The organism is Geodermatophilus sp. URMC 65 (assembly GCF_053502545.1).
The window spans coordinates 2,379,999-2,493,667 of the sequence record NZ_CP199954.1; the positions used below are offsets into that span (position 1 = coordinate 2,379,999).

108 protein-coding genes, 3 rRNA genes and 1 pseudogene (2 of these 112 cut by a window edge) are annotated in these 113,669 nt (G+C 73.5%); 58 read left to right on the forward strand and 54 right to left on the reverse strand.

The genetic code is table 11. The features are described 5' to 3' along the window. The 3 genes from ACWIX7_RS11565 to ACWIX7_RS11575 form a co-directional block, all read left to right on the forward strand. Window positions 1-116, forward strand: partial view of an ABC transporter ATP-binding protein gene (locus ACWIX7_RS11565; RefSeq protein ID WP_448621678.1) — the final stretch only. It extends 847 nt beyond the left edge of the window; only the last 116 of its 963 coding nucleotides appear in the window; its start codon lies off the left edge, out of view; it ends in the stop codon at window positions 114-116. A gap of 31 nt (window positions 117-147) precedes the next feature. Next, window positions 148-981 (forward strand): ABC transporter permease, encoded by an 834-nt coding sequence (locus ACWIX7_RS11570; RefSeq protein ID WP_448621679.1) that lies wholly within the window; start codon window positions 148-150, stop codon window positions 979-981. A gap of 76 nt (window positions 982-1,057) precedes the next feature. Further along, window positions 1,058-1,504, forward strand: coding sequence for a DUF1905 domain-containing protein (locus ACWIX7_RS11575; protein WP_448621680.1), 447 nt, complete (start codon window positions 1,058-1,060; stop codon window positions 1,502-1,504). Window positions 1,505-1,607: 103 nt separating this feature from the next. Here the strand turns inward: ACWIX7_RS11575 and ACWIX7_RS11580 are convergent, their stop codons facing one another. Both ACWIX7_RS11580 and ACWIX7_RS11585 read right to left on the reverse strand, forming a co-directional pair. Continuing rightward, window positions 1,608-2,525: a haloalkane dehalogenase gene (locus ACWIX7_RS11580; RefSeq protein WP_448621681.1), complete on the reverse strand. Its 918-nt coding sequence runs from the start codon at window positions 2,523-2,525 to the stop codon at window positions 1,608-1,610. Window positions 2,526-2,536: 11 nt separating this feature from the next. Next, entirely contained in the window at window positions 2,537-3,151 is a 615-nt protein-coding gene (locus ACWIX7_RS11585; protein ID WP_448621682.1) for a DinB family protein, read from the reverse strand. Window positions 3,152-3,241: 90 nt separating this feature from the next. Here ACWIX7_RS11585 and ACWIX7_RS11590 point away from each other — a divergent pair, with 90 nt between their 5' ends. After that, a complete protein-coding gene (locus ACWIX7_RS11590; RefSeq protein WP_448621683.1) occupies window positions 3,242-3,997 on the forward strand; it encodes a MerR family transcriptional regulator in 756 nt (251 codons plus the stop codon). Window positions 3,998-4,142: 145 nt separating this feature from the next. On the opposite strand, the gene ACWIX7_RS11595 is transcribed toward ACWIX7_RS11590, so the two are convergent. Together ACWIX7_RS11595 and ACWIX7_RS11600 are read right to left on the reverse strand one after the other, a co-directional pair. Then, entirely contained in the window at window positions 4,143-5,447 is a 1,305-nt protein-coding gene (locus ACWIX7_RS11595; protein ID WP_448621684.1) for a (Fe-S)-binding protein, read from the reverse strand. Beyond that, window positions 5,444-6,826, reverse strand: a complete 1,383-nt coding sequence (locus ACWIX7_RS11600) for an FAD-binding oxidoreductase (RefSeq protein ID WP_448621685.1) — start codon at window positions 6,824-6,826, stop codon at window positions 5,444-5,446. The genes ACWIX7_RS11595 and ACWIX7_RS11600 overlap by 4 nt, the downstream gene beginning before the upstream one ends. 206 nt (window positions 6,827-7,032) lie before the next feature. Here ACWIX7_RS11600 and ACWIX7_RS11605 point away from each other — a divergent pair, with 206 nt between their 5' ends. Further along, a complete protein-coding gene (locus tag ACWIX7_RS11605; protein ID WP_448621686.1) occupies window positions 7,033-8,739 on the forward strand; it encodes an FAD-binding oxidoreductase in 1,707 nt (568 codons plus the stop codon). A 161-nt stretch (window positions 8,740-8,900) separates the two neighbouring features. Here the strand turns inward: ACWIX7_RS11605 and ACWIX7_RS11610 are convergent, their stop codons facing one another. Continuing rightward, the gene (locus ACWIX7_RS11610; RefSeq protein WP_448621687.1) at window positions 8,901-9,506 is read right to left on the reverse strand and encodes a hypothetical protein; all 606 of its coding nucleotides are present in this window, start codon (window positions 9,504-9,506) and stop codon (window positions 8,901-8,903) included. Between the two features lie 5 nt (window positions 9,507-9,511). Further along, a complete protein-coding gene (locus ACWIX7_RS11615) occupies window positions 9,512-10,279 on the reverse strand; it encodes an SDR family oxidoreductase (protein ID WP_448621688.1) in 768 nt (255 codons plus the stop codon). A gap of 93 nt (window positions 10,280-10,372) precedes the next feature. Between ACWIX7_RS11615 and ACWIX7_RS11620 the strand changes: the two genes are divergently transcribed. The 3 genes from ACWIX7_RS11620 (at window position 10,373) to ACWIX7_RS11630 (ending at window position 12,608) form a co-directional block, all read left to right on the forward strand. Then, entirely contained in the window at window positions 10,373-11,596 is a 1,224-nt protein-coding gene (locus tag ACWIX7_RS11620) for an arginine deiminase (RefSeq protein ID WP_448621689.1), read from the forward strand. Window positions 11,597-11,673: 77 nt separating this feature from the next. Continuing rightward, window positions 11,674-12,000 (forward strand): DMT family transporter, encoded by a 327-nt coding sequence (locus tag ACWIX7_RS11625; protein ID WP_448621690.1) that lies wholly within the window; start codon window positions 11,674-11,676, stop codon window positions 11,998-12,000. 2 nt (window positions 12,001-12,002) lie between these two features. Beyond that, window positions 12,003-12,608 (forward strand): TetR/AcrR family transcriptional regulator, encoded by a 606-nt coding sequence (locus ACWIX7_RS11630; protein WP_448621691.1) that lies wholly within the window; start codon window positions 12,003-12,005, stop codon window positions 12,606-12,608. Here the strand turns inward: ACWIX7_RS11630 and araA are convergent. From araA to ACWIX7_RS11670, 8 genes are all read right to left on the reverse strand, one after another. Beyond that, complete coding sequence (gene araA, locus ACWIX7_RS11635; protein WP_448621692.1) at window positions 12,605-14,113, reverse strand: L-arabinose isomerase; 1,509 nt, start codon at window positions 14,111-14,113, stop codon at window positions 12,605-12,607. The genes ACWIX7_RS11630 and araA overlap by 4 nt on opposite strands. Window positions 14,114-14,127: 14 nt before the next feature. Next, window positions 14,128-14,808: an L-ribulose-5-phosphate 4-epimerase gene (locus ACWIX7_RS11640; protein ID WP_448621693.1), complete on the reverse strand. Its 681-nt coding sequence runs from the start codon at window positions 14,806-14,808 to the stop codon at window positions 14,128-14,130. A 48-nt stretch (window positions 14,809-14,856) separates the two neighbouring features. After that, the gene (locus ACWIX7_RS11645) at window positions 14,857-16,446 is read right to left on the reverse strand and encodes a xylulokinase (RefSeq protein WP_448621694.1); all 1,590 of its coding nucleotides are present in this window, start codon (window positions 16,444-16,446) and stop codon (window positions 14,857-14,859) included. 154 nt (window positions 16,447-16,600) lie between these two features. Beyond that, window positions 16,601-17,632: a LacI family DNA-binding transcriptional regulator gene (locus ACWIX7_RS11650; protein WP_448621695.1), complete on the reverse strand. Its 1,032-nt coding sequence runs from the start codon at window positions 17,630-17,632 to the stop codon at window positions 16,601-16,603. A 90-nt stretch (window positions 17,633-17,722) separates the two neighbouring features. Beyond that, window positions 17,723-18,988, reverse strand: coding sequence for a multiple monosaccharide ABC transporter permease (gene mmsB, locus ACWIX7_RS11655; protein WP_448621696.1), 1,266 nt, complete (start codon window positions 18,986-18,988; stop codon window positions 17,723-17,725). Further along, window positions 18,985-20,520 (reverse strand): multiple monosaccharide ABC transporter ATP-binding protein, encoded by a 1,536-nt coding sequence (gene mmsA / locus ACWIX7_RS11660; protein ID WP_448621697.1) that lies wholly within the window; start codon window positions 20,518-20,520, stop codon window positions 18,985-18,987. Before mmsA ends, mmsB begins: the two co-directional genes overlap by 4 nt. 180 nt (window positions 20,521-20,700) lie before the next feature. Further along, window positions 20,701-21,858, reverse strand: a complete 1,158-nt coding sequence (gene chvE, locus ACWIX7_RS11665; RefSeq protein ID WP_448621698.1) for a multiple monosaccharide ABC transporter substrate-binding protein — start codon at window positions 21,856-21,858, stop codon at window positions 20,701-20,703. Window positions 21,859-22,166: 308 nt separating this feature from the next. Next, window positions 22,167-23,102, reverse strand: coding sequence for a DUF5926 family protein (locus ACWIX7_RS11670; RefSeq protein ID WP_448621699.1), 936 nt, complete (start codon window positions 23,100-23,102; stop codon window positions 22,167-22,169). A gap of 142 nt (window positions 23,103-23,244) precedes the next feature. Between ACWIX7_RS11670 and ACWIX7_RS11675 the strand changes: the two genes are divergently transcribed. Together ACWIX7_RS11675 and ACWIX7_RS11680 are read left to right on the forward strand one after the other, a co-directional pair. After that, window positions 23,245-24,450, forward strand: coding sequence for a cytochrome P450 (locus ACWIX7_RS11675; RefSeq protein WP_448621700.1), 1,206 nt, complete (start codon window positions 23,245-23,247; stop codon window positions 24,448-24,450). 163 nt (window positions 24,451-24,613) lie between these two features. After that, complete coding sequence (locus ACWIX7_RS11680) at window positions 24,614-26,230, forward strand: long-chain fatty acid--CoA ligase (RefSeq protein ID WP_448621701.1); 1,617 nt, start codon at window positions 24,614-24,616, stop codon at window positions 26,228-26,230. Between the two features lie 57 nt (window positions 26,231-26,287). Here ACWIX7_RS11680 and ACWIX7_RS11685 read toward each other — a convergent pair whose 3' ends face one another. Continuing rightward, on the reverse strand, window positions 26,288-26,746 hold the full coding sequence (locus ACWIX7_RS11685) for a hypothetical protein (protein ID WP_448621702.1): 459 nt from the start codon (window positions 26,744-26,746) through the stop codon (window positions 26,288-26,290). Between ACWIX7_RS11685 and ACWIX7_RS11690 the strand changes: the two genes are divergently transcribed. Then, window positions 26,724-27,779 (forward strand): glycoside hydrolase family 6 protein, encoded by a 1,056-nt coding sequence (locus tag ACWIX7_RS11690; RefSeq protein WP_448621703.1) that lies wholly within the window; start codon window positions 26,724-26,726, stop codon window positions 27,777-27,779. The two genes, ACWIX7_RS11685 and ACWIX7_RS11690, sit on opposite strands and share 23 nt — an antisense overlap. On the opposite strand, the gene ACWIX7_RS11695 is transcribed toward ACWIX7_RS11690, so the two are convergent. After that, on the reverse strand, window positions 27,694-28,023 hold the full coding sequence (locus ACWIX7_RS11695; protein WP_448612440.1) for a rhodanese-like domain-containing protein: 330 nt from the start codon (window positions 28,021-28,023) through the stop codon (window positions 27,694-27,696). The two genes, ACWIX7_RS11690 and ACWIX7_RS11695, sit on opposite strands and share 86 nt — an antisense overlap. Window positions 28,024-28,179: 156 nt before the next feature. Between ACWIX7_RS11695 and ACWIX7_RS11700 the strand changes: the two genes are divergently transcribed. Both ACWIX7_RS11700 and ACWIX7_RS11705 read left to right on the forward strand, forming a co-directional pair. Next, on the forward strand, window positions 28,180-28,689 hold the full coding sequence (locus ACWIX7_RS11700; protein WP_448621704.1) for a PH domain-containing protein: 510 nt from the start codon (window positions 28,180-28,182) through the stop codon (window positions 28,687-28,689). 44 nt (window positions 28,690-28,733) lie between these two features. Further along, window positions 28,734-30,284, forward strand: a complete 1,551-nt coding sequence (locus ACWIX7_RS11705) for a PH domain-containing protein (protein WP_448621705.1) — start codon at window positions 28,734-28,736, stop codon at window positions 30,282-30,284. An 89-nt stretch (window positions 30,285-30,373) separates the two neighbouring features. On the opposite strand, the gene ACWIX7_RS11710 is transcribed toward ACWIX7_RS11705, so the two are convergent. Next, window positions 30,374-31,063, reverse strand: a complete 690-nt coding sequence (locus tag ACWIX7_RS11710) for a response regulator (protein WP_448621706.1) — start codon at window positions 31,061-31,063, stop codon at window positions 30,374-30,376. Between the two features lie 59 nt (window positions 31,064-31,122). On the opposite strand from ACWIX7_RS11710, the gene ACWIX7_RS11715 reads away from it, so the two are divergent. The 3 genes from ACWIX7_RS11715 to ACWIX7_RS11725 all read left to right on the forward strand — a co-directional run bounded on the left by ACWIX7_RS11715 (window position 31,123) and on the right by ACWIX7_RS11725 (window position 33,186). Further along, window positions 31,123-31,857: a sensor histidine kinase gene (locus tag ACWIX7_RS11715; protein ID WP_448621707.1), complete on the forward strand. Its 735-nt coding sequence runs from the start codon at window positions 31,123-31,125 to the stop codon at window positions 31,855-31,857. Window positions 31,858-32,000: 143 nt separating this feature from the next. Beyond that, the gene (locus tag ACWIX7_RS11720; protein ID WP_091447791.1) at window positions 32,001-32,861 is read left to right on the forward strand and encodes a manganese catalase family protein; all 861 of its coding nucleotides are present in this window, start codon (window positions 32,001-32,003) and stop codon (window positions 32,859-32,861) included. A gap of 103 nt (window positions 32,862-32,964) precedes the next feature. Beyond that, window positions 32,965-33,186 carry a hypothetical protein gene (locus ACWIX7_RS11725; protein WP_012946466.1) on the forward strand — a complete coding sequence of 74 codons (222 nt, stop codon included), beginning with the start codon at window positions 32,965-32,967 and terminating at the stop codon, window positions 33,184-33,186. Between the two features lie 326 nt (window positions 33,187-33,512). On the opposite strand, the gene ACWIX7_RS11730 is transcribed toward ACWIX7_RS11725, so the two are convergent. Both ACWIX7_RS11730 and ACWIX7_RS11735 read right to left on the reverse strand, forming a co-directional pair. Beyond that, a complete protein-coding gene (locus ACWIX7_RS11730; protein WP_448621708.1) occupies window positions 33,513-35,174 on the reverse strand; it encodes a solute symporter family protein in 1,662 nt (553 codons plus the stop codon). Then, window positions 35,174-35,575 carry a DUF485 domain-containing protein gene (locus ACWIX7_RS11735; protein WP_448621709.1) on the reverse strand — a complete coding sequence of 134 codons (402 nt, stop codon included), beginning with the start codon at window positions 35,573-35,575 and terminating at the stop codon, window positions 35,174-35,176. The genes ACWIX7_RS11730 and ACWIX7_RS11735 overlap by 1 nt, the downstream gene beginning before the upstream one ends. 196 nt (window positions 35,576-35,771) lie before the next feature. Here ACWIX7_RS11735 and ACWIX7_RS11740 point away from each other — a divergent pair, with 196 nt between their 5' ends. Beyond that, window positions 35,772-37,088, forward strand: a complete 1,317-nt coding sequence (locus tag ACWIX7_RS11740) for a Rieske 2Fe-2S domain-containing protein (protein ID WP_448621710.1) — start codon at window positions 35,772-35,774, stop codon at window positions 37,086-37,088. A 58-nt stretch (window positions 37,089-37,146) separates the two neighbouring features. Here ACWIX7_RS11740 and ACWIX7_RS11745 read toward each other — a convergent pair whose 3' ends face one another. Continuing rightward, the gene (locus tag ACWIX7_RS11745) at window positions 37,147-37,299 is read right to left on the reverse strand and encodes a hypothetical protein (protein ID WP_175479676.1); all 153 of its coding nucleotides are present in this window, start codon (window positions 37,297-37,299) and stop codon (window positions 37,147-37,149) included. Window positions 37,300-37,408: 109 nt separating this feature from the next. Between ACWIX7_RS11745 and ACWIX7_RS11750 the strand changes: the two genes are divergently transcribed. Beyond that, the gene (locus ACWIX7_RS11750; RefSeq protein ID WP_448621711.1) at window positions 37,409-38,626 is read left to right on the forward strand and encodes an MBL fold metallo-hydrolase; all 1,218 of its coding nucleotides are present in this window, start codon (window positions 37,409-37,411) and stop codon (window positions 38,624-38,626) included. On the opposite strand, the gene ACWIX7_RS11755 is transcribed toward ACWIX7_RS11750, so the two are convergent. Together ACWIX7_RS11755 and ACWIX7_RS11760 are read right to left on the reverse strand one after the other, a co-directional pair. Beyond that, entirely contained in the window at window positions 38,623-39,273 is a 651-nt protein-coding gene (locus ACWIX7_RS11755; protein WP_448621712.1) for a haloacid dehalogenase, read from the reverse strand. The genes ACWIX7_RS11750 and ACWIX7_RS11755 overlap by 4 nt on opposite strands. Window positions 39,274-39,356: 83 nt before the next feature. Further along, window positions 39,357-40,211, reverse strand: a complete 855-nt coding sequence (locus tag ACWIX7_RS11760) for an Fpg/Nei family DNA glycosylase (RefSeq protein WP_448621713.1) — start codon at window positions 40,209-40,211, stop codon at window positions 39,357-39,359. A gap of 198 nt (window positions 40,212-40,409) precedes the next feature. Here ACWIX7_RS11760 and ACWIX7_RS11765 point away from each other — a divergent pair, with 198 nt between their 5' ends. The 3 genes from ACWIX7_RS11765 (at window position 40,410) to ACWIX7_RS11775 (ending at window position 41,284) form a co-directional block, all read left to right on the forward strand. After that, complete coding sequence (locus ACWIX7_RS11765; RefSeq protein WP_448621714.1) at window positions 40,410-40,658, forward strand: type II toxin-antitoxin system Phd/YefM family antitoxin; 249 nt, start codon at window positions 40,410-40,412, stop codon at window positions 40,656-40,658. Continuing rightward, window positions 40,655-41,035 carry a PIN domain-containing protein gene (locus ACWIX7_RS11770; protein ID WP_448621715.1) on the forward strand — a complete coding sequence of 127 codons (381 nt, stop codon included), beginning with the start codon at window positions 40,655-40,657 and terminating at the stop codon, window positions 41,033-41,035. Before ACWIX7_RS11765 ends, ACWIX7_RS11770 begins: the two co-directional genes overlap by 4 nt. A gap of 78 nt (window positions 41,036-41,113) precedes the next feature. Further along, the gene (locus ACWIX7_RS11775) at window positions 41,114-41,284 is read left to right on the forward strand and encodes a hypothetical protein (RefSeq protein ID WP_448621716.1); all 171 of its coding nucleotides are present in this window, start codon (window positions 41,114-41,116) and stop codon (window positions 41,282-41,284) included. A gap of 12 nt (window positions 41,285-41,296) precedes the next feature. On the opposite strand, the gene ACWIX7_RS11780 is transcribed toward ACWIX7_RS11775, so the two are convergent. The 5 genes from ACWIX7_RS11780 to ACWIX7_RS11800 form a co-directional block, all read right to left on the reverse strand. Continuing rightward, window positions 41,297-42,799 (reverse strand): malic enzyme-like NAD(P)-binding protein, encoded by a 1,503-nt coding sequence (locus tag ACWIX7_RS11780; RefSeq protein WP_448621717.1) that lies wholly within the window; start codon window positions 42,797-42,799, stop codon window positions 41,297-41,299. Between the two features lie 68 nt (window positions 42,800-42,867). Further along, window positions 42,868-43,308: an SRPBCC domain-containing protein gene (locus ACWIX7_RS11785; protein WP_448621718.1), complete on the reverse strand. Its 441-nt coding sequence runs from the start codon at window positions 43,306-43,308 to the stop codon at window positions 42,868-42,870. Window positions 43,309-43,319: 11 nt separating this feature from the next. Then, window positions 43,320-44,123: a class I SAM-dependent methyltransferase gene (locus tag ACWIX7_RS11790; RefSeq protein ID WP_448621719.1), complete on the reverse strand. Its 804-nt coding sequence runs from the start codon at window positions 44,121-44,123 to the stop codon at window positions 43,320-43,322. 105 nt (window positions 44,124-44,228) lie between these two features. Continuing rightward, complete coding sequence (locus ACWIX7_RS11795; RefSeq protein ID WP_448621720.1) at window positions 44,229-45,014, reverse strand: hypothetical protein; 786 nt, start codon at window positions 45,012-45,014, stop codon at window positions 44,229-44,231. Between the two features lie 48 nt (window positions 45,015-45,062). After that, window positions 45,063-45,536 (reverse strand): DUF309 domain-containing protein, encoded by a 474-nt coding sequence (locus tag ACWIX7_RS11800; RefSeq protein ID WP_448621721.1) that lies wholly within the window; start codon window positions 45,534-45,536, stop codon window positions 45,063-45,065. A gap of 160 nt (window positions 45,537-45,696) precedes the next feature. Between ACWIX7_RS11800 and egtA the strand changes: the two genes are divergently transcribed. The 9 genes from egtA (at window position 45,697) to egtE (ending at window position 54,422) form a co-directional block, all read left to right on the forward strand. After that, window positions 45,697-46,953: an ergothioneine biosynthesis glutamate--cysteine ligase EgtA gene (gene egtA, locus ACWIX7_RS11805; RefSeq protein ID WP_448621722.1), complete on the forward strand. Its 1,257-nt coding sequence runs from the start codon at window positions 45,697-45,699 to the stop codon at window positions 46,951-46,953. Then, window positions 46,950-48,257 (forward strand): ergothioneine biosynthesis protein EgtB, encoded by a 1,308-nt coding sequence (gene egtB, locus ACWIX7_RS11810; RefSeq protein WP_448621723.1) that lies wholly within the window; start codon window positions 46,950-46,952, stop codon window positions 48,255-48,257. Before egtA ends, egtB begins: the two co-directional genes overlap by 4 nt. 3 nt (window positions 48,258-48,260) lie before the next feature. Beyond that, on the forward strand, window positions 48,261-48,950 hold the full coding sequence (egtC, locus tag ACWIX7_RS11815) for an ergothioneine biosynthesis protein EgtC (protein WP_448621724.1): 690 nt from the start codon (window positions 48,261-48,263) through the stop codon (window positions 48,948-48,950). A 21-nt stretch (window positions 48,951-48,971) separates the two neighbouring features. Then, window positions 48,972-50,006, forward strand: a complete 1,035-nt coding sequence (egtD, locus tag ACWIX7_RS11820; RefSeq protein ID WP_448621725.1) for an L-histidine N(alpha)-methyltransferase — start codon at window positions 48,972-48,974, stop codon at window positions 50,004-50,006. A 78-nt stretch (window positions 50,007-50,084) separates the two neighbouring features. Then, a complete protein-coding gene (locus ACWIX7_RS11825) occupies window positions 50,085-50,903 on the forward strand; it encodes a DUF4397 domain-containing protein (protein WP_448621726.1) in 819 nt (272 codons plus the stop codon). Window positions 50,904-50,926: 23 nt separating this feature from the next. Next, window positions 50,927-51,571 (forward strand): class F sortase, encoded by a 645-nt coding sequence (locus ACWIX7_RS11830; RefSeq protein ID WP_448621727.1) that lies wholly within the window; start codon window positions 50,927-50,929, stop codon window positions 51,569-51,571. A 188-nt stretch (window positions 51,572-51,759) separates the two neighbouring features. Continuing rightward, entirely contained in the window at window positions 51,760-52,359 is a 600-nt protein-coding gene (locus ACWIX7_RS11835; protein ID WP_448621728.1) for an RNA polymerase sigma factor, read from the forward strand. Continuing rightward, window positions 52,340-53,125, forward strand: coding sequence for an anti-sigma factor (locus ACWIX7_RS11840; protein WP_448621729.1), 786 nt, complete (start codon window positions 52,340-52,342; stop codon window positions 53,123-53,125). Before ACWIX7_RS11835 ends, ACWIX7_RS11840 begins: the two co-directional genes overlap by 20 nt. A 166-nt stretch (window positions 53,126-53,291) precedes the next feature. Beyond that, window positions 53,292-54,422 carry an ergothioneine biosynthesis PLP-dependent enzyme EgtE gene (egtE, locus tag ACWIX7_RS11845; protein ID WP_448621730.1) on the forward strand — a complete coding sequence of 377 codons (1,131 nt, stop codon included), beginning with the start codon at window positions 53,292-53,294 and terminating at the stop codon, window positions 54,420-54,422. A gap of 79 nt (window positions 54,423-54,501) precedes the next feature. Here the strand turns inward: egtE and ACWIX7_RS11850 are convergent, their stop codons facing one another. Genes ACWIX7_RS11850 through alc form a run of 3 tightly spaced genes read right to left on the reverse strand, consistent with a single transcriptional unit; the run spans window position 54,502 to window position 56,477 of the window. Next, window positions 54,502-54,993 carry a hypothetical protein gene (locus ACWIX7_RS11850; protein ID WP_448621731.1) on the reverse strand — a complete coding sequence of 164 codons (492 nt, stop codon included), beginning with the start codon at window positions 54,991-54,993 and terminating at the stop codon, window positions 54,502-54,504. A 24-nt stretch (window positions 54,994-55,017) separates the two neighbouring features. After that, window positions 55,018-55,311 (reverse strand): DUF4333 domain-containing protein, encoded by a 294-nt coding sequence (locus tag ACWIX7_RS11855; RefSeq protein WP_448621732.1) that lies wholly within the window; start codon window positions 55,309-55,311, stop codon window positions 55,018-55,020. A gap of 44 nt (window positions 55,312-55,355) precedes the next feature. Then, a complete protein-coding gene (alc, locus tag ACWIX7_RS11860) occupies window positions 55,356-56,477 on the reverse strand; it encodes an allantoicase (RefSeq protein WP_448621733.1) in 1,122 nt (373 codons plus the stop codon). 98 nt (window positions 56,478-56,575) lie between these two features. Between alc and ACWIX7_RS11865 the strand changes: the two genes are divergently transcribed. Next, complete coding sequence (locus tag ACWIX7_RS11865) at window positions 56,576-56,737, forward strand: hypothetical protein (RefSeq protein ID WP_448621734.1); 162 nt, start codon at window positions 56,576-56,578, stop codon at window positions 56,735-56,737. Between the two features lie 171 nt (window positions 56,738-56,908). Here the strand turns inward: ACWIX7_RS11865 and ACWIX7_RS11870 are convergent, their stop codons facing one another. The 6 genes from ACWIX7_RS11870 to ACWIX7_RS11895 are packed head-to-tail and all read right to left on the reverse strand — an operon-like array spanning window position 56,909 to window position 61,424. Further along, window positions 56,909-57,616 carry an urease accessory protein UreD gene (locus ACWIX7_RS11870; RefSeq protein WP_448621735.1) on the reverse strand — a complete coding sequence of 236 codons (708 nt, stop codon included), beginning with the start codon at window positions 57,614-57,616 and terminating at the stop codon, window positions 56,909-56,911. A 55-nt stretch (window positions 57,617-57,671) separates the two neighbouring features. After that, window positions 57,672-58,376, reverse strand: coding sequence for an urease accessory protein UreG (gene ureG, locus ACWIX7_RS11875; protein WP_448621736.1), 705 nt, complete (start codon window positions 58,374-58,376; stop codon window positions 57,672-57,674). Window positions 58,377-58,394: 18 nt separating this feature from the next. Next, complete coding sequence (locus ACWIX7_RS11880) at window positions 58,395-59,021, reverse strand: urease accessory protein UreF (RefSeq protein WP_448621737.1); 627 nt, start codon at window positions 59,019-59,021, stop codon at window positions 58,395-58,397. Next, entirely contained in the window at window positions 59,021-60,742 is a 1,722-nt protein-coding gene (locus ACWIX7_RS11885; protein WP_448621738.1) for an urease subunit alpha, read from the reverse strand. Before ACWIX7_RS11885 ends, ACWIX7_RS11880 begins: the two co-directional genes overlap by 1 nt. Next, a complete protein-coding gene (locus ACWIX7_RS11890) occupies window positions 60,742-61,125 on the reverse strand; it encodes an urease subunit beta (protein WP_448621739.1) in 384 nt (127 codons plus the stop codon). Before ACWIX7_RS11890 ends, ACWIX7_RS11885 begins: the two co-directional genes overlap by 1 nt. Then, window positions 61,122-61,424: an urease subunit gamma gene (locus ACWIX7_RS11895; protein ID WP_448621740.1), complete on the reverse strand. Its 303-nt coding sequence runs from the start codon at window positions 61,422-61,424 to the stop codon at window positions 61,122-61,124. The genes ACWIX7_RS11890 and ACWIX7_RS11895 overlap by 4 nt, the downstream gene beginning before the upstream one ends. A 168-nt stretch (window positions 61,425-61,592) precedes the next feature. Between ACWIX7_RS11895 and ACWIX7_RS11900 the strand changes: the two genes are divergently transcribed. From ACWIX7_RS11900 to ACWIX7_RS11910, 3 genes are read left to right on the forward strand one after another with little or no spacing between them, the layout of a single operon-like run. After that, window positions 61,593-61,955, forward strand: a complete 363-nt coding sequence (locus ACWIX7_RS11900; protein ID WP_448621741.1) for a GntR family transcriptional regulator — start codon at window positions 61,593-61,595, stop codon at window positions 61,953-61,955. Next, window positions 61,952-62,878 carry an ABC transporter ATP-binding protein gene (locus ACWIX7_RS11905; protein WP_448621742.1) on the forward strand — a complete coding sequence of 309 codons (927 nt, stop codon included), beginning with the start codon at window positions 61,952-61,954 and terminating at the stop codon, window positions 62,876-62,878. Before ACWIX7_RS11900 ends, ACWIX7_RS11905 begins: the two co-directional genes overlap by 4 nt. Then, on the forward strand, window positions 62,875-63,576 hold the full coding sequence (locus tag ACWIX7_RS11910) for a hypothetical protein (RefSeq protein WP_448621743.1): 702 nt from the start codon (window positions 62,875-62,877) through the stop codon (window positions 63,574-63,576). The genes ACWIX7_RS11905 and ACWIX7_RS11910 overlap by 4 nt, the downstream gene beginning before the upstream one ends. A gap of 153 nt (window positions 63,577-63,729) precedes the next feature. On the opposite strand, the gene rrf is transcribed toward ACWIX7_RS11910, so the two are convergent. From rrf to ACWIX7_RS11935, 5 genes are all read right to left on the reverse strand, one after another. Continuing rightward, window positions 63,730-63,846 (reverse strand): 5S ribosomal RNA (gene rrf / locus ACWIX7_RS11915). A gap of 134 nt (window positions 63,847-63,980) precedes the next feature. After that, window positions 63,981-67,112 (reverse strand): 23S ribosomal RNA (locus ACWIX7_RS11920). 505 nt (window positions 67,113-67,617) lie between these two features. After that, window positions 67,618-69,142: ribosomal RNA gene (locus ACWIX7_RS11925) — 16S ribosomal RNA — on the reverse strand. Together the 16S, 23S and 5S rRNA genes form the textbook arrangement of a ribosomal RNA operon. 606 nt (window positions 69,143-69,748) lie before the next feature. Next, window positions 69,749-70,372, reverse strand: a complete 624-nt coding sequence (locus ACWIX7_RS11930) for an alpha-ketoglutarate-dependent dioxygenase AlkB (protein ID WP_448621744.1) — start codon at window positions 70,370-70,372, stop codon at window positions 69,749-69,751. Window positions 70,373-70,498: 126 nt separating this feature from the next. Then, a complete protein-coding gene (locus ACWIX7_RS11935; protein ID WP_448621745.1) occupies window positions 70,499-72,718 on the reverse strand; it encodes a DEAD/DEAH box helicase in 2,220 nt (739 codons plus the stop codon). A 163-nt stretch (window positions 72,719-72,881) separates the two neighbouring features. Here ACWIX7_RS11935 and ACWIX7_RS11940 point away from each other — a divergent pair, with 163 nt between their 5' ends. Genes ACWIX7_RS11940 through bar form a run of 3 tightly spaced genes read left to right on the forward strand, consistent with a single transcriptional unit; the run spans window position 72,882 to window position 75,913 of the window. Continuing rightward, window positions 72,882-73,700 carry a PHP domain-containing protein gene (locus tag ACWIX7_RS11940; protein WP_448621746.1) on the forward strand — a complete coding sequence of 273 codons (819 nt, stop codon included), beginning with the start codon at window positions 72,882-72,884 and terminating at the stop codon, window positions 73,698-73,700. 43 nt (window positions 73,701-73,743) lie between these two features. Continuing rightward, a complete protein-coding gene (locus tag ACWIX7_RS11945; protein ID WP_448621747.1) occupies window positions 73,744-74,805 on the forward strand; it encodes a carbamate kinase in 1,062 nt (353 codons plus the stop codon). Between the two features lie 4 nt (window positions 74,806-74,809). Then, window positions 74,810-75,913 carry a barbiturase gene (bar, locus tag ACWIX7_RS11950; protein ID WP_448621748.1) on the forward strand — a complete coding sequence of 368 codons (1,104 nt, stop codon included), beginning with the start codon at window positions 74,810-74,812 and terminating at the stop codon, window positions 75,911-75,913. Between the two features lie 153 nt (window positions 75,914-76,066). Here bar and ACWIX7_RS11955 read toward each other — a convergent pair whose 3' ends face one another. From ACWIX7_RS11955 to rpsD, 3 genes are all read right to left on the reverse strand, one after another. Continuing rightward, window positions 76,067-76,354 carry a Dabb family protein gene (locus ACWIX7_RS11955; protein ID WP_448621749.1) on the reverse strand — a complete coding sequence of 96 codons (288 nt, stop codon included), beginning with the start codon at window positions 76,352-76,354 and terminating at the stop codon, window positions 76,067-76,069. 34 nt (window positions 76,355-76,388) lie between these two features. Next, the gene (locus ACWIX7_RS11960; protein ID WP_448621750.1) at window positions 76,389-76,952 is read right to left on the reverse strand and encodes an RNA 2'-phosphotransferase; all 564 of its coding nucleotides are present in this window, start codon (window positions 76,950-76,952) and stop codon (window positions 76,389-76,391) included. A gap of 88 nt (window positions 76,953-77,040) precedes the next feature. Next, complete coding sequence (gene rpsD / locus ACWIX7_RS11965) at window positions 77,041-77,643, reverse strand: 30S ribosomal protein S4 (RefSeq protein WP_448621751.1); 603 nt, start codon at window positions 77,641-77,643, stop codon at window positions 77,041-77,043. Between the two features lie 61 nt (window positions 77,644-77,704). Between rpsD and ACWIX7_RS11970 the strand changes: the two genes are divergently transcribed. Together ACWIX7_RS11970 and ACWIX7_RS11975 are read left to right on the forward strand one after the other, a co-directional pair. Then, window positions 77,705-78,457 (forward strand): DUF2470 domain-containing protein, encoded by a 753-nt coding sequence (locus tag ACWIX7_RS11970; RefSeq protein ID WP_448621752.1) that lies wholly within the window; start codon window positions 77,705-77,707, stop codon window positions 78,455-78,457. 122 nt (window positions 78,458-78,579) lie between these two features. Continuing rightward, complete coding sequence (locus ACWIX7_RS11975) at window positions 78,580-79,299, forward strand: hypothetical protein (protein ID WP_448621753.1); 720 nt, start codon at window positions 78,580-78,582, stop codon at window positions 79,297-79,299. Between the two features lie 28 nt (window positions 79,300-79,327). On the opposite strand, the gene ACWIX7_RS11980 is transcribed toward ACWIX7_RS11975, so the two are convergent. After that, window positions 79,328-80,758: a DUF1116 domain-containing protein gene (locus ACWIX7_RS11980; RefSeq protein ID WP_448621754.1), complete on the reverse strand. Its 1,431-nt coding sequence runs from the start codon at window positions 80,756-80,758 to the stop codon at window positions 79,328-79,330. After that, window positions 80,755-82,227 carry an FdrA family protein gene (locus ACWIX7_RS11985; protein ID WP_448621755.1) on the reverse strand — a complete coding sequence of 491 codons (1,473 nt, stop codon included), beginning with the start codon at window positions 82,225-82,227 and terminating at the stop codon, window positions 80,755-80,757. The genes ACWIX7_RS11980 and ACWIX7_RS11985 overlap by 4 nt, the downstream gene beginning before the upstream one ends. A 174-nt stretch (window positions 82,228-82,401) precedes the next feature. On the opposite strand from ACWIX7_RS11985, the gene ACWIX7_RS11990 reads away from it, so the two are divergent. The 5 genes from ACWIX7_RS11990 to ACWIX7_RS12010 are packed head-to-tail and all read left to right on the forward strand — an operon-like array spanning window position 82,402 to window position 88,334. Next, on the forward strand, window positions 82,402-83,877 hold the full coding sequence (locus ACWIX7_RS11990) for a uracil-xanthine permease family protein (RefSeq protein ID WP_448621756.1): 1,476 nt from the start codon (window positions 82,402-82,404) through the stop codon (window positions 83,875-83,877). Further along, window positions 83,874-84,746: an FAD binding domain-containing protein gene (locus tag ACWIX7_RS11995; RefSeq protein ID WP_448621757.1), complete on the forward strand. Its 873-nt coding sequence runs from the start codon at window positions 83,874-83,876 to the stop codon at window positions 84,744-84,746. Before ACWIX7_RS11990 ends, ACWIX7_RS11995 begins: the two co-directional genes overlap by 4 nt. Next, window positions 84,743-85,258: a (2Fe-2S)-binding protein gene (locus ACWIX7_RS12000; protein WP_448621758.1), complete on the forward strand. Its 516-nt coding sequence runs from the start codon at window positions 84,743-84,745 to the stop codon at window positions 85,256-85,258. The genes ACWIX7_RS11995 and ACWIX7_RS12000 overlap by 4 nt, the downstream gene beginning before the upstream one ends. After that, on the forward strand, window positions 85,255-87,672 hold the full coding sequence (cutA, locus tag ACWIX7_RS12005) for an aerobic carbon-monoxide dehydrogenase large subunit (protein WP_448621759.1): 2,418 nt from the start codon (window positions 85,255-85,257) through the stop codon (window positions 87,670-87,672). Before ACWIX7_RS12000 ends, cutA begins: the two co-directional genes overlap by 4 nt. A 17-nt stretch (window positions 87,673-87,689) precedes the next feature. Next, window positions 87,690-88,334, forward strand: a complete 645-nt coding sequence (locus ACWIX7_RS12010) for an SRPBCC family protein (protein ID WP_448622150.1) — start codon at window positions 87,690-87,692, stop codon at window positions 88,332-88,334. A gap of 591 nt (window positions 88,335-88,925) precedes the next feature. On the opposite strand, the gene ACWIX7_RS12015 is transcribed toward ACWIX7_RS12010, so the two are convergent. The 5 genes from ACWIX7_RS12015 to ACWIX7_RS12035 all read right to left on the reverse strand — a co-directional run bounded on the left by ACWIX7_RS12015 (window position 88,926) and on the right by ACWIX7_RS12035 (window position 95,014). Next, the gene (locus ACWIX7_RS12015) at window positions 88,926-90,368 is read right to left on the reverse strand and encodes an AAA family ATPase (protein ID WP_448621760.1); all 1,443 of its coding nucleotides are present in this window, start codon (window positions 90,366-90,368) and stop codon (window positions 88,926-88,928) included. 434 nt (window positions 90,369-90,802) lie between these two features. Then, complete coding sequence (locus ACWIX7_RS12020) at window positions 90,803-91,735, reverse strand: oxidoreductase (RefSeq protein ID WP_448621761.1); 933 nt, start codon at window positions 91,733-91,735, stop codon at window positions 90,803-90,805. Window positions 91,736-91,920: 185 nt separating this feature from the next. Further along, window positions 91,921-92,478: a hypothetical protein gene (locus ACWIX7_RS12025; RefSeq protein WP_448621762.1), complete on the reverse strand. Its 558-nt coding sequence runs from the start codon at window positions 92,476-92,478 to the stop codon at window positions 91,921-91,923. Between the two features lie 19 nt (window positions 92,479-92,497). Then, entirely contained in the window at window positions 92,498-93,616 is a 1,119-nt protein-coding gene (locus ACWIX7_RS12030; protein WP_448621763.1) for a serine hydrolase domain-containing protein, read from the reverse strand. 57 nt (window positions 93,617-93,673) lie between these two features. Then, window positions 93,674-95,014: a hypothetical protein gene (locus ACWIX7_RS12035; RefSeq protein WP_448621764.1), complete on the reverse strand. Its 1,341-nt coding sequence runs from the start codon at window positions 95,012-95,014 to the stop codon at window positions 93,674-93,676. Window positions 95,015-95,206: 192 nt separating this feature from the next. Here ACWIX7_RS12035 and ACWIX7_RS12040 point away from each other — a divergent pair. Beyond that, window positions 95,207-95,764 (forward strand): annotated as a pseudogene (locus tag ACWIX7_RS12040) (EAL domain-containing protein); the annotation flags it as partial. A gap of 220 nt (window positions 95,765-95,984) precedes the next feature. Here the strand turns inward: ACWIX7_RS12040 and ACWIX7_RS12045 are convergent. From ACWIX7_RS12045 to ACWIX7_RS12055, 3 genes are all read right to left on the reverse strand, one after another. Continuing rightward, entirely contained in the window at window positions 95,985-97,082 is a 1,098-nt protein-coding gene (locus tag ACWIX7_RS12045; RefSeq protein ID WP_448621765.1) for an alkene reductase, read from the reverse strand. Window positions 97,083-97,287: 205 nt separating this feature from the next. Beyond that, complete coding sequence (locus ACWIX7_RS12050; RefSeq protein WP_448621766.1) at window positions 97,288-97,980, reverse strand: LuxR C-terminal-related transcriptional regulator; 693 nt, start codon at window positions 97,978-97,980, stop codon at window positions 97,288-97,290. A gap of 287 nt (window positions 97,981-98,267) precedes the next feature. Continuing rightward, window positions 98,268-98,972: a LuxR C-terminal-related transcriptional regulator gene (locus ACWIX7_RS12055; protein ID WP_448621767.1), complete on the reverse strand. Its 705-nt coding sequence runs from the start codon at window positions 98,970-98,972 to the stop codon at window positions 98,268-98,270. Between the two features lie 386 nt (window positions 98,973-99,358). Between ACWIX7_RS12055 and ACWIX7_RS12060 the strand changes: the two genes are divergently transcribed. From ACWIX7_RS12060 to ACWIX7_RS12120, 13 genes are all read left to right on the forward strand, one after another. Next, window positions 99,359-99,682: a TcmI family type II polyketide cyclase gene (locus ACWIX7_RS12060; protein ID WP_448621768.1), complete on the forward strand. Its 324-nt coding sequence runs from the start codon at window positions 99,359-99,361 to the stop codon at window positions 99,680-99,682. 28 nt (window positions 99,683-99,710) lie between these two features. Continuing rightward, window positions 99,711-101,420 (forward strand): acetyl-CoA carboxylase carboxyl transferase subunit alpha, encoded by a 1,710-nt coding sequence (gene accA / locus ACWIX7_RS12065; protein WP_448621769.1) that lies wholly within the window; start codon window positions 99,711-99,713, stop codon window positions 101,418-101,420. Then, on the forward strand, window positions 101,417-101,956 hold the full coding sequence (accB, locus tag ACWIX7_RS12070) for an acetyl-CoA carboxylase biotin carboxyl carrier protein (RefSeq protein WP_448621770.1): 540 nt from the start codon (window positions 101,417-101,419) through the stop codon (window positions 101,954-101,956). Before accA ends, accB begins: the two co-directional genes overlap by 4 nt. Then, a complete protein-coding gene (locus ACWIX7_RS12075) occupies window positions 101,953-103,473 on the forward strand; it encodes an acetyl-CoA carboxylase biotin carboxylase subunit (RefSeq protein ID WP_448621771.1) in 1,521 nt (506 codons plus the stop codon). The genes accB and ACWIX7_RS12075 overlap by 4 nt, the downstream gene beginning before the upstream one ends. Then, window positions 103,437-103,697, forward strand: coding sequence for an acyl carrier protein (locus tag ACWIX7_RS12080; protein WP_448621772.1), 261 nt, complete (start codon window positions 103,437-103,439; stop codon window positions 103,695-103,697). Before ACWIX7_RS12075 ends, ACWIX7_RS12080 begins: the two co-directional genes overlap by 37 nt. A 101-nt stretch (window positions 103,698-103,798) precedes the next feature. Next, window positions 103,799-104,299 (forward strand): SRPBCC family protein, encoded by a 501-nt coding sequence (locus tag ACWIX7_RS12085; protein WP_448621773.1) that lies wholly within the window; start codon window positions 103,799-103,801, stop codon window positions 104,297-104,299. Continuing rightward, entirely contained in the window at window positions 104,296-105,258 is a 963-nt protein-coding gene (locus ACWIX7_RS12090; protein ID WP_448621774.1) for an ACP S-malonyltransferase, read from the forward strand. The genes ACWIX7_RS12085 and ACWIX7_RS12090 overlap by 4 nt, the downstream gene beginning before the upstream one ends. Then, a complete protein-coding gene (locus ACWIX7_RS12095) occupies window positions 105,255-105,680 on the forward strand; it encodes a cupin domain-containing protein (RefSeq protein ID WP_448621775.1) in 426 nt (141 codons plus the stop codon). The genes ACWIX7_RS12090 and ACWIX7_RS12095 overlap by 4 nt, the downstream gene beginning before the upstream one ends. Then, complete coding sequence (locus ACWIX7_RS12100; RefSeq protein ID WP_448621776.1) at window positions 105,677-106,972, forward strand: beta-ketoacyl-[acyl-carrier-protein] synthase family protein; 1,296 nt, start codon at window positions 105,677-105,679, stop codon at window positions 106,970-106,972. The genes ACWIX7_RS12095 and ACWIX7_RS12100 overlap by 4 nt, the downstream gene beginning before the upstream one ends. Next, window positions 106,969-108,342, forward strand: a complete 1,374-nt coding sequence (locus tag ACWIX7_RS12105) for a beta-ketoacyl synthase N-terminal-like domain-containing protein (RefSeq protein ID WP_448621777.1) — start codon at window positions 106,969-106,971, stop codon at window positions 108,340-108,342. Before ACWIX7_RS12100 ends, ACWIX7_RS12105 begins: the two co-directional genes overlap by 4 nt. Next, a complete protein-coding gene (locus ACWIX7_RS12110) occupies window positions 108,339-108,677 on the forward strand; it encodes an antibiotic biosynthesis monooxygenase family protein (protein ID WP_448621778.1) in 339 nt (112 codons plus the stop codon). Before ACWIX7_RS12105 ends, ACWIX7_RS12110 begins: the two co-directional genes overlap by 4 nt. A gap of 50 nt (window positions 108,678-108,727) precedes the next feature. Next, the gene (locus ACWIX7_RS12115; RefSeq protein WP_448621779.1) at window positions 108,728-111,598 is read left to right on the forward strand and encodes an FAD-dependent monooxygenase; all 2,871 of its coding nucleotides are present in this window, start codon (window positions 108,728-108,730) and stop codon (window positions 111,596-111,598) included. Window positions 111,599-111,677: 79 nt separating this feature from the next. After that, window positions 111,678-113,669, forward strand: the 5' portion of a protein-coding gene (locus tag ACWIX7_RS12120) for a TcmI family type II polyketide cyclase (protein WP_448621780.1). The gene runs 54 nt beyond the window's last position; only the first 1,992 of its 2,046 coding nucleotides appear in the window; its start codon is at window positions 111,678-111,680; its stop codon lies beyond the right edge, outside the window.

A 113,669-nucleotide genomic window follows, 5' to 3' on the forward strand; every position in this document is an offset into this window, starting at 1 on the left:
TCGGCCCGGTGTCCGAGGCGCTCGGTGCGCGGCGCGCCCGGCTGACCGGCGTGCGCATCGGCGAGCCCAGCCTCGAGGACGTCTTCCTCAGCCTGACCGGACGGGAGCTGCGATGAGCACGGACACCTCCTCGGGACCGGGGCGGCGATGAGCACCGACACCGCCGTACCGGGCCTGGCCGCCGGGGTCGGCAGCGCCGCACCGGGCCGGCCGGACGTCGGCCGGGCGTTCGGCGCGCTGCTGTGGCGCGACGTCTTCGTCACCGGCCGCGAGCTGGTGCCCTTCCTGCTGCAGGTCGTGCTGCAGCCGGTGTTCCTGCTGTTCGTCTTCGGCAAGGTGCTCGTCGAGCTCGGCTTCGCCACCAGCCAGTACTCCGACGTGCTGCTGCCCGGCGTCATCGCGCTGACCGCCTTCCTCACCGCGCTGCAGAACACCGCCTTCCCACTGGTCATCGACTTCTCCTTCACCAAGGAGATCGAGGACCGGCTGCTCGCGCCGCTGCCCACCGCGCTGGTCGCCGTCGAGAAGGTGGTGTTCTCCCTGCTGCGGGCGCTGGTCGCCGCCGCGGTGATGTTCCCGATCAGCTGGTGGGTGCTCGGCACGCTGCCGGTGCAGTGGGGCGACCTGCCGCTGCTGACCGCGTTCCTCGTGCTCGGCTCGCTGGTCGGCGCGGTGATGGGCATGACGCTCGGGACGTTCGTGAAGCCCAACCGGATCAACGTCGTCTTCGCCGTCGTCCTGACGCCGCTGCTGTTCACCGGGTCCACCCAGTTCCCGTGGCAGTCCCTGGACACGCTGCGCTGGTTCCAGGTGGTCTGCGCGCTCAACCCGCTGACCTACGTCAGCGAGGCGCTGCGCGCGGAGATGGCGCCGGACGTGCCGCACCTGCCGCTGTGGCTGTGCGCGCTCGCGCTGGCCGGTTTCCTCGTCGTCTTCGGCGTGACGAGCCTGGTGGGATTCCGCCGCCGGGCGCTCGACTGAAGAAGGACCCGCTGCCCCCCACCACTCGCAGGCTCGCGGCGGGTCCCTGCAGAGGGCCACACCTATCCTCCGGCCCATGGAGTTCCGGACGACGGTCGTGCAGAGCGGCAAGACGGCGACGGGTCTGCAGGTGCCCGACGAGGTCGTCGCGGCCCTGGGTGGGGGCAGGCGGCCACCGGTCACCGTCACGCTGGGCGACTACGCCTACCGGACGACGGTCGCGCCGATGGGCGGGGCGTTCTGGATCCCGCTGGCCGCCGAGCACCGGGAAGCCGCCGGCGTGCAGGCCGGCCAGGAGGTCGACGTCCGGGTCGAGCTGGACACCGCGCCGCGGGAGACCCCGCTGCCCGACGACCTCGCCGCCGCGCTGGACGACGGCGCGCGGGTCTTCTTCGACGGCCTGGCTCCCTCGCACCGCAAGGAGTGGGTGCGCTGGGTCGAGGAGGCCAAGAAGCCCGAGACCCGCGCCAGCCGCATCGAGAAGACCGCCGAGGCGCTGCGCGCGGGGCGCAGGACGCGGTGAGGAAGGACCCCGCCCTACCCACCCTTCGCACGCTCAGGGCGGTGCCCTGGACGGGGCCGAAGGGGACCGGCAGGGTCCGGCCACCGGCGGCCACCCGGACCGGCTACCGCAGCGTCGGGATCCACTCGGCCAGCGCCCGGCCGATCTCGTGTGGTGAGTCCTCCGGCACGAAGTGCGCACCGGGGACGGTCACCTCGGTCAGCGCCTTCCACTTGCGCACGAATGCCCGCGGCCGGCCGACCAGGATCGAGCCCGGGTCGGCGTTGAGGAACAGCTTGGGGACGTCGCTGGTGCGCAGCCACTGGCCGTAGCGGGCGACGACGTCGCGGACCTTGGGTGGCACGTTCTCGATGGGCAGCTGCCGCGGCCACTCCAGGGTCGGCCAGCGGTGCGCGGGGTCGGCGAAGGGCTCGCGGTAGCGGGCGTGCGCCTCCGGGCTCAGGCCGCGGGTCACCGACGCCGGCAGGATGCGCTCGACGAACACGTTCTTCTCCAGCACCGCGGCCTCGCCGTCCGGCCCGCGCATCGTCCGGAAGACCTTCCGCGCGTCGGCCGGCCAGTCGGCCCAGGTCAGCGGGACGACGAGCGCCTCGGTGAACGCCAGGCCGCGGATCGCGCCGGGGTGCCGGTGCGCCCAGTCGAAGCCCAGCGCCGAGCCCCAGTCGTGCAGCACGAAGGTGACCCGCTCGGTCGCGCCGACCTGCTCGAGGAACCGCTCCAGGAAGCCCGCGTGCGCGGAGAACGAGTAGGTGCCCCGGTCCGGGCTGGGCAGCTTGTCCGACTCGCCCATGCCGATCAGGTCCGGCGCCAGGCAGCGGCCGAGGTGCTGCACGTGCGGGATGACGTTGCGCCACAGGTAGGACGACGTCGGGTTGCCGTGCAGGAAGACGATGTTCTCCCCGCCCGCCCCGCCCTCCCCCGCCTCGACGTAGGCCATGTGCACGTTGCCGTCTGCCCGCCGGTCGACGCGGACCCGCTTGCGGGGGAACGGGTCCTCGGGCGAGACGTCCTCGGCTGCCATGCCTCCGATCCTCACCCATCCCCGCGCGCGGCACCGCTCGGGGGAGCGGTCCCGGCCGCCTGCCGCGCGGCGGCCTCGATGCGCGCCCGGAACGCCGCCCACTCGTCGGCGCTGCGCTCGGGGAGGTTGGTGTTGTCCGGGCTCAGGCCGGCCGACCCGTCGATGAGCTCGCGCAGGACGTCGGCGTGCCCGGCGTGCCGGGCGACCTCCACGCACGCGTGCACCAGGATCGTGTGCAGCGTCGGGTGCCGGCGTTCGTCCCGCCACCAGGGCACCTCGCCGACGGCGTCCAGCGGCAGCGCCTCGACCGTCGCGTCGGCGTGCGCGGCCGCGAACCGGTACAGCTCGACGACGTCGTCCCGGCTCTCGTCCGGCGCCGCCCACAGGTCGACGTCCTCCTCCGCGCCCTCGGCGTCCCACGGGTAGGGCCGGCCGCTCGGCCGGCCGAAGACCTCGCCGAAGTAGCCCAGCTGCACGTAGGCGACGTGCTTGACCAGGCCGAGCAGGTTGGTGCCGGTCGGCGTCATCGGCCGCCGGACGTCGTACTCGCCCAGGCCGTCGAGCTTGGCCAGCAGGGCGACCCGGCAGCGGCGCAGGTACTCGAGCAGGGCGCCCTTCTCGTCCACGGCGACACCCTGCCCCACCCGGGTGACATCACGCTTGACCCTGACGCGACGTCAGGCTGTGCAGTGGTCCCCGTCAGGGAGGAGGACACCGTGAACGTGGGCGAGGTCGCGGCGCTGGCCGGTGTGACGGTCCGGACGCTGCACCACTACGACCGGATCGGACTGCTGTCGCCGTCCGGCCGGACGGCTGCGGGCTACCGGCGGTACTCGCCGGCGAACCTGGACCGGCTGCACCAGGTGCTGGTCTACCGCGAGCTCGGGTTCCCCCTCGAGGAGGTCGCGACCCTGCTCGACGACCCCGCCGCCGACCCGGCCGAGCACCTGCGCCGCCAGCACCGGCTGCTGCTCGACCGGCTAGAGCGGACGCGAGCGGTGGTCGCGGCCGTCGAGAAGGAGATGGAGGCGAGACAGATGGGGATCTCACTGACCCCGGAGGAGAAGTTCGAGCTCTTCGGGGAGAACTACTCCGAGGACTACGAGCGCGAGGCGGAGGAGCGCTGGGGGGACACCGAGGCGTGGGCGCAGTCCCAGCAGCGGACCCGCAGCTACAGCAAGGAGGACTGGGTCCGGGTCAAGGAGGAGGTGGACGACCTCAACCAGCGCTTCGTCGAGGCGATGCGGGCGGGCGTCCCGGCCGACTCCGAGGAGGCGATGGACGTCGCGGAGCAGCACCGGCAGCACATCAGCCGGTGGTTCTACGACTGCCCGCCCGGGATGCACGCCGGCCTGGGCCGGATGTACGTCGAGGACGAGCGGTTCACCGCCACCTACGAGCGGATGGCCCCGGGCCTGGCGCAGTACGTGAGCGCCGCCGTCCAGGCCAACGCCGCCCGCCAGGGCGGCTGACCGCTCGGCGAGATCGCGCGATCTCGCACGCTTCCCACCCCGGATCCGTACGGGATCGCGTGATCTCGCCGGGAGGGGACGGGTGCCGGAACCCGGCGCGGCATCGACCGGGTCGAGGCCGGGGCGGGCTGACCGGCCGGCAGGGTCAGCTGCGGTGCACCTCGTCGGGGCCGGCGGACCCGTCGAGCGCGTCGGGTCGGCCGGCACCGGCCGCGCCCGGGTCGTCGGGCAGGGGCCGGTCGTTCAGGTGGGCGGCCAGCCCGGCGGCCTCGTCGGCGGGGACCTCGGCGCGGCGGCCCAGCCGCGCTCCGGGCCGGAGCCGGCGGCGGGGCAGCCCGCCGTCCTGCGCAGCGGCCAGCAGCTCGGTCAGGTGCAGCACGCGCACCCGGGAGCGGCGGCGGCGCAGGCCGGTGACCAGCTGCCGCTGACAGCCGGGGTTCACCGCGACGACGTAGTCGACGCCGGCGGCCTCGATCTGGTCGAGCTTCGGGGCCAGCACCCGGCGGCTGTCCTTCGGCCGCAGCAGCGAGTACGTACCCGCCGAGCCACAGCACTGCGCCGCGCCGGGCAGCTCGACGTAGTCGGCGACCGCGGCGATCAGCTCCCGCGGCTCCCGCCAGACGTCCATCCCGTTGCGCAGGTGGCAGGAGTCCTGCAGCGCGACCCGCGCCCGCCGTCCGTCGACGCGCAGCTCGCCGAAGGACGCCGAGCCGTCGCCTGCCACGTACTCGGCGAACTCCTTCACCCGGTCGCGGCCCAGCACGCCGGCCAGGTGCGCCGCACAGCCGCCCGCGGTGGTCACGATCGTGCCGGGCAGCTGCCCCCCGAGCCGCCGGGCCAGCTCGCGGCCCAGCTCGAGGTCGCCGTTGTGCGCGTGCAGGGCGCCGCAGCAGCCCTGGTCGCCCGGGGCGTCCAGCTCCGGGCGCAGCCGCCGCGCGGCCCGGCTCACCCCGGGGAAGAGCGCGCGCTCGAAGCAGCCCAGCATCAGGTGCGGACCCTGCGGGGAGGTGGCGGCCGTGCGCGCGTGCCTGCGGAAGGTGCCGAGCCGGCGCACCAGCCAGTTGCGGACGACGACGTTGGTGAGCACCCGCGCCAGCGGCGGCCGACGCCGGCCCTGCCACTGGTGCGAGCGCCAGTGCTCGAGCAGCTCGCCGTACTGCACGCCGGCCGGGCAGACCGGCTCGCACGCCCGGCAGCCCAGGCAGAACGAGGACTCCTCCCGCAGGGTCGGGTCGTCGTCCTCCAGGACACCGGTCTCCAGCGCGCGCATCAGCGTGATCCGCCCTCGCGGCGAGGACTTCTCGTCCTTGCTCAGCGCGTACGTCGGGCAGGCCGGCAGGCAGAACCCGCAGGAGATGCACCGGTCGAGCAGCTCGGGCGGGAAGATGCCACGGGACGACGCACCGGCCGCCCCCGGGGCGTCGGTGGCGCCCGACACCTCCGCGCTCACGAGCCGGTCTTCCCGGGGTTGAGGATGCCGGCCGGGTCGAAGGCCGTCTTGATCCGTCTGAGCAGGGCCATCTGGTCGTCTCCCAGCCGGTCGCGAAGGTAGGGCAGCTTGGCCGCGCCGACGCCGTGCTCCCCGGTGATGGTGCCGTCGAGCTCGAGCGCCGCGGCGAAGATCTCGGCGAAGGCGGCGTGGGTGCGGTCGGCGGCCGCCGGGTCGCGGACGTCGACGACGGCGGTGGGGTGCAGGTTGCCGTCGCCGGCGTGACCGAAGGTGCCGATCAACAGCTCGTGCCGGGCGGCGACGGCCTCGATCCGGTCGACCATCTCGGCCAGCCGCGGGCGGGGCACGGTGACGTCCTCGAGCACGGTGAGCGTGTCCAGCCGGGACAGCGCCGGGAGGGAGCAGCGGCGGGCGGCCAGCAGCGCCTCGGACTCGGCGACCTCCTTGGCCACGGTGACCTCGAGCGCCCCCTCGTCGGCGCACAGCTCGCCCATGCGGGTCAGGTTGCGCTCGACGGCGTCCGGCTCGCCGTCGTCCCCGAAGAGCAGCAGCGCGCCGGCGTCGGTGCGCAGCCCCAGCCGGGCGTAGTCCTCCACCGCCCCGATGCAGGTGCGGTCGAGGAACTCCAGCGTCGCCGGCACCACGCCGTGGGCGAGGACCTGCGTCACCGCGCGACCGGCGTCGGCCAGCGAGGAGAAGTAAGCCACCCCGGTGCTGGCCGTGGCCGGCATGGGCAGCAGCGCGAGGGTCACCTCGGTGATGACGCCGAGGGTGCCCTCCGAGCCGGTGAGCAGGCGGGTCAGGTCGTAGCCGGCGACGTCCTTCCACAGCCGGCCGCCGGTGCGGATGACCTCGCCGGTGGGCAGCACGACCTCGAGACCGAGCACGTAGTTGCGGGTGACCCCGTACTTGAGGCCGCGCAGGCCGCCGGCGCAGGTGGCGACGTTGCCCCCCACGGTCGAGACGGTGCGGCTGCCCGGGTCGGGCGCGAACAGCAGCCCCTGGGCGGCGGCGGCCTCGGCGACGGTGGCCGTGGTGGCGCCGGGCTCGGCGCGGACCAGCAGCTCCGAGGGACTGATCTCGAGCACGCGGTCCATGCGGGTGAGCACCAGCAGGATGCCGCCCTGCAGCGGCACGGTCGCCGCGCACAGGTTCGAGCCCGCGCCGCGGGGCACGACCGGGACGCGGTGGGCGGTGGCCAGCCGCAGGACGGCGGCGACCTCCTCCGTGCGCGCCGGGAAGACCACCGCGTCCGGCGGGGAGGAGAACAACGGGGTGGCGTCCCGGGCGTACGGAGCGATCTCGCCCTGGCGGTGCCGGACGTGCTCCCGTCCGACGATCGACTCCAGCTCGGCCAGGACACCGGGATCCAGTGCCACGTCGCACCCCCCTCGCGGTGGGCGGGTGGGCCCCGCGCTCGACCGCAGCGGGCAGCCTAGTGACGGAGGCCCTCCCTGTCCCCTCGCAGGCCGATCGGCGGCCCGGCCGGTCCACGGCTCCGCGGCTCCGCGGCTCCGCGGCGAGCACCTGACCGGCCACCGGGACGGTCGGCGGGTCCGGAGCCGGGCACCGGCACACTGTGGCCGTGCCCGAGCAGCCGGAACTGACCATCCAGGGCTGGGGCCCCGCCGCCGGTCCCCGCGGTGCGACGGGGACCCGCGGGGCGGACGGCGGCCACGGCACCCCGGAGCTCACCGCGTTCCCCGACCTGGCCGAGGTGCTGCCCAGGGCCGCCCGCCGGCACCTGGCCCGGGAGCTGGGCTGGACCCCGCGGCGCACCCCGCCGGTGCCGGTCGCCGGCATCCGGCTGGCGCCCTCCCGGCTGGCCCAGGACTGCCGGCTGCGGTTGGTCGAGCTGCTCGGCGAGGAGCACGTCAGCACCGACCGCGAGGCCCGGCTGCGGCACGCCGGCGGCAAGAGCTACCTGGACCTGCTGCGCCGGCGGGAGGGCGACGCCTCCGACGCCCCGGACGCCGTCGTCCGGCCCGGCAGCACCGAGGAGACCGCCGCGTTGCTGGCGCTGTGCAGCGAGATCGGCGTGGTCGCGGTGCCCTTCGGCGGTGGCACCAGCGTCGTCGGTGGGCTGTCGGGCGTCGACGCCGACGACCGCCCGTCGGTCTCGGTGGACCTCGGCCGGATGGCCTCGGTGCACGCCCTCGACGTCGCGTCGTCCCTGGTCACGGTGGGGCCGGGCGTGCGGGGGCCGGCGCTGGAGGAGCACCTGGGCCGGCACGGGCTGACCCTGGGCCACCTGCCGCAGAGCTGGGAGTTCGCCACCATGGGCGGCTACGCGGCCACCCGCTCGGCAGGCCAGGCGTCCACCGGCATCGGCCGCTTCGACGACCTGGTGGCCGGGCTGACGCTGGCCACGCCGTCCGGGGTGCTCGAGCTCGGCTCGCCGCCGGCGTCGGCGGCCGGCCCGGACCTGCTCGGCCTGGCCCTGGGCTCGGAGGGTGCGCTGGGCGTCATCACCGAGCTGACGCTGCGGGTCCGGCCCGAGCCGCGGGCGCGGCACTACGAGGGCTGGTCCTTCCGGAGCTGGGAGGCGGGGCTGGCCGGGCTGCAGCGGCTGGCCCGCCACGAGCTGCTGCCCGACGTCGTCCGCCTCTCCGATCCCGACGAGACCCGCGCCGACCTGCTGAACGCCTCCGGTACCGGCGCGTCGCTGCTGCGCAGCTCGCTGCGGCTGCGCGGGCGGGCCGCGGGCTGCCTGCTCGTCGTCGGCTGGGAGGGGCTGCCGGCGGCGGTGCGCGCGCGTCGGCGGGCGGGGTCCTCGGTGCTGCGCGGCGCGGGGGCGGTGCGGCTGGGCACGCGCGTCGGGGAGTCCTGGCGGCGCCACCGGTACGCCGCGCCCTACACCCGCGACAGCCTGCTGGACGCCGGGCTGCTGGTCGAGACGCTGGAGACGGCGGCCACCTGGACGGCGCTGCCCACCGTCCACGACGCCGTGCGCGAGGCGCTGCGCACGTCGCTGGGCCGGCGCGGGAAGCAGCCGCTGGTGCTGGGCCACGTCTCGCACGTCTACCCGACCGGCGCCTCGCTGTACGTCACCGTGCTCGCCGACCGGGACGACGCGCTGCCCATCCAGCAGTGGCTCTCGGCCAAGCGCGCCGCGACCGACGCACTGCTGGCCGCCGGCGGCACGCTGACCCACCACCACGCCGTCGGGACCGACCACCGCCCCTGGTTGGAGCGCGAGGTCGGCGCGCTGGGCGTCGACGTGCTGCGCGCGGTCAAGCAGCGGCTCGACCCGCGGGACGTCTGCAACCCCGGCGTCCTGCTGCCCGACTGAAGGAGGCGACCCAACCCCTGCCCACGGTGCGGGGCACGGGCCGAGGTCGCGGGGGAGACATCTCACTCCGGCGACCTCAGGACCTGCTTCCTCCTGGAAGCAGGTCCTGAGGTTCCCGGGTGGACCATGCGGTGGCCGGGGCTCAGCGCCGCGGGAGGAGGTCAGGGCACCTGCACCGTCGTCGTCACCCGCGCCAGGCTCGGTCGCGGCGGCACCGACCCGAACCCGAAGCCGACCGGCGGGCGCACCGCGGCCAGCGCGCCCAGCGGCTCGCCGTCCCACGAGGCCGCCAGCGCCGTGAGCACGTGCAGGTCCTGCACGCCGTACCACTCGGTCCGGCCGTTGCCGGCCGAGCCGGTGGTGCGCAGGCCGGTCAGCAGCCGCGCCGGCCGGTCCAGCAGGCCCACCCACGCCGGCGTGCGGGCCAGGGGCGGCGGGACGGCGCGCAGCAGCCAGCCCAGCGGCGGACGGCGGCCGGTCGCGACCCGCAGCCGCAGCGGGCCGGCGTCGACCGCCCAGGTCCGCGGGTCCGGCCGGCGCACCGTCACCGGGACCATCCGCACCTCGTCGAAGGCGTAGGTGGCGGCGATGAAGTCCGCGGCCTCCCGGGTGGGGGCGAGCAGCAGCCGGGCGCCGTCGGGCCGCTGCACCATGACGTCGGACAGCGGCCCCAGCGACGAGCGCGGCCAGTGACCGACGACGACGCGGGTGCCCGACGCGGTACCGGTCCCGAGGATCCAGCCGTCGAACCGCAGCCGCTGGCCCACCGGCGTCACAGGGTGGTCGCGCGGCCGCCGTCCACCGGGATGACCGCGCCGGTGACGTAGGCACCGGCCCGGCTGGCCAGGTACACGACGACGCCGGCCATGTCGTCGGGCCGGCCGATGCGGCCCAGCGGGGACGACGCGGCGATCTCGTCGCCGTGGGCGGCGAGCGTGGCGGCCATCATCTTCGACTCGAACGGGCCGGGGGCGACGGCGTTGACGGTGATCCGCCTCGGACCCAGTTCCTTGGCCAGCACCCGGGTGAGGTGGTGCACCCCCGCCTTGCTCGCCGAGTAGGAGTAGGTCGGCAGGGACGGCGCGTGCAGCCCGTCGATGCTGCCGACGTTGACCACGCGGGCCGGGTCGTCGTCGGTGCCGGCGACCTCGAGCAGCGGCAGGAACGCGCGGGTGAGGAAGAACGGCGCCTTGAGGTTCAGGTCGAGCACCTTGTCCCAGGCGGAGGCGGGGAAGGTCGCGAACGGCTCGCCCCAGGTGGCGCCGGCGTTGTTGACCAGCACGTGCAGCCGCTCCTCGCGGCGGCCCACCTCCTCGGCCAGGCGCACGCACTCGGCCTCGGTCGAGACGTCGGCGGGGATCGACTCGACCTCGCCGAACGGCGACAGCTCGGCAGCCGCGGCCTCGCCGGCGTCGGCCTTGCGGGAGCTGATGTAGACCGACGCACCGGCCTGCAGCAGCCCGCGGGCCATCATCAGGCCGATGCCGCGGGTGCCGCCGGTGACCACGGCGACCTTCCCGGTGAGGTCGAACAGGTGCACGGGTGGTCTCCTCCCCGTCGTGGGGACGTCGTCGGCCCCCGGCCGGAGCACCGTATCCAGCGGCCGGTGCGCCGCCTGTGCCAGCCTCGGCGCATGACCGCACCCGCCGCCGCCCGGGGCGCCACCAGCGAGGTCGGGCCGCTGCGGACGGTGCTGCTGCACCGGCCGGGCCCCGAGTTGCGCCGGCTGACCCCGCGCAACAACGACCAGTTGCTCTTCGACGGCGTGCCGTGGGTGCGCCGGGCGCAGGAGGAGCACGACGCGTTCGCCGCGGAGCTCACCGCCCGGGGCGTGGAGGTCCTGTACCTGGACCGGCTGCTGGCCGAGGTCCTCACCGAGCCCGCAGCGCGCGTGGAGCTGGTCACGGCCGCCGTCGAGGACCCGCGGCTGGGCGCGACGCTCAAGCGCACCACCGCCGCCCACCTGGCCGACCTCTCGCCCGAGGACCTCGCCCGCGCACTGGTCGCCGGGGTGGCGCACGACGAGCTGCCCGGCGCCCGCGGCCTGTCCTGGGCGCTCATGGCGCGCGGCGACTTCATCGTCCCCCCGCTGCCCAACCTGCTGTTCACGCGCGACTCGTCGGTGTGGGTGGGCGACCAGGTCGCGGTGACGTCGCTGGCGATGCCGGCCCGGCACCGGGAGAGCACCGTCACCGCCGCCGTCTACGCCCACCACCCGCGCTTCGCCGGCGCCGAGCAGCTCTACGACGCCTCCATGGAGCACCTCGAGGGCGGCGACGTGCTGCTGCTGGCGCCGGGGGTGGTCGCGGTCGGCGTCGGTGAGCGGACGACGCCCGGCGGCGCGGAGCGACTGGCCCGCCGCGTCTTCGCCCGCGGGCTGGCGCACACGGTGCTCGTCGTCCCGATCGCGCAGCAGCGGGCCACCATGCACCTGGACACGATCGCCACGATGGTCGACGCCGACGCCATGGTGGTGTACCCCGCCGTCGCCGACTCCCTGGTGGCCTGGACGGTCACCGCGGACGTCCCGCCGGACGACGACGACACCACCGACCTCGTCGTCCGCGGCCCGACACCGTTCCTCGAGGCCGCGGCCGCCGCCATGGGCATCGAGCGGCTGCGGGTGATCGACACCGGTCTCGACCCGATCACCGCCGAGCGCGAGCAGTGGGACGACGGCAACAACACCCTCGCCGTCGCCCCGCGGCTGACGGTGGCCTACGAGCGCAACACGGTCACCAACGCCGCGCTCGAGGCGGCCGGCATCGAGGTGGTGCGGATCGCCGGCTCGGAGCTGGGCAGCGGTCGCGGCGGACCGCGGTGCATGTCCTGCCCCGTGGCCCGCGACCCCCTGTAGCGCCGCGCCGCAGCCGGTTGGTACGACCGTACTAATTTTCTGGTACTGTAGTCCCAATCGAGGTGAGGAGGCCTGCAGTGGCGTGGGCGATGGTCATCGTGGCCGGACTGTTCGAGACGGCCTTCGCGGTCTCCCTGAAGCTGTCGGCGGGGTTCAGCCGGCCGGGGTGGTCGCTGGCGTTCATCAGCTCCGCCGCCATCAGCTTCGGCCTGCTGTCGTGGGCGCTGCGGAGCCTGCCGGTGGGCAGCGCGTACGCGGTGTGGACCGGCATCGGCGCGGCCGGGACGGCGATCGTGGGGATGGTCTTCCTGCGCGACCCGGTGACGACCCTCCGGCTGGTCTCGATCGCGCTCATCATCGGCGGGGTGGTCGGCCTGAACCTCTCCTCGTCGTCGGCCCACTGACCGTGGCCGCGACCGGCGGGGCGTCCCGGGCGGCGACGGCCAAGGGCGCGGCCCGCCGGGAGGCGATCGTGGTGGCGGCGGCGAGGCTCGTCGCGACGGAGGGCCCCGACGGGACGTCGCACCGTGCGGTGGCGGCCGCCGCGGGCGTCCCGCTGGCCGCCACCACCTACTACTTCCGCTCGCTCGACGACCTGCTCGTGGCCGCCGTCGAGCGCGCCGCGGACGACGAGCTGGGCCCGGTCACCGAGCTGGTCGCCGCACTCCCCCGGCGCCGCACGTCGACCGACCGGGTCGCCGGCATCGTCCTGGACGTCGTCCTCGGCCCCGACCGACTCGAGGACGCCGATCTCCAGGCCCACTACGAGCGCTTCCTCGCCGGCGGCCGGCACCCGGCGCTGCGGCCGGTCCTCCAGCGGACCCGACGTCGGGTGGACGCGCTGCTCACCGAGGCGCTGGACCGCTGCGGGCACGCCGACGCCGACACGGCTCAGCTGGTCGCCGTCCTGGACGGGACCGTGATCTCCGCTCTGGTGGAGGGCGACGGCCGCGCCCGGGTCCGGGCCCGGGCGGCGGTCGCCACCCTCCTCGAGAGCGACTCGTCGGCCTAGAGGCCCTGGGCCAGGCGGTGGTAGGCGGCGCCCCAGCGCAGCTCCTTCGCCAGCGAGCGGCGCGTGGTGTCGGCGTCGATGACCACCAGCTCGGTCGCGAACACCTCGGCCAGGTCGGTGAGCTCGTCGGCGCCGATCGCCGTCGACAGCACCGTGTGGTGCGGGCCGCCGGCGGTCAGCCAGCCCTCGGTCGCCGTCTCGAAGTCCGGCCGGGGCTGCCACACCGCGCGGGCCACCGGCAGGTTCGGCAGCGGCTCGTCGGGCTCGACGACGTCCACCTCGTTGGCCACCCAGCGGAACCGGTCGCCCAGGTCGCACCAGCCGACGACGACGCCCGCGCCCGGAGCCGCGGTGAACACCAGCCGCGCCGGGTCCTCGCGGCCGCCGATCGACAGCGGGTGCACCTCGACGCGGGGCCGGTCGCCGGCGATGGTCGGGCAGACCTCGAGCATGTGGGCGCCCAGGATCCTCGGCGTCCCGGTGAGGTCGTAGGTGTAGTCCTCCATGAAGGAGGTGCCGCCGGGCAGCCCGGCCGCGGCGACCTTGAGGGTGCGCAGCAGCGCCGCGGTCTTCCAGTCACCCTCGCCGCCGAAGCCGTAGCCGTCGGCCATCAGCCGCTGGACGGCGAGGCCGGGGAGCTGGCGCAGCCCGCCGAGGTCCTCGAAGTTCGTGGTGAACGCGGTGAAGCCGCCGTCCTCGAGGAAGCTGCGCAGCGCCGCCTCGATGCGGGCCTGGTAGCGCACGGCCTCGTGCTGCGGCCCGCCCGGGCGGGCGTCGTCGGCGAACTCGTACAGGTCGCCGTACTCCTCGACGAGGGCGTCGACGGCCTTGTCCTCGACGGCGTCGACCACGGCGACCAGGTCGTTGACGCCCCAGGTGTTCACCGACATGCCGAAGCGGATCTCGGCCTCGACCTTGTCGCCCTCGGTCACCGCGACGTTGCGCATGTTGTCGCCGAAGCGCGCCAGCCGCAGCGACCGGGCGGCGGCCGCGGCCGTGGCCGCCCGCGCCCACGAGCCGACCCGGGAGCGCACCCGCGGGTTGGACACGTGGCCGGCGACCGTCGTGCGCGGCATGCGCAGCCGGGTCAGCACGAACCCGTACTCCCGGTCGCCGTGCGCGGCCTGGTTGAGGTTCATGAAGTCCATGTCGATCGTCGCCCACGGCAGGGCGGCGTCGGCCTGGGTGTGCAGGTGCAGCAGCGGCTTGCGCAGCGCGTCCAGCCCGCTGATCCACATCTTCGCCGGGGAGAAGGTGTGCATCCAGGTGACGACGCCGACGCAGCCCGGGTCCTCGTTGGCCTCGCCCATCGCCCGCCGGATGGCGGCGGCGTCGGTGAGCACCGGCTTCCACACCACCCGGACCGGCACCTCGGCGGCCTCGTCGAGTGCCGCGGCGACCCGCTGGGACTGCTCGGCGACCTGCTGCAGGGTCTCCTCGCCGTACAGCCCCTGGCTGCCGGTCAGGAACCAGACCTCGTGCGCCTCGAACGGGTCGTCGACCACGGCGGGACCTCTCCTCACTGTCCGTAGACGTTCTGGTAGCGGGCATACAGCGAGTCGATGTCCGACTGCGCGATGGGCAGGGGCTCGCCGAGCTGGCGGGACAGGTGCACCGTGCGGGCGACGTCCTCGGTCATGACCGCGGCCTTGACCGCTGCCTTCGCCGACGGGCCGATCGTGAAGACGCCGTGGTTCTGCATGAGCACCGCCGGGGACCGGGAGTCGCGCAGCGTGGCCACGATCCCCTGGCCGATCGAGTCGTCGCCGATGAGCGCGAACGGGCCGACCGGGATCGGTCCGCCGAACTCGTCGGCCATCGCGGTGAGCACGCACGGGATCGGCTCGGCCCGCGCCGCCCAGGCGGTGGCGTAGGGGCTGTGCGTGTGCACCTGGCCGTTGACCTCGGGCATGTGCCGGTAGACGTAGGCGTGCGCGTCGGTGTCGCTGGAGGGCCTCTTCACCCCGTCGACGGCGTTGCCGTCGAGGTCGCAGACGGTGATGCCCTCCCAGGTCAGCTCGTCGTAGAGGACGCCGCTGCCCTTGATGACGAACAGGTCCTCGCCCGGCACCCGCTCCGACACGTTGCCGGAGGTCCAGGTGACCAGCCGGTTGCGGGTGAGCTCGGCGTGCAGCGCGGCGACGTGCTCGCGCTGCGCCTGGTGGGTGCCGCGCTCGGTGCGGGGCTCGGTGGTGGTCATACGGCCTGCTCCTCGGCAAGTGCGGCGGACGTGGTCACGGACAGGGACTCACAGGCATGTCACGGCGGCCCGCTCGACCGGGAGCCCGGCGACGTACCGCTGCATGAACGCGTCGAAGCCGGCGACGTCGTCCGGCTCGGGCTCGGCGGTCTCCAGCGCTGCGCCGGCGAAGACCGTCGTGTCCAGGTAGTCGGCCAGGCTCTGTCCCGGCGAGCGCCCGGTGGCGAAGGCAGCCAGGACGGCGATCCCCCAGGCGCCACCCTCGGCAGCGACGTCCCCGACGGACACCGGGGTGTCGATCGCGGCGGCCAGGAAGCGTTGCGCCACGCCCTTGGTCCGGAACAGGCCGCCGTGGGCGAACATCCGGTCGAGCCGCACGCCCTCGGTCTTCTGCAGGACGTCCATGCCGATCCGCAGCGTGGCGAGCGACGCGAACAGGTGCGTCCGCATGAAGGTGGCGAGGTCGAACCTGCTGCCCGGGGACCGCACGAACAGCGGCCGCCCCTCCTCGAGGTCGGTGATCGGCTCGCCGGAGAGGTAGTTGTAGGCGAGCATCCCGCCGCAGTCGCTCGCACCGTCCAGGGCGGCCGTGAAGAGGGTCTCGAACACCGCCGACGGGTCGACCTCCGCACCGATCGCCCGGGCGAACTCGGTGAACAGCCCGGCCCAGGCGTCCAGTTCACTGGCCCCGTTGTTGCAGTGCACCATGGCCACCGGGTCGCCGGCTGGCGTGGTCACGAGGTCGAGTTCCCGGTGCATCCGGGTGAGCTCGCGCTCGAGCACGACCATGGCGAAGATGCTCGTCCCGGCCGACACGTTGCCGGTGCGCGGCGCGACCGAGTTGGTCGCAACCATCCCCGTGCCCGCGTCGCCCTCGGGTGGGCAGAGCGGGATGCCGGGACGCAGCCGCCCGGCCGGGTCGAGCAGCCGCGCGCCCGCCTCGGTGAGCTCGCCGGCCGGCTGGCCCGCGGTCGCGATCCTGGGCAGCAGGTCGGCGAGGCTCAGCTCGACCCCGGCTTCGGCCGCCAGCTGGTCGAACCGGGTCAGCATCGGAGCGGAGTAGCCGCCGGTGCCGGAGTCGATCGGGAACATGCCGCTGGCGTCGCCGATGCCGAGGACCTTCTCGCCGGTGAGCTGCCAGTGCACGTGGCCGGCCAGGGTGGTCAGGGAGTCGAGCCGGGCCAGGTGGTCCTCGCCGTCCAGGATGGCCTGGTAGAGGTGCGCGACGCTCCACCGGTGCGGGATGTTGACGCCGAACTCCGCGCTCAGCCGCTCCACCGCCCGGCCCGTGTTCGTGTTGCGCCAGGTGCGGAACGGCGTGAGCAGCTCACCGTCGGCGTCGAACGCCAGGTAGCCGTGCATCATCGCCGACACGCCGAGCGCGCCGACGCTCGCCGGCTCGACCCCGTGGCGTCGCCGCACGTCGTCGGCCAGGGCCGCGACGCTCTGCTGCACCCCCGCCCAGACGGCGTCCAGCGAGTACGTCCACCGCCGCTCGACGAACTGGTTCTCCCAGTCGTGGCTGCCGACCGCGAGCGGAGCGTGGTCCGGGCCGACGAGCACTGCCTTGATCCGGGTCGATCCCAGCTCGATGCCCAGGGCCGTGCGACCTCCGGTGATCGCTTCGCCGGCACTCATCGTCATCTCTCGCGACCCTCTCGCCACGGGGTGGTGGGCCCGGCTCCCGGGGTCCCGGTGAGCGCAGCACCGCCGATCCCCGTACCCCGCCCGTCGGGGACGGCGTCCGGCGACGGAGATGTTAGCGCTAACAACGACACAGTCACAGAGCCTCTCACGCCGGCGCCGGGCCGGTGCTGGAGCGCACGAGGAGCGACGCCGGCACCGGGTCCTGGTGCAGCTCCCGCCCGGCCAGCCGGGCGAGCACGAGTTCCACGGCCCGGCGGCCGAGCTCGGCGAAGTCCTGCCGCACGGTGGTCAGCGGCGGGGTCAGGTACGGCGCCTCGGGCAGGTCGTCGAAGCCGACCACGCTGACGTCCCACGGCACCTCCAGCCCCTCCTCGTGCAGCGCCGCGAGCAGGCCCAGGGCCATCTGGTCGTTGGCGACGAAGACCGCGGTGATCTCCTCCCCGGCGCGCTTGCGCTCGGCGAGCCGGCGGCCGGCCTCGTACCCCGAGGACGGCGTCCAGTCCCCGTGCAGGCACACCGAGACGGGCGCGCCCGCGGCGGCCAGCTCGGCGTGCCAGCCCTCGATCCGGTCCCGGGCCTCCTTGGAGTCGGCCGGCCCGGTGACGTGGTGGACGCTGCGGTGGCCGAGGTCGAGCAGGTGGCGGGTGGCCAGCCGGGCGCCGGCGACCTGGTCGACGCCGACCGCGGGCTCCTCGAGCGCCCCGCCGCTCTGCACGGTGACCAGCGGCAGCGGGGTGTGCACCAGGTGCAGCGCCTCCGCGGCGTCGTCGTAGGTGGCCAGCGCCAGGACGGCGTCCACCGACTGGGCCGTGAAGCGGTCGAGGGCGTCGCGCATCGCCTCGGCGGTGGCCTCGTCCAGCATGGTGACGCTGAGCGAGTAGCCGGCCGCCCGTGCCGCCCGTTCCAGCCCGACGAGGGTCTGCGCCGGGCCGTACTGGTTGATGTTGACGGTGACGAACCCGAGGGTGCGGGTCGAGCCGGTGACCAGTGCCCGCGCGGCGCTGTTGGGCCGGTAGCCCAGATCGCGGATCGCCCGCTCGACCCGCTCACGGGTCTGCGGTGCGACGTTGCGGTGGCCGTTGATCACCCGGGACACCGTCTGGTGCGAGACGCCGGCGCGAGCCGCGACGTCCGACATGACCCGCGCTCGGCTCGCCCCCTCGGGCTCCACCGTCACCCCTCTCCCTCGAGGAGCCGGCCCGCGGCCGCCTCGGTCGATGCCCTGTGGGGCGGCCCCGCGAGACCTCTGCGGGGCCGCCCGAAGGCGTCAGCGGGACGCGCCGGCGCGCCGCTTGTTGTAGACGTCGAAGGCCACGGCCAGCAGCAGCACCAGGCCCTTGACCACCGACTGGATGGACTGGTCGATGCCCATGAGCTGCATGCCGTTGCTCATGACGGCCATGATCAGACCACCGACCATGGCGCCGACGACGGTGCCGACACCGCCGGTGACGGCGGCGCCGCCGATGAACGCCGCGGCGATCGCGTCGAGCTCGAACATGTTGCCCGCGCTGGGCTGGGCGCCGTTGGACCGCGACGAGAAGACGACGCCGGCGACCGCGGCCAGGAAGCCCATGTTGACGAAGATCCAGAAGTTGACCGCCCGGACCTTCACACCCGACAGCGTGGCCGCCGCCAGGTTGCCGCCGATCGCGTACACCTGCCGGCCGAAGACGGTCCGGGTCGTGATGATGCCGTAGGTGATGATCAGCACGGCCAGGATGATCAGCACGATCGGCAGGCCGCGGGCGGTCGCCAGCTGCCAGGCGAAGGCCATGACCACCGCGCCGACGAGCACGATCTTGGTGACGAACAGCGGGAACGACTCGACCGGCTGCTCGTAGCGGATCCGCGCGATCCGGCTGCGGTACTGGCTGACCGCGTACCCGGCGACCGCGATGCCGAAGATGAGGAGGGTGAACGCGTCGTAGCCCTGACCGCCGATGAGGCCGTTGAGGAAGCCGCTGGCGATCCGGCCGTACTCCTGCGGGAACGGCGAGAGCGAGATGTTGTCCAGGACCTGCAGGGTGAGACCGCGGAACAGCAGCATGCCGGCGAGGGTCACGATGAACGCGGGGATGCCGACGTAGGCGACCCAGAAGCCCTGCCACGCACCGATCGCGAGGCCGACGGCCAGCGCGGCGAGCACGCCCACCCACCACGGCATGCCCTGCTGGATGACCAGGACGGCTGAGGTGGCCCCGGTGAGCGCCACCACCGACCCCACGGAGAGGTCGATGTGCCCGGCGATGATCACGATGACCATGCCGATGGCCAGGATCAGGATGTAGCTGTACTGCAGGACGATGTTCGTGACGTTGCCGGGCGACAGCGAGGTGCCCCCGGTCAGCACCGCGAACAGCGCGATGATGACCACGAACGCGACGTAGATGCCGCTCTGCCGCAGGTTGCTCGTCAGCAGGGCGCGGACGTCGCTGGTGCCGGCGTGCAGGGCGACGGCGGGCGCGACGTCCTTGGGTGCCGTGGAGGTCTGCGCCTCCGGCTCCGACGAGGGGGGCACGGTCCTGGTCATGCCGCCAGCTCCTTCTCCTTGGTCATGAGCTCCATCAGGTTCTCCTGGGTCGCCTGACCGACGGGCACCTCACCGGTGATCCGGCCCGCGGACAGGGTGTAGATGCGGTCGCAGATACCCAGCAGCTCGGGCAGCTCGGAGGAGATGACCAGCACCGCCTTACCGGCCGCGACCAGCCGGTTGATGATCGTGTAGATCTCGTACTTCGCACCCACGTCGATGCCGCGGGTGGGCTCGTCGAGGATGAGCACCTCGGGGTCGGTGTACAGCCACTTGGACAGCACGACCTTCTGCTGGTTGCCGCCCGAGAGCTTCCCGACGATCGAGGCGACGCTCGGGGCCCGGACGTTCATGCTCTTGCGGTAGCCCTCGGCGACCTTGATCTCCTCGTTGCCGTTGACGAAGCCCTTGCTGGACAGCTTGTCCAGGGCCGCGGCGGAGACGTTGCGCCGGATGTCCTCGATGAGGTTGAGGCCGTAGTGCTTGCGGTCCTCGGTGGCGTAGGCGATCCCGGCGTCGATCGCCTCGGCGACGTTCTTGGGCCGGACCTCCTTGCCGTGCACGAACATCCGGCCGGTGATGTTCCGGCCGTAGGCGCGCCCGAAGACGCTCATCGCCAGTTCGGTGCGTCCGGCGCCCATGAGACCGGCGATCCCGACGACCTCCCCGGCCCGGACGGTGAAGCTGGCCCCGTCGACGACCTTGCGATCCTGGGTCGGGTGCCAGACGGTCCAGTCCTCGACGCGCAGCACCTCCTCGCCGGGGTGCGACTCGCGCTCGGGGTAGTAGCTCTCCAGGTCGCGGCCGACCATCCCGCGGATGATGCGTTCCTGGGTGACCTCGCCGGCGTGCAGGCTCAGCGTCTCCACCGTCTTGCCGTCGCGGATGACCGTGACGTTGTCGGAGACCGCGGTGATCTCGCCGAGCTTGTGCGAGATCATGATGCTGGTGATCCCGCGCTCGCGGAGCCGGCGCATCAGGTCCAGCAGGTGCGCGGAGTCGTTGTCGTTCAGCGCGGCTGTCGGCTCGTCGAGGATGAGCAGTCGCACGTCCTTCGACAGCGCCTTGGCGATCTCCACCAGCTGCTGCTTGCCCACACCCAGCTGACCGACCGGGGTCACCGGGTTCTCGTCCAGCCCGACCTCGGCCAGCAGGCGGGCGGCTTCGGCGTTGGCCTTGTTCCAGTCGATCAGCCCACCCCGGCCCCGGCGCTCGTTGCCCAGGAACATGTTCTCCGCGATCGACAGGTACGGGACCAGCGCGAGCTCCTGGTGGATGATCACGATGCCCACGTGCTCGCTGTCGCGGATGCCGTGGAAGCGGACCGGCTGGCCGTCGAAGACGATCTCGCCGTCGTAGGTGCCGGTCGGGTAGACGCCGGAGAGGACCTTCATCAGGGTCGACTTCCCGGCGCCGTTCTCGCCGCAGATGGCGTGGATCTCGCCTCGGCGGACCGCCAGGTTGACGTCCTCCAGGGCCTTGACGCCGGGGAAGGTCTTGGTGATGCCGCGCATCTCCAGGATGTAGTCCATGGGACCTCGTCGTCCTGTCGTCGGCGCCTCGTCGCTGGTGGAGGGCGCGCCGCGGATGGTGGGGAGAAGTGTGCGCCACCCCGGCGGGGTGGGCCAGGCCGCGGGATGCCGGGGCCCGGGTCGTGCCGACCGGGCCCGACAGCGGCGCTGCCGGGCCCGGTCGGGCTCAGGGGCGAGCGGTCAGTCCGACTGGCCGCTGGCGACCTCTTCCTGGGTCCAGTAGCCGGAGTCGATCAGCACGGACTGGATGTCGTCCGCGAGGACCGTCTCGACCGGGAGCAGGTAGGACGGGACGACCTTGACGCCGTTGTCGTACGTCTCGGTGTCGTTGGCCTCCGGCTCGTTGCCCTCGGCGAAGGCGGAGGCGGCGGCGACGGCCTGCTCGGCCAGCAGACGGGTGTCCTTGAAGATCGTGGAGCTCTGGACCCCGTCGTTGATCAGCTTGACCGAGGCGATCTCGGCGTCCTGACCGGTGACGACGGCCATCGGCTGCGGCTGGGCGTCCAGCGTCGGGCCGTAGCCAGCGTTCTGCAGCGCGGTGATGATGCCGCGGGAGAGGCCGTCGTACGGCGAGAGGACCCCGTCGACCCGGGAGCCGTCGTTGTAGGCGGAGGTCAGCAGGTCCTCCATCCGCCGCTGGGCGGTCTCCTGCTGCCAACGCAGGATGGCGGCCTGCTCGATGCTGGTCTGGCCCGACTTGACGACCAGAGTGCCGTCGTCGATCAGCGGCTGCAGGACCGACATGGCGCCGTCCCAGAAGAAGAACGCGTTGTTGTCGTCCAGCGAGCCGGCGAAGAGCTCGACGTTGAACGGACCGGTCGCGGTACCCGGCGAGCCGTCCTCGTTCTGCAGGCCGAGGCCCCGCAGCAGGGCGTTGCCCTGGGCGACACCCACCTGGAAGTTGTCGAACGTGACGTAGAAGTCGACGTTCTCGCTGTCGCGGATGAGGCGGTCGTAGGCGATGACCGGGATGTTGTTGGCCGCTGCGTTCTCCAGCTGGCCGGAGAGGGCGGTGCCGTCGATCGCCGCGACGACGAGGATGTCGGCACCCTCGGTGATCATCTGGTCGATCTGCTGCGACTGCGTGGGGATGTCGTCGTTGGCGTACTGCAGGTCGACGGCGTAGCCCTCGCCCTCCAGCTGCTCCTTGACGTTGTTGCCGTCGGCGATCCAGCGCTCGGAGGTCTGGGTCGGCATCGAGACGCCGATGGTCAGGTCCTCTGCCTCGGCGCCTCCGCCACCGGCGCCGCCACTACCGCCGGCGCCCTCGCCGCCACAGGCCGCCAGGGTCAGCGCCATGCCGGCGCTGAGGGCGGCGAAGCCGAGCCTCTTGCTCACGTGATCTCCTCCTCGAGACTGCTGCGCGCTCGACCCGGCGCAGGCCCGCCCGTGGCGAGCGGCACAAGTGTGAGCGTTAACAACCCACTGCCGTCAACCCCTGATCGCCACCTCGGCGTCACGGTCTCGTAACGCCGACCCGGCAGTCGGCCCGTTCGGGTGAGGTCGTCGGCGAATGGTGAGAACCCGGCTACCCGGCGTCGGCACGCGGGGGGGTGCGCACAGCACCGCGGCCCGGTGGACGGACGAGCCCGCACCGGGCCGGGTGGCCGCTGCGGCGACGTCCGCGGGCATCGCCGCAGCGTGGGCTAGCGGAGCGTGATCTGACGGGAGAGCAGGCCCGCGCGGGCCCGGCGCTCGCCGGCGGTCAGCGGGCCGGTCGCGGCCAGCGCCTCCTCCAGGCGCGCCTGGAACGCCGTGGCGGCGTCGGTCCAGTCGGCGGCCGGGGTGCCGGCGGGCAGGTCCCACACCGGCACGAGCAGCCCGTGCGCGCGGAAGGCGCCGGCGTACCGGGTGCCCTCGCCCAGCAGGATCTCGCCCGAGGTGCGCAGCCGGGCCAGCGCGTCGAGCAGCTGCTCCTCCGGCTCGGGCCGCACCCACCGCAGGTGCGCCCGCTCGGCACCCGGCCGCACCCAGTAGGCGGCACCGAGGCCCGGGAGCAGCTCGGTCGGCAGGATCGCCGCGTTCGCCTGCTCCAACCCGGCACGGGCCGCGGTGCCGGCCTCGACGCCCTCCAGCCAGAAGCCGAAGTCCTCGTGGACGGTGACGTCGAACGGCGCCGTGGTGTCGACCAGCTCCTGCAGGCGGGGGCCGGCCGACCCCGCACCGCCCAGCGGACCCGGGTCGACCGGCGCGCCGGCCGGCGCCTCGAGCGCGGCGGCCAGCGCCGTCCCGAGGTCGCGGCTGACGTCGTCGGAGGAGCCCTGGAGCTGGACGCCGAGCAGGATCTCGCCGTTGGCGCGGACCAGCGCCGGGGCGCCGCCGGGCAGCACGCTGGCGAGGGTGACGTCGCGCCCGTCCGTCGTCCGCAGCGGCGCGGTCGCCGCCGGGACCAGCTCGCGCAGCGCGACCCAGTGCTCCTCGCCGGGCAGCCCCTCGAACGGCCGGGTCACCGGCGGGGCGTAGCCCGAACCGTGGCAGTGCTTGTACCGGCGGCCCGAGCCGCACGGACAGGGGGCCTTGGGGTTGACGCCGCTGTCGGCGGCAGGGGCAGCGGGACGCTTGCGGGTCGCGGAGCGGGCCATGGCCCGAGCCTAAGCGGCCCGCTCGCAGGGTCCCCCCGCGAGCCTGCGAGTGGCGGGGGCGAGGGTGGCCCCCGTCCGGAGGCTCGTGCCGAGCCTGCGAGGCGGGCGGGGGACGGGGGTCCTTACTCTACGCTGCTCCGGCGTGATCCCCGCGGCTCCGCCGATCGACCTCACCGACCCCGCCGTCGTCGCCGACCCCTACCCGTCCTTCGCCCGCGCCCGGGCCCAGGCGCCGGTGCAGTGGCACGAGGGCCTGGGGCTGTGGCTGGCGTTCACCCACGCCGAGAGCGACGCCGTCCTGCGGGACCGCCGGCTGGGCCGCATCTGGCGCGACCGGGAGCCGGCCGAGCGCTTCGGCTCCTTCAACCTCGTCCACCGCAACGCACTGCTGGAGATGGAGCCGCCGGACCACACCCGGCTGCGCGGCCTGGTCAGCGCCGCCTTCGCCCGCGGGCACGTCGAGCGGCTGCGGCCCTGGGTGCAGCGGCTGGCCGGCGATCTGGTCGACGGCCTCGTCGAGCACTCCGGCGGGACCGAGCCGGTCGACGTCCTCTCCGGGATGGCCGAGGAGCTGCCGGTCGCCGTCATCGCCGAGCTGCTCGGCGTCCCGGAGGCCGACCGGCCGCTGCTGCGGCCGTGGTCCAACGCGATCGTGAAGATGTACGAGTACGGCCGGACGCCGGCCGTCGAGGACGCCGCCGAGCGTGCGGCGGACCAGTTCGTCACGTACCTGCGCGCGCTGGCCGCCGAGCGCCGCCGCACCCCCGGCGAGGACCTGCTCTCGCACCTGGTCGGTGTGCGGGACTCCGACGGCGACCGGCTCACCGAGGACGAGCTGGTCACCACCTGCGTCCTGCTGCTCAACGCCGGGCACGAGGCGACGGTCAACGTCAGCGGCAACGGCTTGCTCGCGCTGCTCCAGCACCCCGACCAGCTGGCCCGGCTGCGCGACGACCCCGGCCTGCTGCCGACCGCCGTCGAGGAGTTCATGCGGTTCGACTCGCCCCTGCAGCTGTTCGAGCGGACGGCCACCACCGACGTGCAGGTGGGCGGGGTGACCGTGCACGAGGGGCAGAAGGTCGCCGCGCTGCTCGGGGCGGCCAACCGGGACCCGGCGGTCTTCCCCGACCCGGACCGGTTCGACGTCGGCCGGACCGACAACCCGCACATCACCTTCGGGGCCGGCGTGCACTTCTGCATCGGCGCCCCGCTGGCCCGCGTGGAGCTGCAGGCCTCCTTCGGCGCCCTGCTGGAGCGCACCTCCCGGCTGGAACTCGGCGGGGAGCCGGTGCGCCGTCCGGAGTTCGTCATCCGCGGCCTCGCCGAGCTGCCCGTCGTGCTGTGCTGACCCTCGGCCTCCGACCGCGGCCACGTGCCGTCCCCGGTGCCGCTGAGCCCGTCCCGGCCCTCTTCGGAGGAGCCCCCGGCCCCACTCCTCGGCCCGCCTCGCAGGCGGCTCACCTGGGCAGTCGGTGTGGAACGTGAGCGGGCTCACTGGCACGATTCCGCTCATGCGCGGCCTCATGCAGGACTACCCCCTCACCATCGACGCGATCTTCCGGCACGTCGAGCAGCACTACGGCGACGGGACGATCGCCACCGCCGGCCCCGGCGGGATCACCCGGACCACCTACGCGGAGTGGGCCGACCGGACCCGCCGGCTCGGCGGCGTGCTCGACACCCTCGGCATCAGCGCCGACGGCCGGGTCGGCACCTTCGGCTGGAACAGCCAGCGCCACCTGGAGCTGTACTTCGCCGCACCGAGCACCGGCCGCGTGCTGCACACGCTCAACATCCGGCTGTTCCCCGAGCAGCTGACCTACATCGCCAACCACGCCGAGGACGAGGTCGTCTTCGTCGACCGCACGGTCCTGCCGCTGCTGTGGCCGCTGGTCGACACGATGAAGACCGTCCGGCACGTCGTGGTCATGGACGACGGCGGCGACAACGAGATCCCCGACGACCCCCGCGTCTCCGACTACGAGACGCTGCTGGCCGAGGCCTCCCCGGTCGACTTCCACGTCACGGACGAGAACAGCGCCGCCTCGATGTGCTACACGAGCGGCACCACGGGCAACCCCAAGGGCGTCGTCTACTCGCACCGCTCGACGTGGCTGCACACGATGGGTGTGATGGCGCCCAACGCCTTCGGGCTGGGCATCCAGGACGTCGCGATGCCGGTCGTGCCGATGTTCCACGCCAACGCCTGGGGCATCGCGCAGGCCGCGCCCGCCGCGGGCGCCTCGCTGGTCATGCCCGGCTCGATGATGCAGCCCCAGGCGCTGGCCGACCTGATCGTGGACGAGGGGGTCACCTTCACCGCGGGCGTCCCGACGATATGGCAGGGCGTGCTCCCGCACCTGGCCGGCCGGCCGCACAAGCTGCGCGACATCGGCTGCGGCGGCTCGGCGGTGCCCAGGGCGTTGAGCGAGGCCTACCGCGAGCAGGTCGGCCTGCCGATCCTGCAGGCCTGGGGCATGACCGAGACCCACCCGGTCGCCTCGTCCGGGGTCCTGCCGCGCCGGTACGCCGACGCCGACGACGAGACGAAGGCGGCCCAGCGCGCCCGCGCCGGCACCCCGTTCCTCGGTGTCGAGGCCCGCATCGTCGACGCCGAGACGCTCGAGCCGCAGCCGTGGGACGACGAGGCGACCGGGGAGCTGCAGGTCCGCGGCCCGTGGTGCGCCCAGGACTACTACAACCCGGACGCCGGTGTGGTGCTCTCGACCGAGGACGGCTGGATGCGCACCGGTGACGTCGCCGCGATGGACCCCTACGGCTCGATCCGGATCGCCGACCGCACCAAGGACCTGATCAAGTCCGGCGGGGAGTGGATCAGCTCGGTCGACCTCGAGAACGCGATCATGAGCCACCCCAAGGTCAAGGAGGCCGCCGTCGTCGGCGTCCCGCACCCGAAGTGGGACGAGCGCCCGCTGGCCTGCGTCGTCGTCAAGGAGGGCGAGACGATGACGGAGCAGGAGGTCCTCGACCACCTCAGGCCGCAGGTGGCCAAGTGGTGGATGCCCGACGCCGTCGAGTTCATCGACGAGGTGCCCAAGACCAGCGTCGGGAAGTTCTCCAAGAAGGACCTGCGCAGCCGCTTCGCAGAGTTCCCCGCGCGCGGCTGAGCGTCCTCCGAGGGGGTCCGTCCGCGCGAGTGGGCGGACCCCCTCGTCACGTCACTGTCACGCGGGGATGTGGCACACCGAGTCAACCCTGTTCGTGAGGATCCGGAAACGTTCCACTACGTTGCGCGCATGGCGTTCGCGCCGGATCGCCCCTCGCCGGATCGGCTGACCGACCCGACCCCCGGCACCCCGGGCCGGACTGCTCGCGCCCTCGCTCCTGGCCCCCGAGGCGCCGTCCGCGGCGCAGCCGTCCATCGAGCAGGCCCGCAAGACCCGGACGGCGCCCACGTCGGCGCCGGTCCCCACGCCGACGACGTCCGCTCCCCTCCCGAGCACGGCGACGCCGAGCGGGACGACCCCCACTCCCACCGCCTCTGCTCCCACGAGCACCACCGCGGCGACGAGCGCCACCTCCGGTACGGCCGGCACCACGACCGCCACGGCGACCGGCTCGACCGCCGTCCCGGCCGCCACCGGCAACCCGCTCGCCGGGATGACCTTCCACGGCCCGAACACCGGCGCGGCGCAGGCCGCGGCGCAGCCGGGCCGCAGCGCCGCGGACGCCGCGGCGCTCGCCGAGCTGGCGGGCGTGCCCACGTCGCTGTGGCTGGGCGCGTGGAGCGGCGACGTGACCGCGACGGTCCGCCGGGAGGTCGCCGCCGCGCAGGCCGTCGGAGCCGTGCCGGTCCTCGTGACCTACAACGTCCCCGACCGCGACTGCAGCGGGTACTCCGCTGGCGGGGTCGGCTCGTCGGCCGAGTACCTCCGGTGGGTGCAGGCGGTCGCGGCCGGCATCGGCCACGCCGACGTGGTCGTCGTCGTGGAACCCGACGCGCTCGCCCAGCTGTGCGGCGACCCGGCCGAGCGGCTGGCGGTGCTGCGCTCGGCGGTGGACCTGCTCGAGGCCAACCCCGGCACCCGCACCCACCTCGACGCCGGGAACGCGACCTCAGTCGGCGCACCGACCATGGCCGAGCGGCTGCGCGCCGTGGGGGTGACCGCCGCGGACGGCTTCGTGCTCAACGTCTCCAACTTCGAGACCACCGCGGACAACGTCGCCTACGGCCAGCAGGTCTCCGCGCTGCTGGGTGGGGCGCACTTCGTCGTCGACACCAGCCGCAACGGCAACGGTCCCGGCACCGACTGGTGCAACCCCGCGGGCCGCGCCCTCGGCGAGCGACCGACGGCGCAGACGGGGCAGCCCCGCGTCGACGCCTACCTGTGGGTCAAGCGCCCCGGCGAGTCCGACGGCACCTGCAACGGCGGCCCGCGGCCGGGACCTTCTGGGACTCCTACGCGATCGGGCTGGTGCGCGGGGCATAGCCCCCGCGCCGCGGTCCGCTCCTCGCTCGCAGAGCTCGCTGCGATGCTCCCGCGGCTGTCAGCGCACGACCACCTCGGTGCGCTTCCGCGCCGCGGTCCGCTCCTCGCTCGCAGAGCTCGCTGCGATGCTCCCGCGGCTGTCAGCGCACGAAGGGCTGCTGGCCGGTCTCGCTCACCATGGGCCGCCCGGCCGCCTCCCACTCCCCCATGCCCCCGCCCACGTTGACCGCGTCGTAGCCGTTGGCGTTGAGCCAGGCGGCCACGCGGGCCGAGCGCCCGCCGCCGCGGCAGGTGACGTAGAGCGGGTCGGCCTCGGGCAGCTCCTCCAGCCGCGCCGGGACCTCGCCCATCGGGATGTGGGTGGCGCCGTCGATGTGGCCGGTCACCCACTCGTCGTCCTCGCGCACGTCGAGGACGACGGCGTCCTCGGGCACCTCGCTGGCGGGCACGGTCGGGACCTGCTGCGGCATCACCCCTCCCATCGTGCCACCGGCACGGGAGGCGGCTCCGCGCCCTGCACCACCGGCGGTGATCATGGGGTCGTTGCAGACGACACGCGCGGACTCGCCGTGGGGACCGGCACGAACCCCATGATCACGGCCGGGGTCGCTGACAGGATGGGGACGATGACCGCCGACGCTCCCGCGCCCGTCCGCGACCCCGCCTGGTCGCTGTCCCGCTCGGCGATCAGGCTGTGGGTCGTCGAGGGCGTGATCGGCGCGCTCGTCTGGGCCGTCGTGGTCACGGCCGTCCTGGTCTTCGTCCCGGACGACGCGCTGCCGGCACCGCTGCGCTGGGCGCTCGTGGCGTTCGCGGTGGTGGAGGCCGCGGTGACGATCGGGATCCGGCCGTGGGTCCGCTTCCGCGTGCACCGCTGGGAGGTCACCGGCGAGGCGGTCTACACCCTCACCGGCTGGCTGACCCGGACCTGGACGCTGGTGCCCATCTCGCGCATCCAGACCGTCGACGTCACCCGCGGCGTGCTGCAGCAGCTGTTCGGGCTGGCCACGGTGGCGGTGCTGACGGCGTCCTCGCAGGGCACGGTCCGGGTGCTGCACCTGGAGGCCGACGTGGCCCAGCGGGTCGCCGACGACCTCGCCCGGCGCGCCGAGCTGGTCCGCGACGAGGCGACGTGAGCGGCCCTGCCGTCCCTCCGGCTCCGCCGGGCGGGAGCGAACCGGTGAGCAGCGCGAGCGGCCCCGCCGTCTCCCCGGCGCCGCCGGGCGGAGCCGGACCGGTCAGCGACCCCGCCGCGGGCGTCGGCGGCGGTGGCGCACCCGGGGGGCGGCCACTGCGGGCGTCGCCCCGCGTGGTGCTGGTGCACACCGCCACCTTCCGGCAGGCCCGCCAGATGGTGCCGGTGCTGATCCCGGTCGCCGCGCTGGTCGGCCTGGACGACGGGCTGCTCACCATCGTGGTCATGGCGGCGGTCATCACCGCCCTGTCCCTGGTCGCGGCCGTGCTGAGCTGGTGGCGGTTCGGCTACGCCGACGGGCCGACGGCGGTGGTGGTGACCCGCGGCCTGCTGGCCCGCTCGGTGCGCACCGTGCCCAACGACCGGATCCGCGGCGTGGAGGTCGAGGCCCCGCCGCTGCACCGGCTGCTCGGGCTGGTGCGGGTCCGCATCGACGCCGCGGCCGGCTCGGTCGGGACGAACGAGGAGGAGCTCGTCGTCGACGGCGTCCCCCGCGCCGAGGGCGACCGGCTGCGCGCGCGGCTGCTGGCCCGCCGTCCCGCCGGGGTGCCGGCACCGGAGGGCGCGCAGGCCCCCGAGGCGCCGGTCGAGGAGGAGCTCTCCCGCTTCCGGCCCCGCTGGCTGCTCTACGCGCCGCTGGTCGGCAGCTACCTCGTGGTCCCGCTGGCCGCCGTCGGCACGCTGTTCCGGCTGGTGCAGGAGCTCCCCGACGCCGTCGTCCCGGACCTCGTGGGTCCCGAGCCCTCCCCGCACGTGGTCGTCGCCGGGCTGGTCGCCGCGGTGCCGCTGCTCGCCGTGGCCGCGGTGGTCGGGGCGGCCGTCGTCAACTGGGGCTACCGGCTGGTGCGGCGCGGCGGCTCGCTGGTCGCCGTCCGCGGGTTGCTCACCCGGCGGCACACCGAGCTGGAGGTCGACCGCATCCGGGGCGGCACGCTCAGCGAGGGCCTGGGCATGCGGTGGGTGCGCGCGGCCCGGGTCAACGCCCTGGTCACCGGCCTCGGCCAGGCCAACCGGCGCGGTCAGCTGCTGCCCCTCGGTCCGCGCGCCGAGGCGCTGCGGCTGCTCGGCCGGCTGGTCGAGGACCCCGGCCCGCTGACCGGCCACCCGCCGGCCGCCCTGCGCCGCCGGCTGGTGCGGGCCCTGGCCGTCGGGCTGCTGGTGACCGCGGCGGGGGTCTGGGCGGCGGCCGCCCTCGGGTGGTGGTGGGTGCCGGTCGTCGGCGTCGTCCTCACCGCGCTGGGCGTGCCGATGGGCATCGGCCGGTACCGCGCCCTCGGCCACGGCGCCGGGCCGCGGTCGTTCAGCGTCCGCAGCGGCTGGCTGGTGCGCGAGCAGGCCGTGCTGCAGCGCCGTGCCGTCGTGGGCTGGCAGGTCCGGCAGAGCGTGTTCCAGCGGCGGGCCGGGCTCGCCACCGTCGTCGCCTGCGTGGGCGCCGGCAGCGGGGGCTACGCCGCGGTGGACATGGCCGCCGCGGAGGTGCCCGCCTTCACCGCAGCGGCGTCGTCGGGGACGTGGGCGGGGACGCTGGCTCCCTAGGCCGTCCGCACCCGCCCGCACCGCGCGTGTCGATCACCGTCGTGGGTAGCCGGGGGGCGATGGGATGCGGACCTGCGCCGGTGCGGATCTCAGCCCTGCCTGCCGTTGCTGCCCAGGTGCACTCGCCCTGCCAGCGCCGCGGCCTCGACGCGGGTGGCGACGCCCAGCGTGCGCAGCAGCGCGGCCACCAGCCGCTTCGCCGTCCGCTCGGACACGTGCAGGGTCGTGGCGATCTCCACGGTGCTCGCGCCGTCGGCCACCAGCCGCCACAGCCGGCGCTCGTCCGCGGTCAGCCGATCGGCCAGGCCCTGCTCCCCGGTGGGCGCGGAGTCCGCGAGCAGCCGGCGCAGCAGGTCCTCCGGGATCACCGACCAGCCGTCGAGCACGGCCAGCAGCGGGCGCACCAGCGCCTCGGGGTCGGCGGTCTTGGGCAGGTAGCCGGCCGCGCCGGCGCGCAGCGCCTCCAGGACGGCGTCCTCCTCGGCCTGACCGGACAGCGCCACGATCCGCACCGTCGGGTCCGCGCGGCGGATCGCCGCGATCGCCCGCGTGCCGCCCGGCGGCGGCATGTGCAGGTCCACGACGGCGACGTCGGCGTGGTGCCGGCGCACCATCGCCGCGGCCGCGGAGGCGTCGTCGGTCGTCGCCACGACGCGCACCCGCCCCTCGCTCACCCCCGGCAGCAGCAGGGCCAGGCCCCGGCTGAACAACGGGTGGTCGTCGACGAGCACGACGTCGACCTGCGGACGGCGCTCAGCACCGGCGTCGCTCGGCTCCATCTCTCCCCAGACCGACAGCTGCGCCGGCGCGGCTGACCGGACGCACCACGGAGGTGCCCATGACCCTGGCCGCGAACCCCTCGACGTCCCTCCAGTCCCACGGCGCGCTGCCGACCCTGCGCCGCCTGCTGCGGCGCCGGGCGCCGGCGCGGCCGGGCAGCGGGGAGGCGCAGGAGCCCAGCGAGGCGCTGGTGCGGGCGCTGTGCCACGACATGCGCTCGCCGCTGGCCTCGCTGGAGGCGCTCCTGGGGGCGCTGGAGCGGCCGGCCGGACCGGCGGCCGACCCCGCGGAGGTGCTGGAGCTGGCCCGCGCACAGACCGCACACCTGGCCTCCATGCTGCGGACGGCGGCGGCCACGGGCGGGGTGGCGCCGCTGGGGCGGGGAACGCGCCGGCTGGGGGACGTCGTCCGTGCGTCGGTGGCCGCCTCCGGGCTGCCCGACGCCCAGCTGACCGTGCAGCTCGGTCCCGGCGCGGAGGACGTCGCCGTCGCCGACGCCCGGGTGCAGCGGATCCTCACCAACCTGCTGGAGAACGCGCACCGGCACGGGGACGGCGCCGCGGTCCGGCTGGCCGTCCGATGTCGGTCCGGCTGGGTCGACCTGGCGCTGACGCAGACCGTCGTCCGCCCGGAGCGGCTGCTCGGGCACCTGCGCACCGACTCCCCGCCACCGGACCTCACCGGCCTGGGGCTGTGGTCGGTGCGGCGGCAGACCGGCGAGCTCGGCGGCCGGATCGTGTGGGCCGAGGACGGCGAGTCCCTGACGCTGACCGTGCAGCTCCCCGACCGCTGAGAGATACCTCCGGCTGCACTCCTTGGGCCGACGGCGAACGTGGCACGCGGGGGCCACGGATGGGCACGGGTGGGCCACCGGGCGCGGGCAGATCCCTGGTGTCACCGCATCGGCGGTGGTCGCGACGACGCAAGGGAGACCCCGTGTTCACGCACACCCACGCCCTGCAGTACGAGGCCAAGCCCGACGGTCCCGACCCGGACTTCGCCCGCAAGATGCAGGAGATCCTCGGCGGTCAGTGGGGCGAGATGACCGTCGCCACGCAGTACCTGCTGCAGGGCTGGAACTGCCGGCTGCCCGGCAAGTACAAGGACATGCTCCTGGCCATCGGCACCGAGGAGCTGGCCCACGTCGAGATGATCGTGACGATGATCGACCGGCTGCTCGACCACGCGCCGCTCAAGCCCGACGCGGCGGACCGGACCAAGGAGGCCGCCGCCGGCTACGGGCAGCACAACCCCCAGCACCTGATCGCCAACGGCCAGGGCGCGTCCTACATGGACGCCATGGGCAACCCGTGGACCGGCGCGTACGTGACCGCCAGCGGCAACCTCATGGCCGACTTCATGTACAACGCCACGGCCGAGATGCAGGGCCGGCTGCAGGTCTCGCGGCTCTACAACATGACCGACGACCCCGGGGTCAAGGACATGCTGCGGTTCCTGATCACCCGCGACCACATGCACCAGCAGCAGTGGCTGGCCGCGACCGAGGAGCTCAAGTCCGACGGGATCGAGGGCATCCCGGTGCCCGAGGCCTTCCCGCTGGAGGAGGAGGTCGGCGACCTCGGCTACACCTTCGTCGACGCCTCCGACGGCCCCGAGGCCTCGGCCGGCCGCTGGGCGTCGGGCCCGTCGGTGGACGGCCGCTCGGAGTTCCGCGCCCGCCCGATCGAGGCGACGGCGGACGCCCCGATCCTCCCGCCCGGCGACCCGCGGCTGTTCTCCACCCCGCAGATGCCGGGGCAGTCGCTGCTCCAGAAGGCCAAGGACATGCTCAAGTGAGGTCCTGATCCCGTCCCACCCGCGCCGTCGCCGCGCCGGTGACCGGGTCAGCCCCACGACCCGGCCACCGGCCGGCGGGCCGCCCTCACCCGAGGAGAGTCCCGTGCACCTGTCCGTCCCCGCCGTCCTGCTGACGGTGGTCTACGCCGCGGCCCTCGCCGTCGCGGTCTCCGCGCCCGGCCAACACCTGGTCGCCGGGCTCGTCGTCCTCACCGGCCTGGTCACCCGCTGGGCCGTCCGCCACCGCCGCGTCCACGTCGCCGTCCCGGCTCCGGTCGCGCCCGCCGACACCGTCCTGGCACCCGGGCCCGCACCCGCCGCCTGACCCGGCGCCCGCCTGCCCACGGTCGTCGGCGACGCCCGTCCCCGTCACCCGATGATCAGGTGACCTGGTCCCTGGGGTTCCTCCCTCACAACCGGTCATGAGGGAGGAACCGGTTCGATCAGGTGACCTGGTCATCGAAGGGCAACCCCGTGCCCCCGGAACGCGCGAGGCGCGCGCCCCCGCGAACGGGGACGCGCGCCTGGCGAGGTGCTGGAACCGGCCCCCGTGCAGGGCCCCGCCGCCCCGTCCCGGGCCCCGCCCCGCGCGTGCGAGGGGTGGGGAGGACGGGGTCCTTCAACGAGCGGTGGGGGGCACGGGGTCCTTCCTCAGTGGGCGACGGCCTTCTCCGCACCGATCCCGGTGAGTGCCCGCACCTCGAGCTCGGCGTTCTTGAGCTCGTTGGGCTGCTCCTTGGACAGCTTCGTGCCGAGCCAGCCGAGGAAGAACGACAGCGGGATCGACACGAGGCCGGGGTTGTTCAGCGGGAACCAGGAGAAGTCGACGTTCTGGATCAGCGACGGGCTCTTGCCGGTCGCCGGGTTGACGGGCGCCCCGGACACCACCGGCGAGAACAGGATGAGCGTCACGCAGGTGATCAGCCCGCCGTAGATCGACCAGAGCGCGCCCTGCGTGGTGAACCGCTGCCAGAACAGGGTGTAGATGATCGTCGGCAGGTTCGCCGAGGCGGCGATGGCGAACGCCAGGGCCACCAGGAAGGCGATGTTCAGCCCGGCCTGCAGCGCCAGGATCCCCAGACCGATGGAGACGGCGCCGATCACGATCGCGGCGATCCGGGCCACCTTGACCTCGGCGTTCGGGTTCACCTGACCCTTCTTGATGACCGAGGCGTAGATGTCGTGCGCGAAGGACGCCGACGCGGTGATCGTCAGGCCGGCGACCACCGCGAGGATCGTCGCGAACGCGACGCCGGCGATGACGCCGAGCAGGATCGTGCCGCCGAGCTCGAAGGCCAGCAGCGGCGCTGCCGCGTTGACCGCACCCGGCGCCGCCAGGATGGTGTCGGCCCCGACCAGCGCACCGGCGCCGTAGCCGATCACCAGGCTGAACAGGTAGAAGATGCCGATCAGCCAGATGGCCCAGACCACCGAGCGGCGGGCGTCCTTGGCAGTGGGGACGGTGTAGAAGCGCATCAGCACGTGCGGCAGGCCGGCCGTCCCGAACACCAGCGCGAGCGCCAGCGAGATGAAGTCCAGCCTCGAGATGTTGGTCGCGCCGTACTGGCCCCCCGGGGACAGGACGTCGCGCGGTGTGGCCTGGGTCGCCGAGGTGTCGACCGCGCCGCCGAGCAGCGCGGAGAGGTTGAAGCCGTACTTGCCCAGCACCCAGACCGTCATGACGCCGGCGCCGGCGATGAGCAGTGTCGCCTTGATGATCTGCACGTAGGTCGTGCCGCGCATGCCACCGACCAGCACGTAGACCATCATCAGGGCACCGACGAGGACCACGACGACCGCCTGCGCCAGCTCCCCGGTGACGCCGAGCAGCAGGGTGACCAGCGCGCCGGCGCCGGCCATCTGGGCGAGCAGGTAGAAGAGGCTGACCACGAGGGTCGAGGTCGCCGCCGCGGTGCGGACGGGCCGCTGGCGCATCCGGAAGGCCAACACATCGGCCATCGTGTACCGCGCCGTGTTGCGCATGAGCTCGGCGACGAGCAGGAGGGCGACCAGCCAGGCGACGAGGAAGCCGATGGAGTACAGGAAGCCGTCGTAGCCGTAGATGGCGATGGCGCCGGCGATGCCGAGGAACGACGCGGCCGACAGGTAGTCACCCGCGATGGCCAGCCCGTTCTGGGTGCCGCTGATGTTGCGGCCGGCGGCGTAGTAGTCGGCCGCGCTCTTGTTGTTGCGGCTGGCCTTGAAGGTGATGGCCAGCGTGACGAGGACGAAGGCCCCGAAGATCGAGATGTTGACCGCCGGGTTCCCGACGGTGGTCGTCGCCGGAGCGGCGGGGGCAGCGAGGAAGAGCATCAGTGCCGTCCTCCGCGGGTCTCGTCGGCGCCCCGGGTGACACCGACACCACCGGGGCGCGCGTACTCGTGGTGCTCCAGCCGCTCGCGCATCTCGTCGGAGATCGGGTCGGTGCGCTTGTTGGCGTGCGCCACGTAGACGTGGGTGATCACGAACGTCGAGATGAACTGGCCCAGGCCCAGCAGGATGCCGAGGTTGATGTTGCCGAACACCGGCGTGGCCATGAAGTCCGGCGCGTAGGTCGAGAGCAGGACGTAGAGCAGGTACCAGGTCAGGAAGGCGACGGTCATGGGGAACGCGAAGCGGCGGAAGCGCCGCTTCAGCTCCACGAACTCCGGCGAGGCCTGGGCCTGGGCGTACTCCTCCGGTGTGAGCAACCTGCGTTCTTCGGGTGGTGTCACGGTGCGTCTCCCTGTCGTGCCACGTCACCCGGGCCGGGTGATCGCGGTCACTCTAAAGACATAACGGCCGGTCGTGTGCCGTGGGAGACCGATTCGTTGTGTACGACCGAGGTTCCGCGGCCTGCCGACCGCCGGACGACGCCGAGACGTGCGACGGCCGTAACGGAGTCGGAACGCAGCGGCGCTGCAATGGGCCATGGGCACTTCCGCGGGGACGACGACGGGCTGGTACCCGGTGGCGCGCGCTGCCGAGGTCGGGATGGAGCCGCTGCCGGTGGGCGCGGGCGGCCGGGCCTACGTGCTGGTCCGGCTGCGCCCGGGTGCCGAGGTCAGCGCCTTCCCGGCCCGCTGCCCGCACCGGCTGGTGCCGCTGAGCGCGGCCACCGTGGTCGACGGCCGGCTGACCTGCCCGTTCCACGGGTGGCAGTACGACGGCGAGGGTCGCTGCCTCTCCATCCCCTCCCTCGGCCCGGACGGGACCGCGCCCCCGCGGGCGGACCTCCGCGTGCCCTGGGCGGTCGAGGAGCGGCACGGCTGGGTCTGGCTGGCCCCCGAGCGCACCGCCGTCCCCGCGCCGCCGCGCCCCACCGCCGACACGGCACCCGAGCCGGCCCCGGCACTCCCGGTGCCGGACGGGCCGGTGCTGGGCAACCTCGACCCGGCGCTGGAGTCGGCGTGGCACCCGGTGGCGCTGTCCAGCGAGCTGCGCCCCGGCGGCTGGCTGCAGGTCCGGCTGCTCGGGCGGACCTGGACGCTGCGCCGCACCGACCGGCTGGAGGTGGACCCGCCGGCGTTCGGCGTCCGCGAGCGGCTCGGCGTGGTGTGGCTGGCCCTGACCGAGCCCCGGGACGTGCCGCTGGAGTTCCCCGAGGACGCAGACCGGCGCTTCGTGACCGGCTGGCTGCCGCCGCAGCGCTCGGCGGGGACGGCGGGCGTGCTGGCCGACGTCCTCCTCGACGTCTCCCACGCCCCGTTCCTGCACGCGGCGACCTCCGGCGCGGCCGACCACCCGGAGGTGCCCGCGTACGACGTCGAGCCGGAGCCCGGCGGTTTCCGCAGCGCGCAGGAGCAGTGGTTCGACGCGGTGACCGACCCTGGCGTGGCCACCGGCGAGCGGCCGCTGCGGCAGCGCCGGCGGGCGACCTCCGTCCTGCGGGCGCCGTTCCAGCTGCTGCTGCGCCTGGAGTCCCTCGACTCCGGCGCAGTCACGGTGGTCCAGTTCCTGCTGCAGCCGGAGGACGCCGACTCCACGCGGGTGTACACCCGGCTGCTGCTGTCGTCCGGCCCGGGCCACCCGCTGCCCGCCCCGGCCGACGTCGAGCGCGAGGTGACCTTCCGGGAGCGGGTGCTCGGCGAGGACCTCGCCCTCGTCGCGCGCATGGCCGGCCAGGGACTGCCGCTGGCGGTGCGCGACGAGCTGCACGTGCGCGCCGACCGGCTGGGCGTGGCGCTGCGCCGGGCGCTGTGCGACTTCGTCGCCTCGGCTCCGCGACCGGACCACGAGGCCGCGTGAAGCTGGCCCGTCCCGGGTCCCGCCCCGAGCCCGCGGAGGGTGGGGAGGACGGGGTCGGTCAATCGGCTGGGAGGAGCTCCCCGCAGGCGGCGCAGCGGACCGGCGGGTCGACGTCGGCGAGTCGCCCGCACGCCGGGCACACCCGCCGCAGCCAGCACGCCGGGTCGCCGCCGTCCTCGTCCGGCTCGGCGGGTCGTGCGTCGTCGGTCACGGCAGCCATGCTCGGACGCCGCACCCGCCCGGGCAACCGCCGTCGGCCGGGGCGTGTCACCCTCGCGGCGGACGCCGCCTCCCCCTCCCCGGCTGGGATGCTGGCGGTCGTGCCGTCCTCCGCCGCCCGCCGCACCACACTGGCCCTCGCCGCCACCCTCGCCGGACCCGCCGCGTGGGTCGCCCGCGCCGCCTGGGGGCTGCCGACCGCCCTGGGCGCCAGCCAGCGCGAGGTCCAGGCCCACGCCGCCGGCTCGCCGCAGTTCGCCGACGGCCGCTTCCACAACAGGCTGAGCACCCCGGCGCGGCCGCCGGCCAACGCACAGCGCGGCCTGCTGCGGCAGATGCACGAGGAGCGGGACACCGGCCTGCCGGCGCGCCCGGTGCCGGTGACCCACCCGGAGCTGCCCGCGGAGGCGGGTGACCTCGCGGTGACCTGGTTCGGCCACTCCAGCGCACTGCTCGAGGTCGACGGCCGGCGGCTGCTGGTCGACCCGGTGTGGGGCGAGCGGGTGTCGCCGTCCCCGCTCATCGGGCCGACCCGGCTGCACCCGGCGCCGCTGCCGCTGGAAGAGCTGCCGCAGGTCGACGCCGTCCTCGTCTCGCACGACCACTACGACCACCTCGACCTGCCCACGGTGCGCGGGCTGCTGCGCACCCAGACCGCGCCGTTCGTCGTCCCGCTGGGGCTGGGCGCGCACCTGCGCGGCTGGGGCGTGCCCGAGGAGCGCGTCGTCGAGCTGGACTGGGACGGTGCGGTGGAGGTCGCCGGCCTGACGCTCACCTGCACCGAGGCGCGGCACTTCTCCGGCCGGTTCCTCACCCGGGACACGACGCTGTGGGCGTCCTGGGTGGTCGCCGGGCCCCGGCACCGGGTCTTCTTCGGCGGTGACACCGGCTACACCCCGGCGTTCGCCCAGATCGGTGCGCTGCTGGGCCCCTTCGACCTGACGTTGCTGCCGATCGGCGCCTACAACGACGCCTGGGCCCTCATCCACATGACGCCGGAGGAGGCCGTCCGGGCGCACGGCGACCTCGGTGGCGGGCTGCTGGTGCCGGTGCACTGGGCGACGTTCAACCTGGCGTTCCACCGCTGGGCCGAGCCCGTGCAGCGGCTGTGCGCCGCGGCGGAGCGTTCGGAGGTGCGGGTGGCGGTGCCGCGGCCGGGCCAGCGGGTGGACGTGCTGGCCCCGCCGGCGTTGACCGACTGGTGGTCGGAGGTCGGCTCGGTCGTCGACGAGCCGGCCGAGACCGGGGACGGCGGGGCCGGCAGCTCGGTCGTCGCCCGCGCGGCGTCCTGGCTCACCGCCCGCCGAGGAACCGACTAACCCAGCAGCCGGGCGACCTCGGGGAGGCCGGCGGCCTCGACCTGCGGGGTCGCGCCCTCGGGGTCCAGCCGGTGCCCGGGCCGACGCAGCCGGACCACGTCGATGCCGGCGGCCAGGGCGCCCCTGACGTCGCGCGCCGACGTCGCCACGTGCAGCAGCCGGCCACCGGCGCGCTCCCGGGCCCGGAGGTAGATCTCCGGTGCCGGCTTGTAGGCGCGCAGCCGCTCGGAGGTGAGGACGTCGGCGTCGTCCACCAGCGGTGCGGCGCGCGTGCGGGCGAAGACAGCGTCGTCCACGTTGGACAGGACGCCGACCCGCGCGCGGGCCGCGAGCGCCGGCACCCCCTCCGCGACGTCCGGCCACAGCGGCCAGTCGCCGACCGAGTCGAGCAGCCGCGCGGTGTCGGCGTCCGGGTCGCGGGCGATCCCCAGCTCGGCGTAGGCGGCGATCAGCGCGCGGCGGCAGTGCTCGGCGAAGGGCACCCAGGTCGCGAGGTCGCGCTGGGAGGCCTTGTTGGCCGCGTCCCAGACGTCGTACAGCCGCTCCCCCGGCCCACCGGTGATCCGCTCCAGCGCGGCCGAGCCACCGGTGCGCGAGTCGACGAGCGCGCTGAACAGGTCGAGGGTGACGAGCAGAGACCGTGCCACGGCGTGCGTCCTCCGGCTCCACGGCCCCGCTGCAGGGTCCCGCCGCGAGCCTGCGAGCGGGTGGGGGGCAGCGGGGTCCTGCTTCAGCGCAGCAGCTTGGACATCCGCCGGTCGGCCAGCGGCTTGCCGCCGGTCTGGCAGGTCGGGCAGTACTGCAGCGAGGTGTCGGCGAAGCTCACCTCGCGGACGGTGTCGCCGCACACCGGGCAGGGCAGGCCGGTCCGGGCGTGCACCTGCAGCCCCGAGCGCTTCTCGCCCTTCATCGTGGCTGCCTGCTGCCCGACCTGGCGCTCGAGCGCCTCGGTGAGGGTCGCCCGCATCGCGTCGTGGAGGCGCAGGGCCTCGTCGTCGGTGAGCTTGTCGGCCATCTTGAACGGCGAGAGCCGCGCGGCGTGCAGGATCTCGTCGGAGTAGGCGTTCCCGATGCCGGCGATCAGCGTCTGGTCGGTGAGCGCGCCCTTGAGCTGGCCGCTGCGCCCGCCCAGGAGCGCCACGAAGGCGTCCCGGTCGACCTCCAGCGCGTCGGGCCCGAGCCGGGCGACGCCCGGCACCTCGGCCGGCGAGCGGACGACGTAGACCGCCAGCCCCTTGCGGGTGCCCTGCTCGGTGAGGTCGAAGCCGTTGCCGTCCTCCAGGTGCACCCGCAGCGCCAGCGGCCCCTTGCCCGGCTTGGGCGGGGCGGCGGGCAGCCCGGTGCGCCAGTGCAGCCAGCCGGCCCGCGCCAGGTGGACGACGAGGTGCAGCCCGGAGACGTCGAGGTCGAGGAACTTGCCGTGCCGGGCGACACCGGTGAGCTCCAGCCCGCCCAGCGCCGACAGCGGCGGGTCGAAGGTCTTGATCGCCTGGACGGCGGCCAGGTCGACCTGGGTCACCACGTGGCCGACCGCGTGCTCACGCAGGAACGCGGTCAGCGCCTCCACCTCGGGGAACTCGGGCACCGGGCCACTATGCCCCCGGTCGGCCTCCTGTCTCCAACCGCGGCCGGGTGCCGTCCCCCGCGACGGTGAGCCGCTGCGCCCTTCCGCGCGGAGGCCGACCGCTCGTCAGGACCACGTGGTCCCGTCGGGGCGCCGGCCTCCAGGGCGGGCCGTCCGATGGCCGCCGCATCATGTAGCACAAATGCTACTTCGGAGCCCGTGACCGTCGTGGGGCTACGCGAGCTGCGTCAACAGGCGTCCGAACTCGTGCGCCGGGTGGAAGCCGGCGAGGAGGTCACGATCACCGTCGCCGGCCGCCCCAGCGCGCGCCTGGTCCCCGTCGTCCCCCACTCCTGGCGCGGGTGGAACGAGGTGGCGGAGCTGTTCGCCGGCCCCGCCGATGGTGCATGGGACGAGGACCGGGACCGGATCGACGGGGAGCTCGCCGATCCGTGGGACCCCCGGTGAGAGCGGTCCTGGACACCAGCGTGGTCATCGCCTCGGACGTGAGCCCGCTGCCCGGCGAGCTGGCCATCAGCGCCATCACCGTGGCCGAGCTCCACTTCGGCGTCCTGGTCGCCGTCGAGCCCGCCACCCGCGCCGAGCGCCTGCGCCGCCTCAGCGTCGTCCAACGCCGCTTCCAGGCCCTGCCCGTCGATGACACCGTCGCCGCCAGCTACGGGCGGCTCGCCGCTGCTGTCGTCGCCGCCGGGCGACGTCCGCGGCCTCGAACGATGGACCTGCTCGTCGCCGCCACTGCCCATGCGCATGGAGCTCGGCTGTACACCCGCGATCCTGCAGCTCTGGTCGGGGCCGACGAGCTGTTGGAGGTCGTCGCTGTCTGACACCGCGCACCGCGGCGCCTTGCCCCCGGACGCCCGATGTCCCTAGCGTCCGGGTCAGTCTTCACAGGAGGGCCCGACATGACCGAGAGCGCGCAGGGCCGCCCACCGGTGGACGAGACCCGTCCCTCGGCGCCGGAGCAGGACGCCGGGTCGTCGGTCCCGGCCGACACCGGCGTGGGCATGGGTCGCGGTGAGGCCGACACCTTCGAGCCGGAGGAGTCGGCACCGGCCGACGAGGACGCGGAGTAGCCGCGGAGTAGCTCAGCCGACGAGGTCGCCGTCCTCGCTCACCGGAGCGGTCGCGCCGGGCTCGTGCCGCGCCTGGTCGGCCACCGCCGCGGCGACGGCCGACGTGACGGCGGGGTCGAAGACGCTCGGGATGATGTAGTTGGCGTTGAGCTGGTCGTCGGTGACCACGCCGGCGATCGCCTCCGCCGCGGCCAGCAGCATCCCGTCGCTGATCTCCCGGGCCCGCGCGTCGAGCAGCCCGCGGAAGACGCCGGGGAACGCCAGCACGTTGTTGATCTGGTTCGGCAGGTCCGAGCGGCCGGAGGCCACGACGGCGGCGTGCTGCCGGGCGCGCACCGGGTCGACCTCGGGGGTCGGGTTGGCCATCGGGAAGACCACGGCCTTCGGTGCCATCCGCGCCAGCGCCTCGACCGGCAGCACGTTCGCGGCGCTGACGCCGATGAAGACGTCGGCGCCGTCGAGCGCGTCGGGCAGCTCGCCACGCTGGCACTCGGGGTTGGTGCGCTCGGCCAGGTCCCGCTTGGCCGGCGAGAGCCGCTCGTCGTCCGGCGAGAGGATGCCCTCGCGGTCCCACACCAGCACGTGCCGGGCGCCGGCCCTGAGCATCAGGTGCACGATCGCCGTCCCGGCCGCCCCGCCGCCGGCCACGACGATCTTCACGTCCTCGAGCTGCTTGCCGACGACCCGCAGCGCGTTGCGCAGCGCGGCCAGCGCGACGATCGCCGTCCCGTGCTGGTCGTCGTGGAAGACCGGGATGTCGAGCTTCTCGCGCAGCCGGGCCTCGATCTCGAAGCAGCGCGGCGCGGCGATGTCCTCGAGGTTGATGCCGCCGAAGCCGGGGGCGATCAGCTCGACGGTTCGCACGATCTCGTCGACGTCCTGGGTGTCCAGGCAGATCGGCCAGGCGTCGATGTCGGCGAAGCGCTTGAACAGGACCGCCTTGCCCTCCATGACCGGCATCGCGGCACCGGGACCGATGTCGCCGAGCCCCAGCACGGCGGAGCCGTCGGTGACCACGGCGACGGTGTTGCCCTTGATGGTCAGCCGGCGGACGTCGTCGGGGTTGTCGGCCAGCGCCAGGCAGACCCGCGCCACGCCGGGGGTGTAGGCCATCGACAGGTCGTCGCGGGTCTTCAGCGGGACCCGGGAGGCGACCTCGAGCTTGCCGCCCAGGTGCAGCAGGAAGGTGCGGTCGCTGACCTTGCGGACCTTCACCCCGGGGACGGCGCGCAGTGCCTCGACCATCTCCTCGGAGTGCGCGGCGTCGGCGGCCGAGCAGGTGACGTCGACGGTGAGCCCGTCGGAGCGGGAGTCGACGACGTCGATCGCGGTCACCGCGCCGCCGGCCGAGCCGACCGCGGTCGCGATCCGGCCGATGGACGCCGGGTCGCCGTCGGCGGTGAGCCGCACGGTGATCGAGTACGACGCCGACGTGACCGGCCCGCGGGGCGGCGTGGCCGGCTCACCGAGGGCGGTGTCGTCGGTGCTGGACGTGGCAGCGGTCTCTGTACTCATGGCGCTCCCCATCGTGACACCGAACCACCAGCAGGGGTGCTTTCGGTCACAGTGGTCACGGACGCCGGTCAGCCGGTGGGCCGCGAGGTGCGCCCCTCGGCGCGGGCCTTGAGCCCGTTGCAGAACTGCCGGAACGAGGGGTTCAGGTCCGGCGTCGAGCGGGCGAGCAGCGCGGCCAGCGGCCCGGTGTGGTCCTCCCGGACGGTGAGCACCGTGCTGCCGTCCTCCTGCGCGTCGAGGTGGTAGGTGCGCTCGATGACGGCCAGCCCCAGCGGCAGCCCGCCGCGCCAGCGCATGACCTCGCGCGGGCGGATCTCGGTCACCGTCACCGAGAAGGGGCGGTCGCGGATCATCGTGGCGTAGAGCGTCAGCTTCTCGCCGAGCGCGACCCGGCCGTCCACCCGGTCGACGCCGGAGTCCCAGTCCCGCCAGCTCCCCACGTCGACCAGCAGCGCCCACACCTGCTCCGGGCTCGCGTCGATCCGCGCCGCCGCCTCGTAGCTCTTCACGGCACTTCCCCTCACCCGGCCCGCACGGCCGTCGTCTGCAGGTAGGTGTTGGGTACCACGATGCCCGGGCCGCCGCCCCGGGTCGAGCTGCCCCACAGGTCGGCGAAGTCGGCCTCCAGCGCGGCCCGCCCGGTGGCGTCGAGCCGATGCCAGGCCACGTGCACCGGCCCGAACCAGTCGCGGTAGCGCTGCCACTGCGCGGCCAGGGACGGCGCGGTCATGTCCACGGTCCGCTCGACGTGGCGCACCTGGCGCACCTCGCCGCGGCCGAGCAGCTCCTCCACGCCCTCCGTCGTCCCCCAGCGCAGCGGGTCCCCGGTCGCGCCGGCCGGGTCGTGCCGGGCGAGCAGCGCCAGCAGCCGCCCGCCGGGCGCGTCCGGCCGCCAGGCCGTGAGCCCCAGCCGGCCGCCGGGGCGCAGCACCCGGAGCAGCTCCCGGGCGGCCGGCTCCGGCTCGGCGGCGAAGACGACGCCGAAGGTGGAGACGACGACGTCGAAGGACGCGTCGGGGAAGGGCAGGGCGCAGGCGTCGGCGACCTCGGTGGCGAAGGACAACCCCTCGAGCTCGGCCCGGCGCCGGGCGAGGGCCAGCAGCTCCGGGACCACGTCGCTGCACACGACGTCGCCGTCACGCCGGGCCGCGGCCAGCGCCGCGTTGCCCGTCCCGCCGGCCACGTCCAGCACCCGGTCCCCCGGGCGGACGGCGAGGTCCGCGGCGAGCCGCTCGGCAGCCGGCACCAGCCGGACCCCCACCCGCTGGTAGTCCCCGGCCGTCCAGACCTCGCGGGTCCGGTCGACAGCGGGCGCGGCGCTCATGTCCCGGCAGTGTGCCCCCGGTCACTCCGCGGCGGAAGCGGGGCCGGCGGCCTCTGCACGGTCCCGGCGCGACCCTGCGAGAGGCGGGGGGCAGGGGGTCCTTTCTCAGCCCACCAGCAGCGCGCCGCGCTCCCGGCGTCCGGCCACCCGGACGCCCAGGGCCGCGGTCACGACCGCAGCGGCGCCGACGGCAGCCACGGCCACCACGCCCGGCCCGCCGTCGACGGCGACCGCGACCAGGCCCCAGACCACGGCCAGGGCGAACGGCCCGGCCGCCACCCGGGCGACCAGCACGAGCGCCGCCCCGAGGGCCGCGACCGCTACGAGCGCGACGACCGCCCACACCTGCGCCGCCGTGCCCTGGGCCGGCGCCCCGAGCGCGACGCCGGCACTGGCGACCTGCACCGCCGAGGCGAGCATCACCCAGCCCAGGAGCAGCCCGGTGACCGCCGCCGGGAGCAGCCGCGCCAGCCCGGTGAGCGGCATGACCTGCAGCCGCGCCCAGGCCGTCGCGGCGGCGGCGACGATCGCGAAGAGCAGCACCGCGGGGAGGACCGGCACGCGGTTCCCCACCAGCGGGAAGAGCAGCTCCCAGCCGGCGTTCCCGGCGAAGGCCGCGGCCAGGGGCCAGCCGGTCGCCCGGTGCACCGCGCGGTCCCGCTGTCCGGGGAGGGCCTGGTAGACCGCCCAGGCCAGCGCCAGGGCGAAGACCGGTCCCCAGATCGAGAAGGCGTAGCCGGCCGGGGTGATCAGCGAGCGGGTCGCGTCGCTGACCTCGCCCACGCTGCGCCCGGCGAGCGCCGCGCCCAGTGGGCTGCCGGCGATCTGGGCGATCGCCGCCAGCAGTACCGCTCCCGCCCGCAGGGCATCCGCCCGTCGTCCGTTCGTCACCGACCGTCCCTACCCGGCCGCGGTGGCCTCAGCACACGGCAGGGCAGGTCACCCGGCTCGCAGGCGGGGCGCGAGGGTGGCGGCGTCGCGGGACGACGGCGGGGCGGCGGCCAGCGCCCGGCCCCAGGCGACCAGGCCCGCGACGTCGATGCCGTACGGCGGGGCGTCGGCGTAGGCGCCGACGTTGCTCGCGCCGCGCTCCAGCAGCCGCTCGGCGCCGCGGTCGTTGCCCCGCGCCACGTGGGTCAGCCCGACGGCGAGCTGGGCCAGCCCGCGCCACAGCTGCCGCTCCGGGTCCGGTGCGGACTTCCACGCGTCCTCGAGCACCTCGTGGGCGTGGAAGGGCCGCCCGGCGTCCAGCAGCTGCTGCGCCTCGGTGAGCGCCTGGTCCGGCGTCCGCAGCACACCCTCCGGCGCCCGGTCCTCGCCGACCGCGCCGCGCGGCAGGGGCCGCCCGAGCGCGTCGCGCGGCCGGGCGTTGCGCGCCCGACCTGCAGGATCCCGGTCCCGGTCGACGTCCACCCGACGATCCTGACGCGAACACCGGTTGCGCGCTGCCGGATCGTGCGTTCCGTCGGTACCTCCGTGCAGGATGGACGCCGAGGACGGCCACAGGATGGGCCGCCCCCGCACCGACCCGCGGTCGTCGTCGACCGGTCCGGACCTGGAGGGGGGTGGGCCCGTGGCCCCGGTCACCGAGGAACCCGCGGTCGTCCTCGACCTGGAGGCTGCCGTCGCACACGTCACCGGCGCGGCGCTGCGCCCGGGCCCGGTCGGCTCGGTCGGCCTGGAGCTCGAGGCGCACCTGGTCGACCTCGACGCGCCCGCGTCGCGCGTGCCCTGGCAGCGGATCCGCGACCTGGTCGACGCGCTGCCCGCGCTGCCCGGCAGCAGCCGGGTCACCCTCGAGCCCGGCGGCCAGGTGGAGCTGTCCGGCCCGCCGTACCCGGACGTCGCCGCCGCGGTGGCGGCGCTGCGGGCCGACCGCGACGTGCTCGCCGCGGCCCTGGCCGCCGAGCGGCTGGCCGTGGCCCCGGTGGGCGCCGACCCGCTGCGGCCACCGGCCCGGGTCTGCCCGGCTCCCCGCTACGCCGCGATGGAGGAGCACTTCGCCGCCGTCGGCTGCGCCCAGGCCGGGACGGCGATGATGACCGGCACCGCCGCGCTGCAGGTCAACCTGGACGCCGGGCCGTGCGCCGGCTGGAGCGAGCGGGTGTCCCTGGCCCACCAGCTGGGGCCCACCCTGGTCGCCGTCGCGGCCTGCTCCCCGCTCGCCGACGGCCGGCCGACCGGCTGGGTGTCGCACCGCCAGCGGGTCTGGAGCGACCTCGACCAGGCCCGCTGCGGGCCGTTGCTCGGTGGCGCCGACCCGGCGGGCGAGTGGGCCGCGTACGCGCTGGCCGCGCCAGTCATGCTGGTGCGCGACCCGGACGGCGGCGGTGCGACGCCGGTGCGCGACCGGGTCGGCTTCGCCGAGTGGGTCACCGGCGAGGTCCCGCTCGGCGGGCGGGCGCCCTCTGCCGCCGACCTCGACTACCACCTGACCACGCTGTTCCCGCCGGTGCGCCCCCGCGGCTACCTGGAGATCCGCTACCTCGACGCCGCGCCCGAGCCGTGGTGGCCGGCGCTGGCCGCGGTGACGGCGGTGCTGCTCGACGACCCGGTCGCGGCCGGGCACGCCGCGGCGGCCACCCTGCCGGTCGCCGCCGCCTGGGACCGCGCCGCGCGCGCGGGCCTGGCCGACCCCGCGCTGCACGCCGCCGCCCGCGCCTGCCTCGCCGCCGCCTGCGCCGCCGTCCCCGCCGCCCTGCGGCCGGAGGTGGAGGCGCTCGCCGACCTCGTCGACCGGCGCCGCTGCCCCGGCGACACCCTGCTCGACACCGCCCGGGCCGGTGGCCCCACCGCCGCCCTCCTCTCCGCCACGGGAGCTCCCCAGTGACCGACCCGACCGAGATCCTCGCCCGCGACCTGGAGGGCGCCCGGCAGCGCACGCTGCGGCTCACCGACCACGACGAGCCCGAGCTGCTGCGCCAGCACACCCCGCTGCTCAGCCCGCTGGTGTGGGACCTCGCGCACATCGGCCAGCAGGAGGACCTCTGGCTGCTCCGCCGCGGCGACGCCCGGCGCGAGGGGCTGCTGCCCGCCGACGTCGAGGCGCTCTACGACGCGTTCACCCACCCGCGCGCCGTCCGCTCCCGGTTGCCGCTGCTGCCGCCGGTGGAGGCGCGGTCCTTCTGCGGTGAGGTGCGCGGCCGGGTGCTCGACCGGCTGGGGCGGCTCGGCCGGGACGACGACGGCGACCCGTTCGACTTCGCGATGGTCGTCAGCCACGAGCAGCAGCACGACGAGACGATGCTGCAGGCGCTCAACCTCCGCTCCGGACCGCCGCTGCTCGGCTCCGGGACGCCGCTGCCCCCCGGCCGGCCCGGCGTGGCCGGCACGTCGGTGCTCGTGCCCGGCGGGGAGTTCGTGCTGGGCGTGGACGCCGCCGACGAGCCGTTCTCCCTGGACAACGAGCGGCCGGCGCACCGGGTCGACGTCCCGTCGTTCCGCATCGGCCGGGTCCCGGTGACCAACGCCGAGCACGCCGCCTTCGTCGCCGACGGCGGCTACGACGACCGGCACTGGTGGTCCGAGCGCGGCTGGGCGCACCGGGTCGAGGCCGGGCTGCAGCGCCCGCAGTTCTGGGGCGCCGACGGCACCCGCTCCCGCTTCGGCGTCGTGGAGGCCCTCGCCGCCGACGAACCGGTCCAGCACGTCACGTACTTCGAGGCCGAGGCGTACGCGGCCTGGGCCGGGGCCACCGGCGCGGCCCCGGCCGGCGCGCGGCTGCCCACCGAGGTGGAGTGGGAGAAGGCCGCCGTCTGGGACCCGGCCACGCAGCGGCGCCGCCGCTTCCCGTGGGGGTCGGCCGAGCCGTCGTCCGCCCTGGCCAACCTCGGCGGCGACGCGCTGCGCCCGGCCACGGTGGGCGCCTACCCCGCAGGCGCCTCCGCCTACGGCGCCGAGCAGCTGATGGGCGACGTCTGGGAGTGGACCTCCTCGGACTTCACCCCGTGGCCCGGCTTCCGGCCGATGCTCTACGCCGACTACTCCGCGCCGTTCTTCGGCGGCGACTACAAGGTGCTGCGCGGCGGGTCGTGGGCCGTCGACGCGTCGATCCTGCGGCCCGGCTTCCGCAACTGGGACCACCCGATCCGCCGGCAGGTCTTCAGCGGCTTCCGGCTGGCCTGGGACGCCTGACCCGTGTGCCGTCACCTCGCCTGGCTCGGCCGGCCGCGGACGCTGGCCGAGCTGGTGCTCGAACCGCCCTCCTCGCTGCTCGTGCAGTCCTGGGCGCCGCGCCGCCAGCGGTACGGCACGGTCAACGCCGACGGCTGGGGCGTGGGCTTCTTCTCCCCCGGCCGGGCACAGCCGGCCCGCTGGCGCTCGGCCCGGCCGCTGTGGGGCGACCCGTCGTTCGCCTCGGTCGCGCCGGTGCTCTCCTCCGGGTGCGTGGTGGCCGCCGTCCGCTCGGCCACCGTCGGGATGCCGCTGGAGGAGAGCGCGGCGGCGCCGTTCACCGACGGGCGGTGGCTGCTGTCGCACAACGGCCGGGTGGACCGCGCGGTGCTGCCGCCGGTGCGGGACGCCGAGTCGACCGTCGACAGCGCGCTGCTGGCCGCGCTGGTGTTCGACCGGGGCCTCGACGCCCTGGCCGACACGGTGCGCGAGGTGGGTGCCGCGGACCCCGGCGCCCGGCTGAACCTGCTCGCCGCCGACGGCACCCGCCTGCTGGCCACCACCTGGGGCGACACGCTGTCGGCCCTGGTCACCGCCGACGGCACCGCGCTGGCCAGCGAGCCGTGGGACGACGACCCGCGGTGGACCGACGTCCCCGACCGGTCGCTGGTCGAGGTCACCCCCGACGGCCTGACCACCACCTCCCTGACCTGACCTGCCGAGCACTGGAGCACCGTGTCGATCTCGCTCACCAACCACCTCGCCCCCGCAGACGCCGCGGACGCGCTGCGCGCCGACGCCCGCGCCGGCCTGACCGCCACGCCGAGGACGCTGCCGCCGCGGTGGTTCTACGACGAGCGGGGCAGCGAGCTGTTCGACGAGATCACCCGGCTGCCGGAGTACTACCCGACCCGCGCCGAGCGGGCCGTGCTCACCGCGCACGCGCCCGAGATCGCCGTCGCGTCGGGCGCCGACGTCCTGGTGGAGCTCGGCAGCGGGACGTCGGAGAAGACCCGGCTGCTGCTGGACGCGCTGCGCGACGCCGGCACGCTGCGCCGGTTCGTGCCCTGCGACGTCGACCCGTCGGTGCTGCAGGCGGCCGGGGCGGCGATCACCGCCGAGTACCCCGGCGTGGAGGTGGCGGCGGTCGTCGGCGACTTCACCCGGCACCTGGGCGAGCTGCCGCGGTCGGGACGCCGGCTGGTGGCCTTCCTCGGCTCGACCATCGGCAACCTGGAGCCGGAGGCGCGGGCGGCGTTCCTCGACGACCTGGCCCACACCCTGCAGCCCGGGGACTCCTTCCTGCTCGGCACCGACCTGGTCAAGGACCCGGCCCGCCTGGTGCGGGCCTACGACGACGCCGCGGGGGTCACCGCGGAGTTCAACCGCAACGTGCTGCGCGTGCTGGACCGCGAGCTGGGCGCCGACTTCGACCCCGCTGCCTTCGAGCACGTCGCCGTGTGGGACGCCGAGCACGAGTGGATCGAGATGCGGCTGCGCTCGCTGACCGACCAGGTGGTGCACGTCCCGGCACTGGACCTCGACGTCCGGTTCGCCGCGGGCGAGGAGCTGCGCACCGAGGTCTCGGCGAAGTTCCGCCGTGAGCGGGTCGAGGCCGAGCTGGCGGCGGCGGGTCTGCGGATGACGCGGTGGTGGACCGACCCCGACGGCGACTTCGGCGTCTCGCTCTCCAGGAAGGGCCTCCCTGTCCCCCACCCCTCGCGAGCTCGGGGCGGGCCCCTGCAGGGAGGCCGCACCGGGGCCACCTGAGCGGCCTGCATCCGGGACCGGACGGCCGTCGGAAGGAGGGGTGTCAGGCACCTCACCAACGACGGAAGGTCCGCCCCGATGAGCCGCTCCCGCACCGCCTTCGTCCTCGCCGCCGGCGCCACCGGCACCCTCGTGGTCCTCAGCGCCTCCCCGGCCCTGGCCGACAGCCACACCGCGACCGTCTCGGTGCTGCACGGCGTCCCGGACACGCCCGTGGACGTCTACGCCAACGGCGAGCGGCTCATCGACGACTTCCGGCCGGGGACCCTCACCGACCCGCTGGAACTGCCGGCCGGCGACTACGACCTGGCCCTGTTCCCGGCCGACGCGCCCGACGGCTCCGGGGACGCGCTCCTGTCGGCCGACGGCGTCTCCGTACCCGCGGGGGCAAACGCCACGGTGGTCGCGCACCTCACCGAGGCCGGGGAGCCGGCGCTGACGCCGTTCGTCAACGACACCTCCGGGGTGCCTGCGGGCGAGGCCCGGGTGACCGTGCGGCACGTCGCCGCCGCTCCCGGCGTCGACGTCCGCGCCGGCGGCCAGGTGGTCGTCGACGGGCTGACCAACCCGGACGAGGAGTCGCTCACCGTGCCCGCCGGCACCGTGGGCGCCGACGTGGTGCTCGCCGGCACGGACACGGTCGCGATCGGCCCGGCCGACCTCACGCTGGCCGAGGGGACGACGACGGTCGTGTACGCGTGGGGCTCGCAGGAGGCCGGCTACGAGCTCGCCGTCCAGACGATCTCCGGCGCCCACTCCGCGCCGTCCGGCGTCCCCGGCGGCTCCGCCGGCCTGGTCGACGAGGGCGGCCTGCCGCTGCCGGTCGCCGCGGTGTCGCTGGCCGGTCTGGTCGCCGCCGGCGTCGCCGTCCGCCGGCTGGCCGGTTCGCGGGCCTGACCCGACCGGCACGGGAGAGACCGGTGCGTCCCGCCGCCGCCGGCGCGGTCCTGGGCGTGGCCGTCGCGCTCGGGGTACCGGCCGCGTGGCAGCTGACCCGGGAGCCGGCGGCGGCGGGCGCGCCGCTCGAGCAGGTCCTCCCCACCCCGGCCCCGGCCGCCCCGCCGGACGCCCACTCCCCGGTCACCACCCGGGACGCCGCACCCACCGTGGCCCCGGCGCAGCCGGCCCCCGTGGCCCTCGCCGTGCCGGCACTGGACGTCGAGGCGCCTGTCGACCCCGTCGGCGTGCGGGACGACGGCCAGATGGCCATCCCGGACGACGTCGACCGGGTGGGCTGGTACCGCTTCGGGCCGGCGCCCGGCAGCGGGGGCTCGACGGTGCTCGCCGGCCACGTCGACGACCGTGAGCAGGGGCTGGGCGAGCTGGCTGCACTCCGGGAGGCCGAGGTGGGCACCGAGGTGCTCGTCACCGACGCCACTGGCGGCACGACCCGCTGGCGGGTGGTCTCCCGGGAGCAGGTCGACAAGCAGGCCCTCCCGGTGGACCGGCTGTTCGCCCGCGAGGGGCCACCGCGCCTGGTGCTGGTCACCTGCGGCGGCGAGTTCGTCCCGGAGCACGGCGGCTACGAGTCCAACGTCGTCGTCGTCGCGGAGCCGTGGCCGTGATCGAGGACCTCGCCGTCCCCCACCGTGGGAGGACCCCGTCCTCCCCGCCTTTCGGAGGAGGACCCCCTGCCTTCCACCGCTCGCCCGCTCGCGGCGGGATCCTGCAGGGGGCCGGGGACCTGGGACGGGGCCGCGGCGGGGCCCTGCAGCGAGGCCACCTGCAGCGCGTCGCGGCTAGGGTCGGGCGGGTGAGCAGCGACGCCGTCCCGCCGTTCGGGGGAGCCCCCGGACCGGACGACGCCGAGGTGGGCCGCCGGTTCGCCACCGGTGACGAGCAGGCGCTGGCCTGGGCCTACGAGCGCTTCGCCGGTCAGGTGCACGGCATGGCGGTGCGCGCCTTCGGCCCCGGCCCGGACGCCGAGGACGTCACCCAGCAGGTCTTCGTCTCGGCCTGGACCGGGCGCGCCGGCTACCGCCCCGAGCAGGGGCCCCTGCCGGCGTGGCTCGTGGGCATCTGCCGGCACAAGATCGCCGACACCTGGGCACGCCGCGACCGGCAGCGCCGCGCCGCCGAGGCCGCGGTCACGGAGGCCCGCTCCGCGGCCGACAGCACCGGCCCCCAGGTCGACACCGCCGTCGCCGACCGCGTGCTCCTGCTCGGCGAGCTGGAGCAACTCGGACAGCCGCAGCGGGGCATCATCGAGTTGGCCTTCTTCGAGGACCTCACGCACACCCAGATCGCCGACCGGACCGGTCTGCCCCTGGGCACGGTGAAGTCCCACATACGGCGCACGCTCGAACGCCTGAGGACACGGTTGGAGGTGGACGGTGCCGCACTGCACGCCTGAGCAGCTGGCCCTGGCCGCGCTCCGCGAGCGACTCCCCGAGGCGGACACGACCCACCTCGACGCCTGTGCGGAGTGCCGGGCCGAGGTGGCCTCCCTGCAGCGCGGGGTCGACGCGCTCGCCGTCCCCGAGCTGGCCGCGCCGGGTGCGGCCGTCCCCCCGCCGCCGGGCCTGTGGGCGGGGATCGCCGCCGCCACCGGCGTCTCGGCCGCCCCGCGGCCGGAGGTCGTCGCCAGGTCCGGCCGTCCGCTGACCGCCGTGCCCGCGGAGCCGGCGCGACCGATGGCGCCGGCGCCCAGGTCGGCCCCGCCCGCGTCGGCGGGGGTGGTCCGGCCGCAGTGGTCACGGCTGCTGCTGGCCGCCGCGGCGGCGCTGGTCGTGGGGGTCGGCATCGGCGCGGGCGCGGTCGCCCTCGGCACGGGGGACGACGACGGCGTCGCCGTGGCCGCGGCCGCGCTGGACCCGCTCGACGACAGCGACGCCTCGGGTCAGGCCCGCGTGGTGGAGCGGCCGGACGGCTCCCGGGTGCTCGAGCTCGACCTGTCCGCCGCCGACCCGGACGACGGCTTCTACGAGGTGTGGCTGATCGACGAGGCGGTCCAGGACATGTACTCCCTCGGGGTGGTCCAGGGCGGCGGCGAGGTCGCACTCGAGGTGCCCCCCGGTGTCGACCTGGCCGAGTTCCCGGTCGTCGACGTCTCGGTGGAGCCGCTGGATGGCGACCCGCTCCACTCCGGGATCTCGGTCGCCCGCGGCCGGCTGGCCTGACGGCCCTCCTGCAGCAGGAGGACCCCGTCCTCCTCATGGAGGACCCCCTTGTCCCCCCGCCACTCGCAAGCTCGCGGCGGGACCCTGCAAGTGGGCCGTGAGAGCTCGGGGCGAGCCTCGGGACGGGGCCTGGGGGACAGGAGGGTCCTTCTTCTAGCGTGGGGACGTGACGACGCTCCATCCCGCCCTCGTGCACGAGGACCTCGGCGCCGCGTGGCGCTCGGCCCGGCCCCGCCCGGCGGGCCGGCACCTGGACAGCGCGGCGTGCAGCCGACAGAGCAACCGGGTGCTGGAGGCCGTCGCCCACCACGCCCGGCACGAGGCCGAGCTCGGCGGGTACGTGGCCGAGGCGACCGCCGAGGACCTGCTGCAGCAGGGTCGGTCGGTCATCGGCGGGCTGGTCGGGATGGCCGCCGCGGACGTCGTCTTCGTCGAGTCCGCGCAGGCCGCGCTGACCACGCTGCTCGCCGGGTGGCGGTTGCCGGCCGGGGCGCGGGTGGCGTGCCTGCCCGGCGAGTACGCGCCCAACGCGGCGCAACTGCGCGCCGCGGGGCTGTCCGTCGAGCACCTGCCGGTCGGCGACCTGGGGCGCGCCGACCTCGACGGCGTGGCCCGGCTGCTGGCGGGCGATCCGCCGCGGGTGGTGCACCTGACCCACGTAGCCAGTCACCGCGGCGTCGTCCAGCCGGCCGCCGAGGTCGCCGCGCTGTGCCGCGAGGCCGGGGTGCCGCTAGTGCTCGACGCGGCGCAGTCGCTGGGGCACGTCGACACCGACCTGGGCGCCGACGTCGTCTACTCGACCTCGCGCAAGTGGCTGGCCGGGCCGCGCGGGGTGGGCCTGCTGTGCGTGCGGCCGGCGATCACCGCCGAGCTGACCCCGCTGCTGACCCCGCCGGGCGACGTCCCGCCGCTGCGGGCCTTCGAGTCGGGGGAGGCGCACGTCGCCGGCCGGGTCGGGCTGGTCCTGGCCGTGGGCGAGCACCTGGCCGCGGGGCCGGTCCGGGTGCACGAGCGGCTGGCCGCGCTGGGCGGGGCCGCCCGCGAGGTGCTCGAGGGTGTCGCCGGCTGGCGGGTGGTCGAGCCCCTCGACGAGCCGACCGCCACGACGACGCTGCGCCCGCCGGACGGCGTCGACGTCGTCACCACCCGGGCCCGGCTGCTCACCGAGCACGGCATCGTCACCACCGCCATCGGCCCGCAGCGGGCGCCGGACGAGATGACCGGGCCGGTGCTGCGCGTCTCGCCGCACCTCGACGCCACGGTCGACGACCTCGAGGCCCTCGCCGCCGCCCTCTGAGATAGGACCCCGTCCTCACGGGGCAGGTCGGTGTCCTCCACAGGACGCATCCTGTCCGCCGGTGTCCCTCGGTCACGTGTCAGCGCAGGATCTCGACCAGCAGCACCCACGCGTTGAACACGGCGCCCACGAAACCGGCCACCAGCGCGGGCACCGTCCAGTACAGCCCGCCGCCGGCGCCTGCGACGAGCGTCGCGCCCGCCGTCACCAGGGGCGCACCGGTGCAGGCCACGATCACCGCGGGGACGACGATGCTGCGTGCCGGCGCGCCCGCGGGCCGGCCCCGTCGGACCCGCAGCGCCGCGTCGCAGCCGATCAGGACCAGGCCGGTGCCGGCCAGCTCCAGCCCGAGCGCCGTCGGGGACTGGCCCGGGACGAGCACGAAGACCGCGGTCGTCAGCAGGACCACCAGCACCCCGAGGGTCTCCCCGGCCCGCAACGGCAGCCAGGCGATCCGCAGCACCTGCTCGAGGTTGATGGAGACGGCGACGAACAGCAGGCCGAGCAGCGCGGCGGCGGCTCCGGCCATGGCGACGTAGAGCTCCGACCACGGCTCGGACGCGTACGCCATCACCGACTCAGCCGCGGGCGCCGGTCAGTCGACCGGCGCGATGTCGAAGTTCGCCGTGTCGCCCTCGACCGAGGTGACGGTGATCCGCAGCCCGATCTTCTCGCCGGTGTCCGGATCGATGGCCGAGCACTCGGTCGTGGCGTCCACCTCGGCGTCGAGGTCGCCGGGGCAGGAGACGTCGGCGGCGACGCCGAACTGGGACTCGAGGGTGCTGGAGACCTGCTTCTCCAGCTCGTCCTGCCCGATCGACGAGCCGCAGGCGGTCAGGCCGAGTCCCAGCACGGGTGCGACGGCGAGCAGGAGGCGGCGGCGCGGCACGGGCGAACCCTAGCGGCGCCTCCCGGCGTACCGGACCGGTTCGCTCACCGCCCGCGACCCTGCACCAGCCGGGCCACCGGCGGGGGCAGGTCCGCGCCCAGCGGGCGGGCCCCGACCAGGCGGCCGGCCTCGCTCGGCGCCACCCCCACCGCCTGCAGGACCTCCAGCGCCTGGACGTCGGGCAGCGCGTCGAACCAGCGCCGCCCCAGCGCCTCGCGCCCGGCGGCGGTCGGCCGGCCCCACAGCCGCAGCCGCGCCATGCCGCCGTCGGGGAAGACGTCCAGCCGCACCCGGTCCACCGCCGGGCCGCCGTCGAGCACGAAGCGGTGCCGGGTGTCGGGCTGCAACCGGATCCGCGGCAGGACGACGACCTCACCGTCCGGGCCGCTGCCGGTGAGGGACGCCGACCCGGGCGCGTTGCCCAGGAAGTACGAGGTGTCCAGCTCGGCGAGGCTGACCACGCCCTCGCAGGCCAGCGACAGCTCCACCCAGTCGTTGCCCTCCCCGCGCCGCCGACGGGTCTCCCAGCCCTCCCCCATCGACCGCGCGAGCCCCGGCGACACGAGCTGCACCGGGCGGCCGTAGAAGGCGTCGCTCACCCCGGTCACGAGGGCGCCGTTCTCCAGCGCGGCCAGGTCGACCGGGCCGGCGTCCAGCAGGCGCGGGTCGGGGACGGCGGTGCCGTGCACCCGCAGCCGGGCCACGCCGCCGTCGGGTGCGATGGTCAACCGCACGTGGGTGACCCGCCGGGTCGAGTCGACCGGGAAGGTGTTGGTGGTGTCGCCGGCGAGGTCCGACAGCGGCAGGAGCGGCTGCCAGTCGGCGCGCTCGAGCTCGGCGACCGTGGGGTGGCCCTCGACGGAGGCACCCTCGAGGGAAGCCCCAGCAGGGTGGTTGCCGGTGAAGTGCGCGGTGTCGACCACCACCGCCGACACGATCCCCGGCACGCCCAGGCGGACGATCGCCCAGTCCGAGCCCGGGGAGCGCCGGCGCCGGGTCTCCCAGCCGTCGTACTCCTTGCCGCGGTGACCGAAGCCGGGCAGCGCCTGCGGCGGGTGCGGCAGCACCAGGTTCTCCTTGGCGGCGAAGGACTCGTCGTTGGCCGCGAGGACCGCTCCGCCCAGCGCGCGGCTGGCCAGGTCGGGCAGGCGGGTGGGATCGCTCATCGGGCTCCTCGCCGGGTCGCAGGGTGGCGCGCGGGGGTCACTGTGGCACGCGGCGGGTAGGGCACCGGTGTCCGATCAGTCGCCCTCGAGGAGGACCCGTGTCCGAACCCACCGACGACCTGCGCGAGCGCGCCCGCGAGCACATCGAGCAGTTGCCCGCCGAGACGGCCCTCGGCAACGCCGACCCCGCGGGCGGTGTCCAGGACGACCCCCAGGTGCTCGACCAGGCCGCCCGTGAGGAGGGCGAGCAGCGCAGCTGAGAGACAGGGCCTCCCTGCCCCCCCACCGCTCGCAGGCTCGCGGCGGGCCCCCGCAGGGAGGCCGACTCCTCGGCGCCCCGAGCCTGTGAGGGACCCGAGGAGGGGCTCACCGTCGGGCACCACCCAGCGGGGGTCAGGCAGCCCTGCCCATCGGTGCGCCCGCGACCTCCCTCACGCGGTCTCCCGCTCGGGCGCGGTGAGGCCGGCCAGCGCACCGGCGACCCGGTGCAGCTCGGTGCCCCACGCGGTCGCCGTCCACCCGCCGAGCAGCGGCAGCCGGACGGCGTCCTCTCCCGTAGAGACCGGACGCTCGTCGCCGCCCGTGTGCACGGTGGCTGCGTACGCCCGCGGGGCCACCGGCGGCAACCAGGCCGGGGCGCCCGGCCCGAGGTCGACGGTGGTGTGCAGCAGCGGCCGGCCGGCGCGGACCACGCGGGTGGTGCCGGTCCAGCGGCCGGGCTCCTCGCCCCGCCGCCCGAGCAGCACCTGCTCTGCCGCGGTGAGCACGCCGTCGGGCCCGAGCTCCGCCTCCATCTCCGCGACGTGCCGGGCGTGCGCGGCGACGACGGTCGGCTCCGGCGCCAGGTCGAGCTCGCCGGCCACGGTGGCCCGGATGCGCTGCACCGAGGGCTGGACGGCGCCGCGGGAGGGCAGCGCGACCGCGGCGGCGACCGAGCGCACGCACAGCCGGGCGCCCTCCTCCACGACCAGCCGGACCGTCACGTCGTCCCCGCCGAGCGGGCCGAAGGCGGTGGCGACGAGGTGCACCGTGCCCGGGCCGGTCCGGCGGACGGCGTACTGACCGCCCGCGCGCACCACCGGCAGCACGGTGCGCCCGCCGGGGCCGCGGCAGGCGACGACCTCGACGAGCGTCCTCATCGTCCGGCTCCGGTCCGCAGCCGCTCCGCTCCTCGCCCGTCCCTCGCTGCGCCGCTCACGCCCGTGTCGTGTTCGCGCCCGCGGCCACGCGGACCCGCAGCTGCTCGCGCACCCAGTCGGCCACCGCGGCGGCGCTCGGGTCCTCCCGCAGCGAGACCAGCAGCGTCGGCTTGCCGCCGCGCACCGCGTCGGCGTCCCGTCGCATGACCCCGAGGTCGGCGCCGACGAGGGGGGCGAGGTCGGTCTTGTTCACCACCAGCAGGTCGGCGGCGGTGACCCCGGGACCGCCCTTGCGCGGCACCTTGTCGCCGCCGGCCACGTCGACGACGAACACCTGCACGTCGACCAGGCCGTAGCTGAAGCTGGCCGTCAGGTTGTCCCCGCCGGACTCGACCAGCACCAGCTCCAGCCCCGGGTGCCGGGCCTCGAGCAGCTCGACGGCGTCGAGGTTGGCGGTGATGTCGTCGCGGATCGCGGTGTGCGGGCAGCACCCGGTCTGCACCGCCTCGATCCGGTCGTCGGGGAGGACGGCGTTGCGGCGCAGGAAGTCGGCGTCCTCGGTCGTGTAGATGTCGTTGGTGACGACGGCGAGGTCGTGCTCCGGCCCCAGCGTGCGGCACAGCGCCGCGGCCAGCGCCGTCTTGCCGGAGCCCACGGGTCCGCCGAGGCCGACCCGCAGGGGGCCCTGCCTGCCGTCCGCGGAGTGCCGGTGCGACGCGGGCGCGTCGACGTAGTCGTCCAGGTTGTGGTCAGGCGGCATGGGGACTCCCAGTGAGGCTCATGAAGCGAAGAACCGGTCCTTCCGTGCGGCGTGCACCTCGGCGAGCAGGTCGAGCAGGGGGTCCGCCGCCGCCGGGACGCCGTCCACCGCGGCGACCTCGTCGATCTCCGGGGCCAGGCGGGCGGTGAGGGCGGCGACGGCGAGCGGGTCCATGGCCAGCAGCCGCTGGGCGGCGGTCGCCGGACCGCTGACCGACAGGTACGCGGCGGCCGCGGCGGCGTCCCGCGGGGTCAGTCCGGCGGCCGCGGCGGCGACGCCCACGGCGAGCGGGGAGTGCGGCCGATCGGGCAGCGCGTCCCAGGCCGGCGAGGGCCAGGCGCGCCGCCCGACGCGGACCAGCCCGCGCCCCTGCTGCCGGGACGCCGCCCGCAATGCGGGGCTCGGTGTGCGCGCATCGGCCTCGAGGTCGAGCGAGGCGAGCGTCGCCGAGTCGGCCCCGCACGCGGCGGCGGCCAGACCCGCTGCCACGGCACCCGCCGTGTGCAGGCGACGCCGCAGGAACGCCGTCAGCGTCGCCGGGTCGTGCACGACCCCGGCCGCGATCGCCTGTTCCACGCCGCCGGAGTGCGTGTGCCCGCCGGCCGGCAGCCGGGAGTCGGCCAGGGTCAGGAGCGCCGCCGTCATCAGAAGAGGAAGTACCGCTGGGCCATCGGCAGCTCGCGCACCGGCTCGGGCTCCCACACCTCGCCGTCCACCCGCACGGTGAAGGTGTCGGGGTCCACCCGGATCTCCGGCAGCGCGGTGTTCTCCGGCATGTCGGCCTTGGTCAGCCGCGTGGTGTCGGTGACGGCGACCAGCCGCCGGTCGACGGCGAGCCGGTCCGCGAGCCCCGCCTCGACGGCGGCCGGTGCGACGAAGTGCAGCGACGTCCGCGCCGGCACCCGGCCGTACGCCCCGAACATCGGCCGCGGCAGCTGCGGCTGGGGAGTGGGGATGGAGGCGTTGGCGTCGCCCATCTGCGCCCAGGCGATGACGCCACCCTTGAGCACCGCGTGCGGCCGGACGCCGAAGAACCGCGGGTCCCACAGCACCAGGTCGGCGAGCTTGCCGGGCTCGACCGAGCCGACCTCGCCGTCGATCCCGTGTGCCACGGCCGGGCAGATCGTGTACTTGGCGACGTAGCGGCGCGCCCGCAGGTTGTCCGCCGCGCCGTCCCCGGCCAGCGCCCCGCGCTTGCGCTTCAGGACGTGCGCGGTCTGCCAGGTGCGCAGCACCACCTCGCCGACCCGCCCCATCGCCTGCGCGTCCGAGCCGATCATCGAGATGGCCCCGAGGTCGTGCAGCAGGTCCTCGGCGGCGATCGTCGTCGGCCGGATGCGGCTCTCGGCGAAGGCCAGGTCCTCGGGCACCGAGCTGTCCAGGTGGTGGCAGACCATGAGCATGTCGAGGTGCTCGTCGAGGGTGTTCACCGTGTGCGGCCGGGTCGGGTTGGTGCTGCTCGGCAGCACGTTCGGGTGCCCGGCGACGGTGATGATGTCGGGCGCGTGCCCGCCTCCTGCCCCCTCCGTGTGGTACGCGTGGATGCTCCGCCCGGCGATCGCGGCCAGGGTGTCCTCGACGAAGCCGGCCTCGTTCAGGGTGTCCGAGTGCAGCGCCACGGGGACGCCGTTGCGCCCGGCCACGGTGAGGCAGGCGTCGATCGCCGCGGGCGTGGAGCCCCAGTCCTCGTGCAGCTTGAAGCCGCTCGCCCCGCCACGGAGCTGCTCCTCCATCGACTCCTGTGAGACGGTGTTGCCCTTGCCCAGCAGCGCGACGTTGACCGGCCACGGGTCCATCGCCTCGAGCATCCGCGCCAGGTACCAGTCGCCCGGGGTGATGGTCGTGGCCTTCGACCCCTCCGCCGGGCCGGTGCCGCCGCCGATGAGCGTCGTCACGCCCGAGCCGAGCGCCGTCGGGACGATCTGCGGGCAGATGAAGTGCACGTGGCAGTCGATGCCGCCGGCGGTGAGGATCCGGCCGTTGCCGGCGAGCACCTCGGTGCCCGGCCCGATGACCAGGTCGGGGTGGACGCCGTCCATCGTGTCGGGGTTGCCCGCCTTGCCCAGCGCCACGATCCGGCCGTCCCGGACGCCGACGTCGGCCTTGACGACCCCCCAGTGGTCGAGGACGACCGCGCCGGTGACCACCAGGTCCGGCGCGCCCTCGGCGCGGGTGGCCCGGCCTTGGCCCATCGACTCGCGGATCACCTTGCCGCCGCCGAACACCGCCTCCTCGCCGGCACGGCCCGGGCCACCGCAGCGGTCCTCCTCCACCTCGATGAGCAGGTCGGTGTCGGCCAGCCGGACGCGGTCGCCGGTCGTGGGGCCGTAGAGCTGGGCGTAGCGCTCGCGGGACAGCTGCACCATCAGCCGAGCCCTCCCGCTGCGGTCAGGCTCTGCCCATCGGCCTGACTGCGCGCCCCGGTCCGCTCATCGCTCGTTCCTCGCTGCGATGCTCCCGGGGCTGTCGTCAGGCCCGGGACGACGCGCGCCCCGGCCAACGGGACGAGGGTGACCGTGCGGGTGATGCCCGGCTCGAAGCGCACGGCGGTGCCCGCGGCGACGTCGAGGCGGTGACCGTGCGCGGCAGCGCGGTCGAACTTCAGCGCCCGGTTGGCCTGGGCGAAGTGGAAGTGCGACCCCACCTGCACCGGCCGGTCGCCGGTGTTGGTCACCTCGACCTCGATCCGCGGTACGCCCGGCAGCGTCTCGATCGTCCCCTCGGCCGCGAGGACCTCCCCGGGGATCACGGGATGGGGTGGTGGACGGTCACGAGCTTGGTCCCGTCCGGGAAGGTCGCCTCCACCTGCACCTCCTCCAGCAGCCCCGGGACGCCGTCCATCACGTCGTCCCGGGTGAGCACCGTGCGGCCGGACTGCATCAGCTCAGCCACCAGCACGCCGTCGCGGGCGCCCTCCAGCACGTGGTCGGTGACCATCGCCGTCGCCTCCGGGAGGTTGAGCCGCAGTCCCCTCGCTCGCCGGCGGCGGGCCAGCTCGGCGGCGTAGGAGAGCAGCAGGCGTTCCTGCTCGTGCGGGGACAGGTGCACGCGGGAGACCTCCGGACGTCGGCGGAGCCCGGACGCTAGCGGCACCGTGTGACAGCGACGTTGCGCGGAGAGGACTTGCCGCAGACCGGGCGCGACCTCTACGGTTCATTACATGAGTAATGAACCCAGGGACCGCGAGGCTCCTGGTCGGCACGCTAGGACCGCGCCGTGAACGAGGACGCGGGCCCGATCTTCCGGCAGGTCGCGTCGCAGATCGAGAACGCGATCGTCGACGGCTCACTCGCCGAGGAGAGCCAGGCGCCCTCGTCCAACGAGCTGGCCGCCTTCCACCGCATCAACCCCGCCACCGCCGCGAAGGGGCTCAACCAGCTGGTGGCCGACGGGGTCCTCTACAAGAGACGAGGAGTCGGGATGTTCGTCGCCACCGGGGCCCGCGAACAGCTGCTCAAGCGCCGGCGCAGCGAGTTCGCCGACCAGTACGTCGGTCCCCTGATGGCCGAGGCCCGCAAGCTCGGCATCCCCGTCCACGAGCTCACCGCCATGATCGGCAGCTGGGAGGAGCAGCGATGACCCCGCCCACCACCGTGGCGGCCATCGTCCGCGACGTCACCGTGCGCTTCCGGGGGCACACCGCCGTGGACGGCGTCAGCACGGTGATCGGGCGTGACAGCATCACCGGGCTGCTCGGCCGCACCGGCGCCGGCAAGACCACGCTGATGCAGCTGCTCACCGGCCACCGCGTGCCGACCAGCGGCTCGATCGAGGTCCTCGGCGGCGCCCCGTACGAGAACGAGGGCGTCCTCTCCCGGATCTGCTTCGTCAAGGAGGGACAGCGCTACCCCGACCACTTCCGGGTCCGCGACGCCCTGGACGCGGCGGCCCTGGTCTACCCGGACTGGGACGCCGACCTGGCCGCCGGCTTGCTGCGGGACTTCGACCTGCCGGTCAAGCGGCAGGTCAAGAAGCTCTCCCGCGGCATGACCTCCGCCGTCGGCATCGTCATCGGCCTCGCCTCCCGGGCACCGGTCACGCTGTTCGACGAGCCCTACCTGGGTCTGGACGCCGTCGCGCGGCAGCTGTTCTACGACCGGCTGCTCGCCGACTACGCCGAGCACCCGCGCACGGTCGTGCTCTCCACCCACCTGATCGAGGAGATCGCGCCCCTGCTCGAGCGGGTGCTGCTCATCGACCGCGGCCGGGTCCTGCTCGACGCGGACGCCGAGTCGCTGCGTGGCAGCGCGGTCACCGTGACGGGGCCGAGCGACCGGGTGGCGGCCTTCGCCCGGCAGCACGAGCTGCTGCACTCCGAGTCCCTCGCCGGCCAGAGCCGTTCCGTGGTCCGACTGACGGGCGGGTCCGACGGTGGGGACGCCGTCGCAGCCGGGCTCTCCTGGGAGCCGACGACCCTCCAGCAGCTGGTCGTGGCCATGAGCCTGCAGACGACGCGTCCCGACACCTCCGCCCGTACCGACCTCGAGGAGGTCTCGCGATGAACCGCGTCCTGGCCGCAGCCCGCCTGCACCTCGCGCACCCGCTGGTCGCCCTGGGGGTGCCGTGGATGGTCGGCGCCGTCAGCTTCGCCATCAACTGGGCCGTCTGGCAGATCATCGACATCCGCTCCCTCGAGGGGGACGACGGCTTCACCGGTGGCGTCTCAGCCCTCTACATCACCGTGCTCGTGGTCTTCGTCCAGGCGGTGACGCAGCTGATGCCGTTCGCGATGGGCATCAGCTTCAGCCGGCGGAGCTACTTCCTGGGCACCTGCCTGGTCGGTGTCGGCATGGCCCTCGGGTTCGGCGTCGCCCTGGCCCTCCTGGACGCCGTCGAGTCGGCGACCGGGGGCTGGGGAGTGGGTCTGCAGTTCTGGACGCCGCCACCGTTGGACGTCGACGGCTTCTCCGCCCAGGTCGCGGTCTCCGGCGCTCCGATGCTGGCCCTCATCGCGGCGGGCGTGGGCATGGGCGTGGTGACCAAGCGCTGGGGTCCGAACGGTGTGTGGGGCCTCATCATCGGCGGCATGGCCGTCCTCGGCGGAGCCGCCGTGCTCATCACCTGGATGCGGGCCTCGCTCGACCTCGGCCGCTGGCTCGCCGACCAGTCGCTGATGACCCTCGCCGTCGGCCTGCCGCTCGCTCTGGCCGCACTCCTGGGCGCACTCGCCTTCGTCGGCATCCGTCGCGTCGTCCCCTGACGCGGGCTGGACACCCGCAGCGGGCCCCGGTTCCGTCACCACGGAGCCGGGGCCCGCTGCCGTGGGCGGCACAGCCGGCCCCGAACGGCAGCGTTCTCCTGGTAATGCATGAAGGGCCCTCACCGTGTGGTGAGGGCCCTTCATGGGATGGTTGTCCGGCGGCGTCCTACTCTCCCACCCCGTCTCCGGGGCAGTACCATCGGCGCTGAGAGGCTTAGCTTCCGGGTTCGGAATGGTACCGGGCGTTTCCCTCTCGCCATGGCCGCCGTAACACGGTGAACCTGACCAACCCGGGGCAATTCCCCGGTTGGTGCGTTCAGAACCGCACAGTGGACGCGTGGGTGGTGCAGCAGTCTTCGATCCGGTGCCCGCACGGGATGTGCGTGGGATCGGGTGTAGGTCGTGTGGTCAAGCCCTCGGCCTGTTAGTACCGGTCAGCTCACACACCTCGCGGTGCTTCCACCTCCGGCCTATCAACCCGCTGGTCTGGGCGGGGGCCTTACCCCATTGACTGGGTGAGAGACCTCATCTTGAAGCGAGCTTCCCGCTTAGATGCTTTCAGCGGTTATCCCTGCCGAACGTAGCCAACCAGCAGTGCACCTGGCGGTACAACTGGCACACCAGAGGTTCGTCCGTCCCGGTCCTCTCGTACTAGGGACAGCTCTTCGCAAGTCTCTTACGCGCACGGCGGATAGGGACCGAACTGTCTCACGACGTTCTAAACCCAGCTCGCGTACCGCTTTAATGGGCGAACAGCCCAACCCTTGGGACCTACTCCAGCCCCAGGATGCGACGAGCCGACATCGAGGTGCCAAACCATCCCGTCGATATGGACTCTTGGGGAAGATCAGCCTGTTATCCCCGGGGTACCTTTTATCCGTTGAGCGACACCGCTTCCACCTGCCGGTGCCGGGTCACTAGTCCCAGCTTTCGCTCCTGCTCGACCCGTCGGTCTCACAGTCAAGCTCCCTTGTGCACTTGCACTCGACACCTGATTGCCAACCAGGCTGAGGGAACCTTTGGGCGCCTCCGTTACATTTTGGGAGGCAACCGCCCCAGTTAAACTACCCACCTGACACTGTTCCTGATCCGGATCACGGACCGAGGTTAGACATCCAATTCGACCAGAGTGGTATTTCAACGGCGACTCCACGAACACTGGCGTGTCCGCTTCCCAGTCTCCCACCTATCCTACACAAGCCGAACCGAACACCAATATCAAGCTGTAGTGAAGGTCCCGGGGTCTTTCCGTCCTGCCGCGCGTAACGAGCATCTTTACTCGTAGTGCAATTTCGCCGAGCCTGTGGTTGAGACAGCTGAGAAGTCGTTACGCCATTCGTGCAGGTCGGAACTTACCCGACAAGGAATTTCGCTACCTTAGGATGGTTATAGTTACCACCGCCGTTTACTGGCGCTTGAGTTCTGAGCTTCGCCTTGCGGCTAACCCGTCCCCTTAACGTTCCAGCACCGGGCAGGCGTCAGTCCGTATACCTCGTCTTACGACTTCGCACGGACCTGTGTTTTTAGTAAACAGTCGCTTCTCACTGGTCTCTGCGGCCCCCACCCGCTGCCCCGCGCACGGCGGTTCACGGACGAGGGCCCCCCTTCTCCCGAAGTTACGGGGGCATTTTGCCGAGTTCCTTAACCACAGTTCGCTCGATCGCCTCGGTATTCTCTACCTGACCACCTGAGTTGGTTTGGGGTACGGGCCGCTCGGAACTCGCTAGAGGCTTTTCTCGGCAGCATAGGATCATCCCATTCACCGCAATCGGCTATGCGTCAGGCCTCACCCTCGTGCGCCACGGATTTGCCTATGGCACGGGCCACACCCTTGCACCGGTACTACCACTCACCGGTAGGACTACCTTCCTGCGTCACCCCATCGCTTGCCTACTACCAGCTCGGGTCCCGCGCTCGACCGACCTCTCCACAAGTGGATCGGCCGGCGTCGGGCGGTCAGCATCACTGGGTTCAGCATGGGCGTTCCTTCGCGGGTACGGGAATATCAACCCGTTGTCCATCGACTACGCCTGTCGGCCTCGCCTTAGGTCCCGACTCACCCTGGGCGGATTAGCCTGGCCCAGGAACCCTTGGTCTTCCGGCGGGGGAGGTTCTCACTCCCCTCTCGCTACTCATGCCTGCATTCTCACTCGCGTGGCGTCCACGGCTGGATTCCTCCGCCGCTTCACCCGCCACACGACGCTCCCCTACCCACCCACACACCTGGCCGGCAGACCGAAATCTGACGGCGGGCTGTCGTGTGAGTGCCACGGCTTCGGCGGTGTGCTTGAGCCCCGCTACATTGTCGGCGCGGAACCACTTGACCAGTGAGCTATTACGCACTCTTTCAAGGATGGCTGCTTCTAAGCCAACCTCCTGGTTGTCTCTGCGATCCCACATCCTTTTCCACTTAGCACACGCTTAGGGGCCTTAGCCGATGATCTGGGCTGTTTCCCTCTCGACTACGAACCTTATCGCCCGCAGTCTCACTGCCGCGCTCTCACTTACCGGCATTCGGAGTTTGGTTGACGTCAGTAACCTTGTGGGGCCCATCGGCCATCCAGTGCTCTACCTCCGGCAAGAAACACGCGACGCTGCACCTAAATGCATTTCGGGGAGAACCAGCTATCACCGAGTTTGATTGGCCTTTCACCCCTACCCACAGCTCATCCCCCAGGTTTTCAACCCTGGTGGGTTCGGTCCTCCACGCGGTCTTACCCGCGCTTCAACCTGGCCATGGGTAGATCACTCGGCTTCGGGTCTAGAGCACGCGACTAGAATCGCCCTGTTCGGACTCGCTTTCGCTACGGCTACCCCCCACGGGTTAACCTCGCCACGTACCACTAACTCGCAGGCTCATTCTTCAAAAGGCACGCAATCACCGCCCGCACACGAGGTGCGGCAGCACGGCTCTCACGGCTTGTAGGCACACGGTTTCAGGTACTATTTCACTCCCCTCCCGGGGTACTTTTCACCTTTCCCTCACGGTACTCGTCCGCTATCGGTCACCAGGGAGTATTCAGGCTTAGCGGGTGGTCCCGCCGGATTCACACCGAATTCCACGGGCTCGGTGCTACTTGGGAAACACGTTCGGGAGGTGCGGCGTTTTCGTGTACGGGGCTCTCACCCTCTGCGGCGACCCCTTCCAGAGGCCTTCCACTAACGACCACACTTTCTCACTCCCCGCACGCGCGGCAGCACGTGCAGAACGGTCCCACGACCCCGTCCCCACAACCCCTGCCGGGTATCACATGGAAACGGTTTAGCCTCCTCCGCTTTCGCTCGCCACTACTCACGGAATCACGGTTGTTTTCTCTTCCTGTGGGTACTGAGATGTTTCACTTCCCCACGTTCCCTCCACACGCCCTATGTGTTCAGGCGCGGGTCACACCACATGACTGGTGCGGGGTTCCCCCATTCGGACATCCTCGGATCAACGCTCGGTTGGCAGCTCCCCGAGGCTTATCGCAGCCTCCTACGTCCTTCATCGGCTCCTGGTGCCCAGGCATCCACCGTGTGCCCTTAACAACTTGGCCACACAACTACAACAAACCCCACCCACCACCGCCCTCCGACGAGGGCAGCGCTGCGCGGGCCTGCAATCAAAGAAGATGCTCGCGTCCACTGTGCAGTTCTCAACGACCAACCGGCCACCATCCGGACCCGCCCCGCCGAACCCCACCCCACCCCTCCCCCGACGGGAAAGGACACGGCGGGTGGTACGAGGACCCGGACGGCCCCGACCGAAGAAACCGACCCCCGCCGGGCAGACGGTCCTCCGTCCACCCCGCAGGGTCCGCTCCCTCAGGACCCAACAGCGTGCCTACCACCACCACCCACCACCGACTCCGTTCCCCGCACCCCGCCCCCGAGGGGACGCGGCGCCGTACTGAGAGCCGGCAGCGGCCGGCGGCCGAACTGGTCAGCGTTCCACCCTCGAGCACCACCCCAACAACCCGCGGCACCCCACAACCGGGGCGCCATCACGTGCTGGGCGCGGCTCTGGACCACCACACGCATGTGGCGGCCAGTGCTCCTTAGAAAGGAGGTGATCCAGCCGCACCTTCCGGTACGGCTACCTTGTTACGACTTCGTCCCAATCGCCGATCCCGCCTTCGACGGCTCCCTCCCACCAGGGGTTGGGCCACCGGCTTCGGGCGTTACCGACTTTCGTGACGTGACGGGCGGTGTGTACAAGGCCCGGGAACGTATTCACCGCAGCGTTGCTGATCTGCGATTACTAGCGACTCCAACTTCATGGGGTCGAGTTGCAGACCCCAATCCGAACTGAGACCGGCTTTTTGGGATTCGCTCCACCTCGCGGTATCGCAGCCCTTTGTACCGGCCATTGTAGCATGTTTGCAGCCCTAGACATAAGGGGCATGATGATTTGACGTCATCCCCACCTTCCTCCGAGTTGACCCCGGCAGTCTCCCATGAGTCCCCGGCATTATCCGCTGGCAACATGGAACGAGGGTTGCGCTCGTTGCGGGACTTAACCCAACATCTCACGACACGAGCTGACGACAACCATGCACCACCTGTGCACGGCCCTTACGGACCCCACATCTCTGCGGGATTTCCGTGCATGTCAAGCCTAGGTAAGGTTCTTCGCGTTGCATCGAATTAAGCAACATGCTCCGCCGCTTGTGCGGGCCCCCGTCAATTCCTTTGAGTTTTAGCCTTGCGGCCGTACTCCCCAGGCGGGGCGCTTAATGCGTTAGCTGCGGCACGGAGACCGTGGAATGGCCCCCACACCTAGCGCCCAACGTTTACGGCGTGGACTACCAGGGTATCTAATCCTGTTCGCTCCCCACGCTTTCGCTCCTCAGCGTCAGTTGTTGCCCAGAGACCCGCCTTCGCCACCGGTGTTCCTCCTGATATCTGCGCATTTCACCGCTACACCAGGAATTCCAGTCTCCCCTGCAACACTCAAGTCGGCCCGTATCGACTGCAGGCCCGGAGTTGAGCTCCGGGTTTTCACAGCCGACGCGACCAACCGCCTACGAGCTCTTTACGCCCAATAATTCCGGACAACGCTTGCACCCTACGTATTACCGCGGCTGCTGGCACGTAGTTGGCCGGTGCTTCTTCTGCAGGTACCGTCACCTCACGGCTTCGTCCCTGCTGAAAGAGGTTTACAACCCGAAGGCCGTCATCCCCCACGCGGCGTCGCTGCGTCAGGCTTCCGCCCATTGCGCAATATTCCCCACTGCTGCCTCCCGTAGGAGTCTGGGCCGTGTCTCAGTCCCAGTGTGGCCGGTCACCCTCTCAGGCCGGCTACCCGTCGTCGCCTTGGTAGGCCACTACCCCACCAACAAGCTGATAGGCCGCGGGCCCATCCCCAGCCGGAAACCCTTTCCACCACCAGACCATGCGGCCAGCGGTCACATCCGGTATTAGCCCCAATTTCTTGGAGTTATCCCAGAGCCGGGGGCAGGTTGCCCACGTGTTACTCACCCGTTCGCCACTGAACCCACCACCGAAGCGATGAGCCCCGTTCGACTTGCATGTGTTAAGCACGCCGCCAGCGTTCGTCCTGAGCCAGGATCAAACTCTCCGTAGATGAACTTGATACCAGGCCGAGAACCAAGAACTGGACGCTCTTGATGTCAATCAACCCAAAGAAACCCACAAAGGGGTCACATACATGGCACTGACTTTCGGCACGCTGTTGAGTTCTCAAGGAGCGGACGCGCTCGTACTCCAGCCTTTCGGCCTTCGTTCGAGGCGGTATCCCCATTGTACACCGCGCTCCGCAACGGTCGGACCTCGAGGGTCGACCGGCGGTTTCCCAGGCCTTGCGACCCGGTCCGTTCTCGCTCGGTGCAGGAAGAACAGTACACCACCCGCGGGGCCCTCTGCAGGGGGGTCCGCGGAGGGCTCTGCCCTCCCGGTCGATGACCCTGAGGCCAGGGCATCGGTGTCCGTCGGGCCGGCTGAGGAGCCGGACTCGAGGACGTCGGGGTGGACGCCGTCCGGCACGCCGTGCTTCCCGCCGCATCCGCGCTCCTCGTCCTGGAGCGGGGGCGGGTAGCCGGCCGCTGGGCGGCGGTGTCCCGACGTGTGGGGAACGCGCCGCCACCGGAACGGCTTCCGCACGCAGGTGCGAGCTGGGTCACAACCTGCGACCACGAGGCCGGCGGGTGATCGTCACGCGCCCCTGACGGCGTCAGGCCACGCCACGAGGTCGGAACTGGACGCTGACCCGGGGGCCCACCGGCTTGGTGGTCTTCGGGATGCAGTGCTCCCACGTCCGCTGGCAGGAGCCGCCCATGACGACCAGGTCGCCGTGCCCCAGGGGGAACCGCAGGCCCTCCCCGCCGCCGACCGGGCGGAGCAGCAGCGGCCGCGGCGACCCGAACGACACGATGGCGACCATGGTGTCGGCGCTGCGACCGCGGCCGAGTCGGTCACCGTGCCAGGCGACGCTGTCGCGGCCGTCGCGGTAGAGGCACATGCCGGCGCTGACGAAGGGCTCGCCCAGCTCGGGCCCGTAGTGGGCGTTCAGTGCCTCCCGTGCTTCGGTGAGCAACGGGTGCGGCAGCGGCTCGTCACCGTCGAACCACCGCAGCAGCCGGGGGACGGCGACCTCGCGCTCGTACATCTGCCGTCGGTCGGCCCGCCAGCCGATGTCCCCGAGCAGCACCTCGAGGACCTCGTCGGACCCCTGGACCCAGCCAGGCAGGTGGTCGACCCATGCACCCCGGCTGAGGTGGTGCCGGCTGACCGCGAGGGGCCCGAGGGCGGCCTTCCCTGCGAGGTCCCACATCGACGGCTGGTGTGCGAGCGACATGGGCGGAGGCTACGCCGGATCGAACGTGTGTACGAGTACGGACAGCGCCCGGGCTCTTACGGTGTCAGCCTCCCTGCAGGGTCCCGCCGCGAGCTCGCGAGTGGTGGGCGGCAGGGAGGTCCTTGTTCAGGCGGTGAGGGCGAGCGCGAAGGGCAGGACGCGGGAGGCGCCGGCCAGCCGCAGCTCGCGACCGGCGACGGTCATGGTCCAGCGCGAGTCGGCGAGGTCGTCGACCAGCAGCACCGGCACCGGGCCCAGCTGGACCAGCCGCTCGCGCAGCTCCGGGCCGACGACGATCCGCTGCCACACGCCCGCCAGCCGGAAGGCGCTGTTGCCCCCGGGCTGCCCCGTCGGCCCGCCGTGTGCGAGCGAGAGCTCCCCGAGGTAGGGCAGCCGGCCCAACCCCGCCAGCCCCTGCGCCAGCCCGGTGACCAGGCGGGGCCGGCGGCGGGAGGGGACGGCGACCACCGCGGCGGGGCGTTCGGCCCAGTCCCAGGCACCCAGCACCCGGGCGCACGCCCGCAGCAGCTCCTCGTCCGGCGGGACGTCCGACGGTGCCCGTCGCACCGGCACGTCGAAGGCGGCGTCCGGGTCCTCCTCCAGACCCGGGGCCTCGAGGTCGACCACGCCGCCGACGCCGTCGTCCCCGAGCAGCGTGCGCAGCCGCTGCCCCCAGCCGAGGTCGGTGAGCCGGGCGACGGCCCGGCCCGGGTCGAGCTGCTCACCCGGCCCCATCTTGCCCTTGACCTTCACGCCGAGGCGGTCGGCGCCGGTCGGCCACTGGGCGCGCGGTGCCAGCTCGACGCCGGGACGGTCGAGGGCGGCAGAGGCCGCCGCGGCCGCCCCCTCGGGGACCTCGGTCGAGTACCAGGGGCCGGCGCAGACGTCGCAGCGGCCGCAGGGTGCGGCGGTCGGGTCGTCGAGGGCCTCCTGCAGGAAGGCCATCCGGCACTGCGCCTCGTCGACCGGCTTCGCGTAGGCGATCATCGCCCGCTGCTCGGCTTCCCGGGTCCGGGTGACGCGGGCGTAGCGGTCGGCGTCGTAGACCCACGGCCGTCCGGTGGACCGCCAGCCGCCCTGCACCCGCTCCACCGCGCCGTCCACCGCGAGCACCTTGAGCAGCAGCTCGAGCCGGGACCGGCGGACGTCGGCCACCGTCTCCAGCCGGGCCACGGACCAGGCCTTCCCGTCGGCCATCGCGGAGAGCACCGCGGCGGCGTGGTCCTCCCGCGGCATGGAGGAGGTGGCGAACCACTGCCAGATGGCGAGGTCCTCGGGGCCGGGCAGCAGCAGCACGTCGGCGTGCTCGACGGCACGGCCGGCGCGGCCCACCTGCTGGTAGTAGCTGACCGGCGACGACGGCGCCCCCAGGTGGACGACGAAGCCGAGGTCGGGCTTGTCGAAGCCCATGCCGAGCGCCGAGGTGGCGACCAGCGCCTTGACCCGGTTCTCCCGCAGCGCCTCCTCGGCGTCCTTGCGGTCGGCGTCGTCGAGCCGGCCGGTGTAGGCGCGCACCTCGTGGCCGGCGTCGCGCAGCAGGGACGCCGTCTCCTCGGCCGCGGCCACGGTGAGCGTGTAGACGATGCCGCTGCCCGGCAGGTCGCCGAGGTGGGCGGCCAGCCACGCCAGCCGTGCGCGGTCGGTGGGCAGCCGCAGCACCCCGAGGCGCAGCGAGTCGCGCGCCAGGGGGCCGCGCACCGTCGTCACCCCCACGCCGCCGGCGCCGAGCTGCTCGGCGACGTCGGCGACCACCCGCTCGTTGGCCGTCGCGGTGGTCGCGAGCACCGGCGTCCCGGCCGGGAGCGTGCCGAGCAGGTCGCGGATGCGGCGGTAGTCGGGGCGGAAGTCGTGGCCCCAGTCGGAGACGCAGTGCGCCTCGTCGACGACGAGCAGGCCGCAGCGGGCCACCAGCCCCGGCAGCTGCTCCTCGCGGAAGCGCGGGTTGGTCAGCCGCTCCGGGGAGACCAGCAGGACGTCGACGGCGTCGGCCGCCAGGGCCTGCGCGACGTCGTCCCACTCGGTGGCGTTGGCGCTGGAGATCTCCACAGCGCGGATGCCGGCGCGCGCCGCGGCCGCTACCTGGTCGCGCATCAGCGCCAGCAACGGGCTGACCAGCAGCGTGGGGCCGGCGCCGCGGCGGCGCAGCAGCGCGGTGGAGACGAAGTACACCGCCGACTTGCCCCACCCGGTGCGCTGCACGACCAGGGCCCGCTCGGAGCGCTCGACCAGCGCGGCGACGGCGGCGTCCTGACCCTCGCGGAACTCCGCGCCGGGCCGGCCGGTCAGGTCCCGGAGGACCTCGAGGGCCTCGGTGGCGAGGTCGGCGGACGGCGCGGCGGTGGTCATGACTCCCGACAGTAGGGCCGCCTGACGACAGCCCCGCGAGCATCGCAGCGAGCGCCAGCGAGCGAGGCGCGGAACGGGGCGCGGAGTCGGGCCAGTGACACGGACGGGCGACAGGACGGGCCGCCGCGCGGACCCTGGGGACGAAGGGGAGAATCCACAGGCGATGCGACCGCCGGACAACCACGTGCACACCAGGTGGTCCTGGGACACCGCTGACTCCTCCACGATGGTGCGCGCGTGCGAGCGGGCGGTGGCCCGGGGCCTGCCTGCCATCGCCTTCACCGAGCACCTCGACTTCACGACCTGGACGCCGGAGGACCGCGCGACCGCCGAGGGGCTGGTCGACCGGCACGCCTCCCGGCACCTGCCCATCGACGTCGAGGGCTACTTCGCCGAGCTCGAGGAGTGCCGCGGGCGCTTCCCGGAGCTGCGGATCTGGTCGGGCGTCGAGACCGGCGAGCCGCACCTGTTCGCCGCCAGCGTCGCCGCCCACCTGCGCGACTCGCCCGTCGACCGGGTGCTCGGCTCGCTGCACTCGCTGAGCCAGGACGGCCGGCTCTACGGCATCGGCCGGCTGCTCTACCCCGACCCGGACAGCACGATGCGCCGCTACCTGGCCGAGGTCGTCGACATGGTGGAGAACAGCGACGTCTTCGAGGTGCTCGCCCACGTCGACTTCCCGCGGCGGTACTGGCCCGGCGGCAGCGACCGGTACTCCGAGAAGGACTACGAGGAGGAGTACCGCGCGGTGTTCCGGGCGCTGGCCGGCACCGGCCGGGCGCTGGAGGTGAACACGACCAGCCCGCTGGCCTCGGTCGACCAGGTGCGCTGGTTCTTCGAGGGGGGCGGCGAGGCGGTCAGCTTCGGCAGCGACGCCCACCAGCCGGCCGGCGTCGGCCAGCACTTCGACCTCGCGGTGGACGTCGTCGAGGCGGCGGGCTTCCGCCCCGGACGGGACGCCTTCGACTTCTGGCGCCGCTGACAGATACTTCAGCGCTGAGAGAAGAGCGGTTACGGTTCGCGGGGTGATCCCCGGCCGCGTCGTCATCGCCCTCGGCGGCAACGCGATGACCGGCCCGGACGGCTCGGCCACGCCCGCCGCGCAGCGCGACGCGATCGCCGCGGCCTGCCGGCACGTGGCGGCGGTCGTGGCGACCGGCGTCCCGGTGGTGCTGACCCATGGCAACGGGCCGCAGGTGGGCAACCTGCTGGTCAAGAACGAGCTGGCCGCGCACGAGGTCCCGCCGGTGCCGCTGGACTGGTGCGTCGCCCAGACCCAGGCGACCATCGGCTTCACGCTGGCCGACGAGCTCGACGCCGCCCTCGCCGCGCACGGGCTGCCGCAGCGCACCGCCGCCCTGGTCACCCGCACCCTCGTCGACGCCGACGACCCGCACTTCCGGGAGCCGTCCAAGCCCGTCGGCCGCTTCCTGCCGCGCGAGCAGGCCGAGCGCTCCATGGCCCACGGCCAGGTGTGGGAGGACCGTGGCGCGCGCGGCTGGCGGCGGGTCGTCGCCTCGCCCGAGCCGCAGCGCGTGGTCGACGTCCCGGCGATCGAGGCGCTGCTCGCGGCCGGGTTCGTGGTGGTCTGCGCCGGTGGGGGCGGCGTCCCGGTGGTGGACGATCCCGACGACCCAGCCCACCCCGGCGGGGCACTGCGCGGCGTCGAGGCCGTGATCGACAAGGACCTCACCGCCGCACTGCTGGCCCGGGAGCTGGGCGCCGGGACGCTCGTGATCGCGACCGACGTCCCTCACGTGCTCGTCGGGTACGGCACCCCGGCCGCGCGGCCCCTCGGCCGGGTCACCCCCGCAGAACTGCGCGCGCACGCTGCGGCCGGCGAGTTCGCCCGCGGCTCGATGGGTCCCAAGGTCGAGGCCGCGCTCCGCTTCGTGGAGGGCGGTGCTCATGGCCCCGGACCCACCCGCCGCGCCGTCATCACGTCCCTCGAGCACATCGCCGACGCCGTCACGAGCGACGACGCCGGCACCGTCCTGCAGAAGGACCCTCCTGCCCCCCGCCGCTCGCAGGCTCGCGGCGGGCCCCTGCAGGAGGGCCGCACCAGTCCCCCGATGAAGGAAGAGTGAACAATTGCCCGCACCGATCGAGGTCCGCAAGGTCCCCCTGCACAACGTCAGCGACGCCTCCGAGCTGGCGAAGCTCATCGACGAGGGCGTGATGGAGGCCGACCGGGTCGTCGCCGTCATCGGCAAGACGGAGGGCAACGGCGGGGTCAACGACTACACGCGGATCATCGCCGACCGCGCCTTCCGCGAGGTGCTGCTCGAGAAGGGCACCCGCTCCAAGGAGGACGTCGCACAGATCCCGATCGTGTGGTCGGGCGGCACGGACGGCGTCATCAGCCCGCACGCGACGGTCTTCGCCACGCTGCCCGAGGACGCCGTCGAGCGGACCGACGAGCCGCGGCTGACCGTGGGCTACGCGATGAGCGACGTCATCCTGCCCGAGGACATCGGCCGGATCGCGATGGTCGAGAAGGTCGCCGAGGGCGTGCGCCGGGCGATGGCGGAGGCCGGCATCACCGATCCGGCCGACGTCCACTACGTGCAGACCAAGACGCCGCTCCTGACCATCGAGACCATCCGCGACGCCAAGGCGCGCGGGAAGGACACCTACTACGACGAGCCGCACGGCTCGATGGACCTGTCCAACGGGACGACGGCGCTGGGCATCGCGGTGGCGCTCGGCGAGATCGAGATGCCGCGCCAGGAGCAGGTCATGCGCGACCTGTCGCTGTACAGCGCGGTGGCCTCCTGCTCGTCCGGCGTCGAGCTGGACCGGGCGCAGATCGTCGTCGTCGGCAACGCCCGCGGGCACGGCGGGGCCTACCGGATCGGCCACTCCGTCATGAAGGACGCGCTCGACCAGGACGGCATCTGGAACGCCATCCGGGACGCCGGCCTCGAGCTGCCCGAGCGGCCGCACCCCAGCGACCTCGGCGACCGGCTGGTCAACGTCTTCCTCAAGTGCGAGGCCGACCCGACCGGCTACGTCCGCGGCCGGCGCAACGCGATGCTCGACGACTCCGACGTCTTCTGGCACCGCCAGATCAAGGCGACGGTGGGCGGCGTCGCGGCGTCGGTGACCGGCGACCCGGCGGTGTTCGTGTCGGTCGCGGCGGTGCACCAGGGTCCGTCGGGGGGCGGCCCGGTGGCCGCAATCGTCAGGACCTGAGACCCGCTGTCCCCGTGTCGATCATGGGGTTGTGGCGCGAGGACCCGCCGTCGTCCGGCGCGTCGTACGGCGACGACCCCATGATCGACACCTGAGGGGACGACCCCGGCGACCGAGACTGCCCACTGGGCGGGTGCGCCCCCGTGGACCCGCTCAGACCCGGAACTGGACCCGCGCGATCTCCTCGCACACGGGGTCGAACATCTCCCGCCGGATGCGGTTGTGCTCGGCCTCCGTGTCGTACACGCGGTAGGCCTCGGCGTCGACGAAGTCGCTGGTGATGGCGAAGCTCCACGCGCCGGGCCGCAGGCCGGCGTCCAGGCCGACCCGGACGTCCACCAGCCCCTCCACGGGCAGGGCGACGATGGCGTCGAGCGCCTCCTGGACGAGGGCGAGGTCAGTGCCCGGGCGCACCCGGCCGACGACGACGTTGCGGATCACCGGCCCAGTGTGCCGCTGACCTGCGGTGACCTGCTCAGGTCCGGCGGCAGGGTCCGGGCGACCTGGGGCGGAGCGCGGTCAGCCGCGACGGCGGGACGGCGTCGACCAGCCACACGCCGTTCGCCGAGCGGGTGAAGACGGCGCCGTCGCGCGCCATGCCCTCGGCGTCGACCCGGAGGACGACCGGCCGCCCGTGGCGGGCGCCCACCCGTCGGGCCGTGGCCTCGTCGGGGCTGAGGTGGACCGCGTGCCGTCGTCCGGCGCGCAGGCCCTCGGCCTCGATGGCCGGCAGGTTCCGCTCCGCCGTCCCGTGGAACAGCACCGGCGGCGGCTTCTCCGCGGCGTAGCCGAGGTCGACGGCGACGCTGTGGCCCTGGCTGGCACGGATCCGCGTGCCGGTGTCGTCGAAGGCGAACCGGCGCTTGTCGTTGGTGGCGACGACGTGCTCGAGCTCCGCGCGGGTCCAGCCGAGGGCGGCGAGCAGGGCGTCGACGTCCGCCCAGCCGGCCGCGTCGAGGGTCAACCCGACGGCGCCGGGGGCGTGACGCAGCACGTAGGAGAGCCGCTTGCTGCGCCGGACGACGTCGCGGGGGTCCACGCGCGGCCGCTACCCGGGTGGCGCGAGATCTGCACGGTCGCGGCCATCAGGGGCCGGATGGCCACGGGTGTGCAGACCTCGCGGGGGATCAGCGTGAGTAGTACTCGACGACGAGCTGCTCCTCGCAGACGACCGGCACCTCGTCGCGGTTGGGGGTCCGGTCGTAGCGCGCGACCAGGTCGGCCACCCGCACCTCCAGGTAGGCCGGGGCGGTGGCGTGCGCGCCGGACGCGGCGACGACGAAGGGCTCCTTGGAGCGGGACTTCTCGGCGATCTGCACGAAGTCGCCCGGCTGGAGCCGGTAGGAGGGCCGGTCGACGCGCCTGCCGTTGACCAGCACGTGCTGGTGGGTGACGAACTGGCGCGCCTGGTAGATGGTGCGCGCGAAGCCGGCCCGCAGCACGGTCGCGTCGAGGCGGGACTCGAGGTCCTGGATCAGTGCCTCGCCGGTCTTGCCACCGGTGCGCCGGGCCCGGTCGAAGGCGGCGCGGAGCTGCGTCTCGCTGATGTCGTACTGCGCCCGCAGCCGCTGCTTCTCGCGCAGCCGGGTGGAGTAGTCGCTGTCCTTGCGACGCTTGCGGCCGTGCTCGCCGGGCGGGTACGGACGGCGCTCGAAGTACTCCACGGCCTTGGGCGTGAGCGGGATGCCGAGGGCGCGGCTGATCCGGACCTTGGGACGCGGGGTGTTCACGGAGCCTCCAGTGTTTGGTTAGGCTCACCTTATTCCACGACGTCGACCCCGAGGGGCACCCATGACCATCGGACGCCGGACGTCCTCCTCCGTGCGGCAGGACCGCGCCGCGGACGCCGCCGAGCGGGCCCGTACGGTCGCGACCCGGCCGATCGCCTCGGTGCAGGCCCTGGGGCTGGGCACCAGCCGGCTGCCGGCCGCGGCCACGCTGGACGACGGGCGGGTGCTCGTCGTCGTCCCCCAGAGCGGCGGGCTGGCGACGGCGGTCCGCGAGGCCCCGGACGGCGACCTCGCGGCGAAGGTCACGGTGACCTCCCGCTCGACCCAGCCGCTGCGCAACCCGCTGCGGGCCCGGCTCGAGCTCGCCGGCTGGCTGATGCCGGTGCCCGAGGAGGACGAGGCCGACCTGGTGCTGACCTTCGCCGCCGTCCGCCCGGACGACGTGCTGCTCGACGTGGGGCTCACCGCGACGCTGCTGCGCCTGGACGTCGCCGAGGTGCTGCTGCACGAGGGCGGCGGCTGGACCGAGATGACGCCGGAGGAGTACGCCGCCGCCCGGCCCGACCCGCTGGGCGCCGCCGAGGACGACCTGATGAGCGAGCACGCCGGTCCGCTGGCGGAGCTGTGCGCCCGGGTGCAGGCGTGGGCCGGCGACGACCCGGTGCACCTGCTCGGCCTCGACCGGCACGGGGTGCTGTTCCGGGTCGAGCCCCGCACCGGCTGCTACGACCTGCGCACGCCGTTCCCCGCGCCGCTGACCTCGACCGGGGAGCTGCCGGCCGCCGTCCGCACGCTGCTGGCCTGCGTCCGCTGAGCACCGCTACCGGCTCTGCGTGACTCGGATCACCAAACGTATTGTGTTCGAGTTGTCACAGAGTGCTCTACGGTACCGGTCAGTTCGAGACCTGTTCTCCGTCTATCCGTGCAGGAGGACCCGTGGCGGGTACCCCGGGTGTCGACTTCCCCGAGCAGCGGGACGTGGTCGACGTGGTGGTCAGTGGACGAGGCGAGGTGCTCGTCAGCTGGGTCGAGTCGGCGGACGACCGCGAGGTCGTGGTGACGGTGGGCGAGGACCGGGACCGGCGCCGGGCCGCGCTCCCGGTCGGGGAACGCCTGGAGCTGGTGTGGCGCGCCGCGAGCGAGCTCCGGTCCCTCCCGGTGGAGCTCACGGCCGTGGACCTCGGCGCGACGCCGGTGTGGCGGCTGCGTCCGACCGGGCCGGTCACGAGGGGGCAGCGCCGATCCGCGGTCCGGGCGCCACTGAGCCTGCCCGTGTGCATGACCGTCGGCACCGTCGAGGTGGTGGGGACGACGGTCGACCTCAGCGAGGCCGGCACCCGGGTCCTGTTCGAGGACGCCTCCGCGGACCGTGCGGACTCGACCGACGGCAACGACTCCGAGCCCGCCGTCGAGGACGCTCCCGAGGCTGACACCGGCGACGGCGTCCCGGACGCGGGAGCGGTCGTCACCCTCCGCATCTCCCTCGTCGACGACGACGTCGTCTGCCAGGCGGAGGTGATCCGGCGGATCAAGCGCCAGGACCGCCGTCCGGAGCTGACCTTCCGGTTCATCGGGCTGCACGAGAAGACCGAGGACCTCATCCGCCGGCAGGTCTTCGCCGAGCTGCGCTCTCTCCGGGCCCGCGGCCTGGACTGAACCACCCGACGGGACAGGGGACCCGCGGTCAGGCCGCGGTGCACGCCTCCCGCGCCAGCGCCTCGAGCGCCTGCTCGAAGCACTCCTGCGGCGGCTGCACCAGCCCGGCGCCGACCTGCCCGGTGCCGGCGACCCGCCCGGCCATGCCGGTGTTGATCTGCGGCAGCCAGCCGGTGCGCGCCACGGCGAGGACGTCGATGCCGGTCGGGGAGCCGCGGAAGCCGAGGATCGGCACCTGCATCGCCGGGTTCTCCGCGAGCGTCAGCTGGTACATCCGCTCGGTGGCGGCCAGCGCGTCGGGCACGGTGCCGCCGACGAACCGGACGATCGCGGGTGCGGCGGCCATGGTGAAGCCGCCGACGCCGTAGGTCTCCATGATCGCGGAGTCGCCGATGTCGGGGTTGGCGTCGTCCGGGCCGTAGTCGCCGAGGAACAGGCCGACCGGGGTGTTGGCCGGGCCGGTGAACCAGCGGTCTCCGGTGCCGGCGGTCCGGATGCCGAACTCGGTCCCGTTGCGGGACATCACCGTCACCATCGTCGAGCCGGGCACGTCCCTCGCGGCGTCCATGGCGAGCTTCGCCGTCGGCATGCCCAGGTTGAGGAAGAAGTGCTCGTTGCCGCCGATGAACCGCAGCACCGCGGCGACGTCGGACGACGGCGCGTCCACCTCCACGATCGCCGGCGAGAGCTCCCGCAGGGTGATCAGCGAGCCGGCGCGGTTGCGGTTGTGCCCCTCGTCGCCCATCTGCAGCATCTGCGCGAGCACCGCCTTGACGTCCAGCGGCTCGGCCATCGAGCGGACGGCGGCCTGCAGCACCGGCCCGAGGACGTCGCGCATCCAGGCGAGCCGGGTGAGCACCTCGTCGCCGTAGGCGCCCATCCGCAGCACCTTGCCCAGGCCCTCGTTGAGGTTGCAGAACGCCTGGCCGCCGGTGACCGGGTCCTCCAGGACCCACGTCCACATGGACGGCGAGGTCACCCCCGCCATCGGGCCGACCGCTGCGTGGTGGTGGCACGGGTCGAGCGCGACCCCGCCGGAGGACAGCAGCCGCTCGGCGTCCTCGACGGTGTCCGCCCAGCCCTCGAACAGGCAGGCGCCGATCAGCGCGCCGCGCAGCGGACCGCTCGCGTCGTCCCACCCGATCGGCGGACCGGCGTGCAGCAGCGTGCGGTCTCCGAGGCCGAGCACGTCGCGCGCCGGGCGGACGTCGACCAGGTGGGAGCCGGCGGCCATCACCCGCTCGACGGCGGTGCGGTTGGCCGCGGCCCGGCGCCGGTCGAGCCCGAGGGTGGCCAGGTCGGCCGGGTCGCCGAAGCCGGGCGGGCGCCAGTCGACGTCGTGGACGTCTGCACCCTGGGCGCGCAGCGCGGCGGAGAAGACGTCGACGCCCGCGGCGACGACCGCCGGCGCCCCGGAGAGCAGGTCCATCGACGGCAGGGTCATCGACGGCGGGGTCATCGCGCGGCTCCCAGCAGGTCGAGCGCGTGCCGGGTGGCCTGCGCGTTGGAGGCGAAGACGGCCGCGCCGACCGCGGCGAGCGCGTCGGCCTGGCGGGACCAGCCCTGCGGGTCGGCCTCGGTGCCGACCAGCGCGACGACGGCGGGCAGGCCGGCCGCCCGCAGCGCCGGGGCGAGCGTGGCGGCCGGGTCGGGGTCGGCGCCGTGGCCGAGGACGACGTCCATCAGCACGACCGCGGGCTCGCCCGACGCCGCCACCCGGGCCAGCGCCTCGAGCCGCAGCGTCGGGTCGATCATCGGGTGCGCGCGGCCGGCGGTGAGCGCGTCGTCCCCGAAGTCGACGACCACGGAGCCGGAGGCGGACAGGTCCGCCCCGAGGTCGAGCTCGGGGCGCAGCGGGGTGTTGGACCGAATGTCGCCGAGCACCGGCGCGGCGAGCAGCATCGCCTCGTCGGCGAGCGTGCCACCGGCGTAGAACCCCTTGAGGACGGCGCCCGGCGCGGCGGGGCGGGACTCGCCCCTGGTCGGCCACTCCGGCACCGCGACGCCCATGTCCGCCAGCAGCCCCTCGACGGCGGCGGTCAGGTCGGGGTCCTCCGGCGACAGCGCGGCCGAGCGGACCGGCACGGACAGTTCCGCGGCGGCCGCCGCCACCGCCGAGGCCACCGACGGCGCGGGCGGCTTGGAGACGAGCAGCACCCGCTCGGTGGCGGGGTCGGCGTCGAGCAGCGCCAGCGCGTCGAGGGTGGCGAGTCCGCCGACCGCCTCGGACAGGTCGCGGCCTCCGACACCGAGCACGTGCGAGACCCCGACGCCGGCCGTGTCGAGCAGGCAGGACACCTGCTGGGCGCCGGTGCCGGACGCGGCGACCAGGCCGACCGGCCCGCGGCGCACGACGTTGGCGAACCCGAGGGCGAGGCCGGAGACGATCGCCGTCCCGCAGTCGGGGCCCATGACGAGCACGCCGGCGTCGTGCGCGGCCCGCTTGAGCGCGACCTCGGACTCGACCGGGACGCCGTCGGAGAAGACCAACACGCTGCGCCCGGCGGTGATCGCGTCAGCGGCCTCGATGACCGCGTACGCGCCCGGCACGCTGACGACGGCGAGTGCGGGGCCGTCGCCGTCCAGCGCGGAGAGGCTCGCGCCGATCGTGCGCAGCGGCACGGTCTGCGCGGGGCCGGCGGCGCGCTCGCGGGCGGCCAGCGCGGCGTCGACGGCGGCGACCGCGGCGGCCAGCGCGTCGTCGTCCACGGCGGCGACGCCGACGAGCAGCTGGTCGGCGGAGGCGGTCCCCTCGGGGGTCAGGCCCATGCCCGCGGCGAGCTCCAGGTTGAGCGGCGTGGCCATCGCGACGAGCACCGCGGTGACGCCCTCCCGGGCGCCGACGTCACGGCTGACCTGCATCAGCCGGACCGAGTCGGCGTACACGCCGCTGCGCAGGGAGACGTGGCGGACGGGGGGTGCGGTCACCTCGCCGACCGTACCGGCAGGTCTCTCAGCGATGAGACTTCGGCGCAACGACGATTTAGCACTGAGGTACTTCCGCCCTGTCAGCCGGGCGTGTCACATTGACGCCCCCTGGGTGCCGGCAACCGCCGTCCCGCGGCGCCGGCCAGGTCCCAGGAGCAGGTCGAGGAGGCGGTCATGGCGTTCGGCTGGAAGCTCTACGGGGACGGGAAGACCCCGCCGCTCGGCGAGGCGGTGGCTCCCGACGAACGACTGTCCTGGCCGCGGACGATCGGCATCGGCGCGCAGCACGTCGTCGCGATGTTCGGCGCGACCTTCGTCTTCCCGATCGTCATGGGGCTCGACCCGAACCTGGCGATCATGATGAGCGGGATCGCGACGATCATCTTCCTGCTCATCGTCAACGGGAAGGTGCCCAGCTACCTGGGCACCAGCGCCTCGTTCGTCGGGGGCGTGGTGGCGGTCCGCGCGTCGGGCGGGGACTCCTCCGACGTCGTCGGCGCCATCCTCGTCTCCGGCGTGGTGCTGGCCCTGGTCGGCGTGCTCATCCACGTCGCCGGTGTCCGCTTCCTGCACGCGGTCCTGCCGCCGGCGGTGACCGGCGCGGTGGTGCTGCTGATCGGCTTCAACCTGGCCCCGGTCGTGGCCGGCATCTACTGGCCGCAGGACCAGTGGGTGGCGCTGGCGACGATGGCGTTCGTCGTCGTCGCCTCGCTGCTGCTGCGGGGCTTCTGGGCCCGCATCTCGATCCTGCTCGGCCTGGTCTTCGGCTACCTGCTGTCGGTCCTCCTCGACGCGACCGCCGGCCAGATCACCTCGCCCGACGGCACCGGCGTGGTCTCCACCCGCGACCGGATCGACTTCAGCTCGGTCGCCGAAGCGCCCTGGTTCGGGCTGCCCGACTTCATCGCGCCGTCCTTCTCGCTCAACTTCAGCCTGCTCGTGCTGCCGGCGGTCATCGCGCTGATCGCGGAGAACACCGGGCACGTCAAGGCGGTCGCCGAGATGACCAAGCGCGACCTCGACCCGTACATGGGCCGGGCCATCGCGGCCGACGGCGTCGCGACCGTCGTCGCCAGCTCGGTCGGTGGCTCCCCGACGACGACCTACGCGGAGAACATCGGCGTCATGGCCGCCACCCGCGTGTACTCGACGGCGGCGTACTACGTGGCCGCCATCGTGGCGATCCTGCTGGGCCTGTGCCCGAAGTTCGGCGCGCTGATCAACATCGTCCCGGGTGGCGTGCTCGGCGGGATCACCGTCGTCCTCTACGGGATGATCGGCCTGCTCGGCGCCAAGATCTGGAAGGAGAACCGGGTCGACTTCGCCAACCCGATCAACCTGGTGCCGCTCGCCGCGGGCATCATCATCGCGATCGGCGACGTCCAGCTGGTCCTCTCCGAGTCCTTCTCCCTCGGCGGCATCGCGCTGGGCTCGATCGTGGCGGTCGTCGGCTGGCACATCGCCCGGGTCCTCGCGCCGGCAGAGATGAAGGCCGCGCTGGAGGCCGAGCGCGAGTTCGTGGGCGGCACGGGTCCCGCGCTCGGTCACACGGGGGCGCACGACTACGGCGCCGACTCCTCCTCGGTCGACGAGATCGGCCGTCCGGGCGTGACCGGCTCGGCGACCCCCGGGGAGACCCGCTCCCGGTGAAACCCGCTCCCTTCCGGTACGCCGACCCGCGCTCGGTGCCCGAGGCCCTCGAGGTCCTCGCCGCCGAGGAGGGTGCCAAGGTGCTCGCCGGCGGCCAGTCGCTGCTCCCGCTGCTGTCCATGCGGCTCGCGGCGCCGGCCACCCTGGTGGACCTCAACCGGGTGCCCGGCCTCGACGCCGTCGAGGTCACGGCGGACGGCGTCCGGGTCGAGGCGCTCGTCCGGCACGCGGGGCTGCTCGCGCACGACGGCGCTGCCCGGGTGCAGCCGCTGCTGGCCCGGGCGACGGCGAACGTCGCGCACCCGGCGATCCGCAACCGGGGGACGACGGTCGGCTCGATCGCGCACGCCGACCCCTCGGGTGAGATGACCTCGGTGCTCGCCCTGACCGGCGGCTCGGTGACCGTGGCTGAGCCCTCGGGCGAGCGCAGCGTCGACTGGCGCGACCTGTTCGTCGGCCCGCTGGAGACCTCGATGCCGGCCGCGGCCGTCGTCACCTCGGCGTTCTTCCCGGCGCTGCCGCCGCGCTCGGGCACCGCCTTCGCCGAGGTGGCGCGCCGCAAGGGCGACTACGCGGTGTGCGGCGCGGGCGTCGTCGTCACCCTCGACGAGGACCGCCGCGTCGCCGCCGTCCGCGCCTCCTACGTCTCGGTGGGCCCGACCCCCGAGGTGCACGACCTCACCGACGCCGTCGCCGGCGCCCCGGTGGAGAAGGCCGACTGGACCGCCGCCGGCGCGCTCGCCCGCACGCTGGTCGACCCGGACGGCGACCTGCACGCCAGCGCCGACTACCGCCGCCTGCTGGTCGGCGTGCTGACCGAACGAACACTGGCCGAGGCCGCCGCCGAAGCTGCCGAGAGGACGCCATGACCAGCGTCGACACCGAGCGGACCGTGCGGCTGACCGTGAACGGTGTTCCACGTGAAGCCACCGTGCCGGTGCGGCGGCTGCTGTCCGACGCCCTGCGGCACGACCTCGGGCTGACCGGCACGCACGTCGGCTGCGAGCACGGCGTCTGCGGTGCCTGCACGGTGCTGGTGGACGGCGCCCCGGTGCGCTCCTGCCTGGTGCTCGCCGTGCAGGTGGACGGGGCGGAGGTGACCACCGTCGAGGGGCTGGCCCGCGAGGACCACCAGGGCGGGCAGGTGCTGCACCCGGTCCAGGAGGCGTTCCGCGAGTGCCACGCCCTGCAGTGCGGCTTCTGCACGCCGGGCTTCCTCGTCACGATCGCCGCCGGGCTCGAGGCGCGGGACGCGGCCCAGGAGATCACCGAGGAGGAGGTCGACGACCTGGTCGGCGGCAACCTCTGCCGGTGCACCGGCTACGCGAACATCAAGAAGGCCGTGCGGCACGCGGCCGCCACGATGAAGGACGCCGGATGACCACGAAACTGTTCGGGGAGCCGGTCCGCCGGCGGGAGGACGCCCGGCTCATCACCGGCAGGGGCCGCTACCTCGACGACATCGGCGCCGGCGCGCTGGCCGCCGCCTTCGTGCGCAGCCCGCACGCGCACGCGCGCATCGTCGACGTCGACGTGGACGCCGCCCTCGACGTCGAGGGCCTGGTCGCCCTCTACACCTACGAGGACCTCACCGGCCCGCTCGCCGAGCCGCTCCCCGTGCTCATCCCCCACCCTCAGCTGACCGCGCCCCGCACCGGCTACCCGCTGGCCAACGGCGAGGTCAACCACGTCGGCGAGCCGGTCGTGATGGTGGTGGCGACCGACCGCTACGTCGCCGAGGACGCCGCCGAGCGGATCGCCGTCACCTACGAGGAGCTACCGGTCGTCGTCGGCGTGGATGCCGCGCACGAGGCGGGCTCGTGCGTCCACGAGGAGATCCCGGACAACGTCGCGGCGCGGCACCACCAGGAGACCGGGGACGTCGAGCCGGCGCTGGCCGCGTCGCCGCACACGCTCTCGTTCACCCAGTACGTCGAGCGCAGCGCCTGCACGCCGCTGGAGGGCAAGGGCGTGCACGCGCGGTGGGACGCCGACGACCGCTCGCTGCGGGTGCACACCAGCACCCAGGCCTCGACGTCGGTGCGCGCCGCCATCGCCGCGAAGCTGCAGCTCCCGCTCGACCAGGTGGAGGTCGTCGCCCCGGACGTCGGCGGCGGCTTCGGCGTGAAGATCGTGCACCCGTGGCCGGAGGAGCTGCTGGTGCCGATGGCGGCGATCGCGCTCGGCCGCGGGGTGAAGTGGGCCGAGGACCGCCGCGAGCACTTCATCTCCTCGGCCCACGAGCGGCAGCAGCGCCAGGACATCACCGTCGGGTTCGACGACGACGGCCGGATCACCGCCCTCGACGTCCACGTGCTGCACGACAACGGCGCGTACACGCCCTACGGGATCATCGTCCCGATCATCACCGCGACCCAGCTGGTCGGCCCGTACGTGATCCCCGTGTACCGGGTGGTCGTGGAGAGCGTCTACACGAACACGGTCATCGTGACGCCGTACCGAGGGGCCGGGCGACCGCAGGGCTGCTTCGCGATGGAGCGGACGATGGACCGCATCGCCGACGCGCTCGGCCTGGGCCGGGCCGTCGTCCGCGAGCGCAACCTCATCCAGCCCTCGCAGTTCCCGTACGACCACCACCTGACGTTCCAGGACGGCCGGCCGGTCATCTACGACTCCGGCGACTACCCGGCGTTGCTCGAGAAGCTGAAGGCGCTGGTCGGGTGGGACGGCGTCGACGCGCTGCGCGACGACGCCGAGGCGCGCGGCAAGCTGCTCGGCGTCGGGATGGCGCTGTACGTGGAGGGCACCGGGCCCGGCCCGTACGAGGGCGGGCACGTGCAGGTGCTGGGCAGCGGCAAGGTGCTGGTGTCGACCGGGCTGACCACGCAGGGCCAAGGGCACGAGACGTCGTTCGCGCAGATCGTCGCCTCGGAGCTCGGGGTGCCGATCGAGGACGTCGAGGTGACCACCGGCGACACGCGGCGCTTCCCCTACGCGGTCGGCACGTTCGCCTCCCGCGCGGCGGTGATGAGCGGCAACGCGATCGCGCTGGCCGCGCGCGGGGTGCGGGACAAGGCGCTGCGGATCGCCGCCGACGTCCTGGAGGCCGACCCCGGCGACCTGGAGATCGCCGACGGCGTCGTGCGGGTGAAGGGGACGCCGGGCGCGTCGATCCCGCTGCGGACGGTGGCGGTGCTGTCCAACCCGCTGCGGTACGCGTTCGACGAGGCGGCCAAGCAGGCGACGCAGTTCGCCGTCCAGGCCGACGACTCCAAGCCGCCGGTGACGCCGGGGGACGCGCCGGGGCTCGAGCACCGCGACTACTACTCGCCGATCCGGTCGACGTTCGCCTCGGGCGCGCACGCGGCGGTCGTGGAGATCGACCCGCAGACGTGGGAGATCGACATCGTCAAGTACGCGGTGGTGCACGACTGCGGCAACGTGGTGAACCCGATGATCGTCGAGGGCCAGGTGCACGGCGGGGTCGCGCAGGGGGTGGGCGGGGCGCTGTACGAGCGGATGGCCTACGACGCCGACGGGCAGCTGCAGAACGCGTCGTTCATGGACTTCCTCATGCCGTACGCCTCAGAGGTGCCCGACATCGTGATCGACCACCAGCAGACGCCCTCGCCGCTGAACCCGCTGGGCATCAAGGGCGCCGGCGAGGCCGGGGTGATCCCGGGGTCGGCGGCGCTGGCGTCGGCGATCGAGGACGCGGTGGGACGGCGGATCACCTCGATGCCGATCTCCCCCACCGAGCTGTACGACCTCGTGCGTTCGGACACGGCCGAGCGGACGGCGGCCTCGGGCCGCAGGACGGGAGTGGGTGCGTGAACCTCGACGGCTCGGCGGTGCTGCATGCGACCCCCGATCGGGTCTGGTCCGTGCTCACGGACCCGGCGGTGCTGGCGCGGACGATTCCTGGGTGCCTGGCGCTGGAGCGGGTCGGCGAGGACTCGTACCGGATGGACGTCTCGGTGGGCGTCGGGGCGGTGAAGGGGACGTACGCCGGCGAGGTGCACCTCACTGACCAGCAGCGGCCGACGTCGTACGTGATGCACGCGTCCGGGGCCGGGGCACCGGGGCAGGTGCGGGCGACGGTGACGATCGAGCTGGCGCCGGACGGCGACTCCGCGACGGTGCTCACCTACTCGGCCGACGCGGTGGTGGGCGGCCCGGTGGCCGGGGTGGGTCAGCGGATGATCACCGGGGTCGCCAAGCGGATGGCCGCGCAGTTCTTCACCGCGGTGGACGCCGAGCTGGCCGGCGTGGGCGTGGCTTCGGCTGGAGTTGAGCCGCGCCCCTCAGCCGCCGCGATGAGCGCAACGGACGCCGAAGCTCCCACTCCTCCCCAGCCACAGGTCTTCACCGGCAGGGCCGGCGTTCCCGCGGGAGCGTCCGACCTCCGCACCCTGGCCCTCGGCGCGGTCGGCGGCAGCCTGCTGACGCTTGTCGGCGTCCTGGTCGGCTACCGCCTCGGCCGCCGCAGCAGCTAAACTTTCAGAGGAGCTCGTACACTGACCCGCTCGCGGCTGCAGGGCAGGCCTGATCTTTGGCGCGAGTCGACCTCTCGCATAGATGTTGATGCTGACGTCCTTACATCGAACTAGCCGTGGCTCCTAACCTAGTGTCGAAGGTCCAAATGTTGATTGTCACCTGGCTCGCAGGATAGCGCTTCTTAAGTATCCTGAGCTCGTGAAGTAGTAGTACGTCGCCAGCCTCATGGACACGACCTGCAAGACTCGTTACCAATCCGGGCACGGGCCCCCCTTGGTCAAGCAGGCCGCGCAAAAAAGATTCCCCCCACTCCTGTTTCAGGATTACCCAGGGAGCTGTGCGACCAATCGCATCAAGAACTAGCTTCTCAAATCTTTCGGCGCACTGACGACGCTCCCCTCCATCCTGGATCCTCCAGATATGCTGCATGGTTTCGAAGATTGTCGCGATTGGCAAGATCACCTGATGACCCGCACTGACGCGACTCTTCAAGCCGGCAAAGGCAGCCTGCTGCTGTTGTGCGTTCTTGGTTTCCTGTCGAATGCCAACAAAGTAGATAAACACAGACGTGTCCATCAAATCCATTGTTGTCACTCGACGTCTCCCGATGTTTCGCTTTCGGCATCCTCCACGCTCGAGTAGTCTGGCATTCTCTCGAGACCGAGACTTGCAATATATTCCGAGACGTCAGGAGTTGGTGGCGGCATGAATTCGAGCTCGCCCGCCGCAACTGCCGCACCGACTCGACCGGCGGCAGCGATCCTTGAGTAGTTAGGATGACTCGTCAGTGCTTTCAGCGATGCCTGGCCGGTCTCGACAGACCTTGTACAGACCAGCACACCTTCGTGGTCCTCAGGTTGCAACGCGTCCAACAATGCTGGACTGTGTGTCGTGGCAGTCAAACTTACGCCTTGCTCCTGCGTCTCCTTACGAAGCAGACCCAACACAGATGCGGCCTGTCGTGGATAGAGCCCGTTCTCTACTTCTTCAACCAGGAACATTCGACTGCTCACGCTCCGTGAGGCAAGCGGAACATCGACGTCTCGCCCAAGGTGAAGCAATGTTGAGACGATAGCTAAATAGCGCAGTGTCCCGTCGCTCATGACGGAGGCAGTAGTTAGTTCTTCCTGCGAGAACCTCTCCCTCAAGGCCACCATGACATCCACCGCAGTTGCACTCACCCCCGGCAACTTCGCCTCGGCGAACGTGATTTCTTCGAGACCGGCTCCAACTAGCCCTCGAATCAATTCATTAAGACGCTGCCAGGCAACTTCATCCTCTCTGAGCGCATAAACGACGGCCGAGGTCGTTGAGCCAGTGCGCTCAGGTCGGTCTCCAATACGTGAATAGTTGCGCATCAGGCCTGGCGCTGGGTCGACGACAAATATGCCTCGCAGAACATCAATAACCGTCTGGCAGTCCTGAACGACCTGCGTTCGCGCTTTCGAGTCCTGAGGAACTTTCGTGAGCGCCTGTAACGTCACCAGTCGAGAAGTCAGCATAGTGAAGGTGCGGGGAGCACCCCCCGAGTAAACCTCTACCGAGCAGATGCCTTCACCGGGCCCCCGGCGTTGAGCGTAAATGCACTGGCGAGAGCGGCCGCGATTGGCATTGAAGTATAGGCCTTCCCATACAATTTCTGGCTGATTTCCGGATACATCAAACCCAATGTCCAGCTCATAGGAGCCTTGAGGGGTCGTTATTGTGCAACCGACTTGCACGTTGGAGGTTCCGAACGGAGCGGCTCCAGAGAGATTCCCCCTAAGGCCGGCGACTGTTCGATCGTCGCGTTCTAGGTCCGCAACATCGCGCTCGTCGGCCAGCAGAGCTAGAAGCGAGAGTGCGTCTAGGGCGTTCGACTTTCCACTTGCATTTGGCCCTACGAGCAAGGTCAACGGCCTGAGTGGAACAACTTGATCCGTGTAGTTCTTGAACGCGTTTAGTCGGAGCTCAGTAACGCGCGGGGCTGCCCTAGTTGCCGCCCTGTCGACGCCTGTGGACGTCAAGCCTATCGCGTGGCCCTCATGGTTCATGGTGGCAGCCTATCCCTAGAGGCTCGATGCGGGCGCCAACTGCGCTAGACGCGAGGTCGTGGCGGCCTAGCTAGTACCGTAAACGCGCGGATGTCGCCAGGCCGCCGGAGATCCTCCCCGTAGGTAGATGTCCGCGCTAAGCCATGGATAGGACTGGTGCTCGAACTCAGGACCAACATGCCGGTGAGACTGGGGGCATGATAAGCCGTCGCGGCGAAGGCAACTGGGCGCGCTTGGCGAATGAAATTATCGTTGGCACAGCGGTCGTGCTGATAGGTCCGCTGGTCGACAGGAACTTCAAGAAGGCGCCGAGTACTCGCAAGCAGAGACATCTGCCGAGCCATGTCTCAACAATCCTTGGGTGGCGGCATCCGACGCCGGCGTTCTTCCGCCTCCGTTACATCGTATGTCGGACGGCGCACTGACTCATGAGTTCAATCGGCGGCCGCGAGGCCTACAGGGATGCCGGTCTGGCGCTCGGAGACCTGCCACAGGACGTTGATCTGCTCCTGCAGGCCGAGCCGGCGCAGGACCGGCCGCCGCACCGCCGGACCGTGGAAGCCGTACCGCGGCGCGTACAGCTCCCCGCCACGGGCCCGCGGGTCGGTCGCGGCCCGCAGCTGAGGACGGACGCCCTCGAACGGCGACATCCCCGACCGCGCCGTCATCACCTCGAACACCGGCCCCAGCCAGCCGGCGCCGCCCTCCCGCACTGCGCGGGCCTGCAGGTCGGTGTTCGTCAGCCCCGGGTGCGCGACCAACGAGGCAGCCCGGACGCCGGCAGCCGCGAACCGCTGCTGCAGACCCAGCCCGAAGTGCAGGTTCGCCATCTTCGACCGCGCGTAAGCCGACCACGCCCCGTAGCCCCGCTCCAAATGGACATCCGCCGGGTCCAGCCGGCGAGCCCGGTGCCGTGCCGTGCTCGTCACCGTCACCACCCGCGCGGCCGGCGCACGTAGCAAGGCCGGCAGCAGGTGCGCGGTCAGCGCCCAGTGCCCCAGGTGGTTGACGCCGAACTGCAGCTCGAACCCGTCGGCCGTCGTCCGCCGCGGCATCGCCATCACCCCGGCGTTGTTCACCAGCAGGTCCACCCGCTCGTGCCGAGCCAGCACCTCCCGCGCGGCAGTCGCGACCGACGACAGGTCGCCCAGGTCCAGCGGCACCACCTCCAGCGACGCGGAGGGGTGGCTCACCAGGATCCGCTCCTCTGCCGCTGCGGTCTTCGAAGCGTCACGCGCGGCAATCACCACGTGCGCACCCGCACCGGCCAGCGCCAGCGCCGTCTGCAGGCCGAGCCCACCGTTCGCGCCGGTCACCACCGCCGTCCGCCCGGTCAGGTCGGGGATGTCGCGCTCGGTCCAGGCCATCGTCACCTCTCCCCAGCGGGGCGGCCTGGACGTGTCTCGGACTCATCCCGGACCGCGTCCAGGGCGGCGAGAGCGTCGTCATGGGAGACCTGCGCCGAGTCGGTGCCGAGCGTCGCCAACCAGGCGTCCGTGGCCCGGCCGGTCGGGTCGGGGATGTCGCGCTCGGTCCAGGGCATGCACGAGTCCTACCCGGCCCGCGCCTCCGCCCGCATGGCGACGGCGGTGAGCAGCTCCCACCGGATGGCCGAGCTGCCCGGCTGGACGGCGAGCCAGTAGAGGCCGAAGCGCCGCCGCGTCTCGGGATCGGTGGCGGCGATCCGCGTCTCGCAGCTCAGCCGCGTGCCGCCCAGGGCCGGCGTCAGCCGGAACTCCATGCCGACCTTCACCCAGCCCGGCTCCGACCACTCCCGGACCCCGGCCGCGTCCAGCACCGGCGGCCGCTTCCCGCCAGTCAGCTTCCAGGGCTGCAGCACGCCCGCGAACAGCACGTGCGAGGGCGGGTCGGAGGCCAGCTCCGGGATCGGCACCACGTCGAGGAAGGTCCGGTCGAGCCCACCGCGCCGACGTCCCCTGCCCGCCAGCAGCACCGGCAGCGCACGCACGGCGCTGAGCAGCAGGGACACCGGCAGCGACGAGAGCTTCAGCCGGTGCAGCTCCTCCCACACGACGGACGCCGGCGCGTCGATCACCCGCGACTGCCGGGTCACGTGGTCGACCACCGGCACCACGTCGTCGAGGTCCATGCCGCTCCTCCCCCGGACCTCAGCCGAGCGCCGCGTACACCGCCCGGACGTAGGCCTCGCTGCGGTCCGAGCCCAGGATGCCCGGGGCCATCCGGTTCATCAGGTAGCCGATCGTCAGCCGTCGGTCGAGGTCCATGACGATCATCGACCCGCCCCAGCCGCCCCAGAAGAAGGTGCGCCCCTCCGGCACGTACGGGACCAGCGGCGAGCCCAGGCAGTAGCCGATCCCGAACCGGAACGGCGCCTCCAGCACCAGGTCCACGCCGTCGGACTGCTGGTCGAAGACCAGGTCGATCGTCTCCGGGGACAGCAGGCCCTCGCCGCCCAGCGACAGCACCCGCAGGACCTGCACGAGGCCACGCGCGTTCGTGTGCCCGTTGAGCGCGCCCAGGTCCGCGCGGCGCCACTCCGGCGAGTTCGCCGCCTTCGCCGGGACCACCGGCGCGGTGAAGGTCCTGACCGCCACCGACTCCGGGTCCGGCTCGCGCGGGTCGGCTGACGGCGGCGGCGGGACGACGGGCGCGATCCGGGCCCAGTCCGACTCGCGTGCGCCGATCTGGAAGTCCGCGCCCAGCGGCCGGGCGATCTCAGCGGCCACGAACTGCTTGAACGACGTGTTCGTGATCCGCCGGATCACCTCGCCGGCCAGGTGCCCCTGGTTGTTCGCGTGGTATCCCGACGCCGTCCCCGGCTCCCACCACGGCACCTGCGCGGCCAGCCGCTCGGTCGCGGTCTGCCAGTCGTACATGTCGCGGATGGAGAACGGCTGCTCCCAGCCGGAGACGCCCGAGGTGTGCGACAGCAGGTGCCGCACCTCGACGTCCTTCTTGCCCTTGGCCGCGAACTCCGGCCAGTAGTCGGCGACCGGCGCGTACACGTCCAGCTCGCCGCGCTCGACCAGCAGCAAGGCGGCGAGCGCCAGGACGGTCTTCGTCGTCGACCAGCCGTTGACGATCGTGTCCTCGGTCCACGGGGTGGTCCGCTCGAGGTCGCGGTGGCCACCCCACAGGTCGACGACGGTCTCCCCGTCGAGGTCGACCGCGATCGACGCGCCCAGCTCCCCGCCGTCCAGACCGCGCTCGAACGCCTCGCGCACGCCGGAGAACCGGTCGTCGCAGCTGCCGTGCACCTCGGCCATGGCACCTCCCCGTCCTGGCGCGACCGCGCGCCACCGAGGATCAGACCACGGCCCCGCTCAGGACGCGGCGGCGCCGGCCGCGGTCACGAGCGCGATGGTCTGGTCGACGACGGCCCTGCGGTCGGCCTCGAACTCGGGACCGGTCAGCACCGCGGGGTCCTCGGGGTACACGAGCGCCGAGATGTGCAGGTGCCCGCCGGGGACGTCCCACGCCTGCATGCCGATCCGCAGCCGGTTGGAGCGGTACATGCTCTCGTTGGAGAGGTAGTTGCCGCCCGGGCCGGACGCGGCCCGGGAGCCCTCGGACGGGTCGTCCTGGCAGCGCACCGCCGACGGGGCCGGGAAGGTCCCTGCCGGCCACTCGCAGATCCCGTCGTTGAGCACGACCGGCCAGGGGCCGGTGCCGGCGGCGATCATCGCCTCGTAGGGCAGGGTCGTCTCGATCCACTCCGGGGAGTCGAAGGGCTGCGGCCAGTGCGACGGCCGGGAGATGGGCCCGAAGAGCGTGTTGCGGTTGTTGTCGGCGGAGCCGCCGCGAGCGTTGGCGGCCCACTGCTCGACGTCCATCCGCCCGCGGCTGGTCTGGCTGATGGTCATGATCAGGTCGGCACGGCCCTCCCCGGGCCTCAGGACCTGGCCGAACGCGTCCTCGACGATGCCCTCGTCGAAGTCGGTCCAGTTGACGGGGAACACGACCGACTGGACGACGACCGGGCCGGCGTCGGTCTCGAGCGTCCGGCCGTCCAGCTGCAGGGCGGTGGCTCCGGAGGGGTTGGAGTTCCGCAGGCTCTGGTCGAGGCTGTAGGTGTCGAAGCCGCTGATCATCACGCGCGTGGCCTCGGCGGACGCCTCCGGCCAGTCGATGGTGGTGAGCCCACGGGACGCCTGGTCGAGCAGGTGCACGAGGGCGTTGCGCTGGACGACGCTCACCTCGACGGGCGCCTCCCACTGGCGCACCGCACGCGTCATGTGCAGGCGGGCCCAGTACAGCGGCCGGTCGTCGTACCGGTCGATCGTGCCGATGTCCCGCTCCCCCTGGGCCCGTGCCAGGGCCAGGTCCCACAGCGCCTCGCCGGAGCGCACGACGAGCGCCTCGGCCGCGGCCAGGTCCGGCGCCGCGCACAGGTCCGTGGCGAACTGCGCCACCGCCTCCTCGAAGCCGGCAGCCCGGAGGAACTGGGCCGCGGCCGACTCACCACCCTCGACCAGGGGTTGGCCGATGCGCTGCTCCTCCACCGTGAGCACCGCGTCCTCGGCGTAGCAGTCCGGGACGTCCGCGCCCACCGCGGCCTGGGAGCCGGTCGACGACACCGCCCACAGCGCCGAGGAGGACAACGCGACGGCGGCGGCGACGCCGACCCGTGTGGCGAGCTGAGGGAGCGACCTGGGTTGCGGCATCCCGACCTCCGGGGGTCGACGAGCGGGTAGTGACCCTACTGACTGTCCCGCTGGACCGCCCCGCCCGGAACCCGGTCCCGGCGAGTCCCGTCCGCCCGAGCCGGCGTCCGCCCCGAGGCGGGCGGCCCGCGCCACCCCGTGCGGGTGAGTCACGCCCCGATCCGGCCGATCCGGCACCGCCGGCGACCTGTGGTGCCGATCACGAGGACAGGGACGGGCACGCGGATCGGCGCCGAGGCCCTCAGCCGCTTCCCCGCCGGGTGGCACCGCACGCCCGACGTCGTCTTCGACGAGGCCCACCGCATCGGTGCCGGCCACCGGCTGGAGCTGCTCGCCATCGCCCGCGGCGCCGAGCTGCTGGACCGGGTCACCGGCTACGTCTCGCTCAACGTCTCACCGAAGATGCTGCTGACGCCGCAGTGCGGCGAGCTGCTCGAGGCCCTGCCGCTCGACCGCATCGTCCTGGAGCTCTCCGAGCACGACCAGGTCCACGACTACCCGGCCGTCGAGGCGGCCCTGTCCCCGCTGCGTCGACGCGGCATGCGGCTGGCCATCGACGACGTCGGCGCCGGCTTCTCCAGCCTGCGGCACATCGTCATGGCCTGCCCGGACGTGATCAAGATGGACCGCAGCATCGTCAGCGGCGTCGACTCCGACCCGATGCTGGCCCGGCTCGCCCAATCGCTGGTCGAGTTCGCGCACAGCTTCGACGTCAGCGTCGTCGCCGAGGGCGTGGAGACGGCAGCCGAGCACGCCGTCCTGCAGTCCCTCGGGGTGGACGGCGGCCAGGGCTGGCTCTTCGGACGTCCCGCGCCCGTCGACGCCCTAGTCGAGGGGCACCGTGCCGGCCCCCGAGCCGCTCACCGCCTGAGACGCAACCGAGGATGGCGTCTGCGCCTCCGGGGCACCGCCGGCCCCGTCCAGAGGCTCGCCGCGAGCCTGCGAGCGGTGAGGAGGACGGGGTCCTCTTTCAGCTGGCCTGCGCGGCCTCGAGGGTCGGGTAGTCGGTGTAGCCCTCGGCGCCGGGCGCGTAGAAGAGGTGGGTCCTCGGCTCGTTCTCCGGGTGCTCGCCCTTCCAGCGCTCGACCAGGTCCGGGTTGGCGATGACGGCCCGCCCCACGGCCACGGCGTCGGCGTGCGCGGCCTCGATCAGGCGCACCGCCTCTTCGCGCGTGGTGACCGAGCCGAAGCCGCTGTTGGCGACCAGCGGCCCGTCGAAGCGCTCGCGCAGCTCCTGCACCAGCTCACCGGCCGGGTCGGAGTGCAGCACCGACAGGTAGGCCAGGCCCAGCGGGCGCAGCTGGTCGATCAGCGCGCCGTAGGTGGCCCGGACGTCGTCCCGGTCGGTCTCGTAGGCGTCCTGGATGTTGTGCTCGGGCGAGATCCGCAGGCCGACCTTGCCGGCGCCGATGGCCGCGGCCACCGCCGTCACCACCTGGACGACGAAGCGCGCCCGGTTCGCAGGCGTGCCGCCGTACTCGTCGGTGCGCTGGTTGGACGCCGGCGAGAGGAACTCGTGCAGCAGGTAGCCGTTGGCGCCGTGGATCTCCACGCCGTCCAGGCCGGCCTCGATGGCCCGCTTAGCGGCGGAGACGAAGTCCTGCAGGGTCTGCCGCGCCTCGTCGACGGTCAGCGCGTGCGGCACCGGGTACGGCTGCTTGCCCGTCGCGGTGTGGCCCGCGCCGTCGATCGCGATCGCGCTCGGGGCCACGACGCGGCGACCGCCGTTGACGTCGGGGTGGGTCACCCGGCCGCCGTGCATGACCTGCAGGACGATCTTGCCGCCCCGTGCGTGCACGGCCTCGGCCACGCGGTGCCAGCCCCCGACCTGCTCGTCGGTGACGATGCCGGGCTGGCCGACGAAGGCCTGGCCCTCGGGGTTCGGGTAGGTGCCCTCGGTGATGATCAGCCCGACGCCGGCGCGCTGCCGGTAGTGCTCGACGACGAGGTCCCCGGGGACGCCGGAGGCGCCGGAGCGCATGCGGGTGAGCGGGGCCATGACGACGCGGTTGGCGAGCTCGATGCCGCCCAGGGTCACAGGGGAGAACAGGTCCACGGGTAGTTCCATCGCCGCAACAGGGGCCGCCCATTCCGGCACGCGACCGTCACGCTGCTCACAGTGACGCGCGCCCTGGTCCGGGCCGGCCTCGACCTCCCCGACCGACCACTGTCGCGCCGTTCTACCCGCGTTCCCGCCGTTGCAGCAGCGCGCGTTCGGCAGGAACCGCGCGAGAGTGGCCGTTGCCGGGGACGGGAGCCACCCGACCCGGCTCTCAGGCAGCCGGGGAGCTCCCGCGGGTGACCAGGATGGCCAGCTCGGTCCGTGAGCGGACGCCGAGGCGGCGCATCGACGTCGTCAGGTGGCTCTTCACCGTCGCCAGGCTGAGGAACAGCCGGCCGGCGATCTCCTCGTTGCTCAGCCCCTGGGCGACCAGCTCGGCGACCTCGCGCTGCCGGTCGGTCAACCGGTCGAGGGGCCGCAGGGCGGGAGCCGACCGCGGCTGCCACCCGGTCGTCAGGTGGCGCACCAGGTGGCTGGTGGCCGCTGGGTCGAGCGCGGCCTCGTCGCGGGCCAACGCCCGCACACCGTCGACGAGCCGCTGCGCCCCCGAGCGCCGGGGCAGGTAGCCGCGGACGCCGGCGCGCAGGATCTCGACCAGCTCGTGCTCGGAGTCCGTCTCCGGCTCGGCGAGCACGAGGACCGCCGTGTTCTGCCGGCAGAGGGTGCGCAGCAGCGGGAGGGCGTCGCCGGCGACCAGGCCCTGCCGGACGACGACCACCACGGTGCCCTCGCCCTCGATCGCTTCGAGGGCCTCGGGGAGGTGGGCGGTCTCGGCCACGACCGCCATGTCCGGTTCGGCCTCCAGGACCACCCGCAGCCCGGTGCGGAACACCTCCCGGTCCTCGCAGAGCAGCACGCAGACCAGACTCGTCGGCGGCCGGACGGCGTGCGGCCGGACGGGCACGTGCCCGTCCGTCCGAGGCGCGGGCACGTGGCCCGCGGGCTGTCGTGGGTCCACCACCGGTCCCGTCCCTGCGATGACCACGGAATGGTCCATGCCGTTCCCCCTGTGCCCGACCCGTCGGGGCTCCCGCCCAACGGACCGACAGTTCCGACACGCGCCCGTCTCCTCCGGACTGGAGTGACTCTAACCTCGTAGTGGCAGGTTCTGTCGAGAAAGTTCACAGCTATTTCACAGGAGCTCGCGCGACGGTGGCTCCACCCCGCTCAGCAACCGGCGGGGTCCACTCCTCATCCGGGGCCGGTGCGGGTGCTCCGGTGCACGTGGATGGCCAGCTGGGTGCGGTCCCGCAGGCCCAGGCGGCGCAGCGCCACCGTGATGTGGCCCTTCACGGTGGCCCGGCTCAGCTGCAGGCGCTCGGCGATCTCCGCGTTGGTCAGGCCCTCGGCCACGAGTTCGGCGACCGCCTGCTGCCGGGCGGTCAGCGGGCCGTGTGCCCGGGGCTGCCCGTCGTCCCCGGACCGCGCCACGTCGTCCAGGCGGTGCAGCAGCTCCCCGGTGACGTTGGCGTCCAGGACGGTCTCCCCACGGGCCACCGCGCGGACGCACTCGATCAGCCGCTGCGAGCTGACGGCCGCGTGCACGTAGCCACGCGCCCCGGCCCGCAGGACCTCGAGCAGGTCGCTGGCGGCGCCGACCTCACCGAGCAGCAGGACGCGGGTGCCCGTCCCGGTCATCTCGCGCACCAGGTCCGGGAGGACGGGCCCCTGCCCGTCGACCCCCATCAGGGTGACGTCGGGTCGGGCCGTGGAGGCCAGCGGCAGCGCCTCGCCGACGCAGGCCGCCTCCGCCACGACGCAGACACCGGGGATCTGGCGGAGCACCGCGCGCAGGCCGTGCCGGTAGACCTCGTGGTCGTCGCAGATCAGCACCCGGACCGGCGCATCGGCGTCGGACACACCTGAAGCGGACACGGCGTCATCGGGTTCGGCCATGCGTGTCAGCTCCACTCCTGTCCGGCCCCGTGAGGGGCACCGTCAGGTCGGTTCCGGAAGTTAGGCCCGCCATGGTGCCGGTCGCCACGGTCCCGGGCGAGCCGATCATGAGCCGTCGGCGAGTTCATACCCGGGTAGGGGCCCCCGCCCCTCTGGGCTGGGGTCTTACGTCCTGGGTGTGGTCGGGGGTCGTCCTCCTGGATGAGTCACCCCCCGACGTCCGGACGGCGTTGCTGCGTCCCGGGGCGGGACGGTCGCACACCCCCCACCCTCCCCGGGGCGCGCCCTGAACTGCACCTGTGGCCGATGTGCCGACCCCCGCCGGCTCCCTAGCGTCGTCGTGTCCCGAGCCCCTCCCCGGACCGCAGCGACGCTGGGAGACACCCGTGCACCAGACCATGATCATCGCGAGGATGGCGCCGGCCGACGCCGACAAGGTGGCCGAGATCTTCGGCCGCTACGACGCCACCTCGATGCCGCACGAGATCGGTGTGCGGAACCGGTCCCTGTACCAGTTCCACGACATCTACGTGCACCTCATCGACTTCGACCGGCCGGCGCCGGAGGCGATGCGCATCGCCCAGTCGCTGCCGGCCTTCCGTGCCGTGAGCGAGGACCTCCGGCCGTTCATCGAGGCCTACGACCCCGGCTGGCGCTCCCCGCAGGACGCGATGGCCCGGCGCTTCTACCACTGGTCCTCCTCCGAGTGAGACCGCTCCGGGCGACTGGGAGGACGTCATGACACGTTCCGCGCCGACTGCCACCGCGTCGGGCGCGGCGGCGGACCACGTGGGGTGGGTCAGCTGCCCCGACTGCGGGTGGCTGCTCTACCGCAAGCGCCTCGACCGCAACCTGCACGTCTGCCCGGAGTGCGACCACCACCTCCGGCTCAGCGCGCGCGCTCGGATCGTCCTGCTCACCGACCCGGGCAGCTTCACCGAGACGGCGTTCCCGCCGGGCACGACCGACCCGCTCTCCTTCACCGACCTGCGCGACTACCCCGACCGGCTGGCCGACGCCGAGCGCCGCTCCGGCGAGTCGGAGGCCGTCGTGGTCGGCACCGCCCGCATCGGCGGCGCCGAGACGGTCGTCGCGGTCATGGACTTCGCCTTCCTCGGCGGCAGCATGGGCGTCGAGGTCGGCCGGCGGGTGAGCGGCGCCGCGGAACTGGCCCTGCAGCGCGGCCTGCCCCTCGTCACCGTCTGCGCCAGCGGCGGCGCCCGGATGCAGGAGGGCGTCTTCTCGCTCTTCCAGATGGCCCGCGCCAGCGAGGCGTTCGGCCGGCTCCACGAGGCCGGGCTGCTCTCGGTGTGCGTGCTGACCGACCCGACCTACGGCGGGGTGTCGGCCTCCTTCGCCACCCTCGCGTCGGTCCTCGTCGGCGAGCGGGGCGCGCACGTCGGCTTCGCCGGGCCGCGCGTGGTCCAGGAGACCATCCGCGCCGAGCTGCCCGCGGACTTCCAGACCGCCGAGTTCCTCCTCGCGCACGGCCTGGTCGACCGGGTGGAGAACCGGGCCGACCTGCGGCCCCTGCTCGCCCGCCTGCTGGCCCTGCACGGGCCCGGCGTCCCGCCCGGGGAGGCGGAGGACGACGCCGGGGACGACCGGAGCCCGGTGGACGTCGCGGTCGACGACGACCCGTGGGACGTCGTCCAGCGAGCGCGGGTCGTCGAGCGGCCCACCACCCTGGACTACCTGCACACCGCGTTCGACGACTTCGTCGAGCTGCACGGCGACCGGGCCTTCGCCGACGACCCCGCCGTGGTCGGCGGGGTCGCCTCGATCGGCGGCCGCACGGTCGTCGTCATCGGCCAGGAGAAGGGCCACACGGTCCGCGAGCGGATCGCCCGCAACTTCGGGATGCCGCACCCGGAGGGCTACCGCAAGGCGCAGCGGTTGCTCGACCACGCCGAGGCCTTCGGCTTCCCGGTCGTCACCCTCGTCGACACGCCCGGTGCGCACCCCGGACCGGAGGCCGAGGAGCGCGGCCAGTCACACGCGATCGCCGAGATCATCATGCGCAGCAGCCGGCTCCGGGTCCCCGTCGTGTCGGTGGTCACCGGGGAGGGCGGCAGCGGCGGCGCGCTCGCGCTGTGCACCTCCGACCGGCTGCTGGTCCTGCAGAACGCCTACCTGTCCGTGATCAGCCCCGAGGGGTGCGCCGCCATCCTCTGGCGGACGGCGGTGGCCGCACCGACCGCCGCCCGCGCCATGCGCCTGGGCGCGGCGCACCTGCGGGCGTCCGGGATCGCCACCTCGGTGGTGGTCGAGCCGCCCGGTGGCGCCCACACCGACCCCGCCGAGGCAGCCCGCCTGCTGCGCCGCGCGCTCGTCCGCGAACTGGACGACGTCTGCCGGCTCGACGTGGCGACGCTGCTGGACACCCGGTCCCGGCGGCTCGAGCGCATCGGCAGGGACGACCGTCCCCTGCAGCCGGTGGAGGGATGACCGTGTCAGCCAGTGAGTTCCCCCCGCGGACGATCGCGGCGACGCCCGCGACCGGGCCGGACGACGAGGCCCCGGACCTGCACGACGCGGTCCTGGCGCTGGCGCGCAGCCTGCCCGGCGAGCTGCGGAAGCTCACCGTCCGCAACGGCGACCGCGCCATCGAGGTCGAGTGGGCCCCCGAGACCCCGCCGGCCGGGTCCCCCGTCCCTCTGCCCCCGGCGCAGGGGGCCCCCGGCGGCGGCGAGGTCCAGCCGGCCGCACCCGCCGACCCCGCGGTGGAGGTGGCGGCGGCCGTCCGCTCCCCGCTCGTCGGCACCTTCTACGCGGCGCCGTCGCCCGGGGCCGACCCGTTCGTCCGGGTCGGCGACGAGGTCGAGCCGGGCCAGACCGTCGGGATCGTCGAGGCGATGAAGCTGATGAACCCGATCGTCGCCGACGAGGCGGGCGTGGTGGCCGAGGTCCTCGTGGGCGACGCCGAGTCGGTCGAGTACGACCAGGTGATCATGCGGCTGCGGCCTCCGGGACGGTCCCGGTGATCGGCCGCGTGCTCATCGCCAACCGCGGCGAGATCGCCGTCCGGGTCGCCCGGGCCTGCCGCGAGCTGGGCATCGAGGTCGTCGCCGTCTACTCGACCTCCGACCGCAACTCCGCCGTCGTGGACCTGGCCGACGAGGCCGTGCACATCGGGCCGGCCGCGGCCCGGCGCAGCTACCTGAACGTGGCCAACATCGTGGAGGCCGCCCTGCGCACCGGCGCCGACGCCATCCACCCCGGGTACGGCTTCCTCTCCGAGGACCCGGACTTCGCCGAGATCTGCGCGTCGGAGGGGCTGACCTTCATCGGCCCGCCCCCCGCGGTCATGCAGCAGATGGGCAACAAGGCCACCGCCCGACGGCTCATGGCCGAGGCCGGCCTGCCGCTGCTCCCGGGCGTCGTGGAGCCCGTCGGCAGCGTCGACGAGGCCCGGGAGGTCGCCGCCCGGATCGGCTACCCGCTGATCATCAAGGCGGCCGCGGGCGGCGGCGGGCGGGGCATGACCGTCGTCCGCGAGGCCGACGACCTGGCCGACGCCTTCACCGCCACCCGGGCCACCGCCCGCGCGGTGTTCCGCGACCCCGCCGTCTACCTCGAGCGCCACCTGACCGGAGCGCGGCACGTGGAGGTGCAGATCCTCTGCGACACCCACGGCAACGGCGTCTCCCTCGGCGAGCGGGACTGCTCGCTGCAGCGGCGCCACCAGAAGCTGCTCGAGGAGGGGCCGGCCGGCCACCTGACCCCCGAGCAGCGCGCCGAGCTCGGGCGGCTGGCGGTGCACGGCGCCCTCTCGGTCGGCTACACCGGCGCCGGCACCATGGAGTTCCTCGTCGACGGGTCCGGGTCGGCGTACTTCATGGAGATGAACGCCCGGATCCAGGTCGAGCACCCGGTCACCGAGCTGCTCACCGGCGTGGACCTCGTCCGCGAGCAGATCCTGGTCTCGGCCGGCCGGCGGCTGCACCTGCGCCAGTCCGACGTCGTCCCCCGGGGTGCGTCCATCGAGTGCCGCATCAACGCCGAGGACCCGGCCCGCGGCTTCGCCCCCGCACCCGGCCGGCTCGACGTCCTGCAGGTGCCCGACGGGCCGTGGACCCGGTTCGACACCGGCTACCGGCAGGGCGACACGGTGAGCCCGGACTACGACTCGCTGCTGGGCAAGCTCGTCGTCTGGGCCCCCGACCGGGAGCAGGCGATCCGCCGGATGGACCGCGCCCTGGCCGAGCTGCGGGTCGAGGGCCCCGGTGTGCACACCACGATCGCCCTGCACCGGGCCCTGCTGCGCGACCCCGACGTCACCGCCGACCGCCACGACGTGCAGTTCCTTGACCGGCAGCTGCCCGAGGTGCTCGCCCGGGCCGCCGCCATCGCCGACGCACCGACACCCGGGCTGCCCGCCTCCCGCGGCTCCCTCTCCCTCGTCCAGCCCCCGGTCGCAGACGCGCAGCCGGATCCCGCCACCCCACCGGAAGGAACGACACCGTGCCCGACACGACCTTCACTCTCAGCGACCTCATGACCCTGCTCACCGAGAAGGCCGGGCTGCCCGCGTCGTCGCACACGACCGACCCGGACGCCCACTTCGCCGACATCGGCCTGGACTCGCTGGCCTTCCTGTCCATGCAGACCGAGCTGCAGGACCGCTACGGCACCGAGATGCCCGACGACAGCCCGGACAACTACACGCTCGGCCAGATCGTCGAGCGCGTCGACGCCGCCCAGCGCTCGGCCGGGATGGCCTGAGAGAGGACCCCGTCCTCCTCACGCCTCGCACGCTCGGCGCGAGCCTCTGAACGGGCCGGACGCCGCCGTCACAACCCGTCGACATCCCCAGGAGGGAACCTGTGAGCAGCACCCTCGAGCCGGGCACCCGCACCGCCGGGCACACGGACAACTCGATCCTCATCGACGCCCCGATCGACCACGTCTGGGCGATGACCAACGACCTGCCGTCGTGGCCGGACCTGTTCACCGAGTACAGCGAGGTGGAGATCCTCGCCGAGACGGAGAACTGGTTCCGCTTCCGGCTCAAGATGCACCCCGACGAGAGCGGGCGGGTCTGGAGCTGGGTCTCCGAGCGCACGCTCGACGAGGCGGCCCACGAGGTGCGCGCCCGCCGCGTCGAGCCCGGGCCCTTCGAGTTCATGGACATCTACTGGAGCTACGCGCCGGAGGGTTCTGGCACGCGGATGCGCTGGGTGCAGGACTTCCGGATGCGGCCCGAGGCCCCGATCGACACCGAGGGCATGACGCAGCGGATCGACGCGAACAGCAAGGTCCAGATGTCGATCATCAAGGAGAAGGTGGAGGCGGCGGCCGCCCGGTCCGGGGAGCCCGAGAGGTGACGGGCGCCGCCGTCGTCCTCGCCGGGGAGGCCGGCGTCCGGGCCGGCGCGATCGACGCCTGGCTCGGCGACGCGGCGGCCCGCGCGGTGGTCGACGAGGCCTCCGCGGTGGTGGGGCGCGACGTGGCCACGTGGTGGCGCGACCCGCTCAACCTGTCCTGTGACACGACGGCCGCGCACGTCGAGGTCGTGGTCAGCGGGGTCGCTGGCTACCGGAGCCTCACCGCCCGCGGGCTGCGACCGGTCCTGGTCGCCGGGCACGGCGTGGGCGAGTACGCCGCCCTGGTGGCCGCCGGCGCCCTGCCCCTCGACCAGGTCGTGGAGCTGGTCCACTGGCGCGCCGAGCTGCTGTCGCTGTCGCCGCGCCCGTCCTGCGCGGGCATGGCGGCCGTCGTCGGGCCCGGCGCCGGCGAGGTCGCCCGCGCGGTCGTCGCCGAGGTGGGCCGCACCGGGCCGCTGTCCGTGGCGTCGGTCGACGGGCCGGCGCAGGTCCTGCTCGCGGGCGGCTGCGAGGCGCTGGAGCGGGCGCGGGAGGCTGTGGTGGCCGCCGGACTGGACCTCGTCCGGCTGCCGGGGCGCAACGCCTGCCACGGCCCCCTGGTCGCACCGGTCGCCCGGCACCTCGCCGCCGCGCTGGCCGACCTCGAGTGGTCCGCGCCCGAGGTGCCCGTCGTCCCCAACGCCGACGGCCGGCCGACGAGGGACCCCGCACAGCTGGCCCGCTGCCTGCGCACTCACCTGACTTCGCCCATCCAGTGGGAGGCCACCTCCCGCGCGCTGGTCGAGGCGGGGGCGACCGAGGTCGTCGAGGTGGCCGCCGTCCCGGTCCTGGGGCCCCTCATCCGCCAGGTCCACCCCGACCTCCCGGTGCACCTCGCCGCCGGGCCCGGGACACCGCTCCCGACCACACCCCCGGAGCCCGCTCCCGCGGTGCCCGTCCACACCGGAGGAGAGACATGACCACCATCCAGCACCCCCCGTCGGCGAAGGTGCGCTGCGGACCCACCGTCCACCGCGCCGACACGCCCCCCAACCGCCGGCGCGGCGGCGACATCCGCGTCCTGCTGTCGCCGGCCAGCGTTGGCTCCACCGCCGGCTTCATGGGCACCCTCACCCTCGAGCCCGGCGAGGTCGTCACCGAGCACTGGCACCCGTACTCGGAGGAGTTCCTCTACTGCCAGGAGGGCGACGTGCTGGTCACCCTGGACGGCGAGGAGCGGCGGCTGGTCGGCGAGTCCGCCGTGCACATCCCGATCGGGGTCAAGCACCGGATCGTCAACGACTCGGCGACGACGGCGACCTTCGTGTTCCTCTGCGGCCCGCTGGCCCCGCGGCCGGAGCTCGGGCATGTGGACACCGAGGCCGCGCCGGGCGTGCGATGAGCACCGACCGACGGCGCGTCGTCATCACGGGGATCGGGGTGGTCGCGCCCGGGTCCATCGGGCGCGAGGCGTACTGGGACATGATCACCGCGGGTCGGACGGCGACCCGGCGGATCACGTTCTTCGACCCCAGCCGCTTCCGGTCGCAGGTCGCCGCCGAGGTCGACTTCCACCCGCGTGAGCTCGGGCTGAGCGCCCAGGAGGTGCACCGCAACGACCGCTTCGTGCAGTTCGCGATGGTCGCCGCCGACGAGGCGGTCGCCGACAGCGGGCTGCGCCTGGGTGTCGGCGACGCGACGGACGCACCGGAGCCCGAGCGGGTCGGGGTCACCCTCGGCAGCGCCGTCGGCGCGACCATGCGGCTGGAGGACGAGTACGTCAACGTCAGCGACGCGGGCCGGCACTGGCTGGTCGACCCGCGCTACGGCTCGCGGTTCCTGCACCAGGCCCTCGTGCCCAGCTGCGGGGCCACCGAGCTGGCGGTGCGCTTCCGGGCGCAGGGCCCGGCGACGGTGGTCTCCACCGGCTGCACGTCGGGCATCGACGCGATCGGGTACGGCAGCCAGCTCATCGAGGACGGCGACGCCGACGTCGTGATCGCCGGCGCCAGCGACGCGCCGATCTCGCCGATCTCGATGGCCTGCTTCGACACCATCCGGGCGACGACGGACAACAACGCCGACCCCGAGCACGCCTCCAAGCCCTTCGACGCCCGCCGGAACGGCTTCGTGATGGGCGAGGGCGCAGCGGTGATGGTGCTCGAGGAGCTGGAGCACGCCCAGCGGCGCGGTGCGGAGATCTACTGCGAGGTCACCGGCTACGCCAACCGCTGCAACGCCTTCCACATGACCGGGCTGCGGCCCGACGGCGTGGAGATGGCCGAGGCCCTCGACCAGGCGCTGGCCCAGGGGCGGATCGACGGCGACGAGGTCGGCTACGTCAACGCGCACGGCTCGGGGACCAAGCAGAACGACCGGCACGAGACCGCCGCGGTCAAGCTGAGTCTCGGCCAGGCCGCCTACAAGGTCCCGATGAGCTCGCTGAAGTCGATGGTCGGGCACTCCCTCGGCGCGATCGGCTCCATCGAGATCGCCGCCACCGCGCTGGCCGTGCAGCGCCAGGTCGTCCCGCCGACGGCCAACTACGAGGTACCCGACCCCGAGTGCGACCTGGACTACGTGCCCAAGACCGCCCGGGACCACAAGGTCGACGTCGCCGTCTCGGTGGGCAGCGGGTTCGGCGGTTTCCAGTCGGCGATCGTGCTGGCCAAGCCGGACCGGAGGGCATCGTGACCGAGCTCGCGAGTTCGCGCAGCGACGAGGTGACCGAGCCGACCGTCCTGAGCGAGGAGGGGGTCGTCACCGAGGTGGCCGGCCCCGCCCGCGAGACCGCCCCGACGGGCCGGGCGATCACCGCTCCCCCGCGGGGGACCACCCGCCTGCTGGTCACCGGCATCGGCGTCGTCGCACCCAGCGGCGTCGGCGTCGAGGAGCACTGGCAGTCCCTGGTGCGCGGCGAGCTCCGGGTGGGCCCGATCGAGGGCTTCGACCCGTCCCGGTACGGCGTCACGCTGGCCGGGCAGGTGCGCGACTTCGACCCCGACCGGTTCGTCGTCCCGCAGCTCAAGGTGCAGACCGACCGCTGGACGTGGATGTCCCTGGCGGCGGCCACGCTGGCCGCCGAGGACGCCGGCTACGTGCCGCCCGAGGAGGCCTACGCGACCTCGGTCTTCCTGGCGGCCGGCTCGGGGGGCAACGAGTTCAGCCAGCACGAGATCCAGGGGCTGTGGGCGAAGGGCCCCCGATCGGTCGGCGCCTACCAGTCGATCGCCTGGTTCTACGCGGCCAGCACCGGCCAGGTCTCGATCCGCGACGGGTACAAGGGCCCCTCGGGGGTCGTCGTCAGCGAGGGCGCGGGCGGGCTGGACAGCTTCGGCTGGGCGCGGCGCGTGGTGCGCCGCGGCACCCCGGCCGTGCTCGTGGGCGGCACCGAGGCCGGCGTGACCCCGTACGCGCTGCTGTGTCAGGTGACCAGCGGGCGGCTGTCCACCGCCGCCCGACCCGGGGACGCCTACAAGCCCTTCGACCGGCGGGCCAACGGGCACGTCATCGGCGAGGGCGGCGCGATCCTGCTGGTCGAGGAGGCCGACGCCGCACGGGCCCGGGATGCGCGGCACGTGTGGGGCGAGGTGGTCGGCTACGGCGCCACGCACGACGCCCACCACCACGAGGACCCGGCTCCCGACGCCACGCAGTACGCGCGGGCCATCCGGATCTCGCTCGCCGACGCCGGCGTGACGCCGGAGGACGTGGACCTGGTGGTCGCCGACGGCGCGGGCGTCCCCGAGCTCGACGCGCTGGAGGCCCAGGCGATCACCGCGGTGTTCGGGGAACGCGGCGTGCCGGTGACGGCGCCGTCGAGCTGGACCGGGCGGCTCATGGCCGGTGGGTCGGCGCTCAACGTGGCGACCGCCCTCCTGGCGATGCGCGACGGGCTGGTGCCCGCGACCGGCAACGTCGACGAGCCGGTGGCGGAGTACGGGCTGGACCTGGTGCGCGAGAACCGGGAGTCCGACCTCGACGTCGTCGTCGTGCTGGCCCGGGGCTTCGGCGGCTTCAACAGCAGCCTCGTGCTGCGCCGGTACCGCGAGGAGACGCCGTGACGACCGGTACCGGGGCCCAGGCCGCGGTGCGCACGATGCTCCGGATGCGCACCCGCGAGGGCTGCGAGGCGGAGTTCGAGGCCGCCTGGCGTCGGGCTGCCGCCGAGATCAGCCGGGTCCCCGGCAACCTGCGCCAGGAGCTGATCCGCGACGCCGACGACCCCCGCACCTTCCTCATCACCAGCGACTGGACCGACCGGGCCGCGGTCGACGAGTTCGGTCGCAGCAGCGCCCGCGAGACGCTCACCGAGGCGTTGCGCGACCTGCGCGAGGACGCGTCCCGCAACACCTACGAGGTGCTGGCCACCGTCCCGGGCGAGCAGGGGACGGCATGACGGCGGCACCCCAGGACGGTGGCAGGGCGGCCGTGCGGACCCTCCTGCGGATGCGCGCGCGGGAGGGCTGCGAGGCGGAGTTCGAGGCGGCCTGGCACCGGGCTGCCGCGGAGATCAGCCGGGTGCCCGGCAACCTGCGCCAGGAGCTGATGCGCGACGAGGGCGACCCGCGCTGGTTCGCCATCGTCAGCGACTGGACCGACCGGGCGTCGGTGGACGCCTTCGGGCGCAGTGCCGCCCGGGAGACGCTCACCGAGGCGTTGCGCGACCTGCGTGAGGACGCCACCCGCTCGACCTTCACCGTGCTGGCGACGGTGGCGGCCGAGCGCCGGCGGCCGGTGCGCATCGACTTCTCCACCAGCGTCAAGCCGGGCGAGCAGGTGGCCTTCGAGCGCGCGTACACGACGGTCACCCAGCGGATCGGGGACTCCCGTGGGTACGTGCGCGAGGAGCTGCTGCGCGACGCCAGCGGCCTGCGCTACCACATCTTCGCGGAGTGGGAGTCCGAGGACGACTTCGTGCAGTGGGTGGAGGACCCCTCCCACATGGACGCCGGCGCACCGCTGGCCCGGTGGCACTCGGTCGAGTTCCGGCGTGAGGTGCTGGAGATCCGCCAGCGGCCCGACGCGGACACCGACTTCCCACCGCTGCTCTCGCCCGGCGGGGACGTCGAGGTGGAGCGGGTGCGCGTCGACACCGCGGTCGCCGTCGAGCCCTGGGAGCAGGAGGCCTTCGAGCTCGCCTACCTCGCCGCCGCGCAACTGGCCCGCAGCGCCCCCGGCCACGCCCGCGAGGAGCTGCTGCGCGAGCCCGACGGGCGGCGCTACCACGTCGTCGCCGAGTGGGACTCCGAGCAGCGCTTCACCGACTGGGCGGCCGAGCCGGCGAACTGGTCCGCCGGGCCGCTGGGCCGGTGGCTGGCGAGGGGCGAGGACCGCAGGGTCTTCGCGCTGCGCGTGCGGCCGGTGCCGCCGTCGGTCGAGGCCGAGGCCGGGGTCGCGACGCCGCCCGAGCCCGCGCAGCAGCCGGCCGCCGTCGACGCCGTCGTCCCCGGCGGCGTCCCCGTGGCGCCGGAACCGGACCTGGAGGTGGTGGCCGGGCAGCCGGTGCAGCTGTCGGCCAACACCGAGCCGGCCCTCGCCACCGCGCTCCCCACGAGCACGGTGCCGAGCGCCAGCGTGCAGGAGTTCGTGGAGAAGCCGGACGACGGGCACGCACCCGCCGCGGCGGCGCTGCTGCCGGCCCCGTCCGACCTCGCGGAGTCCCGCACTGCCGGGCGGGCGGTCGAGGTGCTCGTCGTCGGCGCCGGCCCGGCCGGCCTGACCCACGCCATCGAGCTGGCCCGCCGGGGCATCGCCGTCCGCGTCGTGGACAAGCGCCCCCAGGCGTCCACGCAGGCGGACAAGGCGATCGGCATCCACTGCCGGACGATGGAGATCTGGGAGGACCAGGGCATCGTCACCGAGGCCATGGACGCCGGGATCTGGCTGTACGGCCAGACGGTGTTCGTCAACGGCGAGCAGACCCACCAGGTCGACTGGGCCGGCCTCGACGAGCTGCCCTACGCCCACCTCGGGCTGCCGCAGTACGACACCGAGCGCATCCTCGGCGCCAAGCTGGCCTCCCTCGGCGTGGTCGTCGAGCGCGGGGTCGAGCTGGTCGGCTTCTCCCAGGACGACGAGGGCGTCACCGCGCAGCTGCGGCACGCCTCCGGCGAGGGGGAGACCACCCGGGCGCAGTACCTGGTCGGCTGCGACGGGGCGCACAGCGCCGTCCGGTCCGGGCTGGGGCTGGCCTTCGAGGGCGGGCTGTCGATGTTCCCGCAGCTGTTCATGCTCGGCGACGTCGACGTCGACTGGGACCTGCCGGCCGGGCACCTGGTGCGCTTCGTGCGCATCGAGAACGACGACGACTTCACCGGGATGCTCGTCTGCGTCCCCCTCAAGGGCCGCAACCGCTACCGGATCGCCACCCTGGCCCCCCAGCGGTGGCAGGAGGCGGTCGGCTCCGGCGTCGTCCCGCCCGGGTTCTGGCAGGAGTACGAGCCGCCGACGCTGGCCGACATGCAGGCGGCGATCGACGACCTGGGCCCGCCCGGGACGACGGCGAGCAACCTGCGCTGGTCGTCGATCTTCCGGATCAAGCACGGCATCGTCGACCGCTACCGCGAGGGGCGGGTCTTCGTCGCCGGCGACGCCGCGCACCTGCACCCGCCGGCCGGCGGGCAGGGGATGAACACCGGCATCCAGGACGCCTGGAACCTCGGCTGGAAGCTCGCCCTCGCCGTCCGGGGGGTGGCCGCGCCCGGACTGCTGGACAGCTACGAGGCCGAGCGCCGTCCCGCCGGGAAGATGATCGTCGACCGGGCCGTGGCCATCGCGTTCACCGACGAGATGGACATGGAGGACGAGAAGGCGCAGTTCCTGCTCGAGATGCAGATGACCATGAACTACGCCGGCAGCCCGCTGGTCGGCGAGACGGCCCCCGGCGGGTTCCCCGCCGGGCCGGAGCCCGGGCACCGCGCGCCGGACGTGCACGGGCTGCGGCGCTTCGGCGTCGCGCACCCGCTGCGGCTGTTCGACCTCACCCGCGGCACCCGCTCCACGCTGCTGCTGTCGGCCGATGCCACCGCGTCGGAGGAGCAGGTGTCGGACCTGGAGAAGCTGGCCGTCGGCGTGCGGCAGCAGACCCGCGGCGAGGTGGGGGCCTACCTGGTCGCCGCGCCCGACGCCCGGGTGCCGCTGCTCGTCGACCTACCCGTCGTCCGCGACGCCGAGGGCACCTTCGCCGCCGCCTACGGCACCGCGGGCGCGGGGACGGCGGCCTACCTGGTCCGCCCCGACGGTCACGTCGGCTTCCGCAGCCGCCCGCTCGACGAGGATGCCCTCCTCGACCACCTGGCCGGGGTCTTCGCGCAGTGACCGGCCCAGCCACCGGCCCGGCAGCGGCGCACCCCCGACCGACCGCACCCGAGATCGCCCCACCCCCGAGGGAGACGACATGACCCAGACCGCACAGCCGGCTCCGGCCGCACCCCCGGACGACGTGGTCCCCGGTCAGGAGATCTACACGCCGGATTTCCGCGCCGACCCCTACCCGGTCTACGCCCGGCTGCGCGCCGAGCGGCCGGTGGTCAAGGTGCGGACGCCGCGCTTCGACTCCTTCCTGGTCACCCGCTACGAGGACGCCCGGTCGGCGCTGTCGGACCCGCGGCTGTCCAAGGACCTGTACCGCGCCGGGGACACCTACCTCGCGGTGTTCGGCGAGAAGGCGCGGCAGATCAACACCAACATGCTCAACTCCGACCCGCCCGAGCACACCCGGCTGCGCCGCCTGGTGACGCAGGCGTTCACGCCGCGGCGGATCGAGGCGATGCGCCCCCGGGTCGAGGAGATCGTCGAGGGGCTGCTCGACCGGATGGCGCCGAAGGGGGAGACCGAGTTCGTCGACGAGTTCGCCCTGCGGCTGCCGCTGGCGGTGATCGGCCACCTGCTCGGCATCCCCGAGGCCGACCACGAGGAGATCCTGGCCGGCACCCAGGTCATCCGGACGGTCGGCACCGGCGGGCGCAGCCCCCAGGAGGACCGGGCGGCCATCGGGCAGGCGCAGGAACGGCTGCACGCCTACTTCAGCGGCCTGGTCGCGGCCAAGCGCCGGGAGCCCGGCGAGGACCTGGTGAGCGCGCTGATCGCCGCCCGCGACGGGGACGGCCGGCTGTCGGAGGCGGAGCTGGTCTCCACCTGCTTCCTGCTGCTGTTCGCCGGCTACCAGACCACCTCGGACTTCCTCGGCAACGCCGTGGTCGCGCTGCTGACCCACCCCGAGGAGATGCAGCGGCTGCTGGACGACCCGGGCCTGGTGCCCGAGGCCGTGGAGGAGCTGCTGCGCTTCGACGGCTCGGTGCCGGTGTCGAGCTTCCGGTTCGCCACCGAGGACCTGGAGATCGGCGGCGTGCCGATCCCCGAGGGCTCGATCGTCACGATCGTGCTCAGCGCGGCCAACCACGACCCCGCGCTCGTCCCCGACCCGGACGCGCTCGACCTGCGCCGGGGCCAGACGCAGCACATGTCGTTCGGCCACGGCATCCACTACTGCCTGGGCACCGCTCTCGCCCGGCTCGAGGCGACGACCGCCCTGCGGCGGATCCTCGTCCGCCTGCCCGATCTGCGCCTCGACGTCCCCGTCGAGGAGCTGCAGTGGCTCCCGGCCGCCTCGGCCTTCCGTGGGCTGCTCGAGCTGCCGCTCCGCTTCACCCCGTCCCGTGAGAAGAGGACCCCTCTGCCCCCCACCGCTCGCAGGCTCGCGGCGGGGCCCAGCAGAGGGGCCGGCCACAACCTCGCAAAGGAGCACGTCATGACCTTCCGACCGTTCCGCAACGTGATCGTGTGCCACATGGTCCCCGGCAGCGAGGACAAGGTGGGCCCGGTCTTCGACCACTACGACCGGGCCACCCGCCCGCAGGACCTCGGCGTCATCGGCCGCATCCTGCTGTCGCACGAGGACCTCTACCTGCACGTCATCGAGCGCAAGGAGGACCCGGAGGTCTCCGGCCAGCGCCGGGGGCTGCCCGCCTTCCAGGCCATCGCCGAGGCCATCGCGCCGTACGTCACGCCGTACCCGAGCTACTGGGAGAACCCCTCGCACTCCGTGGCCAAGGAGTTCTACCGCTGGCTGCCCGAGGGCGACGTGCCCGAGGACCGCGAGCTGACCGTGATCGTGCAGCGGATGAAGCCCGGCGCCGAGCCCGACATCGCCCGGGTGTTCGCCGAGTCGGACGCGGGCGGCCTGCCCGTCGAGACGGGTGTGACCGGGCGCTGGCTGTACTCGATCGACGACTGCTTCGTGCACCTGCTCGAGCAGGACGTCGAGAAGGCCGCCGCCGTGCGCGCCAACCACGAGTCGCACCGGCCGGCGTTCGCCAAGGTGATGCACGAGCTGAGCCCCTACGTGAGCCCGTACCAGCCGGAGGGCTGGCAGGGTCCGAAGGACTCG

Coding starts and splice junctions, on each gene's coding strand:
- ACWIX7_RS11570 (WP_448621679.1), top strand. CDS start 148: ATGAGCACCGACACCGCCGTACCGGGCCTGGCCGCCGGGGTCGGCAGC.
- ACWIX7_RS11575 (WP_448621680.1), top strand. CDS start 1,058: ATGGAGTTCCGGACGACGGTCGTGCAGAGCGGCAAGACGGCGACGGGT.
- ACWIX7_RS11580 (WP_448621681.1), bottom strand. CDS start 2,525: ATGGCAGCCGAGGACGTCTCGCCCGAGGACCCGTTCCCCCGCAAGCGG.
- ACWIX7_RS11620 (WP_448621689.1), top strand. CDS start 10,373: ATGACCGCACCCGCCGCCGCCCGGGGCGCCACCAGCGAGGTCGGGCCG.
- ACWIX7_RS11640 (WP_448621693.1), bottom strand. CDS start 14,808: ATGACCACCACCGAGCCCCGCACCGAGCGCGGCACCCACCAGGCGCAG.
- ACWIX7_RS11645 (WP_448621694.1), bottom strand. CDS start 16,446: ATGAGTGCCGGCGAAGCGATCACCGGAGGTCGCACGGCCCTGGGCATC.
- mmsB (WP_448621696.1), bottom strand. CDS start 18,988: ATGACCAGGACCGTGCCCCCCTCGTCGGAGCCGGAGGCGCAGACCTCC.
- mmsA (WP_448621697.1), bottom strand. CDS start 20,520: ATGGACTACATCCTGGAGATGCGCGGCATCACCAAGACCTTCCCCGGC.
- ACWIX7_RS11670 (WP_448621699.1), bottom strand. CDS start 23,102: ATGGCCCGCTCCGCGACCCGCAAGCGTCCCGCTGCCCCTGCCGCCGAC.
- ACWIX7_RS11680 (WP_448621701.1), top strand. CDS start 24,614: ATGCGCGGCCTCATGCAGGACTACCCCCTCACCATCGACGCGATCTTC.
- ACWIX7_RS11690 (WP_448621703.1), top strand. CDS start 26,724: ATGACCTTCCACGGCCCGAACACCGGCGCGGCGCAGGCCGCGGCGCAG.
- ACWIX7_RS11695 (WP_448612440.1), bottom strand. CDS start 28,023: ATGCCGCAGCAGGTCCCGACCGTGCCCGCCAGCGAGGTGCCCGAGGAC.
- ACWIX7_RS11700 (WP_448621704.1), top strand. CDS start 28,180: ATGACCGCCGACGCTCCCGCGCCCGTCCGCGACCCCGCCTGGTCGCTG.
- ACWIX7_RS11710 (WP_448621706.1), bottom strand. CDS start 31,063: ATGGAGCCGAGCGACGCCGGTGCTGAGCGCCGTCCGCAGGTCGACGTC.
- ACWIX7_RS11715 (WP_448621707.1), top strand. CDS start 31,123: ATGACCCTGGCCGCGAACCCCTCGACGTCCCTCCAGTCCCACGGCGCG.
- ACWIX7_RS11730 (WP_448621708.1), bottom strand. CDS start 35,174: ATGCTCTTCCTCGCTGCCCCCGCCGCTCCGGCGACGACCACCGTCGGG.
- ACWIX7_RS11740 (WP_448621710.1), top strand. CDS start 35,772: ATGGGCACTTCCGCGGGGACGACGACGGGCTGGTACCCGGTGGCGCGC.
- ACWIX7_RS11775 (WP_448621716.1), top strand. CDS start 41,114: ATGACCGAGAGCGCGCAGGGCCGCCCACCGGTGGACGAGACCCGTCCC.
- ACWIX7_RS11780 (WP_448621717.1), bottom strand. CDS start 42,799: ATGAGTACAGAGACCGCTGCCACGTCCAGCACCGACGACACCGCCCTC.
- ACWIX7_RS11790 (WP_448621719.1), bottom strand. CDS start 44,123: ATGAGCGCCGCGCCCGCTGTCGACCGGACCCGCGAGGTCTGGACGGCC.
- ACWIX7_RS11825 (WP_448621726.1), top strand. CDS start 50,085: ATGAGCCGCTCCCGCACCGCCTTCGTCCTCGCCGCCGGCGCCACCGGC.
- ACWIX7_RS11850 (WP_448621731.1), bottom strand. CDS start 54,993: ATGGCGTACGCGTCCGAGCCGTGGTCGGAGCTCTACGTCGCCATGGCC.
- alc (WP_448621733.1), bottom strand. CDS start 56,477: ATGAGCGATCCCACCCGCCTGCCCGACCTGGCCAGCCGCGCGCTGGGC.
- ACWIX7_RS11870 (WP_448621735.1), bottom strand. CDS start 57,616: ATGAGGACGCTCGTCGAGGTCGTCGCCTGCCGCGGCCCCGGCGGGCGC.
- ureG (WP_448621736.1), bottom strand. CDS start 58,376: ATGCCGCCTGACCACAACCTGGACGACTACGTCGACGCGCCCGCGTCG.
- ACWIX7_RS11880 (WP_448621737.1), bottom strand. CDS start 59,021: ATGACGGCGGCGCTCCTGACCCTGGCCGACTCCCGGCTGCCGGCCGGC.
- ACWIX7_RS11885 (WP_448621738.1), bottom strand. CDS start 60,742: ATGGTGCAGCTGTCCCGCGAGCGCTACGCCCAGCTCTACGGCCCCACG.
- ACWIX7_RS11905 (WP_448621742.1), top strand. CDS start 61,952: ATGACCCCGCCCACCACCGTGGCGGCCATCGTCCGCGACGTCACCGTG.
- ACWIX7_RS11910 (WP_448621743.1), top strand. CDS start 62,875: ATGAACCGCGTCCTGGCCGCAGCCCGCCTGCACCTCGCGCACCCGCTG.
- ACWIX7_RS11930 (WP_448621744.1), bottom strand. CDS start 70,372: ATGTCGCTCGCACACCAGCCGTCGATGTGGGACCTCGCAGGGAAGGCC.
- ACWIX7_RS11935 (WP_448621745.1), bottom strand. CDS start 72,718: ATGACCACCGCCGCGCCGTCCGCCGACCTCGCCACCGAGGCCCTCGAG.
- ACWIX7_RS11940 (WP_448621746.1), top strand. CDS start 72,882: ATGCGACCGCCGGACAACCACGTGCACACCAGGTGGTCCTGGGACACC.
- ACWIX7_RS11970 (WP_448621752.1), top strand. CDS start 77,705: ATGACCATCGGACGCCGGACGTCCTCCTCCGTGCGGCAGGACCGCGCC.
- ACWIX7_RS11980 (WP_448621754.1), bottom strand. CDS start 80,758: ATGACCCCGCCGTCGATGACCCTGCCGTCGATGGACCTGCTCTCCGGG.
- ACWIX7_RS11990 (WP_448621756.1), top strand. CDS start 82,402: ATGGCGTTCGGCTGGAAGCTCTACGGGGACGGGAAGACCCCGCCGCTC.
- ACWIX7_RS12000 (WP_448621758.1), top strand. CDS start 84,743: ATGACCAGCGTCGACACCGAGCGGACCGTGCGGCTGACCGTGAACGGT.
- cutA (WP_448621759.1), top strand. CDS start 85,255: ATGACCACGAAACTGTTCGGGGAGCCGGTCCGCCGGCGGGAGGACGCC.
- ACWIX7_RS12015 (WP_448621760.1), bottom strand. CDS start 90,368: ATGAACCATGAGGGCCACGCGATAGGCTTGACGTCCACAGGCGTCGAC.
- ACWIX7_RS12020 (WP_448621761.1), bottom strand. CDS start 91,735: ATGGCCTGGACCGAGCGCGACATCCCCGACCTGACCGGGCGGACGGCG.
- ACWIX7_RS12025 (WP_448621762.1), bottom strand. CDS start 92,478: ATGGACCTCGACGACGTGGTGCCGGTGGTCGACCACGTGACCCGGCAG.
- ACWIX7_RS12030 (WP_448621763.1), bottom strand. CDS start 93,616: ATGGCCGAGGTGCACGGCAGCTGCGACGACCGGTTCTCCGGCGTGCGC.
- ACWIX7_RS12035 (WP_448621764.1), bottom strand. CDS start 95,014: ATGCCGCAACCCAGGTCGCTCCCTCAGCTCGCCACACGGGTCGGCGTC.
- ACWIX7_RS12045 (WP_448621765.1), bottom strand. CDS start 97,082: ATGGAACTACCCGTGGACCTGTTCTCCCCTGTGACCCTGGGCGGCATC.
- ACWIX7_RS12055 (WP_448621767.1), bottom strand. CDS start 98,972: ATGGCCGAACCCGATGACGCCGTGTCCGCTTCAGGTGTGTCCGACGCC.
- accA (WP_448621769.1), top strand. CDS start 99,711: ATGACACGTTCCGCGCCGACTGCCACCGCGTCGGGCGCGGCGGCGGAC.
- accB (WP_448621770.1), top strand. CDS start 101,417: ATGACCGTGTCAGCCAGTGAGTTCCCCCCGCGGACGATCGCGGCGACG.
- ACWIX7_RS12095 (WP_448621775.1), top strand. CDS start 105,255: ATGACCACCATCCAGCACCCCCCGTCGGCGAAGGTGCGCTGCGGACCC.
- ACWIX7_RS12100 (WP_448621776.1), top strand. CDS start 105,677: ATGAGCACCGACCGACGGCGCGTCGTCATCACGGGGATCGGGGTGGTC.
- ACWIX7_RS12115 (WP_448621779.1), top strand. CDS start 108,728: ATGCGCGCGCGGGAGGGCTGCGAGGCGGAGTTCGAGGCGGCCTGGCAC.